This is a genomic window from Jejubacter calystegiae (assembly GCF_005671395.1).
Lineage (GTDB): Bacteria > Pseudomonadota > Gammaproteobacteria > Enterobacterales > Enterobacteriaceae > Jejubacter > Jejubacter calystegiae.
Window position 1 is genome coordinate 4,932,229 of sequence record NZ_CP040428.1, and the last position, 115,343, is coordinate 5,047,571.

General features: G+C 56.6%; 110 protein-coding genes and 3 pseudogenes (1 of these 113 running past the window's edge). 44 read left to right on the plus strand and 69 right to left on the minus strand.

All coding sequences use genetic code 11. The features are described from left to right. The 4 genes from acrD to FEM41_RS23160 all read left to right on the plus strand — a co-directional run. Positions 1-3,022, plus strand: partial view of a multidrug efflux RND transporter permease AcrD gene (acrD, locus tag FEM41_RS23145; protein ID WP_138098842.1) — the 3' portion only. 95 nt of this gene lie to the left of the window's left edge; only the last 3,022 of its 3,117 coding nucleotides appear in the window; its start codon lies off the left edge, out of view; it ends in the stop codon at positions 3,020-3,022. Positions 3,023-3,257: 235 nt separating this feature from the next. Further along, positions 3,258-3,617, plus strand: a complete 360-nt coding sequence (locus FEM41_RS23150; protein WP_138098843.1) for an ArsC family reductase — start codon at positions 3,258-3,260, stop codon at positions 3,615-3,617. Between the two features lies 1 nt (position 3,618). Continuing rightward, entirely contained in the window at positions 3,619-4,746 is a 1,128-nt protein-coding gene (gene dapE, locus FEM41_RS23155) for a succinyl-diaminopimelate desuccinylase (RefSeq protein WP_138098844.1), read from the plus strand. Positions 4,747-4,774: 28 nt separating this feature from the next. Beyond that, the gene (locus FEM41_RS23160; RefSeq protein WP_138098845.1) at positions 4,775-4,966 is read left to right on the plus strand and encodes a YpfN family protein; all 192 of its coding nucleotides are present in this window, start codon (positions 4,775-4,777) and stop codon (positions 4,964-4,966) included. Positions 4,967-5,017: 51 nt separating this feature from the next. Here the strand turns inward: FEM41_RS23160 and dinQ are convergent, their stop codons facing one another. The 7 genes from dinQ to dapA form a co-directional block, all read right to left on the minus strand. Next, positions 5,018-5,104 (minus strand): damage-inducible type I toxin DinQ, encoded by an 87-nt coding sequence (gene dinQ / locus FEM41_RS25235; RefSeq protein WP_421805501.1) that lies wholly within the window; start codon positions 5,102-5,104, stop codon positions 5,018-5,020. A 362-nt stretch (positions 5,105-5,466) separates the two neighbouring features. Next, complete coding sequence (ypfH, locus tag FEM41_RS23170) at positions 5,467-6,162, minus strand: esterase (RefSeq protein ID WP_138098847.1); 696 nt, start codon at positions 6,160-6,162, stop codon at positions 5,467-5,469. A 71-nt stretch (positions 6,163-6,233) separates the two neighbouring features. Further along, a complete protein-coding gene (locus FEM41_RS23175; RefSeq protein ID WP_168198853.1) occupies positions 6,234-8,258 on the minus strand; it encodes a tRNA(Met) cytidine acetyltransferase TmcA in 2,025 nt (674 codons plus the stop codon). Between the two features lie 3 nt (positions 8,259-8,261). Beyond that, positions 8,262-9,134, minus strand: coding sequence for a KPN_02809 family neutral zinc metallopeptidase (gene ypfJ, locus FEM41_RS23180; protein WP_138098848.1), 873 nt, complete (start codon positions 9,132-9,134; stop codon positions 8,262-8,264). Between the two features lie 190 nt (positions 9,135-9,324). Continuing rightward, a complete protein-coding gene (gene purC, locus FEM41_RS23185) occupies positions 9,325-10,038 on the minus strand; it encodes a phosphoribosylaminoimidazolesuccinocarboxamide synthase (protein WP_138098849.1) in 714 nt (237 codons plus the stop codon). A gap of 73 nt (positions 10,039-10,111) precedes the next feature. Then, the gene (bamC, locus tag FEM41_RS23190) at positions 10,112-11,143 is read right to left on the minus strand and encodes an outer membrane protein assembly factor BamC (protein WP_138098850.1); all 1,032 of its coding nucleotides are present in this window, start codon (positions 11,141-11,143) and stop codon (positions 10,112-10,114) included. Positions 11,144-11,159: 16 nt separating this feature from the next. After that, positions 11,160-12,038, minus strand: coding sequence for a 4-hydroxy-tetrahydrodipicolinate synthase (dapA, locus tag FEM41_RS23195; protein ID WP_138098851.1), 879 nt, complete (start codon positions 12,036-12,038; stop codon positions 11,160-11,162). A gap of 146 nt (positions 12,039-12,184) precedes the next feature. Here dapA and FEM41_RS23200 point away from each other — a divergent pair, with 146 nt between their 5' ends. The 3 genes from FEM41_RS23200 to FEM41_RS23210 all read left to right on the plus strand — a co-directional run bounded on the left by FEM41_RS23200 (position 12,185) and on the right by FEM41_RS23210 (position 13,796). Then, positions 12,185-12,754: a glycine cleavage system transcriptional repressor gene (locus tag FEM41_RS23200; RefSeq protein ID WP_138098852.1), complete on the plus strand. Its 570-nt coding sequence runs from the start codon at positions 12,185-12,187 to the stop codon at positions 12,752-12,754. 13 nt (positions 12,755-12,767) lie between these two features. Further along, entirely contained in the window at positions 12,768-13,241 is a 474-nt protein-coding gene (gene bcp / locus FEM41_RS23205; protein ID WP_138098853.1) for a thioredoxin-dependent thiol peroxidase, read from the plus strand. Positions 13,242-13,406: 165 nt separating this feature from the next. Beyond that, on the plus strand, positions 13,407-13,796 hold the full coding sequence (locus tag FEM41_RS23210) for a DUF2628 domain-containing protein (RefSeq protein ID WP_138098854.1): 390 nt from the start codon (positions 13,407-13,409) through the stop codon (positions 13,794-13,796). A gap of 52 nt (positions 13,797-13,848) precedes the next feature. Here the strand turns inward: FEM41_RS23210 and FEM41_RS23215 are convergent, their stop codons facing one another. Beyond that, positions 13,849-14,919, minus strand: coding sequence for an AI-2E family transporter (locus FEM41_RS23215; RefSeq protein WP_138098855.1), 1,071 nt, complete (start codon positions 14,917-14,919; stop codon positions 13,849-13,851). A gap of 228 nt (positions 14,920-15,147) precedes the next feature. On the opposite strand from FEM41_RS23215, the gene bepA reads away from it, so the two are divergent. Both bepA and arsC read left to right on the plus strand, forming a co-directional pair. Beyond that, positions 15,148-16,617, plus strand: a complete 1,470-nt coding sequence (gene bepA / locus FEM41_RS23220) for a beta-barrel assembly-enhancing protease (RefSeq protein WP_138098856.1) — start codon at positions 15,148-15,150, stop codon at positions 16,615-16,617. A 14-nt stretch (positions 16,618-16,631) separates the two neighbouring features. Further along, the gene (arsC, locus tag FEM41_RS23225) at positions 16,632-16,991 is read left to right on the plus strand and encodes an arsenate reductase (glutaredoxin) (protein WP_138098857.1); all 360 of its coding nucleotides are present in this window, start codon (positions 16,632-16,634) and stop codon (positions 16,989-16,991) included. 6 nt (positions 16,992-16,997) lie between these two features. On the opposite strand, the gene FEM41_RS23230 is transcribed toward arsC, so the two are convergent. The 3 genes from FEM41_RS23230 to upp all read right to left on the minus strand — a co-directional run bounded on the left by FEM41_RS23230 (position 16,998) and on the right by upp (position 19,802). Next, complete coding sequence (locus FEM41_RS23230) at positions 16,998-17,699, minus strand: DnaA inactivator Hda (RefSeq protein WP_241666664.1); 702 nt, start codon at positions 17,697-17,699, stop codon at positions 16,998-17,000. A gap of 106 nt (positions 17,700-17,805) precedes the next feature. Further along, positions 17,806-19,101: a uracil permease gene (gene uraA / locus FEM41_RS23235; protein ID WP_138098859.1), complete on the minus strand. Its 1,296-nt coding sequence runs from the start codon at positions 19,099-19,101 to the stop codon at positions 17,806-17,808. 74 nt (positions 19,102-19,175) lie between these two features. After that, complete coding sequence (gene upp, locus FEM41_RS23240; RefSeq protein WP_138098860.1) at positions 19,176-19,802, minus strand: uracil phosphoribosyltransferase; 627 nt, start codon at positions 19,800-19,802, stop codon at positions 19,176-19,178. Positions 19,803-20,043: 241 nt separating this feature from the next. On the opposite strand from upp, the gene purM reads away from it, so the two are divergent. The 4 genes from purM to ppx all read left to right on the plus strand — a co-directional run bounded on the left by purM (position 20,044) and on the right by ppx (position 25,471). Then, a complete protein-coding gene (purM, locus tag FEM41_RS23245; protein ID WP_138098861.1) occupies positions 20,044-21,081 on the plus strand; it encodes a phosphoribosylformylglycinamidine cyclo-ligase in 1,038 nt (345 codons plus the stop codon). Beyond that, positions 21,081-21,722, plus strand: a complete 642-nt coding sequence (gene purN / locus FEM41_RS23250; RefSeq protein WP_138098862.1) for a phosphoribosylglycinamide formyltransferase — start codon at positions 21,081-21,083, stop codon at positions 21,720-21,722. Before purM ends, purN begins: the two co-directional genes overlap by 1 nt. 147 nt (positions 21,723-21,869) lie before the next feature. Further along, positions 21,870-23,930, plus strand: coding sequence for a polyphosphate kinase 1 (gene ppk1 / locus FEM41_RS23255; RefSeq protein WP_138098863.1), 2,061 nt, complete (start codon positions 21,870-21,872; stop codon positions 23,928-23,930). A 5-nt stretch (positions 23,931-23,935) separates the two neighbouring features. After that, positions 23,936-25,471: an exopolyphosphatase gene (gene ppx, locus FEM41_RS23260; RefSeq protein ID WP_138098864.1), complete on the plus strand. Its 1,536-nt coding sequence runs from the start codon at positions 23,936-23,938 to the stop codon at positions 25,469-25,471. A gap of 198 nt (positions 25,472-25,669) precedes the next feature. Here the strand turns inward: ppx and FEM41_RS23265 are convergent, their stop codons facing one another. Further along, positions 25,670-27,835, minus strand: a complete 2,166-nt coding sequence (locus FEM41_RS23265) for an EAL domain-containing protein (protein WP_241666665.1) — start codon at positions 27,833-27,835, stop codon at positions 25,670-25,672. Between FEM41_RS23265 and FEM41_RS25015 the strand changes: the two genes are divergently transcribed. Both FEM41_RS25015 and FEM41_RS23270 read left to right on the plus strand, forming a co-directional pair. Continuing rightward, complete coding sequence (locus FEM41_RS25015) at positions 27,805-27,954, plus strand: hypothetical protein (protein WP_241666674.1); 150 nt, start codon at positions 27,805-27,807, stop codon at positions 27,952-27,954. The two genes, FEM41_RS23265 and FEM41_RS25015, sit on opposite strands and share 31 nt — an antisense overlap. A gap of 339 nt (positions 27,955-28,293) precedes the next feature. Then, entirely contained in the window at positions 28,294-28,443 is a 150-nt protein-coding gene (locus FEM41_RS23270) for a YfgG family protein (RefSeq protein WP_421805504.1), read from the plus strand. Positions 28,444-28,597: 154 nt separating this feature from the next. Here FEM41_RS23270 and FEM41_RS23275 read toward each other — a convergent pair whose 3' ends face one another. Then, positions 28,598-29,524 (minus strand): LysR family transcriptional regulator, encoded by a 927-nt coding sequence (locus FEM41_RS23275; RefSeq protein ID WP_138098867.1) that lies wholly within the window; start codon positions 29,522-29,524, stop codon positions 28,598-28,600. Between the two features lie 75 nt (positions 29,525-29,599). Here FEM41_RS23275 and FEM41_RS23280 point away from each other — a divergent pair, with 75 nt between their 5' ends. Beyond that, the gene (locus FEM41_RS23280) at positions 29,600-30,490 is read left to right on the plus strand and encodes an MBL fold metallo-hydrolase (RefSeq protein WP_138098868.1); all 891 of its coding nucleotides are present in this window, start codon (positions 29,600-29,602) and stop codon (positions 30,488-30,490) included. Between the two features lie 10 nt (positions 30,491-30,500). Beyond that, positions 30,501-31,496 (plus strand): alpha/beta hydrolase, encoded by a 996-nt coding sequence (locus FEM41_RS23285; protein ID WP_138098869.1) that lies wholly within the window; start codon positions 30,501-30,503, stop codon positions 31,494-31,496. Between the two features lie 3 nt (positions 31,497-31,499). On the opposite strand, the gene FEM41_RS23290 is transcribed toward FEM41_RS23285, so the two are convergent. Together FEM41_RS23290 and FEM41_RS23295 are read right to left on the minus strand one after the other, a co-directional pair. Continuing rightward, positions 31,500-31,886: a type II toxin-antitoxin system VapC family toxin gene (locus FEM41_RS23290; RefSeq protein ID WP_138098870.1), complete on the minus strand. Its 387-nt coding sequence runs from the start codon at positions 31,884-31,886 to the stop codon at positions 31,500-31,502. Continuing rightward, positions 31,883-32,128 carry a type II toxin-antitoxin system Phd/YefM family antitoxin gene (locus tag FEM41_RS23295; protein ID WP_138098871.1) on the minus strand — a complete coding sequence of 82 codons (246 nt, stop codon included), beginning with the start codon at positions 32,126-32,128 and terminating at the stop codon, positions 31,883-31,885. The genes FEM41_RS23290 and FEM41_RS23295 overlap by 4 nt, the downstream gene beginning before the upstream one ends. A 364-nt stretch (positions 32,129-32,492) precedes the next feature. Here FEM41_RS23295 and oxlT point away from each other — a divergent pair, with 364 nt between their 5' ends. Both oxlT and FEM41_RS25240 read left to right on the plus strand, forming a co-directional pair. After that, entirely contained in the window at positions 32,493-33,818 is a 1,326-nt protein-coding gene (oxlT, locus tag FEM41_RS23300) for an oxalate/formate MFS antiporter (protein ID WP_138098872.1), read from the plus strand. Positions 33,819-33,959: 141 nt separating this feature from the next. Continuing rightward, the gene (locus tag FEM41_RS25240; RefSeq protein WP_206665539.1) at positions 33,960-34,121 is read left to right on the plus strand and encodes a type 2 periplasmic-binding domain-containing protein; all 162 of its coding nucleotides are present in this window, start codon (positions 33,960-33,962) and stop codon (positions 34,119-34,121) included. A 100-nt stretch (positions 34,122-34,221) separates the two neighbouring features. Here the strand turns inward: FEM41_RS25240 and FEM41_RS23310 are convergent, their stop codons facing one another. The 4 genes from FEM41_RS23310 to vapB form a co-directional block, all read right to left on the minus strand. Continuing rightward, on the minus strand, positions 34,222-36,174 hold the full coding sequence (locus FEM41_RS23310) for a tetratricopeptide repeat protein (RefSeq protein WP_138098873.1): 1,953 nt from the start codon (positions 36,172-36,174) through the stop codon (positions 34,222-34,224). A gap of 182 nt (positions 36,175-36,356) precedes the next feature. Further along, positions 36,357-37,247, minus strand: a complete 891-nt coding sequence (locus FEM41_RS23315) for an oxidoreductase (protein ID WP_138098874.1) — start codon at positions 37,245-37,247, stop codon at positions 36,357-36,359. Positions 37,248-37,421: 174 nt separating this feature from the next. Next, on the minus strand, positions 37,422-37,826 hold the full coding sequence (gene vapC, locus FEM41_RS23320) for a type II toxin-antitoxin system tRNA(fMet)-specific endonuclease VapC (RefSeq protein ID WP_006687278.1): 405 nt from the start codon (positions 37,824-37,826) through the stop codon (positions 37,422-37,424). Further along, positions 37,826-38,056 (minus strand): type II toxin-antitoxin system VapB family antitoxin, encoded by a 231-nt coding sequence (vapB, locus tag FEM41_RS23325; protein ID WP_138098875.1) that lies wholly within the window; start codon positions 38,054-38,056, stop codon positions 37,826-37,828. The genes vapC and vapB overlap by 1 nt, the downstream gene beginning before the upstream one ends. A gap of 134 nt (positions 38,057-38,190) precedes the next feature. On the opposite strand from vapB, the pseudogene FEM41_RS23330 reads away from it, so the two are divergent. Beyond that, a pseudogene (locus FEM41_RS23330) lies at positions 38,191-38,442 on the plus strand (integrase domain-containing protein); the annotation flags it as partial. Positions 38,443-38,527: 85 nt separating this feature from the next. On the opposite strand, the gene guaA reads toward FEM41_RS23330, so the two are convergent. After that, positions 38,528-40,105: a glutamine-hydrolyzing GMP synthase gene (gene guaA / locus FEM41_RS23335; protein WP_138098876.1), complete on the minus strand. Its 1,578-nt coding sequence runs from the start codon at positions 40,103-40,105 to the stop codon at positions 38,528-38,530. Positions 40,106-40,170: 65 nt separating this feature from the next. Further along, positions 40,171-41,637 (minus strand): IMP dehydrogenase, encoded by a 1,467-nt coding sequence (guaB, locus tag FEM41_RS23340; protein ID WP_138099312.1) that lies wholly within the window; start codon positions 41,635-41,637, stop codon positions 40,171-40,173. Between the two features lie 168 nt (positions 41,638-41,805). On the opposite strand from guaB, the gene xseA reads away from it, so the two are divergent. From xseA to FEM41_RS23355, 3 genes are all read left to right on the plus strand, one after another. Then, complete coding sequence (xseA, locus tag FEM41_RS23345) at positions 41,806-43,179, plus strand: exodeoxyribonuclease VII large subunit (RefSeq protein ID WP_168198854.1); 1,374 nt, start codon at positions 41,806-41,808, stop codon at positions 43,177-43,179. A 71-nt stretch (positions 43,180-43,250) separates the two neighbouring features. Continuing rightward, a complete protein-coding gene (locus FEM41_RS23350) occupies positions 43,251-44,276 on the plus strand; it encodes a M4 family metallopeptidase (protein WP_138098877.1) in 1,026 nt (341 codons plus the stop codon). Then, positions 44,276-44,629 (plus strand): protealysin inhibitor emfourin, encoded by a 354-nt coding sequence (locus tag FEM41_RS23355; protein WP_138098878.1) that lies wholly within the window; start codon positions 44,276-44,278, stop codon positions 44,627-44,629. Before FEM41_RS23350 ends, FEM41_RS23355 begins: the two co-directional genes overlap by 1 nt. Here FEM41_RS23355 and FEM41_RS23360 read toward each other — a convergent pair. Beyond that, the gene (locus FEM41_RS23360; protein ID WP_138098879.1) at positions 44,626-44,853 is read right to left on the minus strand and encodes a zinc ribbon domain-containing protein; all 228 of its coding nucleotides are present in this window, start codon (positions 44,851-44,853) and stop codon (positions 44,626-44,628) included. The two genes, FEM41_RS23355 and FEM41_RS23360, sit on opposite strands and share 4 nt — an antisense overlap. A gap of 30 nt (positions 44,854-44,883) precedes the next feature. After that, on the minus strand, positions 44,884-45,546 hold the full coding sequence (locus tag FEM41_RS23365; RefSeq protein WP_138098880.1) for an epoxyqueuosine reductase QueH: 663 nt from the start codon (positions 45,544-45,546) through the stop codon (positions 44,884-44,886). Positions 45,547-45,722: 176 nt separating this feature from the next. Here FEM41_RS23365 and FEM41_RS23370 point away from each other — a divergent pair, with 176 nt between their 5' ends. The 5 genes from FEM41_RS23370 to FEM41_RS23390 all read left to right on the plus strand — a co-directional run bounded on the left by FEM41_RS23370 (position 45,723) and on the right by FEM41_RS23390 (position 51,384). Beyond that, positions 45,723-46,694 carry a LacI family DNA-binding transcriptional regulator gene (locus FEM41_RS23370; RefSeq protein ID WP_138098881.1) on the plus strand — a complete coding sequence of 324 codons (972 nt, stop codon included), beginning with the start codon at positions 45,723-45,725 and terminating at the stop codon, positions 46,692-46,694. Positions 46,695-46,864: 170 nt separating this feature from the next. Next, entirely contained in the window at positions 46,865-47,674 is an 810-nt protein-coding gene (locus FEM41_RS23375) for an inositol monophosphatase family protein (protein WP_241666667.1), read from the plus strand. Positions 47,675-47,970: 296 nt separating this feature from the next. Next, the gene (locus tag FEM41_RS23380) at positions 47,971-49,317 is read left to right on the plus strand and encodes an MFS transporter (RefSeq protein ID WP_138098883.1); all 1,347 of its coding nucleotides are present in this window, start codon (positions 47,971-47,973) and stop codon (positions 49,315-49,317) included. Positions 49,318-49,351: 34 nt separating this feature from the next. Beyond that, positions 49,352-50,626 carry a histidine-type phosphatase gene (locus FEM41_RS23385; RefSeq protein ID WP_138098884.1) on the plus strand — a complete coding sequence of 425 codons (1,275 nt, stop codon included), beginning with the start codon at positions 49,352-49,354 and terminating at the stop codon, positions 50,624-50,626. An 83-nt stretch (positions 50,627-50,709) separates the two neighbouring features. Further along, complete coding sequence (locus FEM41_RS23390) at positions 50,710-51,384, plus strand: oligogalacturonate-specific porin KdgM family protein (RefSeq protein WP_138098885.1); 675 nt, start codon at positions 50,710-50,712, stop codon at positions 51,382-51,384. 51 nt (positions 51,385-51,435) lie between these two features. Here the strand turns inward: FEM41_RS23390 and FEM41_RS23395 are convergent, their stop codons facing one another. After that, a complete protein-coding gene (locus FEM41_RS23395; RefSeq protein ID WP_138098886.1) occupies positions 51,436-51,894 on the minus strand; it encodes a hypothetical protein in 459 nt (152 codons plus the stop codon). Between the two features lie 561 nt (positions 51,895-52,455). Here FEM41_RS23395 and FEM41_RS23400 point away from each other — a divergent pair. After that, positions 52,456-52,554, plus strand: coding sequence for a YoaK family small membrane protein (locus FEM41_RS23400; RefSeq protein WP_138098887.1), 99 nt, complete (start codon positions 52,456-52,458; stop codon positions 52,552-52,554). A 270-nt stretch (positions 52,555-52,824) separates the two neighbouring features. On the opposite strand, the gene der is transcribed toward FEM41_RS23400, so the two are convergent. The 8 genes from der to ndk form a co-directional block, all read right to left on the minus strand. Continuing rightward, positions 52,825-54,291, minus strand: coding sequence for a ribosome biogenesis GTPase Der (der, locus tag FEM41_RS23405; protein WP_138098888.1), 1,467 nt, complete (start codon positions 54,289-54,291; stop codon positions 52,825-52,827). Between the two features lie 113 nt (positions 54,292-54,404). Then, a complete protein-coding gene (bamB, locus tag FEM41_RS23410) occupies positions 54,405-55,586 on the minus strand; it encodes an outer membrane protein assembly factor BamB (protein WP_138098889.1) in 1,182 nt (393 codons plus the stop codon). Positions 55,587-55,596: 10 nt separating this feature from the next. Continuing rightward, positions 55,597-56,217 carry a YfgM family protein gene (locus tag FEM41_RS23415; RefSeq protein WP_138098890.1) on the minus strand — a complete coding sequence of 207 codons (621 nt, stop codon included), beginning with the start codon at positions 56,215-56,217 and terminating at the stop codon, positions 55,597-55,599. Between the two features lie 35 nt (positions 56,218-56,252). Then, complete coding sequence (gene hisS / locus FEM41_RS23420; RefSeq protein WP_138098891.1) at positions 56,253-57,527, minus strand: histidine--tRNA ligase; 1,275 nt, start codon at positions 57,525-57,527, stop codon at positions 56,253-56,255. Between the two features lie 116 nt (positions 57,528-57,643). After that, positions 57,644-58,762, minus strand: coding sequence for a flavodoxin-dependent (E)-4-hydroxy-3-methylbut-2-enyl-diphosphate synthase (gene ispG, locus FEM41_RS23425; RefSeq protein ID WP_138098892.1), 1,119 nt, complete (start codon positions 58,760-58,762; stop codon positions 57,644-57,646). Positions 58,763-58,802: 40 nt separating this feature from the next. Then, the gene (rodZ, locus tag FEM41_RS23430) at positions 58,803-59,846 is read right to left on the minus strand and encodes a cytoskeleton protein RodZ (RefSeq protein WP_138098893.1); all 1,044 of its coding nucleotides are present in this window, start codon (positions 59,844-59,846) and stop codon (positions 58,803-58,805) included. A 418-nt stretch (positions 59,847-60,264) separates the two neighbouring features. Further along, positions 60,265-61,431 (minus strand): dual-specificity RNA methyltransferase RlmN, encoded by a 1,167-nt coding sequence (gene rlmN / locus FEM41_RS23435; protein WP_138098894.1) that lies wholly within the window; start codon positions 61,429-61,431, stop codon positions 60,265-60,267. A gap of 175 nt (positions 61,432-61,606) precedes the next feature. Further along, a complete protein-coding gene (ndk, locus tag FEM41_RS23440; RefSeq protein WP_138098895.1) occupies positions 61,607-62,038 on the minus strand; it encodes a nucleoside-diphosphate kinase in 432 nt (143 codons plus the stop codon). Between the two features lie 497 nt (positions 62,039-62,535). Between ndk and FEM41_RS23445 the strand changes: the two genes are divergently transcribed. The 4 genes from FEM41_RS23445 (at position 62,536) to sseA (ending at position 67,175) form a co-directional block, all read left to right on the plus strand. Beyond that, positions 62,536-63,759, plus strand: coding sequence for a hypothetical protein (locus FEM41_RS23445; protein WP_138098896.1), 1,224 nt, complete (start codon positions 62,536-62,538; stop codon positions 63,757-63,759). A 4-nt stretch (positions 63,760-63,763) separates the two neighbouring features. Then, positions 63,764-65,008, plus strand: a complete 1,245-nt coding sequence (locus FEM41_RS23450) for a Zn-dependent hydrolase (RefSeq protein ID WP_138098897.1) — start codon at positions 63,764-63,766, stop codon at positions 65,006-65,008. Further along, on the plus strand, positions 65,001-66,185 hold the full coding sequence (locus FEM41_RS23455) for an amidohydrolase (protein WP_138098898.1): 1,185 nt from the start codon (positions 65,001-65,003) through the stop codon (positions 66,183-66,185). The genes FEM41_RS23450 and FEM41_RS23455 overlap by 8 nt, the downstream gene beginning before the upstream one ends. Positions 66,186-66,326: 141 nt before the next feature. Continuing rightward, the gene (gene sseA, locus FEM41_RS23460) at positions 66,327-67,175 is read left to right on the plus strand and encodes a 3-mercaptopyruvate sulfurtransferase (protein ID WP_138098899.1); all 849 of its coding nucleotides are present in this window, start codon (positions 66,327-66,329) and stop codon (positions 67,173-67,175) included. A gap of 39 nt (positions 67,176-67,214) precedes the next feature. Here sseA and sseB read toward each other — a convergent pair whose 3' ends face one another. From sseB to trmJ, 11 genes are all read right to left on the minus strand, one after another. Next, on the minus strand, positions 67,215-67,991 hold the full coding sequence (gene sseB / locus FEM41_RS23465; RefSeq protein WP_138098900.1) for an enhanced serine sensitivity protein SseB: 777 nt from the start codon (positions 67,989-67,991) through the stop codon (positions 67,215-67,217). A gap of 129 nt (positions 67,992-68,120) precedes the next feature. Beyond that, a complete protein-coding gene (pepB, locus tag FEM41_RS23470; protein ID WP_138098901.1) occupies positions 68,121-69,407 on the minus strand; it encodes an aminopeptidase PepB in 1,287 nt (428 codons plus the stop codon). A 61-nt stretch (positions 69,408-69,468) separates the two neighbouring features. Then, complete coding sequence (gene iscX / locus FEM41_RS23475) at positions 69,469-69,669, minus strand: Fe-S cluster assembly protein IscX (protein ID WP_138098902.1); 201 nt, start codon at positions 69,667-69,669, stop codon at positions 69,469-69,471. A gap of 13 nt (positions 69,670-69,682) precedes the next feature. After that, positions 69,683-70,018, minus strand: a complete 336-nt coding sequence (gene fdx, locus FEM41_RS23480) for an ISC system 2Fe-2S type ferredoxin (RefSeq protein ID WP_138098903.1) — start codon at positions 70,016-70,018, stop codon at positions 69,683-69,685. 1 nt (position 70,019) lies between these two features. Beyond that, entirely contained in the window at positions 70,020-71,870 is a 1,851-nt protein-coding gene (gene hscA, locus FEM41_RS23485; RefSeq protein WP_138098904.1) for a Fe-S protein assembly chaperone HscA, read from the minus strand. 15 nt (positions 71,871-71,885) lie between these two features. After that, positions 71,886-72,401 carry a co-chaperone HscB gene (hscB, locus tag FEM41_RS23490; protein ID WP_138098905.1) on the minus strand — a complete coding sequence of 172 codons (516 nt, stop codon included), beginning with the start codon at positions 72,399-72,401 and terminating at the stop codon, positions 71,886-71,888. 77 nt (positions 72,402-72,478) lie between these two features. Then, positions 72,479-72,802: an iron-sulfur cluster assembly protein IscA gene (iscA, locus tag FEM41_RS23495; RefSeq protein ID WP_138098906.1), complete on the minus strand. Its 324-nt coding sequence runs from the start codon at positions 72,800-72,802 to the stop codon at positions 72,479-72,481. A 19-nt stretch (positions 72,803-72,821) separates the two neighbouring features. Then, a complete protein-coding gene (gene iscU, locus FEM41_RS23500) occupies positions 72,822-73,208 on the minus strand; it encodes a Fe-S cluster assembly scaffold IscU (RefSeq protein WP_138098907.1) in 387 nt (128 codons plus the stop codon). 28 nt (positions 73,209-73,236) lie between these two features. Then, positions 73,237-74,451: a cysteine desulfurase gene (gene iscS, locus FEM41_RS23505; RefSeq protein ID WP_138098908.1), complete on the minus strand. Its 1,215-nt coding sequence runs from the start codon at positions 74,449-74,451 to the stop codon at positions 73,237-73,239. A 114-nt stretch (positions 74,452-74,565) separates the two neighbouring features. Beyond that, entirely contained in the window at positions 74,566-75,054 is a 489-nt protein-coding gene (gene iscR / locus FEM41_RS23510; RefSeq protein WP_138098909.1) for a Fe-S cluster assembly transcriptional regulator IscR, read from the minus strand. Positions 75,055-75,180: 126 nt separating this feature from the next. Then, positions 75,181-75,927 carry a tRNA (cytosine(32)/uridine(32)-2'-O)-methyltransferase TrmJ gene (gene trmJ, locus FEM41_RS23515; RefSeq protein WP_138098910.1) on the minus strand — a complete coding sequence of 249 codons (747 nt, stop codon included), beginning with the start codon at positions 75,925-75,927 and terminating at the stop codon, positions 75,181-75,183. Between the two features lie 122 nt (positions 75,928-76,049). Here trmJ and suhB point away from each other — a divergent pair, with 122 nt between their 5' ends. After that, entirely contained in the window at positions 76,050-76,853 is an 804-nt protein-coding gene (gene suhB, locus FEM41_RS23520) for an inositol-1-monophosphatase (RefSeq protein ID WP_138098911.1), read from the plus strand. 20 nt (positions 76,854-76,873) lie between these two features. On the opposite strand, the gene FEM41_RS23525 is transcribed toward suhB, so the two are convergent. Together FEM41_RS23525 and FEM41_RS23530 are read right to left on the minus strand one after the other, a co-directional pair. Continuing rightward, the gene (locus FEM41_RS23525; RefSeq protein WP_138098912.1) at positions 76,874-77,860 is read right to left on the minus strand and encodes a nickel/cobalt transporter; all 987 of its coding nucleotides are present in this window, start codon (positions 77,858-77,860) and stop codon (positions 76,874-76,876) included. Then, a complete protein-coding gene (locus FEM41_RS23530) occupies positions 77,851-78,498 on the minus strand; it encodes a DUF1007 family protein (protein ID WP_421805506.1) in 648 nt (215 codons plus the stop codon). The genes FEM41_RS23525 and FEM41_RS23530 overlap by 10 nt, the downstream gene beginning before the upstream one ends. A gap of 124 nt (positions 78,499-78,622) precedes the next feature. Between FEM41_RS23530 and csiE the strand changes: the two genes are divergently transcribed. Then, positions 78,623-79,903, plus strand: coding sequence for a stationary phase inducible protein CsiE (gene csiE, locus FEM41_RS23535; protein ID WP_138098914.1), 1,281 nt, complete (start codon positions 78,623-78,625; stop codon positions 79,901-79,903). Here the strand turns inward: csiE and FEM41_RS23540 are convergent. Then, complete coding sequence (locus tag FEM41_RS23540; RefSeq protein ID WP_138098915.1) at positions 79,900-81,039, minus strand: 3-phenylpropionate MFS transporter; 1,140 nt, start codon at positions 81,037-81,039, stop codon at positions 79,900-79,902. The genes csiE and FEM41_RS23540 overlap by 4 nt on opposite strands. Positions 81,040-81,100: 61 nt before the next feature. Then, positions 81,101-81,832 (minus strand): YnfC family lipoprotein, encoded by a 732-nt coding sequence (locus FEM41_RS23545; RefSeq protein ID WP_138098916.1) that lies wholly within the window; start codon positions 81,830-81,832, stop codon positions 81,101-81,103. A gap of 259 nt (positions 81,833-82,091) precedes the next feature. Between FEM41_RS23545 and FEM41_RS23550 the strand changes: the two genes are divergently transcribed. Next, positions 82,092-83,501, plus strand: a complete 1,410-nt coding sequence (locus FEM41_RS23550) for an MFS transporter (protein WP_138098917.1) — start codon at positions 82,092-82,094, stop codon at positions 83,499-83,501. A gap of 83 nt (positions 83,502-83,584) precedes the next feature. Further along, complete coding sequence (locus tag FEM41_RS23555; protein ID WP_138098918.1) at positions 83,585-85,084, plus strand: TrkH family potassium uptake protein; 1,500 nt, start codon at positions 83,585-83,587, stop codon at positions 85,082-85,084. On the opposite strand, the gene FEM41_RS23560 is transcribed toward FEM41_RS23555, so the two are convergent. Together FEM41_RS23560 and FEM41_RS23565 are read right to left on the minus strand one after the other, a co-directional pair. Then, on the minus strand, positions 85,081-85,569 hold the full coding sequence (locus FEM41_RS23560; RefSeq protein ID WP_138098919.1) for a nucleoside deaminase: 489 nt from the start codon (positions 85,567-85,569) through the stop codon (positions 85,081-85,083). The genes FEM41_RS23555 and FEM41_RS23560 overlap by 4 nt on opposite strands. Then, entirely contained in the window at positions 85,566-86,879 is a 1,314-nt protein-coding gene (locus FEM41_RS23565) for a nucleobase:cation symporter-2 family protein (RefSeq protein WP_138098920.1), read from the minus strand. The genes FEM41_RS23560 and FEM41_RS23565 overlap by 4 nt, the downstream gene beginning before the upstream one ends. A 103-nt stretch (positions 86,880-86,982) precedes the next feature. Between FEM41_RS23565 and FEM41_RS23570 the strand changes: the two genes are divergently transcribed. Then, on the plus strand, positions 86,983-87,894 hold the full coding sequence (locus FEM41_RS23570) for a LysR family transcriptional regulator (RefSeq protein WP_138098921.1): 912 nt from the start codon (positions 86,983-86,985) through the stop codon (positions 87,892-87,894). 45 nt (positions 87,895-87,939) lie between these two features. Here FEM41_RS23570 and glyA read toward each other — a convergent pair whose 3' ends face one another. Beyond that, on the minus strand, positions 87,940-89,193 hold the full coding sequence (gene glyA, locus FEM41_RS23575; RefSeq protein WP_138098922.1) for a serine hydroxymethyltransferase: 1,254 nt from the start codon (positions 89,191-89,193) through the stop codon (positions 87,940-87,942). A gap of 296 nt (positions 89,194-89,489) precedes the next feature. Between glyA and hmpA the strand changes: the two genes are divergently transcribed. Continuing rightward, complete coding sequence (gene hmpA, locus FEM41_RS23580) at positions 89,490-90,680, plus strand: NO-inducible flavohemoprotein (RefSeq protein WP_138098923.1); 1,191 nt, start codon at positions 89,490-89,492, stop codon at positions 90,678-90,680. A 51-nt stretch (positions 90,681-90,731) separates the two neighbouring features. Here hmpA and glnB read toward each other — a convergent pair whose 3' ends face one another. The 5 genes from glnB to purL all read right to left on the minus strand — a co-directional run bounded on the left by glnB (position 90,732) and on the right by purL (position 99,087). Next, positions 90,732-91,070, minus strand: coding sequence for a nitrogen regulatory protein P-II (glnB, locus tag FEM41_RS23585; RefSeq protein ID WP_138098924.1), 339 nt, complete (start codon positions 91,068-91,070; stop codon positions 90,732-90,734). A 94-nt stretch (positions 91,071-91,164) separates the two neighbouring features. After that, the gene (gene glrR, locus FEM41_RS23590) at positions 91,165-92,502 is read right to left on the minus strand and encodes a two-component system response regulator GlrR (protein WP_138098925.1); all 1,338 of its coding nucleotides are present in this window, start codon (positions 92,500-92,502) and stop codon (positions 91,165-91,167) included. After that, positions 92,499-93,221, minus strand: a complete 723-nt coding sequence (gene qseG, locus FEM41_RS23595) for a two-component system QseEF-associated lipoprotein QseG (RefSeq protein ID WP_138098926.1) — start codon at positions 93,219-93,221, stop codon at positions 92,499-92,501. Before qseG ends, glrR begins: the two co-directional genes overlap by 4 nt. Beyond that, complete coding sequence (locus tag FEM41_RS23600) at positions 93,218-94,651, minus strand: sensor histidine kinase (RefSeq protein WP_138099314.1); 1,434 nt, start codon at positions 94,649-94,651, stop codon at positions 93,218-93,220. The genes qseG and FEM41_RS23600 overlap by 4 nt, the downstream gene beginning before the upstream one ends. A gap of 551 nt (positions 94,652-95,202) precedes the next feature. Next, on the minus strand, positions 95,203-99,087 hold the full coding sequence (purL, locus tag FEM41_RS23605) for a phosphoribosylformylglycinamidine synthase (protein WP_138098927.1): 3,885 nt from the start codon (positions 99,085-99,087) through the stop codon (positions 95,203-95,205). A 268-nt stretch (positions 99,088-99,355) separates the two neighbouring features. On the opposite strand from purL, the gene mltF reads away from it, so the two are divergent. Further along, positions 99,356-100,906, plus strand: a complete 1,551-nt coding sequence (mltF, locus tag FEM41_RS23610; RefSeq protein ID WP_138098928.1) for a membrane-bound lytic murein transglycosylase MltF — start codon at positions 99,356-99,358, stop codon at positions 100,904-100,906. Here mltF and tadA read toward each other — a convergent pair. The 4 genes from tadA to murQ all read right to left on the minus strand — a co-directional run bounded on the left by tadA (position 100,797) and on the right by murQ (position 104,270). After that, positions 100,797-101,267 carry a tRNA adenosine(34) deaminase TadA gene (tadA, locus tag FEM41_RS23615; protein ID WP_241666668.1) on the minus strand — a complete coding sequence of 157 codons (471 nt, stop codon included), beginning with the start codon at positions 101,265-101,267 and terminating at the stop codon, positions 100,797-100,799. The genes mltF and tadA overlap by 110 nt on opposite strands. An 81-nt stretch (positions 101,268-101,348) precedes the next feature. Next, the gene (yfhb, locus tag FEM41_RS23620; RefSeq protein WP_138098930.1) at positions 101,349-101,984 is read right to left on the minus strand and encodes a phosphatidylglycerophosphatase C; all 636 of its coding nucleotides are present in this window, start codon (positions 101,982-101,984) and stop codon (positions 101,349-101,351) included. 3 nt (positions 101,985-101,987) lie between these two features. Beyond that, positions 101,988-103,352 (minus strand): PTS transporter subunit EIIC, encoded by a 1,365-nt coding sequence (locus FEM41_RS23625; RefSeq protein ID WP_138098931.1) that lies wholly within the window; start codon positions 103,350-103,352, stop codon positions 101,988-101,990. A gap of 24 nt (positions 103,353-103,376) precedes the next feature. Then, a complete protein-coding gene (murQ, locus tag FEM41_RS23630; RefSeq protein WP_138098932.1) occupies positions 103,377-104,270 on the minus strand; it encodes an N-acetylmuramic acid 6-phosphate etherase in 894 nt (297 codons plus the stop codon). A gap of 130 nt (positions 104,271-104,400) precedes the next feature. Here murQ and FEM41_RS23635 point away from each other — a divergent pair, with 130 nt between their 5' ends. Further along, complete coding sequence (locus FEM41_RS23635) at positions 104,401-105,249, plus strand: MurR/RpiR family transcriptional regulator (protein ID WP_138098933.1); 849 nt, start codon at positions 104,401-104,403, stop codon at positions 105,247-105,249. 30 nt (positions 105,250-105,279) lie between these two features. Here the strand turns inward: FEM41_RS23635 and FEM41_RS25245 are convergent, their stop codons facing one another. Then, positions 105,280-105,369, minus strand: a complete 90-nt coding sequence (locus FEM41_RS25245; protein ID WP_138098934.1) for a tail fiber assembly protein — start codon at positions 105,367-105,369, stop codon at positions 105,280-105,282. A 53-nt stretch (positions 105,370-105,422) separates the two neighbouring features. Here FEM41_RS25245 and FEM41_RS23645 point away from each other — a divergent pair. After that, a pseudogene (locus tag FEM41_RS23645) lies at positions 105,423-106,535 on the plus strand (IS3 family transposase). A 129-nt stretch (positions 106,536-106,664) separates the two neighbouring features. On the opposite strand, the gene FEM41_RS23650 reads toward FEM41_RS23645, so the two are convergent. From FEM41_RS23650 to FEM41_RS23690, 9 genes and pseudogenes are all read right to left on the minus strand, one after another. Then, the gene (locus tag FEM41_RS23650; RefSeq protein ID WP_138098935.1) at positions 106,665-107,690 is read right to left on the minus strand and encodes a DUF3472 domain-containing protein; all 1,026 of its coding nucleotides are present in this window, start codon (positions 107,688-107,690) and stop codon (positions 106,665-106,667) included. Positions 107,691-108,120: 430 nt separating this feature from the next. Continuing rightward, positions 108,121-108,309, minus strand: a pseudogene (locus FEM41_RS23655) (DUF3383 family protein); the annotation flags it as partial. Between the two features lie 3 nt (positions 108,310-108,312). Continuing rightward, entirely contained in the window at positions 108,313-108,855 is a 543-nt protein-coding gene (locus tag FEM41_RS23660; protein ID WP_138098937.1) for a phage neck terminator protein, read from the minus strand. 223 nt (positions 108,856-109,078) lie between these two features. Next, entirely contained in the window at positions 109,079-109,582 is a 504-nt protein-coding gene (locus tag FEM41_RS23665) for a DUF2514 family protein (protein WP_138098938.1), read from the minus strand. After that, entirely contained in the window at positions 109,582-109,878 is a 297-nt protein-coding gene (locus tag FEM41_RS23670; protein WP_138098939.1) for a phage holin, lambda family, read from the minus strand. The genes FEM41_RS23665 and FEM41_RS23670 overlap by 1 nt, the downstream gene beginning before the upstream one ends. 274 nt (positions 109,879-110,152) lie before the next feature. Beyond that, on the minus strand, positions 110,153-111,646 hold the full coding sequence (locus FEM41_RS23675) for a family 20 glycosylhydrolase (RefSeq protein ID WP_168198855.1): 1,494 nt from the start codon (positions 111,644-111,646) through the stop codon (positions 110,153-110,155). Positions 111,647-111,753: 107 nt separating this feature from the next. Beyond that, on the minus strand, positions 111,754-112,527 hold the full coding sequence (locus tag FEM41_RS23680; RefSeq protein ID WP_138098941.1) for an alpha/beta hydrolase: 774 nt from the start codon (positions 112,525-112,527) through the stop codon (positions 111,754-111,756). Between the two features lie 14 nt (positions 112,528-112,541). Then, positions 112,542-112,997, minus strand: coding sequence for a lysozyme (locus FEM41_RS23685; protein ID WP_138098942.1), 456 nt, complete (start codon positions 112,995-112,997; stop codon positions 112,542-112,544). A 630-nt stretch (positions 112,998-113,627) separates the two neighbouring features. Further along, positions 113,628-114,056 carry an antiterminator Q family protein gene (locus FEM41_RS23690; protein ID WP_138098943.1) on the minus strand — a complete coding sequence of 143 codons (429 nt, stop codon included), beginning with the start codon at positions 114,054-114,056 and terminating at the stop codon, positions 113,628-113,630. A 188-nt stretch (positions 114,057-114,244) separates the two neighbouring features. Here FEM41_RS23690 and FEM41_RS23695 point away from each other — a divergent pair, with 188 nt between their 5' ends. Further along, positions 114,245-114,919, plus strand: a complete 675-nt coding sequence (locus FEM41_RS23695) for a S24 family peptidase (protein ID WP_138098944.1) — start codon at positions 114,245-114,247, stop codon at positions 114,917-114,919. 96 nt (positions 114,920-115,015) lie between these two features. Further along, positions 115,016-115,285, plus strand: a complete 270-nt coding sequence (locus tag FEM41_RS23700; RefSeq protein ID WP_138098945.1) for a YfhL family 4Fe-4S dicluster ferredoxin — start codon at positions 115,016-115,018, stop codon at positions 115,283-115,285. The last annotated feature ends 58 nt before the right edge of the window (positions 115,286-115,343 follow it).

Below are 115,343 nucleotides of genomic sequence, written 5' to 3' on the forward strand. Positions count from 1 at the left end.
TGAACAGTATCCCGACCTCGCTCCTCCGAACGTGCGGATCACCGCCAACTATCCGGGAGCGTCGGCGCAGACCCTGGAAAATACCGTGACCCAGGTTATCGAACAGAATATGACCGGGCTCGATAATCTGATGTATATGTCATCCCAGAGCAGCAATACCGGCCAGGCGACCATTCGCCTCACCTTCCAGGCCGGCAGCGATCCGGATGAAGCGGTGCAGCAGGTGCAGAACCAGCTTCAGTCCGCCCTGCGCAAGCTGCCTCAGGCGGTACAAAGTCAGGGGGTAACCGTCAGGAAAACCGGCGATACCAATATTCTGATGATCGCCTTTGTCTCTACCGACGGCAGTATGGATAAGCAGGATATCGCCGACTATGTGGCCAGTAATATTCAGGACCCGCTCAGCCGGGTGAATGGCGTGGGTGACGTGGATGCCTACGGCACTCAATACTCGATGCGTATCTGGCTTAACCCCGACAAACTCAACAGCTACCAGCTCACCACCCAGGATGTGGTCAGCGCCATACAGTCTCAGAACAGCCAGGTGGCGGTAGGACAATTAGGGGCAACGCCCGCCGTCGACGACCAGGCGCTGAACGCCACGATCAACGCCCAGGCGATGCTGGAAACCCCGGAACAGTTCCGCAAAATCACACTCAGGGTCAATCAGGACGGATCTCTGGTGACGCTGGGGGATGTGGCAAAAGTGGAGCTGGGGGCGGAAAAATATGACTACCTGAGCCGCTATAACGGCCTGGCCGCTTCGGGACTGGGGATTAAACTGGCCTCTGGCGCCAACGAAATGGAAACCGCAAAGCTGGCGCTGACCCGGCTCGACCAGCTCTCTCAGTACTTCCCTCATGGGCTGGAATACCGTATCGCCTTTGAAACCACCTCCTTCGTCCAGGCCTCGATTCACGACGTGGTGAAAACGCTGATCGAAGCGGTGGTACTGGTGTTCGCGGTGATGTACCTGTTCCTGCAAAATCTTCGGGCGACATTAATCCCGACCCTTGCCGTGCCCGTGGTATTGCTGGGCACCTTCGCGGTGCTCTATGGCTTTGGCTACAGTATTAACACTCTGACCATGTTCGCCATGGTGCTGGCCATCGGTCTGCTGGTGGATGACGCCATCGTAGTGGTGGAAAACGTCGAACGAATTATGAGCGAAGAGGGTCTGTCGCCCAGGGCCGCCACCCGCAAGTCGATGGGACAGATACAGGGAGCGCTGGTGGGTATCGCCCTGGTGCTGTCGGCAGTCTTTATCCCCATGGCCTTCTTTGGCGGCACCACCGGCGCTATCTATCGCCAGTTTTCCATTACCATTGTCACTTCTATGATTCTTTCAGTGCTGGTGGCGATGATCCTGACCCCGGCGCTGTGCGCCACACTGCTTAAGCCGTTAAAGAAAGGAGAACACCACGGAAGCCGCGGCTTCTTCGGTTGGTTTAACCGCACCTTTAACCGCTACGCGCAGCGCTATGAAACCGGCGTGGGCAAGATATTGCAGCGCACCCTGCGCTGGCTGGTGCTCTACGTGCTGATTCTGGGCGGTATGGTGGTGCTGTTTATGCAGTTGCCCACGTCGTTCCTGCCCGATGAAGACCGTGGCGTCTTTACCACGTCTGTGCAGTTGCCGCCGGGCGCAACGCAGCAACAGACCCTGAAGGTCGTTGAAAAAATTGAAAAATACTATCTAACCGAAGAGAAAGAGAACGTCCGCTCGGTCTTCGCCACCATTGGCTCCGGACCTGGAGGGAATGGTCAGAATGTGGCGCGCATGTTTATTCGCCTGAATGACTGGGATGACCGGGATCCGCAGACCGGCTCGTCGTTCGCCATTATCGAGCGAGCCACCAAAGCCTTCCGCAATATTAAAGAGGCCAGGGTCTTCGCCAGTAGCCCGCCGGCCATCAGCGGTCTGGGTAACTCCACCGGCTTCGATATGGAGCTTCAGGATCACGCAGGACTGGGCCACGATGCATTGATGAAGGCCCGCGACCAGTTGCTGACCATGGCGGACCAGGACTCGCGCCTGACCCGGGTTCGTCATAACGGTCTGGACGACAGCCCGCAATTGCAGGTGGATATCGACCAGCGTAAGGCTCAGGCCATGGGAATTTCGGTAGACGATATTAACGACACGCTGCAAACGGCCTGGGGCTCGAGCTACGTTAACGACTTTATCGATCGCGGGCGCGTGAAGAAGGTTTATGTTCAGTCTGCCGCGCCGTACCGAATGCTGCCGGGAGATATCGATAAGTGGTACGTACGCAACAGCGTTGGCACCATGGTACCCTTCTCGGCCTTCGCGACTTCGCGCTGGGTTACTGACTCGCCGCGCCTGGAACGCTATAACGGCTACTCGGCGCTGGAGATCGTCGGCGAAGCAGCTCCTGGGGTCAGTACCGGTACGGCGATGGATATTATGGAGCAGTTGGTACAGAAACTGCCCACCGGCTTCGGCCTGGAGTGGACGGGCATGTCTTATCAGGAGCGGCTGTCCGGCGCCCAGGCTCCGGCACTGTATGCGATTTCGCTGCTGGTGGTATTCCTGTGTCTGGCGGCACTCTACGAGAGCTGGTCGGTGCCCTTCTCGGTGATGCTGGTGGTGCCGCTGGGAGTGGCCGGCGCGCTACTCGCCACCTGGCTGCGCGGCCTCGAAAACGATGTTTACTTCCAGGTGGGGCTACTGACGGTGATCGGCCTGTCGGCGAAGAATGCCATCCTGATCGTGGAGTTCGCCAACGATATGAACGCCGCGGGTAAGGAGCTTGTCGCCGCCACTATGGAAGCCTGCCGCCAGCGCCTGCGTCCGATACTCATGACGTCACTGGCCTTTGTCTTTGGGGTGCTGCCGATGGCCACCAGTAACGGCGCCGGTTCCGGCAGCCAGCACGCGGTGGGCACCGGGGTTATCGGCGGAATGATCGCCGCCACCGTACTGGCGATTATCTTCGTGCCTGTATTCTTTGTGCTGGTACGGCGCCGCTTCCCGCTACGTGAACGCCCCACCGATTAAAATGCCATGCAATAAAGGCGATCGGTTCAGATCGCCTTTATTCTTGCCATGCAGTACGTTGTAGCCCGGAAGATGGCAAATTGATATGCTGGCACGATACCGGAAGCGCCATAAAAGCGCCGCTGTCCCGGGCTGATTGTCTTTTTAACCTTAGCCCGGGAATATTCGACGCCCCGAAAATAATTAACGTCACGCCTGACGCTTTATTCCCTGAAAGTCACAAGGATAACCTGGCATGGTCACTCTGTACGGCATAAAAAACTGCGACACAATTAAAAAGGCCCGCCGCTGGCTGGAAGCCGAAAACATCGATTACCGTTTTCACGACTACCGGGCAGACGGTCTTGACGCCGCGCTACTGGAAAGCGTTATCGCCGAACTGGGCTGGGAGCCGCTGCTTAACACCCGCGGCACCACCTGGCGTAAGCTGGATGAATCACGGCGCAACGCCATTACCGACGCCGCTTCTGCTATCGAACTGATGCTGGAGATGCCGGCGATTATCAAACGACCATTGCTCTGCGCGCCGCAGAAGCCTATGCTGCTGGGTTTCAGCGACAGCCGCTATCAGCAGTTTTTCAATGAGGTTAAGTAGTATGTCTTGCCCGGTCATCGAACTGACCCAACAGCTCATTCGCCGCCCCTCCCTCAGCCCCGATGACGCGGGTTGCCAGGATCTGCTTATCGAACGCCTGCGCGCCATTGGTTTTACCATTGAGGCTATGGATTTCGGCGATACACGTAATTTCTGGGCCTGGCGTGGCGAGGGGGAGACCCTGGCCTTTGCTGGTCATACCGACGTGGTCCCCCCAGGAGATGGCGATCGCTGGATCAATCCCCCTTTCGAGCCCACCATCCGCGACGGCCTGCTGTTTGGTCGCGGCGCTGCCGATATGAAAGGCTCGCTGGCGGCTATGGTGGTCGCTGCCGAACGCTTCGTCGCCCAGCATCCGAACCATCGTGGCCGCCTGGCGTTCCTGGTAACCTCCGACGAAGAAGCCAGCGCGAAAAACGGCACCGTGAAGGTGGTGGAAACGCTGATGGCGCGTAATGAACGTCTGGATTACTGTCTGGTAGGCGAACCCTCCAGCAGCGAAGTGGTGGGCGACGTAGTAAAAAACGGTCGTCGCGGCTCTCTGACCTGCAACCTGACCATTCACGGCGTTCAGGGCCACGTGGCCTATCCGCAGCTGGCGGATAATCCGGTACACCGCGCCGCGCCTATGCTGGATGAACTGGTGAATATCGAATGGGACAGGGGCAATGAGTTCTTCCCCCCCACCAGCATGCAGATTGCGAATATCCAGGCCGGTACCGGCAGCAATAACGTGATTCCCGGCGAACTGTTCGTTCAGTTCAACTTTAGGTTCAGCACCGAAAGTACAGCGGAGATGCTGCAACAGCGGGTCTGCGAACTGCTGGAACGTCATCAGTTGCGCTATACCCTGGACTGGTGGCTGTCCGGCCAACCGTTCCTGACCTCCCGTGGTCGTCTGGTAGAAGCGGTGGTCAACGCCGTTGAGCACTATAATGAAATTAAGCCGCAGCTGCTGACTACCGGCGGCACCTCTGACGGGCGTTTTATCGCCAGAATGGGGGCGCAGGTGGTGGAGCTGGGACCGGTGAATGCGACCATTCACAAGATTAACGAGTGCGTGAACGCCGCTGACCTGCAACTGCTGGCCCGGATGTATCAACGTATTATGGAACAACTGGTCGCCTGAGCGGCCGTTTACCCTTCAGGAGAGGCGCATGGACTGGCTAAGTAAATACTGGTGGATACTGGTACTGGTGATTCTGGTCGGTATCTTTATCAACGTCATTAAAGATCTGAAGCGCGTTGACCCGAAGAAGTATCTGGACAATAAGCCCGATCTGCCGCCCCACCGCGACTTTAACGACAAGTGGGACGATGACGACGACTGGCCGAAGAAGAAGCCGTAAAGCGTTATTAAAGGACGGAGGCGGTCTCCGTCCTTAGTTACGTTTCCGCCCTTACCGCACAATAAACCGGCGAATCAGTTCCAGCAGCGCAACCAGCGCTTTAAGAACGATGAGAGCCTTATCGATAAAAGTTTTCATCCGTTTCTCCACTCCATGGAGAGAGAACACACCGCGGCTTACTCATGGGCTGCCTGTCACCACAGCGGCTCTTCATGGTTAGATAGAAGAGTTCCCTCTCCGGCCAGAGCACCGAATCCGGCACCACCCGTGAATTCAGCCAGGACTTGAAACCGATATGGCCAGAATGCCAAAGAGGAAAATCACTCCAGAGCTAACCATGCGGAATTATACCGGGAACGACTTGTAAAACCGTGCGAGTGGTTATAAAATCGCCAGGGTTAGATAGAAGAGTTCCCCCGGTCAGAGCCATCCGCTCCACGCCGGAACATAAAAAAACCGACCTCACCAGTCGGTTTTTTTATTGTCTGCAATCCCTGGTTTTAGATCATCGTAATCACATCGTCTTCGCCGGGCTTACCGCCCAGAGCTTCATCGAAGTAGTGCTTAGGCACCGTATAGCGCAGGTGATCCAGCGCCAGCTGCATACTGCGATTGTCAATGGCATGACCCAGCCCCTCGACGATATCCAGCGTCACATCGCCCCCCACGGCCAGTAGCGCCTCGTGGGCCTTCACCGCATGCTGAGGCTCGATGACCCGATCCTCGTCGCCGTGAATCAGATGCACCGTGGTGGTCAGGCTGGCTCGCTCCGGCAACTGGCCAAAACGGCCGTTAAAGGCGATAAGACGCGATGCCAGTCCTGGTTCCGCCTTCAGGCTTTCCAGCACCATGGTGGCCCCCTGAGAGAAGCCAATCAGCGCCGTCGCTGCGGGCATCACGCCGCTTTTTTCCTGCCAGTAACGTACCAGGGCGCAGAAGTGCGGCATTGCCGCATCGATACGCGCCTGGCGGTTCTCTTCGCTGACATCAGCCACGGAGAACCACTCACGACCCGGCTCCGCTCCGCCTGGATTCGGCGCCCCGACGCTGACCACCAGCGCATCGGGGAACAGCGGCGCAAACCAGCTGCCAGGCTCCCCCATCGCGACCGGATTATCGCCCACCCCGTGAAACAGCAGCAGCAATTGCTGAGGGGGTGTGGCAGGGCTTTGAACTACAAAATGGTCATGTTTCATCGTTGCCTCCTGACTATGGGGGCCACTCTACGCCGATAGTGAAAAATCACCATGGCACAAAATTGATGATATCACTGAAAATTTTTGACCTTCGCCAGCCAGGCTTCCAGCACATCTGTCCGTTGGGCATCCAGCGCTTTTAGCGCCGTGGCGCACTCCTGGCGCTGGCGCACCAGCAATGCCCGACGCCCGTTTATTCCCAACTGAGCGCAAAGTTCAGCCCCCGCCAGCCCCTGCGTCAGCCAGCCCCGCAGCCCGGGCAGCGCCAGCTCGCTGTTGAGCAGCAACCGCTGTAGCGTGCCGATGCAGGCTTCCGACGACCGGTGACCAAAGGCGAAACCGCCCAGATCGCGCCAGTCTTCATCATTAAGCGTAGTCTCTGGAAGCTGAGCAACCGGAATCGGCTCCCGAATCCACGGTTGCAGCCAACATGTGTCGCGCCGCAGTCTGAGTTGTTCACGCAGTGCCAGCGCTTCGCCTCGCGCGCTCAGCGGGCGTAGCGCCATTGCCGCATGGCAGCCGCTGCTGGCCTCCCTATGGCTGCCGATACGCACCAGCATAAAGCCGGCGCGCTGCCAGAAACGCCACAGTTCATCGGTATAGCCAAAACTGACGGACAGGTAGTCATGACCATCGCTCATATCACCAGCGCTCGCCAGTAAACGGCTACCGATCCCCTGGCGCTGGCGCTCCGGATGTACCGCCACCCGACTGATACGCAGCCCTTTCAGAGTAGCGGCATCCGGCGAGCCACCGTGGGCCGCCAGCGACTGAGCCACCAGATTACCGCGCGGTCGCCGCAGCCCGGCCCATACCGCCTCGCTCAGCTCAGGCGTTAATCCTCCCTCTTCGACCAGCCATAGCGCCCCCGCCACTCGCTCATTCACGCAGGCGACCTTCAGACGCTGGCCAGGGGCATCCAGCAGACGCCGCAAATCGAGCGGTGAGGTACGATAATGGGCTCCGGCAAGCAGTCGCCAGGTTTGCGCCTCGCGACCATCGTCATTCAGCCAGGCGCCGTCTGGCAGCGTTTGATATTGCAAATCGCCCGCGCAGGGCGCCGCCAGACGATCGTCGAATAACATAACCCGATCGAGAAGACGCTCCAGCGGATCGCCGGAAGCCCAGCGTACTGGCGCATCGAGCGTAAAGCTCTGCAATCGGGGCAGCGAAGCGCACAGCTTGAGCAGAAAACCGCGCCCGGTTCCCTCATAGCCCTGTACCGTCGTGGTTAACAGCGTTCGGGGAAAAGCGGCGATCAACTGACGCAACAGGGGAGCAGGAATGGCGGCAGCTTCGTCAACAATCAGCCACTCGCCCACCGGGGGCTCCCCGCGCTGTATCGCCTGCAACAGCGCGTCTGGCGCCATAAACGACTCATGCTCACCGGCGTGATGCATCAGTACGTCGGTGGCGGCCCGGGTTGGAGCGCAAATCACCACTGGCCTGCCGCACTGGCGGGCCAGCATCCCCGCCAGAGTCGACTTGCCGCGCCCGCGCGGCCCGGTCACCACCGCCACCCCCGCAGGCATAGCGAGCAGCGCCTGCAAAATCGCCTGCTGTTCCGCCAGCGGACCACCAGCGGCAGGCTGCCAGTCAGGGCGTTCAACCTGCACCGGCAGACGTGGCGCCTGCCCCTGGCGCCAGATAACGCATTCTGGCTCCTGACTTAGCGCCTGTTGCAAACGGTGAATAAAGTGCGGGGTGGGAATGGGGTCAGGCTGACCGCTCCAGCGCAGACTGTCGGCGTCCGGCTGATTCGGCCACGAAGTCCAGGAGGGCGCCAGTACTACCAGCCAGCTACCGGCCCGCAGCGTTCCCGCCAGCGCCGCCAGCGCTTCGGCATCCAGCCCCGTCCGGGCATCGAATATCGCATGAAGAAATTCACGCCCCAGCAGACGACGAATCGCGCCGGGCGCGCAGTGGGCAGTTTGTTCTTCTGTCTCACCCACCCACAACCAGTCGCCGCTCAGCCGCTGCTTCAGGCATCTGGCCTGTTCCAGGCTCCAGTCCGACTCGCCGCTCAGCACCAGTAAACGACGAATGCCCTGACGCTGCTGCTGGCGCGTCAGGGCATCGAGTTCATTCAGCCACATCGGTTACAGGTTGTCGCCGAAGGTATCGCACTGTTTAGGGTCGCCACTGTCGTAACCGCGCTTAAACCAGGTATAGCGCTGCTCGGAAGTACCGTGGGTAAAGCTGTCCGGCACCACTTGGCCCTGACTGCGCTGCTGCAATCGGTCATCGCCAATCGCTTCGGCAGCGTTCAGGGCTTCCTGCAGATCGCCCACCTCCAGAATATCCTGCTGCTGCATGCCGTGACCCCAGACTCCGGCAAAGCAGTCTGCCTGAAGCTCCATACGTACCGACAGCTGGTTGGCCTGAGTCTGAGAGGCATTCTGCTGCATCTGGCGTACCTTCGGTTCAATGCCCAGCAGCTTCTGCACATGGTGACCCACTTCGTGGGCAATCACATAGCCCTGAGCAAAGTCGCCATCGGCGCCCAGGCTGCTTTTCATCTCATCATAGAAGGAGAGATCGATATAGACGGTCTCATCCGCCGGGCAGTAAAACGGCCCCATCGCTGACTGGCCGGTGCCGCAGCCGGTGGACGTCACTCCGCGGTACATCACCAGCTTCGGCTTCTGATAGGTTTTTCCCATCTGCTGGAACTGCTGGCTCCAGGTATCTTCCGTGGTCGCCAGGATCACCGAAGTAAATTTCGCGGCTTCATCCTCGTTGGGATTAATCGACTGGGAACTCTGCTGCTGGAGCTGCGACTGGCCGCCGCCGGTCAGCAGCGGCGTCAGGTCATAACCGTAATAACCTGCTACCACTATCACAATCAGCAGGATAATCCCCCCCTTACCACGCGGCAGACGAAAACCACGGCCCCCGCCAGGAAAACCTCCTCGCGACTGATTACGACGATCTTCAACATTGTCGCTCTCGCGACGCCCTTGCCAACGCATAACATCATTCCTGTTGTTAGGATAATAAGGTTAATTATGAGCGATATCCGGGGAGACAGGCCAGTATTTCCCTAAGCAAACGTCAATACAGTGTAAGAATCAGAAAAAAACCGCCGGGAAGGGAATAAACCAAAAAGAGAGAGCCCGCAGGGTGCGGGCTCCGGGGGAGGCAACGGAAACGATTGCGCAGTTAGTCCAAATTAACGCCGAGACGTTTGGCAACCTCTTCGTACGCTTCGATAACGCCGCCCAGGCTCTGACGGAAGCGATCTTTATCCATCTTGTCGAGCGTGTTCTTATCCCACAGGCGCGCGCCATCCGGCGAAAACTCATCACCCAGGGTCACTTCACCTTTGTACAGGCCAAACTCCAGCTTGAAGTCCACCAGGATCAGACCGGCGTCGTCGAACAGCTTGCTCAACACGTCGTTCGCCTTGTAGGTCAGCTCCTGCATCCGCGCCAGGTTCTCTTTGCTTACCCAGCCGAAGGTCTCGCAATAAGACTCGTTGACCATAGGATCGTGCATGGCATCGTTCTTCAGGAAAAGATCGAACAGCGGCGGATTCAGCGCAATGCCCTCTTCCACGCCGAGACGCTTAACCAGCGAACCCGCCGCGCGGTTGCGGATAACGCACTCTACCGGCACCATATCGAGCTTCTTCACCAGAGATTCGGTGTCAGAAAGCAGTCTTTCCATCTGCGTCGGGATCCCCGCCTCTGCCAGCTTGCTCATAATGAAGTGGTTAAACTTATTGTTCACCATCCCTTTGCGATCAAACTGTTCGATGCGCGCACCGTCGCCTGCTGACGTATCATTGCGAAATTCGAGCACCAACAGATCGGGATTTTCCGTACTGTAGACGGTCTTCGCCTTGCCGCGATACAACTCAGCTTGCTTTTGCATCTTTATTACTCCAGGTGTAGTCAGTGTATTAACGCGAATTGAAAAGGCCGGCGTGTTGGCGCCGGCCCCGGAATTACTTGCTAAATGCGGCCTGGAATACCGCCACCAGCGCATCGTTCTGCGACTGGGTCAGCGTGTGCCCTTTCGGGTCGATAAACTGCAGGCTACTGCGGTTATCGAGGTCGCCGACCTGCAGCTTGTAGTCACCGCTGGACAGGCCCGGATCGCGAGCGCCAAGCGCCTGCCAGTCGCTATCGGAAAGCGGATCGTAGCTCAGTTCCATGCTGCCCTGGGAGCGGGTGGTGTCATTAACCTTCATCCCCACTTCCTCCAGTACCGACGGCAGACGGTTCCAGACATCGTTAAAGGGCGCGCGAACGACCAGCATCGGCAGACCCGTATCATCCGCGCCGCTCTGCACGTCGATACGGCCAGTACTGGCATTGCTGCTGCGGTTGCTCTGGTTCTGCTCCAGACCGCCCGCAATGGCGTTCAACATCTGAGTGCTGTAACGCTGCATCGACGCCGCGTCGGCAGCCGGTTTACCGTTCTGCTCCAGACTCAGCAGTTTCACCGTCAGCGCCTGCTGATAGCCCTGCTGCTGCACGCCAATCTGGTAACGGCCGCGATACTGCTGATCTTCATCGGCACGGTTCCAGTTTACCCAGTCGGTGGTCAGGCTCTGATTCGCATCTTCCCGCTTCATAATCGGGTAGTTTTGAGCCTGAACAACGCTCACCACCTGCGGCCAGAGGGAGCCCTGATTGCCGCTTTCCAGCAGCATGGTCGCCGTATCGCCAGTGAACTGAGTGCGCGCACCGCTCACCAGCGCCAGCGGCTGCGCTGGCGGACGAATATCGAGTTTTTTGCCGATAGCGCCGCTAGTGCGAGCCGACGGCACATCATACTGACCGTTCTGCAGCGGCAACATCAGCCCCGACGGAGCATGCAGCTCGGCCAGCGCCGGTGTTTCCAGGTAGGATTCATCGCCGTTAACCTGACGCTTATAGCGTGAATCGGAACTGCAGGCGGCAAGCATCATGACGAGCGACAGGCCCACCACTTTTGCCACGGTTGATTTTTGTACTGAGACTGAGTAAGCCATCAATTCTCCCTAAACTTTACAGCAAACCGGCATGCTTCAGCGCATCGAGCACCACCGGACGACTTTCCGCGGTCAGCGGGGTCATCGGCAGGCGAAGCGTATCGGTCGCCACAAGTCCCAACTCCCTGCTGGCCCACTTCACCGCGATAGGATTGGGTTCAATAAATAAACGCTCGTGCAGCGGCATCAGGCGTCGGTTGATCTCGCGCGCAGCGGCGAATTCGCCTGCGGCCGCCAGTTCACACATCCGCGCCATATCACGCGCCGCCACGTTAGCGGTTACGGAAATCACGCCGTGGCCGCCCAGTTGCATAAAGTCCAGCGCGCTGTCATCGTTGCCACTAAGCAGAATAAAATCATCCGCAACCCGATCTTTGATCTCGTTAACGCGGCTTAAGTTCCCCGTTGCCTCTTTAATACCAACGATATTCGGCACCTGCGCCAGACGCGCAACGGTCGGCGGCAGCAAGTCACAGCCGGTACGAGAGGGCACATTATACAGAATTTGCGGCAGGCTGGTGTTTTCAGCGATCGCTTTAAAGTGCTGGAACAGTCCTTCCTGGGTGGGGCGGTTATAATAAGGCACGACCGTCAGACAGCCGACGATGCCGCTGTCGTTGAACCTTTTGGTCAGAGAGATGGCCTCTGAAGTGGCATTCGCACCGGTGCCCGCAATAACGGGAATACGGCCATCCGCCAGCTCAACCGTCATCATCACCACATCGCCATGTTCATCGTGGCTCAGCGTGGCAGACTCGCCGGTGGTCCCTACCGAGACAATTGCCGAAGTTCCACTTTCGACATGGTAATCAATCAGTTTCTTAAGGCTGGACCGACAGACGTTGCCCTTATCGTCCATCGGCGTAATCAGCGCGACAATACTTCCCGTGAACATGGTCCATCCTCTCCGTACACTAGTGCCACAATGGTACGTTTGGAGCCGCAGTAAAAGCAAGCGGCCAGGGCACCTGTGCGGTTGTATGGCGGATTTTTTTATGCTTTCCTTATGATTACCTCTACAGAACCACAGGAAGCTCCGGTTTGACAGCCTCATCACAACACCATCTGGTCATCACCGCGTTAGGTGCAGACCGTCCCGGCATCGTGAATACCATCACCCGACACGTCAGTAGTTGTGGCTGTAATATCGAAGATAGCCGCCTGGCCATGTTGGGGGACGAATTTACCTTTATCATGCTGCTTTCCGGCAGTTGGAACGCCATTACCCAGATTGAATCCACGCTGCCGTTAAAAGGCGCCGAACTGGATCTGTTGATCGTAATGAAACGCACCCATGCTCAGGCGCGCCAGGCCATGCCCGCAACGGTACGCGTCCAGGTGGAAGTGGCGGACTCCCCTCACCTGATTGAGCGATTTACTGACCTGTTCGACTCCCATCAAATGAATATTGCCGAACTGATTTCCCGGACTCAGGCGAACGATGAAAACGAGCAGCCGGGAGCGCCGCAGCTTTATATCCAAATCGCGGCGCATAGCCCGGCACTGCAGGATGCGACAAACATTGAGCAGGCCTTTAAAGACTTGTGTACAGAACTCAATGCGCAAGGCACTATTAACGTTGTGAATTACCCACAGCAAGATGATGAATAAGACGGAGAGTCGTATGAATCCACTGAAAGCTGGCGATGTCGCCCCTAAATTTAGTCTGCCCGATCAGGACGGCGAACAGGTAAATTTAACCGACTTCCAGGGGCAGCGTGTTCTGGTTTACTTCTATCCGAAAGCAATGACGCCCGGATGTACCGTTCAGGCCTGCAGCCTGCGCGATAGCATGGATGAGTTAAAGCAATACGGCGTCGAGGTTCTCGGTATCAGTACCGATAAACCCGAGAAGCTGTCCCGCTTTGTCGACAAGGAGGAGCTGAACTTTACCCTGCTGTCCGACGAAGACCACAGCGTATGTGAACAGTTTGGTATCTGGGGTGAGAAAAGCTTTATGGGCAAGACCTATGACGGCATTCACCGTATCAGTTTCCTGATCGACAAAAAGGGTAACGTCGAGCACGTATTCGACAACTTCAAGACCAGTAACCATCACGATATCGTGCTGGCCTGGCTGAAAGAAAACGCCGCCTGAGTCGCGCTATCTTCTTAAGTTCAAACGCACCTTAAAGCGTCATTCTAAGGTGCGCCTTCCCCTTCCCTGTTTTATTCCTCTGAATCGCGCAACCGGGATCGCTTGAATCGCTAGTTAAATTTATGTAAATTCCAGCCTTCCCGCTCACACATGAGAACATTCTTAGTGACAACACAGCAACATTCAGAAAAGTGGCAGAAACGTTTTGATTTCTTCGAAAAAAATGGGGCTCCCAAAACGCCAGAGTTTAAAGCAGCATTACGCCGCCTGCCGTGGTACAAACGCTTCTTATATAATATGAACGTCATCTCCTTTTTCTTCGGCCCGATCTATTTTTTGATTCTGGGTATGTGGAAAAGATGTCTTACGCTTATTGTCTGCTCTGTGGCAATCGGCTTTATTTTAGGTATCGTCGAACTCATTACCGGATTGAATTTAGATTCTTTATGCGGCCTTATCGTCAGCGTCATGTGGGGCATCACGACCAACTACGCTTACTATCTGCATAAAGTTAAAGGCTACAACAGCTGGAACCCCTTCACGGGGATTTTCTAACCGCTGGAAACAGACCCGCTACCACAACGCTTTGCGGGTCTGCCATTCAGCGTTAGTCAGCCTTCCGCTCGTCCACCAGGCTATCCGGCCAGGCCCTGACCACCGCTTTAATCAGCGTAGCGAGAGGAATGGCGAAGAAAACGCCCCAGAATCCCCACAGACCGCCGAAGATCACCACCGACAGAATAATCACCAGCGGGTGCAGGTTCACCGCTTCGGAAAACAGCACCGGTACCAGCAGGTTGCCATCCAGAGCCTGAATCACCAGGTAGATAATAAAGCAGGTCCAGAATTCGGCTCCCAGTCCAAACTGGAACAACGCCACCCCCACCACCGGAATGGTAACCGCGAAGGCGCCAATGTAGGGAATCAGTACCGAAAACCCCACCAGTACCGCCAGCAGCAGCGAGTAGTTCAGCCCACAGTACAAGAAACCCAGCCAGGTCACGACGCCGACAATCACCATCTCCAGCACCTTGCCGCGAATATAGTTGGTGACCTGCTGATTCATCTCGGCCCAGACTTTCCCGGCCAGCCCGCGATTACGGGGCAACACCCGGCGCACCGCATTGAGCATCTGCACCTTATCCTTCACCAGGAAGAAAACCATCAGCGGCACCAGCACCAGATAGACCGCCAGCGTCAGTAATCCCACCAGCGAGGCCAGCGAATATTTTACCACCGACTCGCCGAGCAGCGTCATTCGCGCCCGCAGATTTTCCGCCATGGCATCAATAATGCCGGCATCCACCAGCGCCGGATAGCGCCTGGGCAACGCAGCGGCGAAATCCGTCAGTTTGTTCAACATATTGGGCAGATCGCGGATCAAATAGATCCCCTGCTGCCAGGCCACAGGCGCCACCACCAGAGCCATGATTAGCAGAATGCCGACAAACAGCACCAGCACCACACTGGTGGCAAGCCAGCGTGAACAACCCATACTTTCCAGCCGGGCCGTGGGCCACTCCAGCAGATAAGCCAGCACCAGCGCCACCAGCAACGGCGCCAGCAGACCGGAAAAGAAGAACAGAATACCGAAACCCATCACCAGGATCACAAGAAGCGCAATCGCCTCCGGATCGCTAAAGCGGCGACGGTACCATTGCGTTAAAAGTTCGAGCATATTTCCTTAACCCTAAGGTCTCCTGATGAAAAAAATGCGCTCAGATTGTAGCGAAATGTTGCGGTAAAGGCCGCGTTTTTTATTTTTGATGACCCCGAAACCAACGCGGGCAATTAAGCTTTCCATTCACGACCCAGGGCGGCTACACTCCCGGTTACCTTCCGGCAACGAACCCTGTCGCCGGTGGGTTGTCATAAAAGAAGACGCTGATTACACAGGATAGAGGCTATGTTCAGGCAGTTGAAAAAAACACTGGTTGCCACCCTCATTACCGCCATGATGGCGGGTCAGACTGCGCCGGCCTTCGCTGATAGCGCCACGGACCAGTTGCCGGATATCGGAACAACCGCCGCAAGCACGCTCTCCATCGCCCAGGAGATGCAGATGGGCGACTTTTATATTCGCCAGTTGCGCGGTAGCGCCCCGCTGATTAATGACCCGCTGCTCCAGCAGTATATTAATCAGTTGGGCATGCGCCTGGTGAACCACGCCCATTCGGTGCGCACGCCGTTCTACTTTCACCTGATCAGCAACGATGAAATCAACGCCTTCGCCTTTTTCGGCGGTAATGTCGTCCTGCATTCAGCGCTGTTTCGCTATGCCGATAACGAAAGCCAGCTGGCCTCGGTCATGGCTCACGAAATCTCCCACGTCACCCAGCGCCATCTGGCACGCGCCATGGAAGATCAGAAGCGCTATGCGCCGCTGACCTGGGTCGGCGCACTGGGATCGATTCTGCTGGCGATGGCCAGCCCCCAGGCCGGGATGGCGGCTATGTCCGGCACCCTGGCCGGTAGCCGTCAGGGGATGATAAGCTTCACCCAGCAGAACGAACAGGAAGCCGATCGCATCGGCCTGCAGGTACTGCAGCGTGCCGGGTTTGATCCCCAGGCAATGCCTGCGTTTCTGGACAAGCTGCTCGACCAGGCCCGCTACTCCAGCCGCCCACCGGAAATTCTGCTGACTCACCCCCTGCCGGAAAGCCGTCTTTCCGATACCCGCAACCGCGCCAATCAGATGCGTCCGGTGGTCGTTCAGTCATCGGAAGCCTTCTATATGGCGAAGGTACGCGTGCTGGGCATGTATAACACCGGCCGCAACCAGCTCACCGGCGAGCTGCTGGATAGTCTGGATAAAGGTAACGTGCGTCAGCAGCACGCCGCCCGCTATGGCCGGGCCCTACAGGCGATGGAAAACAAAAACTACGCCGAAGCCTGGCGTCAGCTCCAGCCGCTGCTAAGCGCCAGCCCGAACAACCCCTGGTATCTCGATCTCGCCACAGATATCGATCTGGGTCAGAACAAAGCGGCCTCGGCCATTAGCCGCCTGAATGGCGCTCCGGGGCTAAAAACCAACCCGGTGTTGCAACTTAACCTGGCGAACGCTTACGTTCAGAGCGGGCAGTCCGCCAAAGCCGCCACTATTCTTAACCGCTACACCTTCTCGCACCGCGACGATACCAACGGCTGGGATCTGCTGGCCCAGGCTGAAGCCGCCCAGGGCAGTCGCGATCGGGAACTGGCCGCTCGTGCCGAACTGCTGGCGCTGCGCGGTCAGTTGGATCAGGCCATTACGCTATTAAGCAGCGCCAGTAGCCAGGTGAAGGTTGGGAGTTTGCAGCAGGCGCGTTACGATGCGCGTATCGATCAACTGCGTCAGATGCAGCAGCGTTTCCGTCAGTATCAGAAGAACAGCTAAGGAGTTAATCAGGCATGTCTAGTACCGTTACCATCTACCACAATCCCCGCTGCTCCAAGAGCCGGGAGACCCTCACCCTGCTGAAGGAAAACGGCGTTGAACCCGAAATCGTGCTCTATCTGGAAACGCCGCCGGATGCAGCCACCATCAGTAAGCTACTGAACATGCTGGAATTCGAAAGCGCCCGCAGTCTGATGCGTCAGAAAGAGGATCTGTACAAGACGCTGAATCTGGGCGACGCCTCTCTTAGCGAGGCGCAGCTGATTCAGGCCATGGTGGAAAATCCGAAGCTTATCGAACGCCCCATTGTGGTTAAGGGCGATAAAGCGCGCATTGGTCGACCGCCGGAACAGGTACTGGAACTGCTGGCCTGATAGCGGTTACAGATTAAGAATCTCTTTCACGAACGGAATGGTCAGCTTGCGCTGCGCGGTAATCGAGGCGTGGTCAAGCTGATCGAGCGTCATAAACAGCGTACGCATTTCGCGATCCAGCCTTTTGAGCAGAAAACGCCCCACGTCTTCCGGCAGTTCAAAACCGCGCTGCCGGGCGCGCAGCTGCAGTGCCTGAAGCTTGTCGTTATCAGAAAGCGGTTGCAGCCGGTAGATCTGCCCCCAGTCCAGGCGCGATGCCAGATCCGCCAGCTGCAGATTAAGCTGGCGCGGCGGGCGATCGCCGGTGATCAGCAGCCGGGTGTTGCCGGACTCCAGAATGCGATTATAGAGGTTAAAGATCGCCATCTCCCACAGCTCATCCCCGGCGATGCATTCAATATTATCGATGCAGACCAGCGACAGTTGCTCCATCCCTTCCAGTACGTCAGGCACAAACCAGGTCCGCTTATCCAGCGGGACATACCCCACCGCTTCGCCACGCAGGGAAAGCTCGGCACAGGCGGCGTGCAGCAGATGGCTGCGGCCTCCTCCTTCCCGGGACCAGAAGTAAATGTAACCGCTGTGTTCCTGATGCAAAACGTTCTGTAGCGCAGCGAGCAAGGCAGGATTATCGCCCGGCCAGAAACTGGCGAACGTCTCGTCGTCAGGAAGATAGAGCGGCAAAGAGAGCTGAGCCGGTGTGTTCAGAGGGACCTCAACCAGAACTTGCGAAAAAATCGCGAGGAAGTTTACCACAGTTTAGCGAAAGGATTGAAGCTGGCCCGCGCAAGCGGCGGGCCAGATTGCACAAGGATCAAGCGTGCGGAGCCTGTTGCTCGTCGTCGTCCGCCTCCAGTACCGTCTCTTCCGGGCGCAGAATGCTAATCACCTTGAAGATCAGGCTCAGGGCGATACCCACCACGGTCGCCAGCGCCATGCCTTTCAGCTCTGCGGCACCGATGTGAATCTTAGCGCCGCTAACGCCGATAATCAGAATGACCGAAGTCAGGATCAGGTTCTGAGCCTTGCTGAAGTCCACTTTAGATTCAATCAGCACCCGAATACCGGAAGCGCCAATCACCCCGTAAAGCAGCAGGGAGACCCCGCCCATGACCGGTACCGGGATAATCTGGATCGCCGCCGCCAGTTTACCGATGCAGGAGAGCAGAATAGCCAGGATAGCCGCACCGCCGATCACCCAGGTGCTGTACACCTTAGTGATCGCCATAACGCCGATGTTCTCGCCGTAGGTGGTATTCGGCGTCGAGCCAAAGAAACCGGAGAACATGGTGGAAAAACCGTTGGCAAACATCGAACGGTGCAGGCCCGGATCGCGCACCAGATCCTTGCGCACGATGTTTCCGGTCACCACCAGATGGCCGACGTGCTCGGCAATCACCACCAGCGCCGCGGGCAGAATCGTCAGCACGGCAAACCACTCGAATTTCGGGGTATAGAAGGTCGGCAGCGCAAACCAGTGAGCTTCACGGATCGGCGTAATGTCCACCACGCCCATACAGAAGGAGAAGGCATAGCCCACCAGCACGCCGATCAGAATCGGGATAATCGCCAGGAAACCGCGGAAGAGAACCGAACTAAAGACCGTGACGCCCAGGGTTACCATCGCAATGGAAAGCGTGGTGCCGTCCACTGACTGACCGTCAGCAGGCAGCATGCCCGCCATATTGGCGGCAACGCCCGCCAGCTCCAGGCCGATCACCGCCACAATGGCCCCCATCGCCGCAGGCGGGAACATCACATCCAACCAGCCGGTGCCCGCCTTCTTCACAATCAGCGCCACCAGGCAGAACAGCGCGCCACAGGCGATAAAGCCGCCCAGCGCCAGTTCATAGCCCAGCGGCAACAGCAGCAGTACCGGTGAAATAAAGGCAAAGCTGGAGCCCAGATAAGCAGGGATCTTCCCTTTACAGATAATCAGATACAACAGCGTGCCGATGCCGTTGAATAGCAGGACCGTTGCCGGATTGATATGGAACATAATCGGCACCAGTACGGTGGAGCCGAACATGGCGAACAGATGCTGCAGACTGAGTGGGAGCGTCTGTAACAGCGGCGGTCTTTCACTCACCCCGATAGCACGGCGCGTCATAGCAATATCCTCTGTGTGATAAACGAAGAAAGAAAATCCAAAAAAAAGCCGACTGTTAAAGTCGGCTGAATAAATTATTTAGTACCAAATATCTTGTCCCCGGCGTCGCCGAGGCCCGGAATAATGTATCCGTGTTCGTTGAGCCCCTGATCGATGGAGGCGGTGTAAACCTCTACGTCCGGGTGTACTTTCTCCAGCGCCGCCAGACCTTCCGGCGCCGCTACCAGCACCAGCACCTTAATATTGTGGCAGCCCGCTTTTTTCAGCAGGTCGATAGTGGCGATCATCGAGCCACCAGTCGCCAGCATCGGGTCCACCACCAGCGCCATACGCTCGTCGATATGCGAGGCCAGTTTCTGGAAGTAAGGCACCGGCTCCAGGGTCTCTTCATCGCGGTAAACGCCTACCACGCTGATGCGCGCGCTGGGTACGTTTTCCAGCACCCCGTCCATCATGCCAAGACCGGCACGCAGAATCGGCACTACGGTGATCTTTTTACCTTTGATCTGTTCTATTTCCACCGGGCCGTTCCAGCCTTCGATAGTCACCGTTTCGGTTTCCAGAGCGGCAGTGGCTTCATAAGTCAGCAGGCTTCCGACTTCCGAGGCGAGCTCACGAAAACGTTTAGTGCTGATGTCCACATCACGCATCAGACCCAGTTTGTGTTTCACGAGTGGGTGTTTCACTTCCACAATCTTCATGCTCTATCTCCCCAAAATGCGTCAGCCATAAAAAAAATCGCCGGATTATACCGCTTTTTTGCCGCTGCGCCATCACTAAGGCGCACGATCGGGATCAATCGATTCCGGATCAGTATAGAGCAGAGCCCTGTTTCAGCGCCCTGCTTCCTTAGCGCGTTTTTCATTACCGGAAGGGCTCGCAAACGTTTGCCTGGACTGTTAGAATCACCGCGATTTTTTCTACCGCGCTGGAACCTTTTTTATGACCAATAAAACCTCTCTCAGCTATAAAGACGCCGGTGTTGATATCGATGCGGGCAATGCACTGGTCGACCGAATTAAAGGGGTGGTGAAGAAAACCCGCCGCCCGGAAGTGATGGGGGGGCTTGGCGGCTTTGGCGCACTGTGCGCCCTGCCGCAGAAATACCGCGAGCCGGTGCTGGTTTCCGGCACCGATGGCGTTGGCACCAAGCTGCGGCTGGCGATGGATCTGAAGCGTCATGACACTATCGGCATCGATCTGGTGGCCATGTGCGTCAATGACCTGGTGGTTCAGGGGGCAGAGCCGCTGTTCTTCCTTGATTACTATGCGACGGGCAAGCTGGACGTAGATACCGCAGCAAGCGTCGTCGGCGGCATCGCCGAAGGTTGTCTGCAGGCTGGCTGTGCGCTGGTTGGTGGTGAAACCGCTGAAATGCCCGGCATGTACCACGGCGAAGATTATGACGTGGCCGGTTTCTGCGTCGGCGTGGTAGAGAAATCAGAAATTATCGACGGAACCAAAGTGGCCGACGGCGACGTGCTGATCGCCCTGGGATCCAGCGGCCCGCACTCCAACGGTTACTCGCTGGTACGTAAGATTGTCGAAGTCAGCGGCTGCGACCCGCTCACTACCCAGCTCGACGGCCAGCCGCTGGCGGACCATCTGCTGGCGCCGACCCGCATCTACGTGAAATCGGTGCTTAAGCTTATCGAACAGTGCGACGTTCACGCCGTCGCCCACCTGACTGGCGGCGGTTTCTGGGAAAACATTCCGCGCGTTCTGCCGGATAATACCCAGGCCGTTATCGATGAATCCAGCTGGCAGTGGCCGGCGGTGTTCGACTGGCTCCAGCAGGCGGGCAACGTCAGCCAGCACGAAATGTATCGCACCTTTAACTGCGGCGTAGGCATGGTCATCGCCCTGGCGCCTGACGAAGCCGAAAAAGCCATCGCCCTGCTTAATGCAGAGGGTGAAAAGGCGTGGAAAATCGGTATTATCAGGGCCTCTGACTCTGAACAACGCGTGGTTATTGGGTAATGAAAAAGATTGTGGTGCTTATTTCTGGCAGTGGAAGCAATCTGCAGGCGATTATCGATGCCTGCCAGCAACGACGGATTGATGGCACCATTGAGGCGGTATTTAGCAATAAGGCCGATGCTTACGGTCTTGAGCGCGCTCGCGCGGCAGGTATCGCCGCGTTTGCGCTCTCGCCTGGCGACTATCCGGATCGTGAAGCCTATGATCATGCGCTAATGACGCAGATTGATGAGCACGCGCCCGATCTGGTGGTACTGGCGGGCTATATGCGTATTCTTAGCCCGGCTTTTGTGGCCCATTATCGTGGTCGCCTGCTCAATATCCACCCTTCCCTACTGCCGAAATATCCCGGCCTGCATACCCACCGTCAGGCGCTGGATAACGGCGATCGCGAACACGGCACTTCGGTACACTTCGTCACCGAAGAGCTGGACGGCGGTCCGGTGATCCTCCAGGCCAACGTGCCCATCTTTGAAGGCGACGACGAAGAGACCGTTATCGCCCGGGTTCAGCACCAGGAGCACGCCATCTACCCGCTGGTGATCGGCTGGTTTATGGATGGCCGTCTGGCTATGCGCGATAATGCCGCCTGGCTGGACGACCAGCCCCTGCCTTCCCGGGGCTACGCCGCCGACGAATAACCACTCTCCTTCCCTCCCGGGAAGGAGAGTCTTGTCTGATACTTCTGCCTGGCGTTGGACATACCCGGATATTGCTCGCCATAATAAGCGCCGAGACGGATTTTCCACGTCCGGAAACGGGAACCAACCAAACGGAGTGTGAGTCGCATGGGTCAGGAAAAGCTGTACATTGAAAAAGAGCTAAGCTGGTTATCGTTCAACGAACGCGTACTTCAGGAAGCGGCGGACAAATCAAACCCGCTCATTGAGCGCATGCGTTTTCTGGGCATCTATTCCAATAACCTGGATGAATTTTACAAGGTACGCTTCGCTGAACTGAAACGGCGGATCCTGATTAACAAGGTTCAGGGTACCCACTCCAACTCCCGCCATCTGTTAACCAGAATCCAGAACCGGGTGCTCAAAGCCGATCAGGAGTTCGATGGGCTGTATAACGATCTGTTATTGGAGATGGCGCGTAACCAGATCTTCCTGATTAACGAACGTCAGCTTTCTGCCAACCAGCAAAACTGGCTGCGTCACTACTTCAAACACTATCTGCGCCCGCACATTACGCCGATCCTGATTACCCGGGAAACCGATCTGGTGCAGTTCCTGAAGGATGACTACACCTACCTGACGGTGGAGATCATTCGCGGTTCAGAGATTAAGTATGCGTTGCTGGAGATCCCCTCCGATAAAGTGCCGCGCTTCGTCAACCTGCCGCCGGAAGCGCCGCGTCGGCGTAAGCCGATGATTCTGCTGGATAACATCATGCGCTACTGCCTGGATGAGATCTTTAGCGGCTTCTTCGACTACGACACGCTGAACGCCTACTCCATGAAGATGACCCGCGACGCCGAATATGAGCTATTGCATGAAATGGAGTCAGGGATGCTGGAGCTGATGTCTTCCAGCCTGAAGCAGCGTCTGACCGCCGAACCGGTGCGCTTCGTTTATCAGCGCGATATGCCGGACGCCATGGTGCAACTGCTGGCCGACAAACTGTCGATCTCGCGCTATGACTCCATTATTCCCGGCGGTCGCTATCACAACTTTAAGGACTTCATCGACTTCCCCAACGTAGGTAAAGCCAACCTGGTGAATAAGCCTATGCCGCGCCTGCGTCATATCTGGTTCGACAGGTTCCGTAATGGCTTCGACGCCATTCGCGAGCGCGATGTGCTGCTCTACTATCCGTACCATACCTTTGAGCACGTGCTGGAATTACTGCGCCAGGCCTCCTTCGATCCGAGCGTTATCTCCATCAAAATCAATATTTACCGGGTCGCCAAGGATTCACGCATTATCGATTCGATGATCCATGCCGCCCACAACGGCAAAAAGGTGACTGTGGTGGTGGAGCTCCAGGCGCGCTTCGACGAAGAGGCCAATATTCACTGGGCCAAACGTCTGACCGAAGCCGGAGTCCACGTGATCTTTTCGGCCCCGGGGCTGAAAATTCACGCCAAACTGTTTTTAATCTCCCGCCGCGAAGGGGAGCAGGTGGTACGCTACGCCCATATCGGTACCGGCAACTTCAACGAAAAGACCGCGCGCCTGTATACCGACTATTCGCTGCTGACCGCCGATGCCCGCATCACGGGCGAGGTGCGTCGGGTGTTTAACTTTATTGAAAACCCCTACCGGCCGGTGAGTTTCGACCACCTGATGGTTTCGCCGCAAAACTCGCGCCGCCTGCTCTACGAACTGGTGGATAACGAAATCGCCAACGCCCAGCAGGGGCTGCCGTCGGGCATTACCCTGAAGCTGAATAACCTGGTCGATAAAGGTCTGGTGGATCGGCTGTACGCCGCTTCCAGCTCCGGGGTACCGGTAAATCTGCTGGTGCGAGGTATGTGTTCGCTGATCCCTGACCTGGAGGGTATTAGCGAAAATATCCGGGTAATCAGCATCGTCGATCGTTATCTGGAACACGACCGGGTCTACATCTTTGAAAACGGGGGCGACAAAAAAGTCTTCCTCTCTTCAGCAGACTGGATGACGCGTAACATCGATTACCGCATCGAGGTCGCCGTTGCCCTGCTCGATCCGCGCCTGAAGCAGCGGGTACTGGACATTATCGCCATTCTGTTTAGCGACACCGTTAAAGCGCGCATCATCGACAAAGAACTCAGTAATCGCTATGTACCGCGCGGCAATCGCCGTAAGGTCCGCTCGCAACAGGCGATTTATGAATACATCAAATCTCTGGAACAGCCTGAATAATACCTATGCCGATCACTCAACAAGCCCCCCGACCACAGGAGTTCGCTGCGGTCGATCTCGGCTCCAACAGCTTTCACATGGTCATCGCCCGGGTGGTGGATGGCGCCATGCAGATCATCGGTCGTCTTAAGCAGCGCGTTCATCTGGCCGATGGTCTGGACGCCGACAACATCCTGAGCGAAGAGGCCATGGAGCGTGGCCTGGCCTGCCTGGCGCTGTTCGCCGAGCGGCTACAGGGATTCAGCGCCGCCAATGTCTCTATCGTCGGCACCCACTCCCTGCGTCAGGCGGCCAATGCGGCGGAGTTTCTGAAACGCGCCGAGGCGGTGATCCCCTACCCCATCGAGATCATCTCCGGTAACGAAGAGGCTCGCCTGATCTTTATGGGCGTGGAGCATACCCAGCCGGAAAGGGGCCGCAAACTGGTGATCGACATCGGCGGCGGCTCTACTGAACTGGTGATCGGTGAAAACTTTGAACCGCGTATGGTAGAAAGCCGACGCATGGGCTGCGTCAGCTTCGGGCAAAACTTCTTTCCGGAAGGCGAAATTTCCCCCGTGCGCTTTAACCGCGCCCGACTGGCCGCCACCCAAAAGCTGGAGAATCTGGCCTGGCAGTACCGCATTGAAGGCTGGAACGTGGCGCTGGGCGCTTCCGGTACCATCAAAGCGGCTCATGAGGTGCTGCTGGAGATGGGTGAAAAGGATGGACTGATCACGCCGGAACGCCTGGAGATGCTGTGTCACGAAGTCCTGAAATACAAGCGCATCAGTTCACTCAAACTACCAGGACTGTCTGACGAGCGTCGGGCGGTTTTCGTACCCGGGCTGGCGATTCTGTGCGGCGTTTTCGACTCGTTGCGCATTAAAGAGCTGCGTCTTTCCGATGGCGCCCTGCGCGAGGGGGTGCTTTATGAAATGGAAGGCCGTTTCCGCCATCAGGATATTCGTAGCCGCACGGCCCAGAGCCTGGCAAGCCAGTACAATATCGACAGCGAACAGGCGAAGCGGGTGCTGGAAACGACTCTGCGCATGTTCGAGCAGTGGCAGGCGCAGAATCCTAAGCTTGCCAACCCGCAGATGGCGGTACTGCTCCAGTGGGCCGCCATGCTGCACGAAGTGGGGCTCAATATTAATCACAGCGGACTGCACCGCCACTCGGCCTATATCCTTCAACACAGCGACCTGCCCGGCTTTACCCAGGAGCAGCAGGCGTTAATGGCGACGCTGGTGCGCTATCACCGCAAAGCCATTAAGATTGACGAGCTACCGCGCTTTACGCTGTTTAAAAAGAAGCAGTTTATTCCACTGATTAAGCTGCTGCGCCTGGGGGTGCTGCTGAATAACCAGCGTCAGGCCTCCACGTCGCCGCCCACGCTGGTGCTGGAAACCGACGATCACCACTGGACCCTGCGCTTTCCCCATAACTGGTTCAGCCAGAACGCGCTGTCGCTGCTGGATCTGGAAAAAGAACAGCTGTACTGGCGCAATGTCACCGGCTGGAAGCTGAAAATAGAGGAAGAGTCGGCGCCTGACGCCTGAGAAAATCCTGGGCTGCCACTGAGGCAGCCCTCAGATTGATAACAAAGAGGGAAAAAACGTGGTTTTTCCCTCTTTGTGGTTATCAGCCGAAAATCAATGAATTGATTTTCCGTGTTTATTTTTCTGGTGATTCTGGCCGAACGCGTTCGGGCCAGGTTTTTCATCAGTCTCAGGGCTGCCACTGGGGCAGCCCTTATGTTATTTCCCTTGTATCAGCGCTTCCAGAGGCAGAGGGCGCCCAATCGCCCACCCCTGCATATAGTCAATGCCCAGCTTGCGTATGGCCTCACGAATCTCGTCGGTTTCGACCGATTCGGCCACCAGCTGCATCTTCTTGGTACGCGCCAGCTGGCAGATGGAGTCCACAATCTGATAATCGAGGCTGCTAACCAGTAAATTGCGGATAAAGCTGCCATCGATTTTCATGATATCCGCGTTCAGATCGCGCAGCCGCGCATAGCTGGCGTAGCCGGTACCAAAATCATCAATCGCCACCCGACACCCCATGTGCTGCAATGCAGAAAGGGTGCGACTGGCCTGCTCTACGTTGGTCAGAGAGTGGCTTTCGGTCACTTCAAACACCAACTGCCACGCCTGTACGTCATAGCGTTTCAGCAGACGCTGAACGTCATTCACAAAGCGCGGTCGACACACCGATGACGGTGTCAGATTGACCGAGAAACGACAGGCAGGCAGCGCATCGCGATAGTCGGAGATAAAGGCCATGCTCTTTTCCAGCACCCACAGATCGATCTTCGATGACAGGCCGAACTCGTGGGCCACCGGCAGGAAACAGTCCGGTTCGACAACCTCGCCGTTTTCATCTTTCATCCGCAGCAATATCTCATGATAGGTATCGCCGCGTACCCCCTCGATAGGCTGCGCCAGCAGGAAGAAACCATCATGATCCAGCGCCTGCTGAAGCTGGTTCATCATATCCACTTTGCTCTTCACCGCCTTCTGTACGTGGCGAGCGCCATAGAGTTGAAGGCTTTCCGGATGGCCGGTGTGTACGGAGTGATCCGCCATGGTGCCGAGCTCCCCCAGCAGCAGATGATGATGAGCCACCGGAGCGCGCACATAGCTGTAGCTAATACCCACCTGGAGCTGAAACGGCATGCCGTCCCAGCTGAAGCGGAACTGCCTGATCTGCTCATCCAGCGCTTCGATACGCTCTTTCTGGGTTTCGCCATTCAGGCGTAACGCCAGTTCGTCACTGGACAGATGATAGAGTTGCTCCCCTTCCTGCAACATCCCGCTTAACCAGTTCGCCATCTCCTGCTTAAACGTGATGCGCAGCAGCATACCGTAGTTACGGCTCAGCAGTTCGAGCTCCGGGAAGCGCAGCAGACACAGCATAGAACCGGCGTGACCGTTCAGATCCCGGTTCAGGGCGCGCAGGTTAGGCATCTGTACTACCGGGTCGATATAGGCCGCATAGCGTATCTTTTCGTGACTGGCGCGCTGGCGCGTGGTTACCTCCGCCATCAGATAGATGGAAAACGAAAACACCAGAAAACAGGAGCTGGTAAGCGCCATCTGATTATCATAATCCAGGCCAGGCGGTAGATAGCGGTAAAAATAGTGGCTGACAATAAGCAGCATGATCGTCCAGACCGTGGTGATAAACAGGAAACCAAAACGCATGGCCCCCCAAATCATCACCGGCAACATCAGCGTAAAGGTGTAGTTGGTATTAAAGATGGTGCTGGCGTCAGTCAGCGGCAGCAGCAGCAAGCTTAGCAACAGCAGAATACAGGCCCACCACAGCCCCAGCTCCAGTCGGGTGGTATTCGGGTGGAACTGGGCGCGCATACGCGAGAAAAAGCTGCGTGCGAAGCGGGGGTGGCGCAGGGTACGAATAATAAAGTAGCAGAACGGCAAACCGGTCAGACAGCTCACCAGCAGCGCCTGATAGTTAATCAACGTACTGATTTTCCAGGGAGTATCCCCCAACAGGCTGACCTGGGCGGCATATAAACCAAAACGGATCGCGCTCTGGTACAGCAGGAAAAAGGCGGTCGCACTACAGAACACCAGCCAGAACATGCGGGCCGCCGTCTGGTACATATTGCCGAAGTTGACGTTATTACGCCTCGGCACGAAAAGGCTGTAGCCGCCCCAGCAAATTGTGAGCATCAGCAGATAGTGCAGCGCAGAGGCAAAACCGTCAAAGCTGCCGCGCAGCGGCAGGTAGTGAAACAGAATAGACAGCACAATACCCGGCAGCGCCGCCCAGCTGAAAATCATCATCAGTGCCAACATCATCGCCGGCAACATATAGTAAAGAACAACACGAATGCCGTGCAGCTCCGTGTAAACGGAAAAATAAAATGCCAATGGGTGAATCAAAACCGGAAGAATTAACGGAAGACACCACCATTTGTTTTTATTTCGTTGGTACCAGCCAGAAAATTGCATTAGATGTCCTTCAGAATACCAGAAGCTCCATGATGGTATTTTCAGACAGGCATCCAACCTGACCGTTGTGGTGAAAAGTGGATCACAGCTCCCCCTCTCTTAAGCGAGTGCTGATTCTAGTTACTCGCTAAAAGTTAAAATTGATTAAAATCAATTTACATGGCCTGTCACGACTATTTAAGGGTATTTTTTAATACGCATCGCTTTTTTCCAGCAATCCGATTATTAATTAAAAACACTTATATAACATCTCAGACATCTGACGTTTTTTTACAGTACAAACATTGACCCGGCATTCCCGCTGTGCCCTAATGACGCTATCGCCCAAACGGGCTTACCAACAGGATCACTCAGTGACACAGTTTACCGGCACGCGAAAACGGCAGCGATCGAACAGTCGCATGATCCGCATCGTACTGCTTATTAGCTTTATCCTCTTCTTTGCCCGTTTTATTTACTCTTCTATCGGTGCATGGCATCACTATCAGGAGAAAGTCAGCGCCCAACAGACCAGCCTGAGTACCTCCCAGGACCGTATCTCACGTCAATAGCGCCAAAAACAATAGATAGCGTCAGCGCCCTGCTGTTATAACGGCCGGATCATACCCCGAACCCGTCCCCTTGAGTAAAGAATCATCGACTAATTATCGACTCATTCCAGCCCAAAAACCGCATAAGCGACGGCATCTACTCCTAACCAGGTAGTTAATCGACCTCAGCCAGCACTGCCGTTGCCTGCTGACGCAGCCACTCGCTCGCCGGATCGCTGTCTGTATGGGTCGGCCAGACCATGGCAATAGGCATCACCCGCAGCTCAAGGGGGACAGGGCTAACCGCCAGACTCAGCAACGGCGCGTAACGCCGCACAATACGCGCCGGGAGCGTCGCCAGCACCGGTGTTTGCATGGCGGCGCTCAATACAGTCAGAAACTCCGGGGCCGCCATCGCCATTTCCAGCTCAACCCCTGCCGCCTGCAGCGCCCAGTCCAGGCACCCGCGAATGCTGGCATTCTGGGATACCAGGGCATGGCGCTGGGCCAGCCAGGTTGGGCGATCTATCGGCGTTGGCAGATCCAACAATTGCGGGTTAAAACAGCTCATCAATGACTGCTCAAACAGCAAACGCCGACGATAGCGTTCACTCCCTGACTCAAAACAGCCGATAGCGAGATCGATCTCCCCTTCGTCCAGCAAGCGGTGAACCTGAGCGGGCTGCGCCGGTCGCGCCAACAGGTTAATACCTGGTGCGGCAGACTGAACCCTGGCGGTCAGCCCCGGCATCAGCAGCACCTCCATTTCGCTGGAAAATCCAATGGCAAAGGTACGACGCTCCACCTCGGGGCGAAATACTTCACGTGCCGTAATCGCAGTCTGGGCCTGTTCCAGAATCTGGTTAACCGAGGCCGATAGCGTCAACGCCCGGGCGGTGGGTCTCATCACCTGCCCCACTCTGACAAATAGCTCATCGTCAAACAGCAGCCGCAGCGTCTTCAGGTTATGGCTCATCGCCGGTTGCTGAATCTTCAGACGGGCCGCCGCACGGGTTACGCTGCGCTCGCGCATCAACGCATCGAATGCAATCAGCAGGTTCAGGTCAAACGACCATAAATTGAAATGATCAATAGAGGACATGATTTGAATCGATTTGTTCACTACAGACGCTAATCATAGACTAACGGTGACAAATTCACCAACGGAGCACAGGCTATGCACCTAAATCCCGGTTACCGAATTGGCGATATCACTATCACGCGAATTGACGAACTCTCCCTGAATGGCACCCTGCCTTCCCGGCTCTATCCGAAGCTCGATCCCCAACTGGTTGAAGAGAACCGCGACTGGCTGATGCCAGGCGATCTCGATCCTGCCAGCGGTCATTTGATCCAGAGTATTCACAGCTGGCTGGTTCGTACCCGTCACCATACCATCCTTATCGATACCGGCGCAGGCAACGATAAGCTGCGACCGCTTAACCCCCTGTTTCATCAGTTGAATACGCCATGGCTACAGCGTCTCGCTGCAGCAGGCATACAGCCGGAGCAGGTCGACTACGTACTACAGACCCACCTGCACGTTGACCACAGCGGCTGGAACACCTGCCTTATCGATGGTCGTTGGGTCCCCACCTTTCCCCGGGCGCGCTACGTTTTTCCCCAGCGTGAAGAGGAGTGGTATGCCAGCCCGGACAGCCACAACGAGGTCAATATTCCGAATCGCGGCGTATTTGAAGACAGCGTAGCGCCGGTTATCGCTGCCGGACAGGCCGAACGTATCGGCCCCGACGGGGGCGACTTCCTCGATAACTTCCAGTTTATTCCCACCCCGGGACACAGCATCGGTCATATGTCCATCGCCCTGCAATCCCAGGGAGAACAGGCGCTGTTCAGCGGCGATATCATGCATCACCCGCTGCAGATTATGGCGCCTGACCTCAATACCCTTTACTGCGAGTGGCCAGAACAGGCACAACGCTCGCGCCAACGCATGCTGACCTGGGCCACTGAGCACGACGCTCTGGTCTTTACCTCCCATTTCGCCCGTAGCTCTGTCGGCCACGTTAGCCGTCAGGGAAACGTCTTTAGCTGGCAATACGCCTGAGGAGCCCCCTATGAGCACCGTTCGCACCATTAAAGGTATCGAACTCATTGATGAAGCACTGTACGTTCCGGCGCAGCGCTCGGATATTCAACTTCATGTCCGTCACCGTCGCCCGGCGGCGATGACAACCTTCAGCCCTCAGCGCACCATCGTCCTGGTACACGGTGCCACATACTCATCAGGTAGTCTGTACGACGTTCCCTTTAACGGCATCTCGTTTCTCGACTATCTTGCTGCCGCAGGCTACGACGTCTACGCTCTGGACGTTCGGGGCTATGGCCGCTCCACCCGCCCGCCAGAGATGGATCAACCAGCCGGACAGCATCCACCGCTGGCAGGCACTGATGATGGCGTAGCCGATCTGGGCAGCGTGGTCGACTTCGTACTTAAGCACCGTCATCTTGAACAACTGAATATCTTCGGCATGTCCTGGGGCGGCACCGTCGCTGCCGCCTGGACCAGCCGTAATAACGCCAGAGTCCACAAGCTGGCGCTGGTCGCTCCCCAGTGGCTGAACGACCAACCCACCCGTATCGATAGCGGAGGCGATCCCGGCGCCTGGAGGTTGATTGCGGTGCGCGAAACCCTGAACGGCTGGCTAAGCGCCGCACCGGAACATGCCCGGGACAGGCTCATTCCCGCAGGCTGGTTCGATCAGTGGGCCGACGCCACCCTGGCCGAAGATCCCTGGAGCCAGAGCCATACGCCCGGGAAAATACGTGCCGTCAGCGGTCCCATTCAGGATATCCGTGACTACTGGCGCGTGGGCCGCAAATACTATCAACCCGCAGATATCCGCGTTCCGGTACTGCTGGTGCACGGCGAGTGGGATATCGATGTCCCGCTGGCGATTGCCAGGGTACTATTTAGCGAGCTGGAAAATGCGCCCTGGCGCCAGTGGCTGGAAATAGGCGAATCCACCCATATGCTGCTACTGGAACGTCACCGCATGCTGGCCTGGAATGCAATACGCGATTTCTATGACCGCGACTATCATCCGGAATAACCCTCAGATCTGCTCGATCGGCCCGGGATAGCGGGCCACCAGGGCATCTGCGGTCAGCAGTGTGATGCCCTCAACTGCAGCCTGGGCCACCAGCAGGCGATCGAAAGGATCCTTATGCAACCCCGGTAGCCCTTCTGTCGCCGCTACGTGCTCGCTGCTGATAGCCAGCTCGCTGTAGCCGTTATCCAGCAGGCCGCGCCGCAACACCCGGCCGTCAACCGGGAAGTCAGCGCGCCCCAGACCACGTTTGATGGCGATCTCCCACAGGCTGGCGGCGCTAAAAAATAATCTGTTTTCCCTATCGTTCAGCAGCGCCACCGACCCGGGCGATAAGCGTTCCGGCATTCCCGCCGCCCACAGCAGAACATGGGTATCCAGCAAATATTTCATTGCTCACCACCAAACAGCTTCTCAATGGTTTCATCGCCCATTCGATCGAAGTCGTCCGGAACCTGGAACCTTCCCGCCATAAAGCCTAACCGCTGCTCCTGCCCCGGCTCAGCGGCATCCAGCGCCATGACCTTTACCAGCGGCCTGCCCGCTTTGGCGATAATAAACGGCTCCCCTGCCACCGCCTGCTCAACCAGCCGCGATAGCTGTGTCTTTGCTTCATGAATATTCACAATACGCATCTCCGCCCCCGAACCTAAACTAAGTTCGGTTAGTCCGGTTTAAAAAACGCGCGAATAATAGTCGAAAATACCGACCCTTCATTCGCTCTGCCTGAAAACATTGAGCAGAGTAAATCGCGCTTTTGGGCTGCCCTGTCCAGCCTCAAAGAATAAAACCAGAAAATGTGCCGCAAAATACTCGCTGGGATTGATCCGTTGCACCGCGAATACGCTACGTCTGCCTCACGACGGGGCAGAGAAAAGAGTCCTAAAGGATACAGAATAAGCACGCCAGGCCGCGCCCGTTCAGGCTCCCGCATCGATTTCACGGTAATGGCATGGTTAATGCACCGCTGGCTCACTCTCACGAAATCGGAGCGGCGATATGACCAATACAACGTTATCGGGCGCGGTTGTTGCCAGTCAGAAAATGAAATGGATCCAACTGGCGCTGGGATTGATTTGCATGATTTCTATCTCCAGCCCGCAATATGTCTGGGCGCTTTTTACCCGTCCACTGATGGAAAAACTACAGGCCCCACTGGCGGAAATTCAGCTCACCTTTTCGCTGCTGATTATTCTGCAAACCTTCTTTTCACCATTTCAGGGACGGTTGATCGACCGCTTTGGCCCACGTCGTCTGATTACCCTGGGCACGGTACTGACCGGCATAAGCTGGATGCTGGCAGCCAGAATGAACTCCCTGACAGAGCTTTATCTTTATTACGGCGTGTTGGGCGGCCTGGGCACCGGTATTGTCTATATTGGCGTGGTTGGGCTGATGGTGCGCTGGTTCCCGGAAAAACGCGGCTTCGCGACCGGCATGGTAGCGGCGGGCTACGGTATGGGCGCTATCCTGACCACCTTCCCCATCACCACCGCGCTGGCGGCAAAAGGGCTGGAAAACACCCTGTGGCAGTTCGGCCTGCTGATGGCGGTGCTGGGGTTTATCGCCGGCCAGGGGCTGCGCGCGCCAAAACCCCAACCGGCGCAACAGGTCGATACGCCACTAAACGTCACCACCCGCAGTTTTACCCCCAGAGAGATGTTGCGCCAGCCGCTGTTCTGGCTGATGTTCGTGATGATGACCATGATGTCGACTTCCGGTCTGATGGTGACGTCGCAAATGGCTATCTTCGCCGGTGATTTTGGTATCACTTCGGTCACCATTCTGGGTATGGCGGCGCTGCCGCTGGCGATGACTATCGATCGTGTGATGAATGGTCTGACCCGACCGGTCTGCGGCTATATCTCTGACCGCATAGGCCGCGAAAAGATGATGTTTTTCGCTTTCGGTCTTGAGGGCATTGCCATGACGCTATGGCTGCTGTGCAAGGACGATCCGCTGCTGTTTGTACTGCTTTCCGGGGTGGTGTTCTTTGGCTGGGGCGAGATTTTCTCGCTGTTTCCCGCCACCCTGACCGATACCTTCGGCACCCGTTTCGCCACCACCAATTACGGCTGGCTTTATATTTCTCAGGGAATCGGCTCGATCTTCGGCGGGCCGCTGGCGGCGCTGCTTTATCAACATACCGCCAGTTGGAATCTGGTCTTCGGCTGCGCCATTACTCTGGATATTATCTGCGCCCTGCTGGCGCTGCTGGTGCTTAAGCCCTGGCGGGCGCGGTTTATTCGTGGAGCAGGAATGACCGACAATACCGCATCCCATACTGGCCAGGCTGCTGGCGCATGGGGAGTCAAAAACACCTGAGGCTCTCCTCACCCACCAGGCCCTGATGCAGGGCAGCGAAACCTGGCAGCTTATGGCGGGCAACAGGGTGATTACAGTTCGTTCACAGGGGCGTTTTAAGCCGATAACGGCACGGCTCTGGTTGCCGCCGCCGTAGCTGGGTTGGGAATCGCTTACCTACCAGATTGCCTGACCTGGCAGCATGTCGCCTCTGGCGCGCTCGTGCCGGCCATGACTCATCATCCGCCCCCTCCGGCAGGGGCATATGTTATCCGGCCACCCAACATCCTGCTCGCAAGATACGAGTTCTTACCGAGCTTCTGATCGAGTATTTCAATCAGTCACCCTACTTTGCGCAGGCGGCCCTGATATAAGCGATTGTGGGTGATGTAACAGAATAGCCCGCTGGCTCAAGCATTCCTGTTTACTTATCCGCCAGCCGTGCCAGCCACGCCGCATAGGCTTCATCTGCTCCCGGCGACAAATGCTGGCGACGGTCAGCAAACTCATCATGCATATCAAATAATTTCCAGACCAGCGGAGCCAGTCTGTCCACGGGGCTGTTTGTTTCCCTGGCTTCATGCAACAGCGCCAGACTCTGTTCCTTATATTCGGCAACCAGGTCAGAGCGGTAGTCAAATGCCTTCCCCAGTCCGGAAAGATACATTAGCTTCGGAACTTCCGCCTGCGGCCAATGCAGCGCCATCCTGAGCGGCCATTCAAGCATCGCCCGCTCTCCCCATATGGCGCTTCGGGGTATTTGCTTATTCGCAACCAGCGTCAGCATAAACGCCTGACCCAGTTCAGACAGATAAACGCCCATCATTTCTGTAGAAGGCCGCAGATAAAACGGATCCAATGGCTGTTCACGCCTTAACCCTACGTGTGCAAGCAGACGTTGCTCAAGGTCCAGAATCAGCGATCCCAGCTCTGCTTCCAGCGCCTGGCCACTTTCTGAGACCTGTTTCGTTCTTGCCGCGCAGTTCCAGAGGGTGAGCGACACTTGCCACTGCTCCTGCTCCCCTTTTCCGGAACAGCCGATTTCTCCGGTAACAAAATAATTCATCGCGGGCGGTACCAGATCGAAAAGCGCGTTACCGTCAGTCTCATTGCCGGATAATATGGGACCTTTACCTTCCACCACCTGGATATAACAACTCGACGCGTAGTGGCTCCAGTAATGCACCGCTTCAGCAAAATAAAGGGGAATAGCACGGCTCAGACGTCCAATATTGTCTTCAAGCTGCGATTCGGATTGCACAGAGCCTTCCACTATTTTTGAAAGTGCAAAGAATCCTATTTTTTGAGCGTCTTCAGGCTTGCGGCTAAAGAGCCAGTCAGCCCGATTCAAACCGTAATGCCAAATCGGTTGAGTCAGTGACAACGTTTTGATCTGCAACTCATTGGAATCGACAGCCGCGTGCTGAACATCCTGTTTACGCATCTCCTGAAAAGCCTGCGCGAACTCATCAAGATGCTGTTTAAGGGGCGCCAGACCCAGGGCATACATCCGGGCAAGCAGCTTTTCGCCTTCCTCAACCTCACCAAGCTCCTGATAAGCGCGCAGTATGTTAATGCCCGCCATGGGGTCATGCTGATGTTCGTCATAGATCGGTGCGACAAGTTCAACGATTGACGCGATTTCGCCATTCCGTCCCAGATCGCCGGAAATCATCATTAACGCACCGGCGTCGAACGCCTTACCAGCCAGCACTTCACGGTATAAGACCCGGGCTTGCTCTGTTTCGCCCTGCTCCAGATGATGGCGCGCCAGCCACAGTTGCGCTCTCCAGCTACCGGGTAAAGCTGCTGCCGTGCGAAGCGCATTCAGATATCCGGCTTCTCCCTGGCTCTCCTGCTGAAGCGTTGCCCACCAAAGCAGGCCGTTATCCTGATTCGGATCGGCCTGAATCGCCTGCCAGAGCGTTTCGCCTGCGCGGCTGTCCTCACCGCGCCCGGCAAAGACCTTAGCCAGATTAGTCAGCAGCGTTCCGGTTGCGCCGACTTTCGCAATCCCGGCACGCAGCGTGCGTTCGGCGGCATCGGATTGACCATTTTCCATTAATACAATCCCCTGAATCACATGCGCGCGTTCGGGGATGTCGTCAATTTCAACCAGACGTTCGGCAGCCGGTATCAGATCGGCAGGGAAACCATCCTCCAGGCCCGACAGAATTGCGCTATAGAGATCTGCCGCACTGTCCCACTTTTGTTGCAGAGCAGGCAAAAATACCTTGTCGCGCCACTCGCTACGCGGGATTTTCATCTGCTGTCCGTAAGCATCGTAGGCAACAATCAATGATTCATCCGCCGCCGCGGGCTCTACTGTTGAGGAATTTTTTTTACTGCTCAGGGAAGAGAGGAGACGTTTGAACATAGATATCATAGACGTGTATAGGGAATTATCACCACAAAGTGACATAAAACCCGCACAACGTCTATTCACCCGTGCCTGACGGCGAATCCGCATCTGAACCTGTAATGAGCCTGCGCCCTGATGATGAGACTGCGGACAGATGGATGTATTGAGCGGGGGTCTTACCCCCCGGCCTTAACAGCTCACCCCGGCCCCTCGCTCCCGGCCGCCAGCAGCGGCACCAGCACCTCGCTGATGGGCACAGGAATACCATGAACGCGACCATAACGCTGTATCACGCCATTGCGGATATCCCATTCCAGCGGGCGATTAGCCTGTCGGTCGGCAAGTATTGAGGTGCCTAAGTCGACAGGAGCACGGCGGAAAACATCAACGATCTCCTGAGGAACATCATCGTTCAGCGATGCACCGCTGGCACGGGCTACCGCCAGGCACTCGCGCAGATAAGCCAGAGCCAGTTCGGTGATATCCTCTCGTGAGAACATCCCGGCGCGTCGGTTAGCCAGGACCATCAGACCGGCAACGGCATTCTGTAGCAGTTTACGCCAGGCGATGGAGATAAAATCGGCTGACAGCTCAACCGCGCAGCCTGTGTCGCCGAGCACATCAACTATCCGTTTTGCCTGCGGCACATCAGGCAACGTAAGACGTGGTTTAGCGCGCAGCCAGACTGAAGCATCGGGCTCACGCTGGGCCGGGAACCAGACCACCGAAGGCAGCACCGTCGCGCCGTTGACGTAGGGCGCTAACTGGCTTTCCTGCTCGACGCCATTTTGCAGCGCACATACCACCGTGTTTTCATCACACAGCGCAGCCAACCAACTGGCGCAGTCAGCAACCTGGGTGGTTTTCACCGCGACAAACACCAGATCGAACGGGCGACCGATCGCTGCCGGATCGTTCAATACCGGGCCTGGCACCACGACTTCCCTCGCGTCGTGCCGCAAAATTAACTGCGAATGCGCGGTACGCCCGCAAAGGAGCGGCGTTCGGCCAACTTCATGCAGAACAGCGGCGATGGTGGTCCCGATAGCGCCAGGACCAATCAGCGCGACAGTGGGATAGTCAGACATCTTGCGTTCTCCTGATTTGATTAACCCATCATCAGGGCAGGTGTCTGTACTAAATAGCACGAGGCAAACGCAAAAACAAAAAAGCCCGCATTCACGCGGGCTTAGAGGGGTTTTATCGCTGTTATGCGCCAGACGTTAAATCATTCCCCTGACATTGTCTTTGAACTAAATGGCTTAGCTGATACTCCAGTCTTCCAGACGTAATCCATTAATACGTTCGAACTCACGGGTATTGTTCGTCACCAGAATTAAACCCAGTGCGCGGGCGTGGGCCGCAATCATGCTGTCATACGGGCCAACGGGCGTACCTGCTCTTGCCAGTTCTGCCCGGATTTGCCCCGTCTGTACCGCCGCATCGATACCATAATTCAGCACCTCCAACCGGGCGATGAATCCTTCGACCACGCGCAGGTTTTTCTCCGGGCTGGCAGATTTCTCCGCGCCGTAAATCAGCTCCATCAGCGTGACAGAACTGATGCACATCCGCCCGTAATGCTGGTTAAACGCCTCCCGGACTGCCTGAGGTTTATTTTTGATCGTATAGATACAGATATTGGTATCCAGCATGTATTTGAGCATCAGAACTCTTCCCGGTCCTGGTCACCTGGCTGTTCACGGGCGGCCATAAAGTCAGACGTCACGCTCTCACCATCAAACCAGCTGTCCCAACTTTCGCCTGCGGGAGTAATAATGCGCGTTCGCCCTACCGCGACGATATCCACGTGTTTGACATCCTCCGGTAAAGCCACCGCTTTTGGCAGACGCACCGCCTGGCTACGGTTGCTTTTGAATACGGTTGTCTTTTCCATCCTCGCCTCCAGTGGTGAAGTTTTGTACACAGTGCCAGCATAAGGCAATCATGGGATATGTCAATGGGATATACATAAGAAGGAAATACCGCGGCAGAATTTCAACAGGCAGCGCTCTACCGATACAGGAGGAACTGCCGGGGGAGCGTAACGAGCATCTGATTGACAAGCCGGATCTGAAATCCGCGATGGACTACTGGCACAACCCTCTCCGCGATGCCGGGCTGACGGGCGAATACTCCCCTCACGCTCTTCGCTATGCCTGGGCGCAGGATGCGATCCGCTATTACGAGGGGCAGGGGTTAAGCTACAAAGAGGCGCTGGCGGTAACCTCAACGGATCTGGGACATGGGGATGGGCGAGGACGGTATATCGAGCAAGTATGAATGTACATAAATAAAAACCCCCTGTAAAAACAGAGGGTTGATTGCAGTTTTACCTGTTCATGAAAACTCAGGAAGGGTTATCGGCTTATTCCCACTCAATGGTCGCTGGCGGCTTACCAGAGATGTCATACACCACGCGGGAGATGCCATCCACTTCGTTGATGATGCGGTTAGAGACGCGGCCCAGGAATTCATAAGGCAGATGCGCCCAGTGAGCGGTCATAAAGTCGATGGTTTCGACGGCACGCAGGGAAACCACCCAGTCGTACTTACGGCCATCGCCCATAACGCCTACCGAACGCACCGGCAGGAACACGGTGAACGCCTGGCTGACTTTGTCGTACAGGTCGGCTTTACGCAGCTCTTCAATGAAAATGGCGTCGGCGCGACGCAGCAGATCGCAGTACTCTTTCTTCACTTCGCCCAGTACGCGAACGCCCAGACCCGGTCCCGGGAACGGATGGCGATACAGCATCTCGAACGGCAGACCCAGCTCCAGGCCAATCTTGCGCACTTCGTCTTTGAACAGCTCTTTCAGCGGTTCAACCAGGCCCATCTTCATCTCTTTCGGCAGGCCGCCCACGTTGTGGTGCGACTTGATGACATGCGCCTTACCGGTGGCGGAAGCGGCAGACTCGATAACGTCCGGGTAGATAGTGCCCTGGGCCAGCCACTTCACGTCTTCCAGTTTCAGCGCTTCTTCGTCGAACACTTCTACGAAGACGCGACCGATAGTTTTACGCTTGGCTTCCGGCTCGTCGATACCGGCCAGTTGTGACAGGAAGCGCTCTTCTGCGGGCACATGAACAATGTTCAGTCCGAAATGGTCGCCGAACATTTCCATCACCTGCTGGGCTTCGTTCAGACGCAGCAGACCGTTGTCCACGAAGACGCAGGTCAGGCGATCGCCAATGGCGCGGTGCAACAGCATCGCCGTCACAGAAGAGTCCACGCCGCCGGACAGGCCGAGAATCACTTTATCGTTACCCACCTGCTGGCGGATGCGCTCAACGGCATCGTCGATGATTTTCGCTGGCGTCCACAGCGCTTCGCAGCCACAGATGTCACGCACGAAGCGTTCCAGCATCCGCAGGCCCTGGCGGGTATGCGTCACTTCCGGGTGGAACTGCACGCCGTAGAAGCGTTTTTCTTCGTTAGCCATAATGGCGAACGGACAGGTTTCGGTGCTGGCAACGGTCACAAAACCGTCGGGGATGGCGGTCACTTTGTCGCCGTGGCTCATCCAGACATCCAGCAGCGGGTTACCGCTGGCGCTCAGGGCGTCTTCAATGCCTTCCACCAGCATGCTGTCGGTGGTGACTTCCACCTGGGCATAGCCGAATTCGCGCTCGCTGGAGCCTTCAACCTGGCCACCCAACTGCATCGCCATGGTCTGCATGCCGTAGCACACGCCGAATACCGGCACTCCCGCTTCAAAGACATACTGCGGCGCACGCGGGCTGTTGGCTTCCGTGGTGCTCTCCGGACCGCCGGAAAGAATAATCCCGTTGGGGTTAAACCCACGAATCTGTTCTTCAGTCACATCCCACGCCCAGAGTTCGCAGTACACGCCCAGTTCACGCACGCGGCGCGCAACCAGCTGGGTATACTGAGAACCGAAGTCGAGAATAAGTATGCGATGTTTATGAATGTTTTCCGTCATTGACGTTTATTCCGAGGCAGTAGCAATTAAAGTCAATCGCCCGGCGCAGGGCCGGGCGAGTCATATCAGGAGCCCAGGCGATAGTTGGGGGACTCTTTGGTGATGGTCACATCGTGGACGTGACTTTCCTGAATCCCCGCGCCGCTGATGCGAACAAACTCCGCTTTGGTGCGCAGGGCGTCGATAGTACCACAGCCGGTCAGGCCCATACAGGAGCGCAGGCCCCCCATCTGCTGATGCACTATCTCTTTCAGGCGGCCCTTATAGGCTACGCGCCCTTCAATCCCTTCCGGCACCAGTTTGTCGGCGGCGTTATCGCTCTGGAAGTAGCGATCGGAAGAGCCTTTGGACATGGCGCCCAGCGAGCCCATACCGCGGTAGGATTTGAAGGAACGGCCCTGGTAGAGTTCGATCTCCCCCGGGGACTCTTCGGTGCCCGCCAGCATGGAGCCCACCATCACGGCGCTGGCGCCAGCGGCGATAGCCTTGGCAATGTCGCCGGAGAAACGGATACCGCCATCGGCGATAACCGGAATACCGGTGCCTTCCAGCGCTTCAACGGCGTCGGAGACGGCAGTGATCTGCGGAACCCCTACCCCGGTGACGATACGGGTAGTACAGATGGAGCCGGGGCCGATACCCACTTTCACTGCGCTAACGCCAGCTTCCGCCAGGGCACGCGCGCCAGCGGCCGTCGCGACGTTACCGCCGATAATCTGCAGATCCGGGTATTTGGCGCGGGTTTCGCGAATGCGCTCCAGCACCCCTTCGGAATGACCGTGGGAAGAGTCGATCAGCAGCACGTCAACGCCTGCGGCAACCAGCGCGTCGATACGCTCTTCGTTACCGGCGCCAGCGCCAACCGCAGCGCCTACGCGCAGGCGGCCATGCTCATCTTTACAGGCGTTCGGCTTACGCTCGGCCTTCTGGAAATCTTTCACGGTGATCATGCCGCGCAGGTGGAAACCTTCATCCACCACCAGCGCCTTCTCAACGCGCTTTTCGTGCATGCGGGTCAGCACCACATCGCGGGACTCGCCTTCACGCACGGTGACCAGACGCTCTTTCGGGGTCATATAGGCGCTGACTGGCTGGCTGAGATCGGTCACGAAACGCACGTCACGGCCGGTGATGATACCGACCAGTTCGTTAGCTTCGTTAACCACCGGGTAACCGGCAAAGCCGTTACGCTCGGTCAGCTCTCTGACCTCTTTCAGGGTGGTGGAAGGCAGCACGGTCTGCGGGTCAGTCACTACGCCGCTTTCGTGTTTCTTCACCCGCCGAACCTCTTCGGCCTGGCGCTCAATGGACATGTTCTTGTGAATAAAACCAAGTCCGCCTTCCTGAGCCAGCGCAATCGCCAGACGCGCTTCGGTGACGGTATCCATAGCCGCAGAAAGCATAGGAATATTCAGGCGAATGGATTGGGTCAGTTGAGTACTGAGATCGGCGGTGTTCGGCAGAACGGTGGAGTGTGCGGGAACCAGCAGAACGTCATCAAACGTGAGTGCTTCTTTAGCGATACGTAGCATGGGCAATATCTCGACCTGGGGGTTAGAGAACAGATAAAATATTGCCGCGGCATTATACAGGTGGTAATCGGTTGCATCCACATTTTTTTGCTAAAAAACTTGCCTTCACCTGTCGTAACGGTAGTATCGACTGAATAACCTGCTGATTTGGAATTTGATCCAGCTCACATGTCTTCGATTCTCCCCGCCTCCGTTTTTACCGTCACCCGTCTTAATCAGACGGTGCGTCAACTGCTGGAACGCGAAATGGGCCAGGTCTGGATAAGCGGCGAAATCTCTAACTTTAGCCGCCCTGCCTCAGGTCACTGGTACTTCACGCTGAAGGATGACGGCGCCCAGGTACGCTGTGCCATGTTCCGCAACAGCAATCGCCGCGTCACCTTCCGCCCGGAACAGGGCCAGCAGGTGCTGATTCGGGCGAATATCACACTCTATGAGCCGCGCGGCGACTACCAGATTATTGCCGAAAGCATGCAGCCCGCAGGCGATGGCCTGCTGCAACAGCAGTTCGAGCTGCTCAAGCAAAAGCTTAATGACGAGGGGCTGTTCGACCCGGCGCTCAAACAGGCGCTGCCAACCCCGGCGCACCAGGTTGGGGTGGTAACCTCGAAATCCGGCGCCGCGCTGCACGATATCCTGCACGTTCTGAAGCGTCGCGATCCTTCGCTGCCGGTGGTTATCTACCCCACCGCGGTACAGGGCGCCGAAGCGCCCGCGCAGATCGTTCGCGCCATCGAACTGGCAAACCTTCGCAATGAGTGTGATGTGCTGATCGTCGGGCGCGGCGGTGGCTCGCTGGAAGATCTGTGGAGCTTTAACGACGAACGGGTGGCCCGGGCGATTTTCGCCAGCCGTATTCCCATCGTCAGCGCCGTAGGGCATGAAACCGACGTGACCATCGCCGACTTCGTGGCCGATCTGCGCGCTCCGACCCCTTCGGCCGCCGCGGAGATCGTCAGCCGTAATCAGCAGGAGCTGCTGCGTCAGAGCCAGGGGCAACAGCGTCGGCTGGAGATGGCGATGGATTACTACCTGGCCGGTTGCGCCCGACGTTTTTCCCTGGTGAATCATCGTCTGCAGCAGCAGCATCCGCAGCTACGCCTGGCCCGCCAGCAGACCGCGCTTATTCGGCTACGCCAGCGGATGGACGGCGCTCTGGAGCAGCAGATGAAACGCGCTAACGAGCGCCAGCTTCGCCTGGTCCGCCGTCTTGACCAGCAGCAGCCACAGCCCCATATCCACCGCGCCGCCAGCCGGATTCAGAATCTGGAATATCGACTGTCTCAGACTATGTCCCGTCGCCTGAGCGCCACCCGCGAGCGCTTTGGCAGCGCCCTGACTCACCTTGAAGCCGTCAGCCCGCTGGCGACGCTGGCCCGTGGTTATAGCGTGACTTCCGCATCTGACGGCAAAGTGCTGAAACAGACCGCCCAGGTGCACGCCGGCGATAGCCTGACCACCCGCCTGGCGGACGGCTGGGTAGAAAGTCAGGTGACCCGCATCACGCCCGAGAAAAAACGACGCGCCAAAAAGGCCCCCTGAACCACCGGTGCGCCTTCCGGCGGCTATACTTAAGCCACCAGGCGGAAGGCATCGACATCAGGGAGGCCCGAATGAGACGCAGCCAATACTCCGGCGTTATCCCGCCCTATATTCTGACCCGAATTATCGCCCACGGCTCGGCGCTCCAGCAGCGCTGCGCCCGCCAGACGCTGACCCATGTACAGACGCTGATGGCCCAGGGCTATCCCCGACAGCGTCATGCCGCCACCGGCGCCAAAGGCGCGCTGCTGCGCGACATCTACGATGCGCAAAATCAGGAACAGCTTCCCGGCGTGCAGGCCCGTAAAGAGGGTCAGCCCGCCAGCGGCGACAGCGCCGTAGATGAAGCTTACGACTATCTGGGGATTACCCACGACTTCTTCTGGCGCGAGTACCAGCGCGACTCGCTGGATAATCAGGGTATGTCGCTGGTCGGCACCGTCCATTACGGTCAGGAGTACCAGAACGCCTTCTGGAACGGTCAGCAGATGGTGTTTGGCGACGGCGATGGCGAGATTTTTAACCGCTTTACCATCGCTATTGACGTGGTGGCCCATGAGCTGAGCCACGGCGTGACCGAACACGAAGCCGCGCTGGTCTACTTTGAACAGGCCGGAGCCCTGAATGAGTCGCTGTCGGACGTGTTCGGCAGTCTGGTAAAGCAGTATCACCTGCGCCAGCGTGCCGATGAGGCAGACTGGCTGATTGGCGCCGATCTGCTGGCGTCAGGAATTAACGGCAAGGGGTTGCGCTCTATGTCCGACCCCGGAAGCGCCTATGACGATCCGCTGCTGGGCAAGGATCCCCAGCCGGGCCATATGAACGATTTTGTCAAAACCCGGGAGGATAACGGCGGCGTCCATCTGAATTCCGGCATCCCCAATCGCGCCTTTTATCTGGCGGCCAGCGCCCTGGGCGGTTACGCCTGGGAGCGCGCCGGACGGATCTGGTACGACACGCTGTGCGACAGCGAACTGCCGCAGGATGCCGACTTCGCCACCTTCGCACAATTGACTCTGGCTCACGCCCGCCAGCGTTTTGATGACGAGGTCGCCGGAGCCATTGAGCAGGCGTGGAAAACGGTGGGCGTACTCTAATGGCGCCGTTCCCCGAACTGACCGACGATGCCATCGTGGAGCTGGCCCGCGAGGGCGGCTTCGCCTGGATCCCACGCCTTTCCGGCCAGCGGCGCATCGTGCTGGCCGCGCTGGACGAAGAGCGCCGCCGCCGGGTGTGCGAAATTCTACGCCAGATACTGCCGCTGGGGATGCCCCCCGGTCGCCCGGATTCCCCCGGCCAGGGCGACCAACGCTACTACCGGATCCAGATAACCTGGACCCGCCACGTCAGCACCCAATATCAGGATGTGATCCTGTTGGTGCCGGAGACTGACGCCCCGCCAGCGCTAAAAGATCTGTGGGAGCACGGCGAGGAGTGCGGCGATCCCTAAGCCCCGGCGCCAGGGGCAAAGATCACCCGCTTTTTCGAGATCAAACCGTGTCCGTTACGGCAGAAATAGTCCACCGCACCGCAGGCTTTCAGCACTTCCAGCGGCTGATGGCATTCGGGGCAGCGCGCCTCCAGTTGAAAATCCTGCCCGCAGTCGTTGCAGTGGGCCCGGTCGCCCTCTTGTACCAGTAAACCTTCGCAGTTAGGGCAATGTAGTACTTCCATCCGTTTTACCTCTGTTGCCGGGAGCAGGCGTTACTCCGCATCACTGTCATCGCCATAGTAACGAACGCCGATCTTAATCAGCGGTCGCCCCTGATTTTTCCTGTGCAGATTGGTATCGCGTAATGAATAAACGCAGCCGCAATACTCCTGCTGATAAAAATGCTCGCGCTTGCTGATTTCCACCATCCGTGCCGCACCGCCCTGCTTGCGCCAGTTATAGTCCCAGTAATGCATTCCGGCGTAAGGCGCCACGGCGCGACGCCCGCAATCATTGATTTGCAGCATATTTTTCCAGCGCGAAATGCCAAGTGAACTGCTAATCGCGCGAAAGCCGTTCTCCCAGGCGTACAGCGCGGTGCGTTCGAAGCGCATATCAAAACACATGGTACAGCGAACGCCGCGTTCCGGCTCCCACTCCATCCCTTTTGCCCGCTCAAACCAGTTATCCGTATCGTAATCAGCGTCGACAAAAGGTACGCCGTGCTGCTGCGCAAAGCGGATATTTTCCTGCTTGCGGATCAGGTACTCTTTTTGCGGGTGGATATTCGGATTGTAGAAAAAGATCGTATAGTCGATGCCCGACGCCTGAATCGCCTCCATCACCTCTCCTGAGCAGGGCGCACAGCAGGAGTGCAGCAGCAGCTTATCGGCGCCATCCGGAAGCGACAGTACGGGTCTTTGCAGCGAGGCCATAGGGTATTCCTGACTCAAATAAAATTCTGGGGGAAAAGTGTATACGCTGGTTGCTATGCTGTCGAAGCCGTGCCGTTAATATCTGCAAACAATCAACGCGATGCCCGACCTGAACGATAGATAGCGCAGGCCACTTCCAGTACAGTAGAAGCCAGCTAACGTCCATCGGAGAAGCCATGAGCACCGAGAAAAAATGGGTTACCGCCAGCGATGTGGCCCGACTGGCCGGCGTTTCCCGCTCCGCCGTTTCGCGCGCTTTTACGCCCGGGGCTTCCGTCGCGCCCGAAACCCGCCGCAGGGTGGAAAAGGCCGCCCGGGAGCTGGGCTATCAGGTCAATATTCTGGCCCGTAGCATGAACAAAGGGCGCAGCAATTTTGTCGGGCTGGTGACTGCGGGTTTCAGTAACGCCTTTCGCAACCAGCTGATTGGCCCCCTCACCCACCAGCTGGCGCGCCAGGGGCTGATCCCTCTGCTGGTCAACGCCGAAGACAGCTACCAGCAGGCGCCCGGCCTGCGGGATCTGATGAGCTATCACGTGGCGGGAATTATCATGACTTCCGGCGCCCCGCCGCTGTCTCTGGCCCAGGAATACGTGGCCCGCAGTATCCCGGTAGTTATTATCAATCGCGATACCGATCTGCCCGGCACCGATGTGGTCTATAGCGATAACGTCGACGGCGCTCGCCAGGCCGCCCGCTGGTTGCAGCAGCGCGGCTGCCAGCGCCCGGCATTTATTGGCGAACAGCCCGCCAACTTTAGTACCCGGCAGCGTCGGGACGCGTTCTGCCAGGCGCTGACCAATGCTACCTGCATTGACGTTAACGGCAGCGACTACCACGCAGGCTTTAACGCTGTTGCGCAGTTACAAACATACTCCGATATCGATGGCGTGTTCTGCGCCACCGATACTCTGGCGCTGGGCCTGCGTGACGCCCTTAGTCAGCATCCGTCGCTTTCTTCGCTGCCGCTGGTCGGCTTTGACGATATTCCGGAGGCCGGATATGCCGCCCGGCAGTTAACCACCCTGCGCCAGGATGTCGAGCGGCTGGCCGGTGAAGCGGTGTCGCTGCTTATCCAGCGTATGGAAGACGATCAGCGCCCACCGGTAAAAAAGGTGGTTCCCGTACAGTTGATCGCCCGCCGCTAGTCGAAATTATTATTTTATTTATAAAAAAACAGAATTTTTATTTTATTTGGAGAGGATCACAGAACCGGATGAGCAATATGCCCATACTGCCCTGTGCCGGTCGGGCATTTTTTTAACCCTGAAATTGCACACGTGTGCAACCAAAAGGAAAACGACGTATGAACCGGGCTATCCCCACAGAAATATCGACAGAAATAGAACGACGTTATCAGTTCGCCTGCCAGTTAGCGGACAGCGCAGCACAGCGGGCGATGACGTTTTACCGCAAGCGTCAGCAGCTTGCCGTGGAGCATAAAGGCGGCGATCTGCAGGATGTGGTAAGCCAGGCGGATCGCGATGTGGAAAATCAGATTCGCGATACTCTGGCAACGACCTTCCCGCAGGACGGCTTTCTGGGCGAGGAGAGTGGCGGTCAGCCTCGTGAGGCGGAGTTTCTGTGGGTGGTCGACCCTATCGATGGCACCGCCTGCTTTCTGAACGGGCTGCACACCTGGTGCGTCTCGCTGGCAGTACTGTACCGTGGGGAACCGGTTATCGGCGTAGTCTGCGATCCCAATCATCAGGAGCTGTTCCACGCCTGCCGGGGCCAAGGCGCTTTCCTGAACCAGGAGCGTATCAGCGTACATGGCGCTCACTCTGTGGAAGAAGGCGTTATGGGCGTGGGCACCTCGCATCGGGTCACCCCGGAAGATTTCGTTCCCTTTATCAGCCATCTACTCGGCGCTGGCGGCATGTTTATCCGTAGCGGCTCCGGTGCTTTGATGACGGCCCAGGTCGCCGCCGGTCGGCTGATTGGCTACTACGAACCCCATATGAATCCCTGGGATAGCCTGCCCGGTCTGGTACTGGTTCAGGAAGCCGGTGGCATCACCAATCGCTATCTGGACGACGGCGGTCTGGATCACGGCAACCCGGTATTAATGAGCACACCGGCGCTCTACCCGCAACTGGCGGAGATGATCGTCCAACCACTGAAGTAGCAGTTTCACGACCGGACTCCGGTTGCAAAAACACGGCGGCCAGAACAATAACAAGCCGCCGCTGAACGACGGCGTTGGCTAATGTGCGACAGCGGAAAGTCATCTTTGTGCACAGGTCAGGCTGCGGCAGGCATGGCAGTATGCCCAACTGAAATACTCTGACGCGCCCCGGCGGTATCGGAGCGGCGAAATGCGCCCGTAACGAAACACCGGAGCCAGGCAGAGTCATGACCTCAGGAACAGTCAGTGAACACATAGCCACGTTGATATTCAATCCCTACCGTGGAGTAAGAACAATGTCTGGTATCCTGGCTTTTTTTAAAGCGTCTCCCGCGGTCCGACCGCGAGGGGGATTTAACGAAAAGGCATTCCGCCTGCTGCGCTGGCGCACCTTTCTGGCGATGACCGTCGCCTATGTGATGTTTTACGTCTGTCGCCTCTCCTTCACCGTGGCCAAGAGCGCCCTGGTGGATCTGGGGCTGACCCCCACCGACCTTGGCGTGATTGGCTCGGCAATGTTCTTCACCTATGCCATCGGCAAGCTGGTGAACGGCTTTCTGGCCGATCACGCCAATGTAGTGCGCTTTATGGCCTTCGGCCTGCTGCTGAGCGCCATCATGAACCTGATGATGGGGGTGACCACCAACGTCGTATTGCTAACGCTGTTCTGGGGCATTAACGGCTGGGCCCAGTCGATGGGCGTAGGCCCCTGCGCGGTGTCGCTGGCGCGCTGGTATGGCGATCAGGAGCGCGGAACATTTTACGGTATCTGGTCCACTGCCCATAACATTGGTGAAGCGATGACCTATATCGTGATCGCCGCCGTGATTGCTGGTTTCGGCTGGCATGCGGGCTATCTGACCACGGCCGTGCTGGGCGCGGTGGGCATAGTGTTAATACTGTTTTTAATGTGCGATTCCCCCCAGAGCGCCGGTTACCCTGCTATGTCACCTCAGGAAGAGGATGACACTCAGGCCAGCGGCTCGGTGCTGAAAAAGCAGTTATTCTCGCTGCGCAACCCGGCCCTCTGGACCCTGGCGCTGGCCTCCGCCTTTATGTATGTCGATCGCTACGCCATTAACTCATGGGGGATCTTCTTCCTGCAGCAGGCCAAGCACTACACGACCCTGGAGGCATCCGGCATTGTTGGGGTTAACGCCATTGCGGGCATTGCCGGTACCCTTATCGCCGGCGTCCTCTCCGATCGCTTCTTTTCCAATAACCGCAGCATTATGGCGGCTCTGATCGGCATGCTGAATCTGGCGGGTCTGGCGCTGATCCTGTGGTTCCCTCGCCACTATTACAGCGATATCTTCGCCATGGTGCTGTTTGGCGCTTCCATTGGCGCCCTCACCTGCTTTCTGGGCGGACTTATCGCGGTGGATATCTCCTCGAAAAAAGCCGCTGGCGCAGCGTTGGGCACTATCGGCATCGCCAGCTATGTTGGTGCTGGCGTTGGGGAATTTATTACCGGTGTTATCATCAGTAAAACGTCCGTCATCGAGGCGGGGCAAACGCTCTACAATTTTCATGCCCTGTCGATATTCTGGGTGGCGACCGGGCTGGCCTCTGTGCTGATGTCCTGTATCACCGCCGCCATTGTTATCCGACGCAACAGCCTCAGGCACTCCGTCAGCGCCTGATTCAGGCCGACATCAGACCTATAAGGACAAGAATATGTGTAAATTACGTCAATTACTGGCGGGGGTTTTCCTTGCCGCCATTTCCACAGGCAGTGCGCTGGCCGCCCCCTCCTGGACCCTGGAAAAAGTGGTGGAGGTCAGCCGCCACGGGGTTCGTCCCCCAACGCCGGGCAACCGCGAAGCCATGGAGGCCGGTAGCGGTCGCAGCTGGCCGGTCTGGTACAACAGTGACGGCGAATTGACCGGTCACGGCTATGCCGCCGCCCTGCTGAAAGGCCAGGCCGAAGCGAAAAGCTGGCGTCAGCACGGTCTGTTACCGGCAGGCTGCCCTGCGCCGGGCGATCTTTACGTCTGGGCAAGTCCGCTACAGCGCACCCGCGCCACCGCCAGAGCGCTGACCGACGGCGCCTTTCCCGGCTGCGGCGTCGCGATTCACGGCCTGAAAGGCGATCGCGACCCGCTGTTCCACGCGCTGAAAATGGGGCTGGTCACGCTGGATCCACAGCAGGCGAAAGCCGCTATCGATCAGGCCATGAAGGGCTCTCCCGAACAACTGAAACAGCGCTATGCCGGGGATGTCGCACGGCTGAAGAAGGCCGTCTGCGCTGGCGACAATTGCCCGGCCTTCGATGAGGCCTGGACGCCGCAGGTCAGCGCCAATGGCAAAGTCGCGATTCAGGGGCTGAATGTACTGTCGAATATGGCAGAGACCATTCGCCTGGGCTGGAGCGAAAATCTGCCACCGGAACAGGTCGCCTTTGGGCATGCCCGTAACGCCGGAGAGGTCGCAGCCCTGATGCCGCTGCTCACCCTTAGATACAGCCTGACCAATGATATCCCGCTGGTGGCCCGACGCGGTGGTTCGGTGTTGCTTAACCAGATAGCGCTGGCGCTTCAGACCGGCAAACGCGACCCGAAAGGTCCGCCCGAAGCGCGCTGGTTGCTGATCGTGGCCCATGACACCAACGTTGCGTTTCTGCGCACTTTGCTGGGCTTTAACTGGCAGCAGAGCAACTACCCTCAAGGCAATATTCCACCGGCGGGTAGCCTGGTATTTGAGCGCTGGCGCGACAACGACAGCGGACAGCGCTATATCCGCATCCTGTTCCAGTCCCAGAGTCTGGATCAGGTCCGCAACCTGACGCCGCTGGATAGCCAGCACCCACTACTGAAAACCGAATACCAGGCCCCGGACTGCCGTAAAACCGAGGTCGGAACCCTCTGCCCGCTGGCCTCCAGCCTGGATCATATGCATAAGGCTATCGATTCAGACGCCCTACCGGAGATCAACTGGCACTCTGAGTGGTAACCACTGCTGACTGACCGCCCGTAGCGGAGCCCTTTCGCTACGGGCCGCTTCGCCGCAATAGCGCGGCATGGAGCTCATCCACCATGAAATATCTTATTTCGCTGCTGCTGTTCCTGTGCGGTGCGGCTCATCACGCCTGCGCGCTGGAACTGAAGTATTACCATGAGATCGCCGATGTCGATAAGATCCATAAAGAAAGTCTGGGCATCAGCCATGGTTTTTCTAACGGCTTCGGTGCCGGTCTGGAATATAAACGCGCCGCCCGGGAATCGGGGGTCGCCGCATGGAGTCACGGAGGTCACGATGAATTAAAATATCATTTGAAGCAGAGATTTCGTTTGTCTTCATTACTGGATGTGACCCCGGAAATGGGCTGGAGCAGAAAAACCAATGCCCGTAAATATAAGCCACAGTTAAAGTTCAGTTACAGCTATGCAAAGCATCAAAAGCTGTCGCTGATGTATCGCTATGAAATAAAAAGATCCACGGGTAAACCACGTAAGCAGACACAAATGTGGCAGTTAATGAACGGCTATAAAATAGACAGGGTGTCACTGAGCTACGGCATTAAATATAAGAAAAGCAACCAGACGCTGTATCGCGGTCACCGGGAAGATGCGGAAGGAAAGCTGCAAATCAGCTACCGATTAACCGACAGTCTGGCGCCATTTATCGAGTTTAAAAATACCTCGGTATCCAGCAGTAGCGCCCACCGCCAGACAATGCTGAAAGCGGGATTTGTCTGGCGGATGCTATAAACGCAACAGCCCACGCATAGCGTGGGCTGTTGATAGTCTGAATCAGCGTGATTATTCGGCCACTTTCTTCTTCAGATCTTCGGCGCCCTGCTTGGTTTTATCCCAGCCTTTCTCCGCGCCTTCTTTGGTTTTATCCCAGGCTTTTTCAGACCCTTCTTTGGTCTTATCCCAGGCCTTGCCGGTTCCTTCCTTAGTTTTATCCCAGCCCTTCTCGGCGCCTTCTTTGGTGCTGTTCCAGCCCTTTTCGGTGCCCTCTTTGGTCTTATGCCAGGTTTCCTGAGATTTTTCACTCACCTTGCTGCCCATGGTGTCACTTTTCCCTTCTGCTGCATGCTGTGACTTCAGCTTCAGCTCCTCGCCTTTATTCTGTGCCTGGTGCAGTCCCTCTTTTGCCGAGTTAGCGCCTTTATGCGCTTCGGCAACGGTCTCATCGGTTGCATGTGTCATGGTGTTAGCAAATACCGGAGCGGCCAGGAAAAGCGCAGACAGCGCGACGATTGTTTTTTTCATAGTTCCCTCATCTACAGACGTATGGATGTCATACCTGTTAATCATGACACAGGTATCACGGCGTGTAGTTAAGAATAGCCTGTAAATAACGACCCGTATGGATTTAGGAGATATCTGTTACAAATTAAGGAATGAAGTAAGGAACTACACTACCAGGCAGGCACTATCCACCTGATAAAAAGGCCATAACCCCGCGTTACGAAAGCCCCATAAGCACAGGAACAGGATGAATGTGCACCCCTGAAGACACGAAACACAAAATGGGGATTCTATGCTAAAACAAATCATTCAAAACCTGTTAAATAATGCCGTATACGACGTCATCAAATTTCTCGCCACTCTCTTCATCGGTTATTTAACGCAACACCACTATATCGGCATCACATTCTGATAAAACACCGTCCCTCCACGGTAAATATGTTCTATTGGCTTAGAAACCGATCACAGCATCAGTTTAAAACTCATTATCTTGAGAACGTTCGGGGGGCCAAAAACCCCTGTAGTCATCAAATTAGTTCGGTACACTATCGGGAAAGTGGTTTCGGCTAAAACGGAGTACGTATGAGAATAGGCATTGCTTTCCCGGTGATAGTGTTCATTGCTGCTGTGGTGTTTCTGGGGTGGTTCATCCTGGGGGGCTACGCAAACCCGGGAGCGTGATGGGCTACTTAACCAGATTTTGAGGTGATGAGAAACAACCTGGAATCTCATAACGGCCCCGCCAGGTTGAGTGCCCCTCCTGAATTTTTCACATCAAACCGGTAAACCTAAAACAATCCAGCAGACAGGAAACGGGTTTCTATTGGCATATACAGGAACGACTTATTAATAAATCTTCCCTGTTCCTGATGATTCCTTCCTGCCAACAAAAAAGCCCGCACAGTGCGGGCCTGATGGTTTTGATGCGTCTTAGTGAATCTCGCCGATTCGCTATTTGCTTTTCTTAATATGCTTAACCAGGCGCTTACGCTTACGCATCTGAGTCGGAGTCAGGGTGTTGCGCTTGCCTGCAAAGGGGTTATCCCCCTCTTTAAACTGAATACGGATAGGCGTGCCCATCACATTCAGGGAGCGGCGGAAGTAGTTCATCAGGTAGCGCTTGTAGGAATCCGGCAGATCCTTCACCTGGTTACCGTGAATCACCACGATCGGCGGGTTGTAACCACCGGCGTGGGCATACTTCAGCTTCACGCGACGTCCGCGTACCAGCGGCGGCTGGTGATCGTCGGCCGCCATATTCATAATACGGGTCAGCATCGCGGTGCTCACGCGGCGCGTGGCGCTATCGTAGGCTTCGTGTACCGATTCAAACAGATTGCCCACACCGCTACCGTGCAGGGCGGAGATAAAGTGCACCCGCGCGAAGTCGATAAAGCCCAGCCGATAGTCCAGGGTCTCTTTCACCTGCTCTTTCACTTCCTGGCTCAGGCCATCCCACTTGTTGACGGCAATCACCAGCGAGCGACCGCTGTTAAGAATAAAGCCCAGCAGCGAAAGGTCCTGATCGGAAATCCCTTCACGGGCGTCAATGACCAGCAGCACCACGTTGGCATCTTCAATTGCCTGCAGGGTTTTGATGACCGAGAATTTTTCAACCGTTTCGGTCACTTTACCGCGCTTACGCACCCCGGCGGTGTCAATGAGTACATACTCACGTTCGTCGCGCTCCATCGGGATGTAAATACTGTCGCGGGTCGTGCCCGGCATATCGAAGACCACAACCCGCTCTTCACCGAGGATACGGTTGGTTAGTGTGGACTTACCGACATTAGGACGTCCGACGATAGCCATTTTGATAGGCAGATCCTGGGGATTGAACGCCTCTTCCTCTTCTTCCGCCTGTTCATCAAATTCATCGAACGGAGGAAACTCATCGTCGTCAGTAGTCTCTTCAGGCGAGACATCTTCCATCCACGGCAGCAGTACGCGCTCCAGCAGACTGGTAACGCCGCGCCCGTGTGAAGCTGCAATGGGGGTGATATCGCCCATACCCAGCGCATAGAATTCGCCAACCGCCTGGTCGGGATCCAGACCATCGGTCTTATTAGCCACCAGGAAGGTCGGCTTCTGGCGGGTACGCAAATGGCGGGCAATTCCTTCGTCTGCCGGCATCAGGCCTGCACGAGCATCCACCATAAACAACACGACATCCGCCTCTTCAATCGCCAGCAGCGACTGCTCCGCCATATGGGTTTCCACCCCTTCCTCGGTGCCGTCGATACCGCCGGTGTCGATACAGATAAACTCGCGCCCTTCTACCTCCGCACGACCATACTTACGGTCGCGGGTCAGTCCCGGGAAATCCGCAACCAGCGCATCTCGGGTGCGGGTTAAACGGTTGAACAGGGTAGATTTTCCGACATTCGGGCGCCCGACCAGCGCGACCACAGGTACCATTATCTAAAGCCTCATAACTGACAATCCACGATGCCGTTAGCATCGCTTCAGTAAACAATAAAACGGCCCCTGATGTGTACAGGAGCCGTTTCCTTCTCGCTACGCTTAATATATTAGCGGGTAATTGCGTAGAGCGTACCGTCTTTCGCCTGAATAAACAGCTTACCGCCGTCCACAACCGGTTCGGTCTGGAAACCAGAGCTGTCCACCTTCTGCTGAGCAGAGAACAGGCCACTGGTGGTATCAATCCAGTGCAGATAGCCTTCGCTATCGCCCACCACCAGGTAGCCGTTAAACAGCACCGGGGTAGTCAGGTTACGGTGCAGCAGATCGCTCTGAGTCCAGAGCGTTACGCCACCGTCAGTGGTCAGAGACAGTACGCGGTCATTCTGATCCACCAGGAAAATACGGTTGCCGTCAACGACGAAGTCGTTAACCGAGCCCAACTCGCGCTTCCACATAATCTGGCCGGAGCGCAGATCCAGCGCCGTCAGGTTACCGTTATAAGCCAGCGCGTAAACCACGCCATTGACGATAACCGGCGTGGTATCCACATCGCCCAGGCGATCGATTTCGGTGGCGCCGGTGGCCTGCGAAATACGCTGCTGCCAGATCATCTGCCCCTGCTCCAGCATCACGGCGCTGACGCGACCGTTATCGCCGCCAACAATGGCCGCGCCATAGGCGGTTGCCGGCGCAGATTCACCGCGCAGCGACAGAGTCGGCATATCCAGGTTCACCGTCCAGCGCGATGCTCCGTCGCTTTCGTTCAGCGCCTGCAGCATGCCGTTGCTGGTATGGACCAGCACCAGTCCATCACTGACAACCGGGCGAGATAGCGCTTCACCGGCGACTTTGCTCTGCCATGCCACGCTACCATCGGCCGCATTCAGGGCATAAACCACCGCTTTTTCGCTGGAAACGTAAATATGAGTACCGGCGATGGTCACACCGCCAGACAGCAGGGCCGAACGGTTACGCGAGAAGAAACCGGTTTTTTCAGACAGGTCGACAGACCACACTTCACGGCCATCATCGGCGTTTACGGCTTTTACGATACCGTGGCGATCCGCGGCATAGACCACGCCGTCCCGGGAAGCCGGATGCAGGTTGGAATAGAAGTCACCGATTCCGTTACCGACGGAAGTGCTCCACGCTTCGCTGGGCGAAAACTGATTGGTCACTTCCGGCAACGGAGACATCTTCACCACATCTTCTTCGCTGCTGAACAGCGAGCAGCCGCTGAGCAGGGTCAAAGACAGCAATCCTGGCACAAGTAAGTTACGCAATTGCATCGGGTCCCTCTTAGCTGGACAAGTTGTTTATTTTCATTTGCATGGTTTCACGCAGCGCCGGAGATGCCTGGCTGGAAACCCCTTTACTCCAGGCTTCGCGAGCCCCCTGCTTATCGCCCTTACTGAGCAGCGCATCACCGCGCAGATCGGCCACAATCGCAGACCAGCCTTCGCCCTTAATGGTATCCAGCGACTTCAGCGCGGCATCCGCCTGCTTCTGTTGGATCTGCACCCGCGCCAGACGCAGGTTAATCAACGCCTGCAGGTTGGCGTCCTTCGTGGCGGAAAGCCCCTGCTGCAGCTGAGCCGCCGCTTTCGGCAGGTCGTTGTCCTGGGCGTATTTCTGCGCCAGGTTCAGGGCCGCCAGCGCCCCATAAGCGTTTTTGTTATCCGTGACGAATTTGCCGGCAGCTTCCAGCGAATCAGGCTTGCCTGCCTGGGCGCCGGAAATAGCGCGCTCATAGGCTTGAGATGCCCCCATGGCCGATTCCGTTTGGTGGCTACTCCAGAAGCGCCAGCCGATCAGGGCGCCAATGCCAATCACCACGCCAACGGCCAACGCTTTGCCATTATTGGCAAAAAAGCGTTTTACCGCGTCGACCTGGTCGTGTTCGTTCTCGTAAATTTCCACGCAGTCCTTACTCCTTCACGCCTTATTGCCGGGGATTAGCCCAGCAACGTCTGCACATGGGCGGCCACGTCGCTCTGCGGTACGGTCTGCTGCTCGCCGGAGCGCAGATCCTTCACCACCACATTGCCATTGGCTACCTCGTCCTCGCCCAGCACCAGCGCTACGCTGGCGCCCCACTTGTCGGCGCGGGCGAACTGTTTCTTAAAGTTACCGCCGCCGTAGTTGGTCATCAACCGGCACCCCGGCAGACGGTCGCGCACCTGCTCCGCCAGCAGCATAGCCGGAGCCTGGGTGCCGCTTCCCGAAGAGACCAGATAAATATCGACAACGGAATTCGCTTTAAATTCAGGATTAACCGCCTGAACCAGCAGCACCAGGCGCTCCAGGCCCATGGCAAAGCCGACACCCGGCGCGCTTCGGCCACCCAGTTGCTCTACCAGACCGTCGTAGCGGCCACCGGCGCATACCGTTCCCTGGGAGCCCAGACTGGTGGTCACCCATTCAAAAACGGTGCGGTTGTAGTAGTCAAGCCCGCGCACCAGACGCTGGTTCACGGTGTAGCTGATGCCAGCGGCATCCAGATAAGCGCACAGCCCGGCGAAATGTTCGCGGGACTCGTCATCCAGGTAGTCGCCAAGCTGGGGCGCATCGTCAAGCAATGCCTGAACCTGCGCGTTTTTAGAATCCAACACCCTCAGCGGGTTGGTGTACATCCGACGCTGGCTGTCTTCATCCAGCGTCTCTTTATGCTGCTCCAGGAAGGCGATCAACGCTTCGCGATAGCGGGCCCGCGCTTCGGTAGAACCAATGGAGTTCAGCTCCAGGCTCACGTGCTGTTCAATGCCCAGCTCGCGCCACCAACGGGCGGTCAGCATAATCAGCTCGGCATCGATATCCGGACCGGCCAGACCAAACACTTCCGCGCCGATCTGGTGGAACTGACGATAGCGCCCTTTCTGGGGACGCTCGTGGCGGAACATCGGCCCGATATACCACAGGCGCTGCTCCTGATTGTACAGCAGACCATGCTCGATGCCGGCGCGAACGCAGCTCGCGGTGCCTTCGGGACGCAGGGTCAGGCTGTCGCCGTTGCGATCCTCAAAGGTATACATCTCTTTTTCAACCACGTCGGTCACTTCACCGATGGCGCGCTTGAATAACGGGGTCTGCTCTACAATCGGTGTACGAATTTCGCTATAGCCGTAGCTGGCGAGCACCTGCTTCAGGATGCCTTCAATACGCTGCCAGAGCGCGGTCTCCTCCGGCAGGTAATCGTTCATGCCGCGGATGGCTTGAATATTCTTTGCCACGTTAGTTCTCTGTTCTCTTATACAAAAAATGAACCCGGTTCCGGCGGCTCCGAAAGTTCGTGAGCGCCTTTGCGGGTTCAATCATACACGGGAAGCGCGCCGCTTCCCAGTTTGCTTTATTTTTCCAGCTGATGAACGTCAATGCGTTTGCTTTCGTCCATCATGGCTGCCCGGGCGCGAATCTTCGCTTCCAGCTGATCGACCATATCGTCGTTGTCCAGACGATCGCTACGCTTACCGTCTTCATAGAAGCCGCTCTTCTTGCTGCCCCCGGTCACGCCAAGGGTGGATACCAGCGCTTCTCCTGGGCCGTTAACCACGCAGCCGATGATCGAAACATCCATCGGGGTGATGATATCTTCCAGCCGCTGCTCCAGGGCATTGACGGTGCCGATCACGTCGAACTCCTGACGCGAGCAGGTCGGACAGGCGATAAAGTTGATCCCGCGAGCGCGGATCCGCAGCGACTTCAGAATATCGAAGCCCACTTTGATCTCTTCCACCGGATCCGCCGCCAGCGAAACGCGCAGCGTATCGCCGATCCCTTCAGCCAGCAGCATTCCCAGGCCGATCGCGGATTTCACCGAACCGCTACGGGCGCCGCCCGCTTCGGTGATCCCCAGGTGCAGAGGCTGATCGATAGCTTTGGCCAGCAGGCGATAAGCTTCTACAGCCAGGAAGACATCGGAAGCCTTCACGCTCACCTTAAACTGATCGAAATTGAGCTTATCCAGATGATCCACATGGCGCATCGCCGATTCCAGCAGCGCCTGCGGAGTCGGTTCGCCATATTTTTCCTGCAGATCTTTTTCCAGCGATCCGGCGTTAACACCGATGCGGATCGGGATATTTTTATCACGAGCGCAGTCCACTACCTGACGAATACGCTCGTTGTTACCGATATTACCCGGGTTGATACGCAGGCAGTCCACGCCGTATTCCGCTACTTTCAGGGCGATGCGGTAGTCGAAGTGAATGTCGGCCACCAGCGGGATCTGCACCTGCTGTTTGATCTGCTTAAAGGCTTCTGCCGCATCCATGGTCGGCACGGAAACGCGCACGATATCGGCGCCAACGCGCTCCAGCGCCTGGATCTGATTAACCGTCGCCGCCACATCGGTGGTGCGGGTGTTAGTCATGGACTGTACGGCGATGGGGGCGCCATCGCCGATAGGAACATTTCCGACGTAGATGCGCTTCGACTTCCTGCGCCGGATAGGGGATTCGTGGTTCATGCTACTTCTCTGTCATGCAGGCTTCGGAACGGAACGCCGATTATTCGGCGTTCAGTGTGAAACGTGCAACCTGGTTAGTTCTGATAAAGCGGCTCAGATCGACGGGTTTACCCTGATACTGGATCTGAACGGCGGCCGGTGCGCCAATTTTCAGGCGGTACGGCGGCTGGCCCGCCAGATTCAGACTTCCGTCTTTGCGCTGCATCCCGCTGAACAGCTTCTTACCGGTAGCATCCCTGACTTCCAGCCAGCAGTCAGCATTAAAATTCATGACGATCGCATTAGGATCGGCAGGCGGCGGCGTTACGCCCGCAGCATCGGTCGGCAGCTGACCCTGGCCAGCCGTCGTTGCGTTCGGATCCTGCGCGTTGGCAGGCGCCTGCTGCTGGCCCGCTGTCTGGTCTACGTTCGCTTGGCTCGGCGCCACAACGGCGTTATTATCCGCCGGGCTGGCGGGCTGTTGCGTAGCCTGAGGTGCGCTTTCCGGCTGAGTCTGCGGAGCCTGCTGCGCGGTCGCTGCCGGCGTGTTGTTCTGAACGGCGCTGGCGCTATTGTCGGTCGGCGTCGCGCTATCGTTGGCGCTACCGGTATCCAGCGGTACTGACTGGGAACCGTCATCGCTTTGGTTGGTGACGGGCTGATCCGCCATCGAGGTAATCTCTTCCTGCTGCGCTTTGTGATTCTGCCACCACCAGGCGCCGGTAAGGCCGACCACCACAAAAAGCACCAGCCAGGTAAAACTCATTAACCAGCCATCGCGCTTTTTACGGCGTTTGCCCAGCGAAAAGCTCTGCATCGGCTGTACTTTAGAGGTTCTGAGCGGCGCCTGCTTTTCCATCATAGGCAGCAGTTCGTCTTCCGGAATATGCACCAGTCGCGCATAGGAACGGATGTAACCGCGCAGGAAGGTAGAGGCCAGGTCCGAAGGGGATTTATCCTCTTCGATATCGCGAACGGTAGAGACTTTAAGACACAGTCTTTCAGCCACCGTCTGCTGGCTCAGTCCAAGTTGTTCACGGGCGTTACGCAAACGTTCGCCCGTACTTTGTGCTGCATTCTGTTCGTTAGTGGCTTCTGTATTCATTTAGCTACAACTGCTGGTACGGTTCGAATTAAGTAACTGGCGCCGACTGGAATTCCCCGTATTTCATTCAGGGCAACTATTGCGCTCTTCGCGCTAGTCCTGCGCCGCGAAAGATCTCTGCGCAACCGGGCTTCGCCGCCGCGCTATTCCCGTTGTATCGACTCCGCCATCTGCGGAACCGACCGTTTGCGCCAGGTATATTAGCGCCGGGTTTCTTAACCATAGACAGCTTTTTCTCGCCTGTCCGGTCTCAGTACACAAAAGTTGTCCACTTTAACGCGGCTAAACTGTTGTTGTGCCGTTACATACTGCCTTAAAGCGTGAAAAAACGCACCGTAATTATCACTTCGCGACTCATAATCCTGGATGATATCGCGAAAAGCGGAATTTTCGCCGCCCGGTGCGGGCGGCAAATGCATCAGACGCTTTTAACGTCGATGGCTTCACCCTGCATACGCTTACGCAGAGTACGCTTGGTACGGTCGATAACTTCGCCCGCCAGCTGGCCGCAGGCGGCATCGATATCATCACCGCGGGTCTTACGAACGATGGTGGTGAAACCATAGCCCATCAGCACCTTCGAGAAGCGGTCGATACGGCTGTTAGAGCTGCGACCGTAGGGCGCCCCCGGGAAGGGGTTCCATGGAATCAGGTTAATTTTGCACGGAGTGTCCTTCAGGCATTCCGCCAGCTGATGCGCGTGTTCGGTACCGTCGTTGATATGATCGAGCATGACATACTCGATAGTCACGCGACCCTGATTAGCGTTAGATTTTTCCAGATAACGGCGGACTGAGTCCAGGAAGGTCTCGATATTATATTTTTTGTTGATGGGCATGATCTCGTTGCGGATCTCATCGGTCGGGGCATGCAGCGAAATCGCCAGCGCCACGTCGATCATATCGCCCAGCTTATCCAGCGCCGGTACCACGCCGGAGGTGGAGATGGTCACGCGACGTTTGGAAAGCCCGAAGCCGAAGTCATCCAGCATGATCTCCATAGCCGGTACCACATTGGTCAGATTTAGCAGCGGCTCACCCATCCCCATCATCACCACGTTGGTTATGGGGCGCTGACCGGTCACTTTAGCGGCGCCAATAATTTTCGCCGCGCGCCATACCTGACCAATAATCTCCGATACCCGCAGGTTACGGTTAAAGCCCTGCTGCGCGGTGGAGCAGAATTTGCATTCCAGCGCGCAACCCACCTGAGAAGAGACGCAAAGCGTGGCGCGATCTTCTTCCGGAATATAAACGGTTTCAACTCGCTGACCGCCGACCAGAATCGCCCATTTTATCGTGCCATCCGAAGAGCGTTGCTCTTCAACCACCTCCGGCGCGCGGATTTCCGCTACCGCCTTCAGGCGGCCGCGCAGCACCTTGTTGATATCGGTCATCTCATCGAAGTCATCGCTACAGTAGTGGTAGATCCACTTCATGACCTGATCGGCGCGGAACGGTTTTTCGCCCATCTCGACAAAAAACTCACGCATCTGCTGGCGGGTGAGATCCAGCAGGTTAATTTTTTCGTTGTTAGCAGTATCGGCAGCGGATGCAACTGCGGGGGTGACAATTTGCTCTGACATAATTTTTTCCGGCCTCGTTGTTACACGTTATGGCCCCTGGCGGGTTAAAAAAAGAAGCGCCCCGGGAAGCATTCAGCCTCCAGGGGCGCAGCATTGTACAAATTCTGTGGCGCAGATTCCACGGCTGCAAGCAGCTGCCGGGAAATAAAGTGTAAGCGCCGCTTAATAGATTCCCTTAGCGGGTACGGGCGCAGACTTCGCCTTCACCGAAGAAGAAGGCGATCTCGCGGGCCGCAGACTCTACGGAATCAGAACCATGAGTGCCGTTTTCGGTAAAGCTGTCGGCGTAGTCGGCGCGCAGGGTACCGGCCAGCGCGTCCGCCGGGTTGGTGGCGCCCAAGATTTCACGGTGACGACGCACGGCGCTCTCACCTTCCAGTGCGGTAACCACGATCGGGCCAGAAGTCATGAATTCAACCAGGCCGTCAAAAAACGGCTTACCGTCGTGTTCAGCGTAAAAACCGCGCGCCTGCTCAACGGTCAGATGTAGCATTTTGGTACCCACAATTTTCAGCCCAGCCGTCTCAAAGCGAGCAAAGATGCTGCCAATTACGTTTTTCGCCACCGCGTTGGGCTTGATGATGGAAAACGTACGTTCAATAGCCATGATAACCTCTTATGATGTTGTTCTGTTTTACACCGGGTCCCCCGGTAATGCCTGGCGCAGGATTATAAAGAGCTATCACGGCGTTGCCTACGGGAAAAGGCAACATTTTTTTAAAAAGAAACAATGTTCGGCAACATCCTGGAGCACTAACCCGTTCTCCGTAAAGCTGCGTCTATCTCCTGCTGCCTGCCGCGTCCTGAACGGGTAATGCCTCCCTGAGCGTTACATTCTCCGGTGGCTTCGTTCCAGAACCGCTGGCTGGAAGGTCATAAGAAAACGCCGTAACACTTTATTCAAAACACCACAATTAATTACCAGGATAATCAAAACACCCAGAATAAAACACCAGGTGTTACTGAAAAAACCAATATTATAATCTTATTTTCAACCACGACACCGGGCACCCCCGAAATAACATATCGTGAATGTTCTGGAAATTATTGTATTATGGCAACGCACTCATCCCCTGACAGCATAAAAAACAATGGAAGTTGCCAATGAATCAGATGGTCGCACTCGTTATTATTATTGCAATACTTTATATCGGCGATATCGTCTCTACGCGTTCAAAAGCCTGGATACCGTCGGTATTCGTCTGCGCAGTTCTATTCCTGGTGGGTTACTGGACCTTTTTCCCGGCGGATATCATCAGTCAGGCCGGAATCACACCAGCCATTGCAGTAATGCTAATGTATTTGCTTATTACCAACATGGGAACTTTGCTGTCCCTGCGCGAGTTAGCTAAACAGTGGAAAATGGTGGTGATCGCCCTTGCCGGTATCGCAGGCATCGCTATTGCCGTATTTGCCGTCTGCATGGTGTTATTCGACATGAACACTGCACTGGTGACGATTCCTCCGCTGGTTGGCGGCATCGTTTCTTCGTTAATCATGTCCAAAGGTGCCGCCGAAGCTGGGCTGGTCGATCTGTCTGTCTTCGCTATCTTGATTTACGTCATGCAGGGCTTTGCGGGTTACCCTCTTACCGCGATTATGCTACAGCGAGAAGGCCGTCACGTACTGGAAAAGTATCGTCGCGGTGAATGGAAAGAATACTCACTCCAGACAGAGCCGAATAAGGTACAGACCACAACTGTCGCGGGTGAAGAGGAAATGCCACGTTTCTTCAACGCCTTTCCGGCCCAGTATAATACCAGCTACTTTAAATTCCTGCGTCTGGCCTTCGTCGGTTTTCTGGCCTGGTGGGTTTCCGATCTCTGCGCCCCGCTGGTGAGCATTAGCCCTTTTGTACTCTGCCTGTTATTCGGCGTCATTTTCACGTCATTCGGTTTTCTTGAGCGTCAAACACTTCAGAAAGCAAATGGCTTTGGCTTCGCCGTTATGGGGTTGATGTTATTTATTTTCGACACGCTAAATAAAGCAACGCCGGAAATGCTGTTACGTTTGATTTACCCGATGCTGGTGCTGATTACTACTGCGGTGATAGGTATGTTTATTGTTTCATGGCTGGTCGGCAAATTACTTGGCGTTAATATGCCGATGGCCTTCGCCATTTCACTGACAGCTCTGTACGGCTTTCCGGCGGACTATATTATTACCAACGAAGCCATTAACTCCCTGACCCGGGATGCAAAAGAGCGGGAGGTATTAACTCACCATATGCTGGGCCCGATGCTGGTCGGTGGTTTTATTTCCGTCACCATGGTTTCTGTTGTGCTGGCCGGTATTCTGGTTAGCTACATTACCCCGATAACAGGATAAAACGATGAAAGTTTGCGCTTCCCGCATTAGGCGATTTCTTGATGAACTGGCCGAATTTAACGCCACGCCAGGTCAGGGTATCACTCGTATGAGTTACAGTCCGCAGGCCCACGCCGCACGCGCCTGGCTATGCCAGCAGATGGAACAGGCGGGACTTCAGGTTCGCGAAGACGCCATAGGCAACGTTATCGGTACACTGCCTGGTACCCGAGCCGATCTCCCTTCGGTCATGATTGGTTCCCATTTTGACACGGTTCCCCATGGTGGAGCCTTTGACGGTGCGGCCGGTGTGATTATGGCGTTGGAAATCGCCACATTATTTAATGAACAGGGTCTGTCTCCGCATTACCCGCTGGAAGTCGTCGCACTGGTAGAAGAAGAAGGCGCCAGCTTCGAACGTGGCCTGCTGGCATCCTCTGCCATGGCCGGTCATATTTCTTCTCAGATGCTGGAAAGCCTGCATGACAGCACGGGTATCAGCGCAGCCCAACGCATGTCAGAAGCCGGTTATGCCCCCCAGGATGTCTCCAGCGTGGTTCGCACTCCTGAATCACTCAAAGCCTTTATTGAATTACATATTGAACAGGGACCGGTGCTAGAACAAACCGGCACCGATATCGGTATTGTCGATGTGGTTGTCGGAATGACCCAGCTTAGCGTGACGCTTACCGGCAAGGCAGGCCACGCGGGCACAACCCCGATGGACAAACGCCAGGATGCACTTCTCGCTGCCAGCCATATCATCAGCCAGGTGGGAGATTTCGCCCGCCAGGCCGGGGATGCGACCGTGGCAACCGTCGGTAAGCTTCGGGTCCACCCTAACGGCGCCAACGTTATTCCCCATCAGGTCGTGTTTTCCGTAGATATTCGTTCACGTGATGAGCGGAAACTGCGCCAGGTTATCGACCAGACCCGGGAAGCTATCAACCAGCAGGCAAACCAGGGCATCACTGCGGCAGTTGAACAAACGCTGTACATTGCCCCTACCCCCATGGCGTCAGAGATTGTCCACAGTCTGGAGCAACAGTGCGACAGGCTTGGCTATAGCCGCAGAACCATGGTCAGCGGCGCCGGGCACGACGCCATGGTCTTCGCGGGACTGGCACCAACCGGGCTCATCTTTGTCCCCAGCCGTGATGGACTCAGTCACCATCCCGATGAGTGGACGGATGCAGAACAAATAGCCAAAGGCGTAGAAGTTATCTTCCACACGGTTAAAGCAATGACAGAGGCCAAAAACCATGACTAACCCAGCCATTGCGGCATTTATTAAAGCGCACCAGCATCAGATGATAGATTTTCGCCGCGATCTGCACGCCCATCCTGAACTGCCATGGGAAGAGATACGCACCACCCAACAGATCGCTAAAGCTCTCGACGAACTCGGCATACCCTACCGACTCACAACACCCACCGGAATTATTGCCGAAATTCAGGGTGGTAAACCCGGGAAAACAGTGGGACTGCGCGCCGATATGGACGCACTGCCGATACTGGAACTTAATGATGACCTGAGCTACAAATCCCATACTCCGGGGAAAATGCACGCCTGTGGTCACGATGCCCATACCGCGATGCTGCTCAGCGCAGCCGCTGCGCTGAATAGCATTCGCAGCCAGCTTCCCGGCAATGTCCGCCTGATTTTCCAGCCCGCGGAAGAAATCGCCGAAGGCGCCAGAGAAATGGTCAATCAGGGAGCCATGGAAGGCGTGGATAATGTCTTTGGCATCCATATCTGGAGCCAGATGCCCTCCGGTAAGGTCTCCTGTAAAGTGGGTTCATCCTTCGCCTCTGCTGACCTGCTTAAGGTTTCGTTTAAAGGACGCGGCGGCCATGGCTCCATGCCGGAAGCCTGCGTCGATGCTGCGGTGGTTGCCTCTTCATTCGTAATGAACCTGCAATCCATCGTTTCCCGCGAAACGGCCGCACAGGATTCCGCCGTCGTAACCATCGGTAAAATGGAAGTCGGTACACGCTTTAATGTCATCGCGGAAAATGCCGTGCTGGATGGCACCGTTCGTTGCTTCACCCTGGAAACCCGCGAACGTCTGAAAACCGCCATCGAACGCTATGCCGAACATACTGCCGCCATCTACGGCGCCAGCGCGCAGGTAGATTACACCTACGGTACGCTGCCTGTGATAAACGAAGAGCGTAGCGCGCTGTTGGCCCAATCGGTGATCTGCGACGCCTTTGGCGATGCGGCGCTCATGACCGAACGTCCCACCACCGGCGGTGAAGATTTCAGTTTCTATATGGAAAAAGCACCGGGTTGTTTCGCGCTGGTCGGCTGCGGCTGTCCGCAAAAAGGCTCTGACTTCGCGCACCATCACGGCTGTTTTAATATCGATGAAGACGCTATGGCTACCGGTGCGGAGCTTTATGCGCAATATGCCTGGCGCTATCTGCATCAGGATTCATTCTGAGCCCCCTTTCACGCTCCCGATTCCGGGAGCGTATTTTCCCGCTAATTCTTGCGCCATCTCGCGCAACGCTGTAAATGCGCTTGTTGAACGGATAAAAAAATTTAACAATTTCAACACGAGTAATGGCGCGAGGACGCAATCATGTGTACGTCTCTTTTCGTTGCAAGCGAATGGCTTGCAGAACATATCAATGACCCAGAAATTCAGATTCTGGATGCCCGCATGGCGCCCCCGGGCCAGGAACACCGGGACGTTCCCGGCGAATACCGCGCGGGCCACCTGCCCGGCGCCCTGTTTTTTGATATCGAAGCCCTGTCCGATCACACCTCTTCCCTGCCGCATATGATGCCGCGCCCGGAAGGCTTCGCCGTCGCCATGCGCGAGCTGGGCGTTCACGACGATCGCCATCTTGTGGTCTATGACGAGGGCGATCTCTTCTCGGCCCCCCGCGCCTGGTGGATGCTGAAAAGTTTCGGCGCCCGTAAGGTGTCGATTCTGGCTGGCGGTCTCGCTGGCTGGCAGGCGGAGCAGCGTCCGTTACAGAGCGGTGCCGTAGCGGCCCCCGAAGAGGGCGAATTCAATGCGGAGTTCGACACCCACGTCGTTGCCCGGCTGACCGAAGTGTTGCTCGCCAGCCACGAAGGGGGGGCTCAGGTGGTGGATGCCCGCCCGGCAGCGCGTTTTAACGGCGAAGTGGATGAGCCCCGACCGGGCCTGAAACGCGGCCATATTCCCGGCTCGTTGAATATGCCCTGGGGGTCTCTTGTCGAGCAGGGAGCGCTGAAAAGCCCCGAAGCGCTGCGCGCGCTGTTTGCACAGCAGGGAATCGACCCGCAACGCCCGGTGATTGCCAGCTGTGGCTCAGGCGTGACCGCAGCCGTGGTGCTACTGGCTCTTACCGAACTGGGTGCTCAGGATCTGCGCCTGTATGACGGCGCCTGGAGCGAATGGGGCAGTCGCGACGATCTGCCGGTAGCCCCCGACGCCTGACGGCAAAACGATCCGGCCTGAATGACCGGGTCGTTTGTTTCACAGAATACGGCGGTCCTTAAAATCACGCAGGAAGCTGCCCCAGCGGCGCTCATAGAAAGGCGCTAAATGGGCAATCATAAAGCGGCTGATCCCCCCCTGACCTTCCTGCACCTGGCAGATATCCACCGGCTCGTCTCCCGGTAACGTATCTATCGCCACGCTGCCTGCCGCCTGGATAATCGACTCGAGCTCCCCTTCAGCCTCAATGCCAATCAGCAATACCGGTTCGTCCTGGGCCTGCTCTTTCAGGGAACAGATAAACGCCCGCTTCACCGTCTTCATGGTTTTAAACAGCGTCGCGAGTGAATCGAGCATCTGCTGCGGCGGCTGGGCGATTTCAGAAAGCAGTAGCGCCTCGCCCCCTTCCAGCACCTGCTGTTGGCTGAGCGGATCGCCCTCCTGGCTCAGCAGATGGCGGATCTCCTGAGGGGAAAATTCTTTGCCGGTCTCAAGCCTGGCATTCAGAAACAGCGTCTCGCCGGTGGTCATCTCAAACAGCGTCCGCGCTGGCATCACCACAAAAGGCTGTTCATCCCGGGCCGCCTGTTCAAGAGTCTGTAGCGAGGTAAAAAAGGGGATCACCGATGTGCCGTCGGATTTCTCCCAGTGATGGAGGTCAACGGCGGAATCGGCAGAGAAAGCGCCTTCTTCCACAGCAGAACCCGGCACCCAAACGCTGGACTCCAGCAGGGTGCGGAAAAAGGCCGGGCGGTACGCCGGTTCGGTGGCGGCCTGCGCCAGCAGGGTTTCCAGTTGATTATTATTTTCTGACATAGGGTTTTCCGAATGATTTATTTTTCCCCTTACCCTCACCCCATCCCTCTCCCGAAGGGAGAGGGAGCCGGTTGTGGCTCTTTATCCCCTCTCCCCTCTGGGGAGAGGGTCAGGGTGAGGGGCAAATCTTTACTCCGCGGTCAACAGATTCGCCAGGGTACGAACGCCAATACCGGTAGCGCCCGCCGCCCATAGATCCACCGCCGATTTACGGTAAGTGGCCGAACAGTCGATATGCAGCCAGCCCTGTTGGTATTCTTCAACAAAGTGCGACAGGAAACCCGCCGCAGTACTGGCGCCCGCCGGGCAGGCAGCGTTACCGGTGTTGCTCATATCCGCAAAGTTAGACGGCAACTGGCTGCGGTGCAGTTCCGCCAGCGGCAGGCGCCAGAACGCTTCGTTTTCGGCCCGGGCGCTTGCCATCAGGCGCTCAACCAGCGCATCGTCAAAGCTCAGCAGCGCGTGATAATCATTGCCGAGCGCGGTCTTGGCAGCGCCGGTCAGGGTGGCGCAGTCAACGATCAGCGCCGGTTTTTCACGACAGGCGTCGATCAGGCCGTCCGCCAGCACCAGGCGCCCTTCGGCATCGGTATTCATCACCTCAACCCGCTTGCCGTTACGGTAGCTGATAATATCGCCAAGCCTCATGGCGTTGCCGCTGATCATATTGTCCGCGCAGCACAGGAACAGCTTCACGCGGCGCTTAAGGCCGCGGGTAATCGCAAAGGCCAGCGCGCCGGTCGCCAGCGCGGCACCGCCCATATCGGACTTCATGGAGTCCATAAATGCGCTGGGCTTAATGCTGTAGCCGCCGGAATCAAAGGTAATCCCTTTGCCGACCAGACAGGCGTAGACCGGCGCATTTTCATCACCGGTTGGGTTGTAGTCCAGCGTCAGCAACGCGGACGAACGCTCGGAGCCGCGACCCACGGTATGGATCCCGGTATAGCCCTGCTCACGCAGATCTTCGCCACGAATGATACGGTAGCTAATCTGCTCGCCGCCCACGTCATTCAGCAGGTCGACGGACCGCTGAGTCAACTGAGACGGCCCCAAATCTTCCGCCGGCAGGTTAATGGTGTCGCGTACCCAGTCGATAATTTTCAGGCGACTTTCCAGCTCGCGCTGCGAAGCCTCGTCCAGTTCGGCCCATTCAACCTTACGCTCCCCTTTCGGACCCCGGTAGCCCATCCAGAAGGCCCAGCTTTTCTCCAGGTCCCATCCTTCACCGGCCAGGCGCACCCGTTTAAAACCCTGTCCGTCAATTTTGCGCGCGGCGCGCTGAATCAGAATCAGATCTTCTTTGCCGTTCAGATGCAGGGTGATGCCGTCATTACCGATGCTGAAGCTGGCTTTTTCGCCCCAGCGCGCGTCGGCCGGTTGTGTGGAAAGGGTAATATTCATCGCTTCACTCATCCTGAACTCCTTCTTTTTTCGTTCTGGATCGAAACGGGCCGCCTTCTGGCAGCCCGTTGTCTTAATCCGCTTCGTCCAGCCAGACCAGCAGTATCGCCTCAAGAATCTTTTCGTTTGAGGCCTGAGGGTCGTCGTCGAACTCTTCCAGTTCACAAATCCACTGATGCAGATCGGTGAAACGCACGGTTTTCGGGTCGATGTCCGGGCGGCTGTCGTACAGCGCCTCGCCAATCTCCCGACTGTCGGTCCATTTTAATGCCATCACTCTATCCCCGTTAGTGCTCGCGGGCATGGTTAATTGTGTAACGCGGAATTTCCACTACCAGATCTTCGCTGGTGACCTTTGCCTGGCAGCCAAGGCGGCTTTCCGGCTCCAGTCCCCATGCTTTATCCAGCATGTCATCTTCTTCTTCGCTACTCTCATCCAGCGAGTCAAAACCTTCTCGTACGATGCAGTGACAGGTGGTGCAGGCGCAGGATTTCTCACAGGCATGCTCAATCTCAATACCGTTGCGCAGCGCGGCATCAAGAATAGTTTCTCCAGCTTCGACTTCCACAACCACGCCATCCGGGCAGAGATCCTGATGGGGCAGAAAAACAATCTTTGGCATATTAAACCTCATCCACAGAGTGGCCTTTGAGCGCTTTACGAATGGAGAGATCCATCCGGCGCGCGGCAAACTCCTGGGTCTGTTTGTCTATCGTTTTAATGGCTTCTTTAATTGCGTCGACATCGTCGCCCGCGGCAACAGTGCGCAAATGGGCCGCGCTCTGTTCAATGGTTCCGCGCTCCTGGTCGCTCAGCAGCTCGCCATCGGCGGCCAGCGCGCTGTGCAGGCTTTCCAGCACCCGTGCGGCTTCCACCTTCTGTTCAGCCAGCATACGGGCCTGAACATCCTCGCCGGCATGAGCCATGGAGTCTTTGATCATATCGGCGATTTCGCTGTCGCTCAGACCATAGGAAGGTTTCACCTGAATTGAGGCTTCCACGCCGGTGGATTTTTCCATCGCGGTGACGCTCAGCAGGCCGTCGGCATCCACCTGGAAGGTGACGCGGATATGGGCGCCGCCTGCCGGCATAGCCGGGATCCCGCGCAGCGAAAAGCGCGCCAGCGAACGGCAGTCCTGCACCAGTTCGCGCTCGCCCTGCAGCACGTGAATCGCCATAGCGGTCTGACCATCCTTAAAGGTGGTGAACTCCTGAGCGCGGGCGACCGGAATGGTGGTGTTACGTGGAATCACTTTCTCCACCAGACCGCCCATGGTTTCCAGCCCCAGCGAGAGCGGAATAACATCAAGCAGCAGCATTTCGCTGTCCGGCTTGTTGCCCACCAGGATATCGGCCTGAATCGCGGCGCCGATAGCGACCACTTTATCCGGGTCGATGGAAGTCAGAGGTTCGCGGCCAAAGAATTCACCCACCCTGTCGCGCACCAGCGGTACCCGGGTAGAGCCACCAACCATCACCACTTCCAGCACTTCCTGCGCGTCAACGCCCGCATCTTTCAGGGCGCGGCGGCAGGAGAGCAGCGTACGCTTAACCAGCGGCGCAATCAGTTCGTTAAGCTGTTCACGGGTGACGTTACCGCGCCAGCCTGCGACATCGACTGCCACGCTATCCGCATCGCTCAGGGCGATTTTGGCAGCGGTGGCGGCATCCAGTAACTGACGCTGTAGCGTCGCATCCTGACGGTCGCTAACCCCGGCCTGCTCGCGCAGCCAGTCGGCCAGCAGATTATCGAAGTCATCACCACCCAGCGCGGAGTCGCCGCCGGTCGCCAGCACTTCAAAGACGCCGCGACTCAGGCGCAGCACCGAAATATCAAAGGTGCCGCCCCCCAGGTCGTAGACGGCGATAATCCCCTCTTTGCCGGAATCCAGGCCGTAAGCAATGGCCGCGGCAGTAGGTTCATTCAGCAGGCGCAGAACGTGAAGACCCGCCAGACGGGCAGCGTCTTTCGTGCCCTGACGCTGGGCGTCGTCGAAATAGGCGGGAACGGTAATGACTACGCCGTCCAGCTCCCCCGCCAGCGCTTCACGAGCGCGATCGGCCAGGGCTTTCAGAATATCGGCGGAAACCCGCACCGGATTAACCACACCGGCGGCGGTATCGATCATCGGCAGGCCGTTAACACTGGCATGCAGACGATAAGGAAGATGAGGGTAGCGGCTCTGAATATCCGTCAGCGAGCGCCCCATCAGGCGTTTAACGGAACTGATGGTATTAACAGGATCCTGCGCCGCCAGCGCGCGCGCTTCCTGGCCAACGATAAGGCTCTGTTGCTGATAATTCACCACAGAGGGCAGCAGATGGCGCCCGTAGCAATCCGCCAGTGTTTCGGTTAGCCCGCTGCGCACCGTGGCCACCAGCGAATTGGTGGTCCCCAGATCGATGCCTGCCGCCAACTTGCGCTGGTGCGGCGCGCTACTCAGGCCGGGCTCACTAATTTGTAATAAGGCCATGTTAAGCTTCCAGAATTAAAAATCGAGCAGCTTCTCTTCGAGTTGTTCTGTTGTGCTCCGCAGTTTATCGAGAAAACGCAGCTTACGCACGGTATCCGCAGCCTGATCCCAGACTTCGCTATCCAGTTCCTGAACCATCTGTTCGCTGCGGGTTTTGATCGTTGCGTTCAGGCGAGCGATAAACGCCTCGAGCCGCGCTTCATCACGGGCCTGTTCGATATCGTCCAGCTCTTCGCGCAGTTCCAGCTGCTCCATCAGAAAGGCGGTGTCGCGCACCGTCTGCTGCTCATTTGCCAGGTCATAACCGTGCAGCGACAGTATATATTCAGCGCGGGGGAGCGGATGGCGCAGGGTCTGCCAGGCCTGGTTGATGGTGGCTGACTGGGTCACGGCCTGAAGCTGTTCAGCTTCCGGGCGGCTGGCGTAGTTATCCGGGTGGAACTTGCGCTGCAGCTCCTGATAGCGGGCAGCCAGAGTGCGGCTTTCGAGCTCAAAGCGAACCGGCAGCCCAAAGAGGGTGAAGTAATCCATATCCGTTCCGGGTTAGCGAAGTAAAGCACTGCCCCACGCACCGGGAAGGTGGTGGGGCAGTCAGAGAAGAGGCCGAATCAGACGTTGAAGCTTTCGCCGCAACCGCACTCATCCTTCACGTTGGGGTTGGTAAATTTAAAGCCTTCGTTCAGCCCTTCTTTCACGAAGTCGAGCTGCGTGCCGTCCAGAAAACTCAGGCTCTTACCGTCGATCACCACCTTCACGCCCTTGTCTTCAAACACCACGTCATCATCGGCGGGGCTATCGACAAACTCCAGTACATAGGCCATACCGGAACAGCCTGAAGTGCGCACGCCAAGGCGCAGGCCAAACCCTTTGCCGCGATTGGCAAGAAAAGTGTTTACGCGCGCAGCAGCGCTATCGCTAAGGGTAATCGACATATCACAACCTCAAAAAAAATTATTCTGCTTCACGTTTGCTTTTATAGTCCGCGATGGCCGCTTTGATAGCGTCTTCCGCGAGAATCGAGCAGTGAATTTTCACCGGCGGCAGTTCCAGCTCGTCCGCAATATCGGTGTTTTTAATCGCCTGCGCTTCGTCCAGGGTTTTCCCTTTGACCCACTCGGTCACCAGAGAGCTGGAAGCGATAGCGGAGCCGCAGCCGTAAGTCTTAAAGCGGGCGTCTTCAATCACGCCTTCACCGTTAACTTTAATCTGCAGTTTCATCACGTCGCCACAGGCCGGCGCGCCGACCATGCCGCTGCCCACGTTCTGGTCGCTGTTGTCGAAGGACCCAACGTTACGCGGGTTCTCGTAGTGATCAATGACTTTTTCACTGTATGCCATGTTAAATACTCCTTACGTCCGAAATCGATTAATGCGCAGCCCACTCGATGCTGTCCAGATCAACGCCCTGTTTGAACATTTCCCACAGCGGAGAAAGGTCACGCAGACGGCCGATGGATTTACGCACCAGCTCGATGGTGTAATCGATCTCTTCTTCAGTCGTGAAACGCCCCAGAGAGAAGCGGATGGAGCTGTGAGCCAGCTCGTCATTCAGCCCAAGCGCGCGCAGCACATAGGAAGGCTCCAGGCTGGCGGACGTACAGGCGGAACCGGAAGAGACGGCCAGATCTTTCAGGGCCATAATCAGCGATTCGCCTTCAACATAGTTGAAGCTGACGTTCAGGATGTTCGGCGCGCCCTGTTCCAGGTCGCCGTTCAGGTAAACTTCTTCAATATCTTTCAGGCCGTCCCACAGGCGAGCACGCAGACCGCGCAGACGGGCCATTTCGGTCTCCATCTCTTCTTTCGCGATGCGGTAGGCTTCACCCATGCCAACGATCTGGTGTACCGGCAGAGTGCCGGAACGCATGCCGCGCTCGTGACCGCCGCCGTGCATCTGCGCTTCGATGCGGATACGCGGCTTACGGCGAACGTACAGACCGCCGATCCCTTTCGGGCCGTAGATTTTATGGCCGGAGAAAGACATCAGATCCACTTTAAGCTGGCTCAGGTCGATAGGCAGTTTACCTACGCTCTGAGTGGCGTCAACGTGAAAGATGATACCGCGGGAACGACACATTTCGCCGATGGTGGCAATGTCCTGCACCACGCCGATTTCGTTGTTCACGTGCATGATGGAAACCAGGATGGTGTCGTCACGCATCGCCGCTTCCAGATCTTTCAGATCGATAATACCGTTGCTTTTCGGGGCAAGGTAAGTGACCTCAAAGCCTTCACGCTCCAGCTGACGGCAGGTGTCCAGCACCGCTTTGTGCTCGGTCTTGCAGGTAATGATGTGCTTGCCTTTTTTCTGATAGAAGTTGGCCGCACCTTTCAGCGCCAGGTTATCAGATTCGGTTGCACCGGAGGTGAAGACGATTTCACGCGGATCGGCGCCAATCAGATCGGCAATCTGATTACGGGCGATATCGACCGCCTCTTCGGCCTGCCAGCCAAAACGGTGGGAGCGGGATGCCGGGTTACCGAAGGTTCCGTCCATCGTTAAGAATTGCATCATTTTTTCTGCGACGCGCGGATCCACCGGCGTGGTCGCAGAATAATCGAGGTAAATCGGTAATTTCATTGCTCTTAAGCTCCGTACATCACTTCAATGCAAAGAATCAGGTCGGGCTGGCGGGGACGTACGGCCAGTCACTCGATGCGCCCCGTCCTGATTCTGAATATCGTTATTCTGGTACTAAGCGCGCAGTTTCAGATCGATAGCATCCTGTGCGCGGCTGCTGCGATGAGAGTCATTCTGCTGGCGGTCAGAAACGTCCAGCACTTCCTGGTTGTTCACCAGCTCACCCAGCGTAATATTGTTCAGGAAGCCAGTCAGGCGATCGCTCAGATCGCGCCACAGCGCGTGCGTCAGACACTTATCGCCGCCCTGACAGCCGCCCTTACCCTGGCAACGCGTAGCGTCGACGGATTCGTCAACGGCACTGATCACTTCGCCCACCGCGATACTGCCGGCTTCTTTACCTAGCAGGTAACCGCCCCCCGGTCCACGCACGCTGGCCACCAGACCATTCTTACGCAGGCGGGAGAACAACTGCTCCAGGTATGAGAGCGAGATTCCCTGCCGCTCAGAAATATCAGCCAACGGTACCGGGCCCGCTTCGGAGTTGAGTGCAACGTCCAGCATTGCGGTCACGGCATAGCGCCCTTTTGATGTCAGTCTCATGTCTTACTTAACCTCAAAAATGCCCCTCGACCCGGGGGTTTACCATAGATATAGTTTTTACATAGCGGCACAAGTCTGACATTCCTGAGTAATTTGGTCAACTATTTACCCAGGTAAAACACTCAACTATTTCTGATTCTGCGGCTTCCCTTTATTCCCCTCTTCCATCGAAGAGAGAATCCCGCGCAGGATGTTCAATTCCTGGCTTTCCGGACGGGCACGGGTGAACAGACGGCGCAGCTTGTTCATCACCTGCCCCGGATGGTTGGCGCGAATAAAACCAGTTCCCAGCAGCACCTGCTCCAGGTGGCCATAAAAGCGTTCCAGATCGTCAACCAGCGGATAAGGTGTTTCATCACCCGGTTCCGGTGCCGTCTGCTCAGCAGCAGCAAGCGCCGCCATACGGACTTCGTAAGAGATAACCTGTACCGCCATGGCCAGGTTAAGGGAGCTGTATTCCGGATTAGCGGGGATCGCCACGTGGTAGTGGCACTTCTGCAGTTCATCGTTGGTCAGGCCAACGCGTTCACGGCCAAAAACCAGCGCCACCGGCGCGTGCTGCGCCTCTTCAACGCTTTTTACGCCGCATTCGCGGGGGTCGAGCATCGGCCAGGGGAGCGTTCGGGAACGGGCGCTGGTGCCCACGACCAGGCTACAGCCGCTCAGAGCTTCGTCCAGGCTATCAACGATGCGCGCATCGCCAATCACATCGCTGGCGCCAGCCGCCAGCGCAATCGCCTGGGAATCCGGCTTCACCAGCGGATTCACCAGCCAGAGATTGGTCAGGCCCATGGTCTTCATAGCACGGGCGACCGAGCCCATATTGCCGGTGTGAGAGGTCTCCACCAGTACGATTCGAATATTCTGCAGCATATGCCTTTGGACTAATAATCAGGTTTTACAGGCGATCCTACCATAAAGCGAAGACACATTCCGAACCCTCTGCTATACTCCGCCCGTTTTTCCCGTTCTTTAACATCCAGTGAGAGTAACTCATGCATCCGATGCTCAACATCGCCGTGCGCGCGGCGCGCAAGGCCGGTAATTTTATTGCTAAAAGCTATGAAACCCCGGACGCGGTGGAAGCCAGCCAGAAAGGCAGCAACGATTTTGTCACCAACGTCGACAAAGAAGCCGAACGCATTATCATCGAGACTATCCGTAAGTCTTATCCGCAGCATTCCATCATTTCTGAAGAAGCCGGCGAACTGGCGGGCAGCGACCAGGATGTACAGTGGGTTATCGATCCTCTGGATGGCACCACCAACTTTATCAAACGTCTGCCGCATTTTTCGGTCTCTATCGCCGTGCGCGTTAAGGGCCGTACCGAAGTGGCCGTGGTTTACGATCCGATGCGTAACGAACTGTTTAGCGCCGTCCGCGGTCAGGGCGCCCAGCTAAACGGCTATCGCCTGCGCGGCAGCAGCGCCCGCGATCTGGACGGCACCATTCTCGCCACCGGTTTCCCGTTCAAAGCCAAGCAGCACTCCACTGCCTACATCAAGATGGTTTCCAGCCTGTTTACCCAGTGCGCCGACTTCCGTCGCACCGGCTCCGCCGCGCTGGATCTGGGCTATGTTGCCGCCGGTCGCGTGGACGGTTTCTTCGAAATTGGCCTGAAGCCCTGGGACTTCGCCGCCGGTGAACTGCTGGTGCGTGAAGCAGGCGGTCTGGTATGCGACTTTGTCGGCGGTCATAACTACCTGACCAGCGGCAATATCGTGGCCGGTAACCCGCGAGTGGTGAAATCCCTGCTCGCCTGCGTGCGCGACGATCTGAGCGAAGCGCTTAAGCGCTGATGCCCACACTCCGCCCCTGGTCAGAAGGGGCGGAGCCCCCGCCCGACCGGCTGAGCCGCCGCCAGCCACATCATAATTCCCGCCGCCACCAGTATCACACCACCAGCCAGCGCCAGAGTGACACCGACCACCCGTTGCCATAGCGCCGGGGTTTGACTCACGCTCATGCGTTGAGCCAGTTGCCGACAGCTATGCACCAGCAGCGCCAGCCCGGAAATGGTCAGCGAAGTCCCGGCTGACATCGCCATCACCGCCGCCACACCCCACCAGAAAACATCAATCACTTTACTGAATAACAGCACCACGATCGCGCCGGAACAGGGCCGCATTCCCATCGACAGCACCAGCAAAATCCGCTCGCGCAGACTCCCCCCCTCTTCCATCTGCTGCGACGAGGGCAGATGCTGATGACCACAGCCGCAGGTAGCGCTGTGTTGATGATGCGGTGTCATCCGCAGGAAAACCGGGCGCCGCAGCAGACCGCGCAGTCGCCTGAGCGCCCGCCAGCACAGCATTACGCCAAGCAGCGCCACCAGCAGGTAGCTCCCTTTTTCCAGCCAGAAAGCGCTGAGATGCAGTGTGCGCACCGGCAGCGCCAGCAGCCACAGCACCAGACTGACCAGCGCGATAGCCACCAGCCCCTGGAGTAGCGACGATGCCAGCGTCACGCCCAGGCTGGCGTGCAGCCGCGAGGGATGAGTGGCAAGCCAGGTGGTCATCACCACCTTGCCGTGCCCCGGCCCCAGCGCGTGCAGCACGCCATAAGCAAAGCTGAATAGCAGCAGCGCGCTGCCAGCTCGCACCGGGTTTTCGGCCACCGCCTGTAACAGCGCACTAAGCTTGCCATTAACCTCACGCTGCCAAAGCGTGCTCTTTAGCATCAACTGCGGCCAGTTCAGCCACAGCGCCACGCCAGCACCGACAATTGCCAGTATCAGCAGCGCCAGCGGCCAAAACGCCAGCCAGCGGCGACCAGGGGGTGAGGAAAGGTTATTGATTACTGACATGTCAGCGTCACCTGCTGCGCGAAGTGTTTACCCAGTTCCATCTCCTGCGGCGGCGCATCTTCTTTATCCAGCGACAGGGCCCAGGCCTGCAGTTTTGCGTCGGGCTCCGGGGTGTTCAGGTTGAGCTTACAGCGCTGGCGCAGCGCTTCTGGCAGCGTCAGCGAATTCGCATTGTCGTAGCGCATATCCACATAGTAAGTGGGATCAAAGGTGGTAAAGCGATAGCGTTGCCCTGCCAGCGGCTGGGGATGCGCCAGCGGCAGCGTAAAGAAGAGCACCGCCTTGTTCCCCTCGCGTGCCAGCCGGTAATCGCGTGGCAGATTGCTGAAAGTCACCTTCCGATCGCCATGCCAGAATTCCGTGAAGTAGTGCTGCCCCAGTACATTCGCCATCACCTCGGCCGCCAGCTTTTTCCAGACCGGTGAATCCGGCGCGGCGCCGCCAGCGTCATACAGCAGATCGGCCGAGGTCATTTCATCCATAGTCCAGCGCATCGCCAGCCCGGCGAGTGCATCATTCTCCACCACCATCTGGCTCTCAAGAGTGATAAAGCTGTGCGGATGCCCAAAGGCACCGGCAGAGAGGGCCAGCAAAGTCAGCGCCAGCGCGCTGCAACGTCCTGATTTAGTGATATCCATCATTCCTCAGCGAAAAATACTGTGAGCCAGGCGAAACAACCTTCTGAAAAATGCTCAGCAGAAAAAACGGAGCATAAAACTTCGACTATCCTTGGATCTGAACACGACTAACGGGAAAAATCGGATGATGACACTGCTTCAGCCGCCACCATCTGTGCTTTCCGATCCGCAACGCCGCTGCCACCTGCTTTTAACGCTCTGTCTTCCGGGACAGACGGTGACCCCCCAGGTCATCGCACGCCTTAATGGGGTGGATGAAGCCGTCGTTCACCAGGATATCGCCGATGCCCGCCATGAAATTCGGGAGAATTATCGGCTTAATATCCTGACTCAACCCGACGGCAGCTACCGGATTGAAGGCACCGCACTGGATCGTCGCCTCTGCCTGCTTCACTGGCTACGTCGGGGCCTGCGTCTGTGTCCGGATTTCGTCCGGCATCAGTTTGCCCCCGCTCTGAAACAGGAGCTGCGTCAGCAGGGGATTTCACGCGCGCTCTATGACGATACCAACCTTCAGGCCCTGGTCAACCTCTGTTCGCGCCGTCTGCAGCGGCAGTTCACACCTGGCGACAACCAGTTCCTGAACCTCTACCTGCAGTTCTGCCTGACTCAGCATCAGCAGGGCCATATTCCCCAGTTTAGCGACAGCCAGCGGCGCTGGGCCCAGACCCGTGCTGAAGCGCTGGCGGCCAAAGAGATTGTGCGCCACTGGGATCGTCGCACACCGCATCCCCCCCATGAGAACGAGCGTCTGTTCCTGGCGGTGCTGTTTATGCTGCTTCGCACCCCGGATCCGCGTAACGACAGCCAGCGTCAGGACCGGCGCCTGAAGCGCGCCATCGCCGATCTGATCGCCCACTTTCGCGAACTTTCCGGTCGTGACTTCAGCGATGAGAAGGGGCTCAGCAGGCAACTCTATATTCACCTGGCCCAGGCGCTGGACCGCTCGCTGTTCGATATTATGGTCGCCAGCCCGGTGACCCGGGATGTGGCCACCCTCTATCCAAAGCTGATGCGCACCACCCGTGAAGCGCTAATCCCGTTCGAAAATCGCTACGGCGTGCGTTTCTCCGATGATGAAGCGGGCCTGGTGGCGGTGATTTTCGGCGCCTGGCTGATGCAGGCCCAGGATCTTCATGAACGCCAGGTGCTGATCGTCACAGGCGCCAATCCAGCGCTGGAAGCGGAGATCGAACAGCAGCTACGTGAACTAACGCTGCTGCCCATCGCCATTCGCCATCAGTCGCTGACGGACTTTCAGGCATCGGGTTCGCCCAAAGGGGTGGCGGTGATTGTCACCCCCTATGCCACGCCCCTGCCGCTGGTTTCGCCACCGCTGATCCACAGCGAAGGGCCGCTGGGAGAACGCCAGCAGCGACACATCCGGGAAATTCTGGAAGGTTAATCTCTTGCCGCCACGGAAGGCCGCAGCACCAGAGCCGGTAGCACCACCAGCGCCATCACCCAGAATAGCCCGGCCCCCAGATGCTGATAGAGGAAGCCGGAGATCATGGTCATCAGCGCGATACTGCCCCCCAACGCCACCGCCGAATAGAGCGCCTGCAGGCGAATCGCCTGAGCGCCACGGTGTGCCGAGATATAGCGAATCGCCGCCAGATGGCAAACCGTAAAGGTGCCGCAGTGCAAAATCTGCATCACAATCAGCCACGGCAGTTCGGTGGTCCAGCCCATCAGCCCCCAGCGCACCACGCCAGACAGCGCGGAAAGCAGCAGAAGATCCCGGGGGCTCCAGCGCCGGAACAGTCGGTTGCTAAAAGCAAAAATCAGGATTTCCGCCACCACGCCCAGCGACCAGAGGTAGCCCACCACGCTCGGCGAATAGCCCACACTTTGCCAGTACAGCGCACTAAAGCCGTAGTAAGCGGCGTGAGCCCCCTGTAGCAGAGTCACGCAGCCCAGGAAACGCCAGTTTTCCTGCAACAGCTGTCGCCAGGCCTGCCAGCCGACATGATCTGCGCCGCGGGCGTCCCCTTGTGGGGCCACCGAAGGCCGCAGCAGCATTCCGCTTAGCATGGCGATGATCCCCAGCGTCAGCACCATCAGGATGGCCTGATGACCGTAAAGGCTGACCAGCTTACCGGTCAGGGCTGAACCAATGACAAAGGCCAGCGATCCCCATAGCCGGACCCGGCCGTAATCCATGGTTATCTGGCGCTGCCAGGTATTGGCAAGTGCATCGGTCAGCGGCACCAGGGGAGAGAAGAAGAAGTTGAAACCGACTATCACCAATAGCAGCCAGAGCGCGGTATTACCCAACCAGAAGCCAATAGCGAAGATCAGCGCTACCAGCGCCAGCAGGCGTAGCGCCTGCACCAGACGTCCCGGATCCCGCACCCTCGGCGCCAGCAGCAGGCTTCCCAGGAAACGCGCCACCAGCCCGGCGCCAAGCAACAGGCCAATGGTTTCCGGCGTCAGGCCGGTTCCTTTGAGCCAGACGCTCCAGAATGGCAGAAAAACGCCGTAGCTAAAAAAGTAGGTAAAGTAGCTGAGCGCCAGCCAGCGCGTTGATTGCACGACCATTATTCCCTCCCCTGCGGAGCCGATACTCTGTCAGAGGCTCCGCATTCAGGCAAGCAGGAAGTCAGTAATAGGTCGTGCGATAGCGGATCCGCTGCTGTTCTTTCTTTTCACCGCCGTCGGTCAGGGTATTGACGGCGTAGTCGCAGACCAGAGGGTTGGCCATTTTGTCGTAGCGGCACTTCTTCAGCGCCTGGTAGAACGGCATACCGTTACTCAGCCCCTGGGTAATAAAATCCCAGGGTTCGTCCAGCTTGCGCTTTGGCTCGGTAATCAGCAGCACATCGTTCTGTTCGCTATAAAACACAATGCTTTTGGGCATGCCTTCGCGGGTATAGAAGTACTCGCGATAGACCCAGGCGTCTTTTGCATCCTTAACTTTCACCAGAAAGCCATTGTCGTAGATATAGAGCTTATGGACAGGATCGCTGTTAGTGGTCTCCACAATCTGGCATTTGTCATTGAGCACAATGGTATTGCGCTTATCGCGTACCGACACCAGAGTGTTGCTGTCGCTACCGCGCACCAGCTTCATATACTCGCCGCTGGTTCTGTCCGCCCGTTCATACTCTTTAAGGCAACCGCTGGGATCAAACTGCCCTTTCGCCACCATCAGCGGTTTGTCGCTGTCGCCATACAGCGCCTGCTCAAAACTTTTTACGTGGCCGCGCAGCGCATCGAACTCCAGTTCGTTGGACAAGCTTGCCATCGCCGGACGGAAAGGCTGTACCTGCGACTCTCCCCGCGCGCTCCAGGTAATCAGGATGATAGCAAGACACAATAAACTCTTTTTCATAAGGCTCCGGTTTCCTGCCCGGTGTGAGGAGGCAATGTCAGGCACGGAATACGTTAAAGGATAGAAGAATTCTCTGTGCTGGCACCCCAGCCGGCTAAGGCAAAAGCGCCTCATCCCATATCTTTCACTAACTGACCGCCACTGTTCCTGCTTTTACGCTGAATTTTCATTGCCAGCTAATGATTTAAAAATTTAACTCGATTTACATTAACTTAACATTGACGGGCAAACACAATAATTATCAGAGGATAACAGTAACATGCAATCCCGCACTTTACCCTTAGATGCGCCAGAGCCCGATGCCGCTCCCGGGCGCGATATCGCCGGGCGCATCAACGCTCTGCCCTCCTCCCGCGGCCTGTGGAGCTTTATCGTGCTGCTGTCGCTGGGCGGCTTCTTCGAACTCTACGACCTGTTCCAGACCGCCTGGATCAGCACCGGTCTGGTGGCCGATGGCATCTTTCATACCGGCAGCGACGGCCTGTTTGGCGTGGCCGATCAGGCCGCATTCGCCTCGGTAACCTTTCTGGGGTTGTTCATCGGCGCCAGCCTGCTGGCTCCCCAGGCCGACCGTTTCGGCCGCCGCCTGACCTTTATGTTCGCCCTGGCCTGGTATGGCCTGTTTTCCCTGCTGATGGCCTGCCAGACCACGGCGGAAGGGGTGATTCTGTGCCGCTTTATGGTCGGCATTGGCCTGGGGATTGAGCTGGTCACCATCGATACCTATCTGACCGAGTGGGTGCCAGCGTCGCTGCGCAACAAAGCCTTCTCCTTCGCGTTCTTTATCCAGTTTCTGTCGGTGCCCACGGTAGCTCTGCTCTCCTGGTGGCTGGTGCCCCATAACTACTTTGGCGTCAGCGGCTGGCGACTGGTGGTGATCATCGGCGCCGTCTGTTCGCTGGTTATCTGGCTGGTGCGTAAAAATCTGCCGGAATCGGCACGCTGGCTGGCGCGTCATGGTCGCAGTGATGAGGCGCACCGGGTCATGTGCGATATGGAACGGCGCTGCGGCCTTCAGCCCGCCGCCCGCTTCAATGCCGGTGACATGTCGTCCAATACCACCGGTCGCGGCAGCTTCCGGGAATTGTGGTCGCCGGAATATCGCAGCCGCACCCTGATGCTGTGTGTGATGAACTTCTTCCAGGCCATCGGCTTCTTCGGCTTCGGCAACTGGTTACCGGCTCTGCTTTCCGGCCAGGGGGCCAGCATTACCCACAGCCTGCTCTATGCTTTCTTTATCACCCTGGCCTATCCGGTGGGCTGCCTGATCTGTAGCCGCTATGCTCACCGCATGGAAAACAAGTGGCAGATAGTCTTCTCTTCCCTGACCACGGTGGTGTTCGGCACCCTGTTCGCACTCCAGAACCAGCCTCTGCTGCTGATCCTGTGCGGCTTTATGATCACCTGGTCCAACGCCTGGCTGACCATTAGCTATCATGCCTATCAGGCCGAGGTCTTTCCGACCCATATTCGGGCCAGAGGCGTTGGCTTCTGCTACTCTTTCAGTCGGTTATCCACCGCGTTCACCAGCATTTTGATCGGTCTGATTCTGCAATACAGCGGCACCAGCGGGGTGATTATCTTTATCGTGGTCAGCATGATGATGGTGATGCTGTCGGTGGGACTGTTCGGGCCGAAGACCCGGGGCCTGAATCTGGAAGCCATCTGACGACGTGTTTTCAGAATATGGCGTACCGCTTGTGATATCTTTAGCCGCGTTTACGTGAACGACCTCCTCCGAACGGGGGAGTCATGAGGACAACAGGTTTGTACGCCAGCGCCGAATCCGTTTCATCATCGCCCTCCCGCACCCGGGTAGTCATCCATCTGTGCGGCTTTCTGGTCTTTCTCTACAGCCTGACCATGCTGCCGCCAGCGTTTGTCGCTCTTATCAACAAAGAGCGCAGCCTGTTCGCCTTTCTGATCACCTTTGCCCTCTTCGCCACGCTTGGAGCCGGAAGCTGGGCCATTACGCGCACCAGCAGCGTGCAGCTTAAAACCCGCGACGGCTTTCTGATTATCGTGCTGTTCTGGCTGCTGTTTTCGCTGATTAGCGCCATGCCGCTATGGCTGAGCGATGAGCTACAGTTACGGCCGGTGGATGCGCTGTTTGAGGGGATATCCGGCATTACCACCACGGGCGCATCGGTGCTGAGCGAAGTCTCGGGGCTACCGCGATCGATACTCTACTACCGGGCGCAGCTTAACTACGTGGGCGGGCTTGGAGTCATTGTGCTGGCGGTGGCGGTTCTGCCGCTGCTGGGCATTGGTGGGATGAAGCTGTATCAGTCAGAAATGCCGGGCCCCTTTAAGGAAGAGCGCCTGACGCCGCGTCTGGCGGATACCGCAAAGCAACTGTGGCTGACCTATCTGCTGCTGGGCGCCGCCTGTTCCCTTGTCTTCTGGTTCGCCGGAATGCCCGGTTTCGATGCGCTATGCCACGGCATCTCCACCGTATCGCTGGGTGGTTTTTCCACCTGGAATGAAAGCCTGGGCCATGCCGATAGCCTGGCCGTGGAGGGCGTCGCGGGTCTTTTTTCGCTGCTGTCGGCCATTAACTTCGCGCTCTGGTTTGTGGTGCTCAGCCGCCGCAGCCTGAAGCCTTTTTTACACAACGCCGAGCTGCGTTTCTTCCTGCTGGTCGTGGCAGTGGTGGTGATTATCGTCACGCTGGAGGTCTGGCGCGCCGGGATGTACGGCCTGCCGGAATCCTTTGTCCATGCCTTCTTCCTGACCAGTTCGATGATTACCGATAACGGGCTGGCCACCGGTGATTATGCCGACTGGCCGGTACATATCATTGTCTTACTGCTATTAAGCAGCTTCTTTGGCGGCTGCGTCGGCTCTACCTGCGGCGGTATTAAAGCGCTGCGCTTCCTGGTGCTGTTTAAACAGAGCCGCCAGGAGATCCACCAGTTGGCGCATCCCCGGGCGCTGATCAGCGTGCGCATCGGCGGCCACCCGGTCAGCGACCGGGTGCTGCGCAGCGTCTGGAGCTTCTTCTTTCTTTACGCCCTCTGTACCTGCCTGTTTATCATTCTGCTGAATCTGCTGGGCTACGATCTGCTGACCGCCTTCGCCACCGTCGCCGCCTGTATCAACAATATGGGGCTGGGCTTCGGCGAAACCGCGGCAGGATTCGGCACCCTGAACGATCCGGCCAAATACCTGATGTGCGCCGCCATGTTGCTGGGCCGCCTGGAAATTTATCCGGTGCTAATTTTACTGTCGCGCACCTTCTGGCGTAGCTAAGCACGGTTTTTCCAGAACCCGGCCTGTAGCGTGGCAGTCTCCAGCTCCATTTCGGGGATCGGGCCAATCAGCTCAATCGCCTTCTGGCCGCTGCTCAATACCACCTCTGCGGGCAAACTCATGGTCGGATTTTCATCATGGCTGCCGGTACACTCCAGCAGCCGCCGTTCGCTCATGCCATAAACCACCCGGCCGATATTGGCCCAGTAGATGGTGGCAGCGCACATGCAGCACGGCTCAACCGCCGTATAGAGCGTGCAATGCCACAGATAGTCCGCCGGATAGTTGCTGGCCGCCATCCGCGCCAGCGTGGATTCGGCATGATTCACGGTGTCGATATTGCACTGGGTCATCAGCACAGTTTGATTATCGGGCGCCACCAGCACCGCGCCGAAGGGGTGATTGCCCAGCGCCATGGCCCGGCGTCCTACCTCATTAGAGAGCCGCAGAAAATGGATAAATTGCGAATAGTGCGGGTGCGTCACTGAATACCTCCCTGCGCTTCAGGCGCCGGACGATTTAATAGCAGATTCAGCAGCACCGCCGTCGCGCCGCCAATAAAGATACCGCTGCCTAACAGCAGTTGAAGTTCGGACGACAGGGCGTGAAACAGTGCCGGAAACGCCATCGGCAGCGTGCCGACGCTAATGGATATCGCGACAATCAGTACGTTACGCTCATTGCTAAAATCCACCCGTTTCAGCTCCTGAATTCCGGCACTGAGCGTCATTCCAAACATCAGCAGCCCAACGCCACCCAGCACCGGTCGGGGAATGGTGGCGACTACGGCCCCCAGTTTGGGGAATACACCCAGCAGCACCAGAATCACGCCTGCCGCCGCCAGTACGTAGCGGTCATAGACCCGGGTCAGCATCAGAACCCCCGCATTCTGGGAAAAGGCGTTATAGGGAAAGCTATTCAGGCAACCGCCAATGACCGTCGAGAGCCCATCTGCCCGCAGGGTGTCCGCCAGACGACGCGGCGCAATCTCCTGCTCCGTCAGGCGGCCAATCAGTAATACATTGCCGGTGGTTTCGGTCATCACCACAATCATCGACAGGCACAGAACGAATATCGGTGCCGGTTCAAACTGCGGCATACCAAAGGCAAACGGAAGACTCACGCCAAACCAGGGTGCCGCTGCCACCGCGCTCACATCCGCCATCCCTACCAGTAGCGCCGCCAGGGTTCCCACCGCCATGCCAATCAGAATGCTGAGGCTGCGCATCAAACCGCGACAGAACGCATAGAGCAATAGCGTAAAGATGAGGGTGCCCGTTCCCAGCAGAAGCTGGGGTGGTGAACCAAAATCCGCTGCATCCGGGTTTCCGCCTCCCAGCCAGATGGCGGCGGCGGGAATCAGCGAAAGACCGATAATGGTAATCACACAGCCGATCACCAGTGGCGGAAACAGCACCAGCAGGCGACTAAAAAGCGGCGCAGCCAACAGGGTAAAGACCCCGGCACCAATGGTGGCGCCGAATACCGCTGGCAACCCATACTGCTGGCCGATCAATACCAGCGGCGCCAGAACGATAAACGAACAGCCCTGGATTAACGGCATCCGGGCACCAAAACGGCCAATGCCCAGAGATTGCAGCAGTGTGGCAAGGCCGGAGGTAAACAGGCTGGCGCTGACCAGCATGACGGTGGTGGCGCTATCAAGCTGCATAGCCGACGCCAGAATTAATGGCACCGTCACGGTTCCGGCATACATCACCAGGACATGCTGTAGCCCCAGCGATAACAGACGGCGCGCTGGCGTCTGCGGTTGTAGTAAGGTGGAATGCGACATCTGACAATTCCTCAGGCTGTGAGTCATGCCGGACACCCTATATCGGGAGGCAAAAGACAACGGAATTAACAGCTATCAGGAAAACTGAAAGGGCGAGCAAATAATGCGCTATACACTGGATCAACTTACGACCTTCGACGCCGTTGCCCGGTTGGGGTCATTCTCCGCCGCAGCCCGGGAAATACAGCGTTCCCCCTCCGCCGTGAGTATGGCCATGAGCAACCTGGAAGTGGATATGAATGTGCCGCTGTTCGTGCGCAGCCCGCGCCAGGTCAGCCTGACCGGGCAGGGCGAAGCTCTGCGCGAATATGCCAGAGTGGTGCTGGAAAGCTATAATACGCTGGAGCGCCGGGTCGATGCCTTTAATCAACAGATCGAACGATCTATCAGCCTGGCTATCGCCATTCCTTATGGTTTTATCTCTCCTGTATTATACGATTTTTCTATGGCTTTCCCCGAAGTGGATATCCATATCCGCGAGCCGCTTCATGGTGATGTAGAGGCCATGGTGCATTCCGGAGAGGCTCATCTGGGTATTGCGCTGACGCGCGCCGTTGATGCGGATCGTATTCAGTTCCGACAACTGGGGAAACTGACGATGGTACATGTCGTTAGCACTGCTCATCCCCTCGCCCAAAGGATCCCCGTTTCGTTTGCCGATCTTCACCAGTACCGCCATATCGCCTTTGGCCGACAGCAGCGACCGATAGCCACCACCGAATATCTCACCAGCCCGTCGATATGGCGGATGGAGAGCTACGGCGCGATTCTGGAAGCCACCCTCGCCGGACTGGGCTGGGCGTCACTCCCCCATCAGTTTGTTCGCAGAGAGCTGGAACGGGGCGAGCTGGTCGAATTGCGCCAGCAGGAGTATCCGCATACTGACTGGCTGGTTGGCGTGGATCTGCTGTGGTCCAGGCTACGGGCAGAAGGGAAAGCCCAGCACTGGCTACGGAAACGTCTGGTTCGCGATCGGATTTTTGAGCAGGATGCGCCAGGAAAGGGTACTCAATAAAAAACGCCGGCCACAGGGGCCAGCGTTTTTACCAACAGGGCGCGCTTACGCGTAAACCGGGAAGCGGGCGCAGATATCCAACACCTTCTGCTTCACGCGCTCGATGGTCGCTTCGTCCTGGATATTGTCCAGCACGTCGCACATCCAGCCCGCCAGCTCCTGAACTTCCGCTTCTTTAAAGCCGCGACGGGTAACCGCCGGAGTACCAATACGCACGCCAGAAGTCACAAACGGGCTCTTCGGGTCGTTCGGTACACTGTTCTTATTCACGGTAATGTTGGCGCGGCCCAGCGCGGCATCCGCCTCTTTACCGGTCAGATCTTTCGCTACCAGATCCAGCAGGAACAGGTGGTTATCAGTACCGCCGGAAACCACGTTATAACCGCGATCCAGGAACACCTTCACCATGGCTTTAGCGTTCTTCGCCACCTGCTGCTGATAGGTTTTGAATTCCGGCTCCATGGCTTCTTTCAGCGCCACGGCCTTACCGGCAATCACGTGCATCAGCGGACCGCCCTGAGCTCCGGGAAAAACCGCAGAGTTCAGCTTCTTGTACAGCTCTTCACTGCCGCCTTTGGCCAGAATCAGTCCGCCGCGCGGACCGGCCAGAGTTTTATGGGTAGTGGTAGTCACCACGTGGGCATGCGGAACCGGGTTCGGGTAGACGCCGGCGGCGATAAGCCCGGCAACGTGCGCCATATCAACAAACAGATATGCGCCGATGCTGTCGGCGATTTCACGCATCTTCGCCCAGTCCACCACGCCAGAATATGCAGAGAAGCCGCCGATAATCATCTTCGGTTTATGCTCTTTTGCCTGTTTTTCCAGATCCGCGTAGTCGATATGGCCGCTTTCATCGATACCGTAAGGCACGATGTTGTACAGCTTACCGGAAAAGTTAACCGGCGAGCCGTGAGTCAGGTGGCCGCCATGGGCCAGATTCATGCCCAGCACGGTATCGCCCGGCTGCAGCAGCGTGGTGTAAACAGCGAAGTTAGCCTGAGAGCCGGAGTGGGGCTGGACGTTAGCGTAGTCGGCGCCGAACAGCTCTTTGGCGCGATCGATGGCAAGCTGTTCAACGATATCGACATACTCACAGCCGCCGTAGTAGCGCTTGCCGGGATAACCTTCGGCATATTTGTTGGTTAGCTGAGAGCCCTGCGCCTGCATCACACGCGGACTGGTGTAGTTTTCGGAGGCGATCAGTTCGATATGCTCTTCCTGACGTACTTTCTCCTGCTCCATAGCCTGCCACAGTTCGGCATCATAATCGGCAATGTTCATTTCACGCTTTAACATCCGCATCTCCTGACTCAGCTAACGATAAAAGGACTCGCCCACGGCGGGCAACGGCCCCCAGTATAACCGATTAAAAGTCTGATAACAGGTCTTGACAAAGGATTGTGCGCAAACGATTGGCTACCCGCCAAACAAGGCGTTATGGATTTCCAGGTTTACACGCATGACAGGAAAGATACTCATCGTCCAGTTGTATTTTATTCACTTACATAACATCCTCCTTTACATGGTTATGACATTTCCATAAAATGCATCACATATACCACTTTAAGAAATCTGAGAATAAGGAGTGCGCAATGTTAGACGCCCAGACCATCGCCGTCGTGAAATCCACCATCCCCCTGCTTGCCGACACCGGCCCCAAACTCACCGCCCACTTTTATGACCGTATGTTCCGCCACAACCCGGAACTGAAAGATATTTTCAATATGAGCAACCAGCGCAACGGCGACCAGCGTGAAGCGCTGTTTAACGCCATCTGCGCCTATGCCACCAATATTGAAAACCTGGCAGCGATTCTGCCGGCCGTTGAGAAAATCGCCCAGAAGCACACCAGCTTCCAGATCCGCCCCGATCAGTATCAGATCGTCGGTCACCATCTGCTGGCGACGCTGGACGAGATGTTCAGCCCGGGCGACGAAGTGCTGGATGCCTGGGGTAAAGCCTACGGCGTGCTGGCCCAGGTGTTTATCGACCGCGAAGGGCAAATCTACGACGAAACCAAAGCCAAAACGGGTGGCTGGGAAGGCACCCGTCCTTTCCGCATCGCGGCGAAAAAGCCCCAGAGCACGCTTATCACCAGTTTTGAACTGGAGCCTGTGGACGGCAAGCCGGTGGCCGACTACCGCCCTGGCCAGTACACCGCCGTCTGGCTGAAGCCAGAAGGCTTTGCTCATCAGGAGATTCGCCAGTACTCCCTGACCCGCAATCCCAACGGCAAGAGCTACCGTATTGCGGTGAAGCGCGAAGGCGAAGGCCAGGTGTCCAGTTGGCTGCATCAGCATGCGAAAGAAGGCGATGTGGTCAACCTGGTGGCGCCGGCGGGCGACTTCTTTATGGATGTTACGCCTGAGACACCGGTTACCCTGATTTCCGGCGGCGTCGGTCAGACTCCGATGCTGGCGATGCTTAACACTCTGGCCGCTACCGGTCATCGCGGCCAGGTGAACTGGTTCCACGCCGCCGAAAACGGCAGCGTGCATGCCTTCGCTGATGAGGTAGCCCAGTTGGGCAATCAGCTACCGGCATTCCACAGCCACGTCTGGTACAGCCAGCCGGACGCCGACGACCGCGCGCAGCAGCGTTTCGATAGCGAAGGGCTGATGACGCTGGCGGACGAAGCCGGTCAGTTCAGCGATTCAGCCACCCAGTTCTATCTGTGCGGGCCGATCGGCTTTATGCAGTTCGCCGCCGAACAGCTGGTGAAACTGGGCGTGGATAAATCGCGCATCCACTACGAATGCTTCGGCCCGCATAAGGTGCTGTAAAAAACGAAACGGCCCGCAAAAGCGGGCCGTTTGTTTAACAGAGCGTGACGATTACAGCGCCGCGTCATCCTCTTCGCCGGTACGAATCCGCACCACGCGCGCCACATCAAAGACAAAAATCTTACCGTCACCGATCTTGCCGGTCTGGGCGGTACGAATAATGGTATCGACACAGGTATCAACAATATCGTCCGCCACCACAATTTCGATCTTCACCTTCGGCAGAAAGTCGACCATATACTCGGCGCCGCGATAAAGCTCGGTGTGCCCCTTCTGGCGGCCGAAGCCTTTCACCTCGGTGACCGTCATTCCGGTAATCCCTACTTCGGCCAGCGCTTCACGCACATCGTCCAGTTTGAAGGGTTTAATAATCGCATCAATCTTTTTCATGGTGCATCCTTAAATCAACTTGCGTTACACGCAGCGCTCGCCTCTGTGTCGGCGCCTCGTTGGTTATAAACTGTCGGGCATCAGGAAACACAGCCTATTCTTTAAAGTCACTGGCGTCCAGTTCATGACGAGCCAGCAGTTTGTAGAATTCAGTACGGTTGCGGCCCGCCATTCTTGCTGCATGGGTGACATTGCCTTTGGCGATCTGCAGCAGCTTACGCAGATAGTTCAGTTCAAACTGGCTGCGCGCTTCTACAAAGGTGGGAAGCACGGTGTTTTCACCCTCCAGCGCCTGCTGGATCAACGCCTCGCTAATGACCGGCGCCGGGCTCAGCGCCACGCACTGCTCAATCACGTTCACCAGTTGGCGAACATTGCCCGGCCAACTGGCAGCCATCAGGCGTTTCATCGCGTCGGTGGAAAAACTGCGCACAAAGGGCTTATGGCGCTCCGCCGCCTGACGCAGCAGATGATTAGCCAGCAGCGGAATATCCTCGGCCCGCTCATGCAGCGCCGGAATCTTCAGGCTGACGACGTTCAGGCGATAGAACAGATCCTCGCGAAACTCGCCACGCTGCATCGCTTTCGGCAGATCCCGATGGGTGGCGGAAAGAATACGCACGTTAATATCGACATCACGATTACTGCCCAGCGGCCGTATCTTGCGCTCCTGCAACACCCGCAGCAGCTTCACCTGAAGCGGCACCGGCATATCGCCAATCTCATCCAGAAACAGCGTCCCACTTTCGGCGGCCTGGAACAGTCCTTCACGGCTGCTGACCGCACCAGTAAAAGCGCCGCGCGCATGACCAAAAAGTTCAGACTCCAGCAGCTGTTCCGGTAGCGCGCCACAGTTAATAGCAATAAATGCCTTGCCTGCACGGGGGCTGGCCTGATGAATGGCGCGGGCCAGCACCTCTTTACCGGTGCCGCTCTGGCCGTTAATCAGTACGCTGACATCCGACTGAGCCACCATACGCGCCTGTTCCAGCAGACGCAGCATTGCCGGGCTGCGGGTGACGATGGTCTCACTCCACAGGTTGTCTCCCGTTCCGGCGCTCTGGGCCAGCGCTTCGTCTATCGCCCTGTAGAGCGCGTCCCGGTCCACCGGTTTGGTCAGAAAGCTGAATACTCCCTGACGGGTAGCGGCCACCGCATCGGGAATCGAGCCGTGGGCGGTCAGGATGATCACCGGCAGCCCCGGCTGCGTTTTCTGGATTTCGGCAAACAGCTGCATGCCGTCCATCTCGTCCATCCGCAGATCGCTAATCACCAGATCCGGCCGCTCTTTGGCCAGCAGTTTCAAGCCCTGCTGGCCGCTTTCCGCGGTGGTGACCTGGTAGCCCTGGCTGGTAAGACGCATACCCAATAGCTTCAGCAACCCTGGATCGTCATCCACCAATAGCAGTCGCGCGCCGCTGTGCTGTGTCATGGTTTGGCCTCCTGCGCGTCATCGCTTTGCGGCGCCTGGGGGTCTGGTGCATCACCATCGGGCAGGTAGCTGCTCGCCCCTTTGCGGCTGGAAAGCTGACGCTCAATATCAGTCAGGTTTTGTAGCTTACGCCGGGTCTGCTCCAACTGGCTGTGCAGATGTTTCTGCTGCTGACGCAGCTCATCCAGCTCGCTATCGCTCTGCTCCTGAAGCGTGCTATAGCGCCAGCGGGCGTCGGAGAGCGACAGCTCCTGGGCCTGGTTATCGCGCAGCATCTGATACAGCGTGTGCACCTGACGTGGCACCGCATAACTCATGTTATCCAGCTTATTCAGATTGTGCCGCCGCTCCTGGGGAGTAATCTTCGCCTTCGCCAGCAGGATCCCCTGGCGAAACGCCGCCTGCCAGGTCTCTTCATCAAAGCGATGAGCCAGCGAGCGGGCATCGGCAGGCGCCAGCCGTTCAGCGCAGTCAATGCCCCGCAGCCAGTACAGCGGATTATTTTCCGCCACGGCGCCTTTGAGTCGCCACAGTGTGGGACAGGGCGTCGCCAGATAATCCGCCACCTGTCGTTCCGGTTCAGCCGGACGCGCCCCTGCATGGTGCGCGCCCTGTTCCTTAACGGTCGTGCAGCCTGCCAGCAGCGTCAGGAGCACCGCCAGTAGCGGTCCCGTACAGGCCCTGCGCCACCGCGCAACGCCAGTCAACCCATTCGTCATATCGTCTCATTTCCGGTACAGACCGGCAGTTCGATGCGGAAACAGACATCCGCGTCGTTATCATCCACCAGGCGCAGGGTGCCCTGCATACGCCGGATCGCATCCTGCGCAATGCTCAGTCCAAGACCGCTGCCCTTTACCGCGCCCTTGCGCTGTTGGCTGCCCTGATAAAAGGGTTCGAAAATCATGGCCCGTTCACTTTCCGGAATCGATGGGCCATCGTTGGCGACCTCGATGGTCAGATGATCACCCGCCCGGTAGCTACGCAGATAAATGGTACCGGATTCAGTGCCATAGTGCACCGCATTGGAGTAGAGATTATCCAGCGCGCTGGTCAGCAGACTGGGGTCCGCCAGGCAGTCTTCCGGGGCCAGGGTGACCCGGGCTTGCATCAGTTTAGCCCGTGCCGGCAGCGCATGCGCGGCAATAATCCGCTCCACCAGCGGCGCCAGCGCCACTGGCTGCAGCGTGCTGGCGCCGTCGGTCAGCTTGCGATTATAGTCCAGCAGTTGTTCTATCAGCCGTTGCAGATTGTGACTGCTGCTGTCGAGAATCGCCACTACCTCTTCCTGCTCCGGCGTCAGCGGCCCTGCCACCCGGTCAGCCAGCAGCGCCGTACCTTCGCGCAGGCTGGCAAGCGGGGTCTTAAGTTCGTGGGAAATATGCCGCAAAAACTGATGGCGCTGGGATTCGAGCCAGCTCAGGCGCTCGCTCAGCCAGATAATGCGCTGCCCTACCGAGCGCAGTTCCCGCGGCCCTTTGAACAGCGGTATCTCATCCAGCCTCTGCCCTTCTCCCAGTTGGTTAATCATGCGTTCCAGCCCCTTAACAGGGCCAATAATCATTCGGGTAAACAGCATCACCAGCGCCAGGCTGACCAGAAACAGGGCCAGCGCCTGACGGCCAAAGTAGCGACCGCGTTCGGCAATCTCCCGCTGTAGCTGTATGCCGCGGGCAGAAACCACCGAGCGGGTCGCCTGTACCAGCTCGGTATTGGCATGGGCAAAGGTTTCGAGCTGCGCCGACGCCGCCTCATCCGGGCCGCTATTGCGGCACTTCAGGGCGCTCAGCCCTTCAAGGGCGTGACTTAGCGTGCGCCAGATACGCTCATCAGGCAGCACGCTGGCGTGGGCCGCCAACATCTGGCCATAGCGCTGGCGCTGGCTCTGGTAAACGTTCGCCAGGGTGGGGTTATCCAGCACGCAGTACTGACGATAGCTACGCTCCATCTCCAGCGCGGCGCTGGTCATGGCTTCGCTGCGGCGGGCGTCGGTCAGCGCCGTTCTGTTGGTCCAGGCCGCCTGATCGCTCAGAGCATTCAGGCTCTGCCATGCCTGCCAGGCCAGCACCAGTAGCGGCACCAGCACCAGCAAAAACGCCATCATAACCACCTGACGCAGGGAACGGGGGAAGACGGACCAGCGTTTCAACGGCATGCTCTCAGGTTATCCATAATGCCATGATGCTAACGGAGCGCGACGCAGGAGGAAAGCGCCAGATGTGAAAACGGCAGAGCCAAATTGACTCTGCCGCTTTACTGGAATCAGGCGGTGCCTTACTCAACGTTTCGCCCGATGCCTGATAAAGGAGCGAACTCGCTATTATCAGATGGTGGACGGCAGGCACCTTTTTGTGCGTCATTCGTAGGTTTATGTAGCACGTCCGACTGGCGGGGCTGACATAAGAAGGTGAATGAGCCACTGATTCATATAATGCACGTTTTATGCCAAAAATAAAAGAAAACAAATAAGCCAATGATTTTAAATGTTTTTATGATAAAACATTCTTAAACTGACCAGAGAAGTGCTCCTCAGAACCGTCTCCTTATGGAGACACTCATAACCCGTTTAAGCTCAGAAACAAAAAATCAACAAGTTAAATGTCACCTTTTGGCGACACCAGATACCCCATGCTGTCGCGCTTTCCCGACACTATCATTGCCTCCCGTTACGATTTTCCTGAGTAACGGGAGGCAGCAGCATTAACCCAACTGACGACGGGCGTTACGGAACAGACGCATCCAGGGGCTGTCCTCGCCCCACTGTGCCGGATGCCAGGAGTTCGCCACGCTCCGGAATACGCGCTCGGGGTGCGGCATCATAATAGTAACGCGCCCGTCTTCACTGGTTACCGCCGTAATGCCATTCGCTGAACCGTTCGGGTTAGCCGGATAGCGCTCGGTCACCTTTCCGAAGTTATCGACATAGCGCAGCGCCACCAGTCCCCGGCTTTCCAGTTCGCTCAGCGGCGCGCCGACGCGCGGCTCCACCCGACCTTCGCCGTGGGAAACGGCGATCGGCATACGGGAACCGGCCATGCCTTCCATCAGCAGCGAGGCGCTTTCCGCCACCTCAACCAGACTGAACCGCGCCTCAAAGCGCTCGGACTGGTTACGCACAAAGCGCGGCCACAGGTCGCTACCCGGAATCAGCTCCCGCAGGTTAGAGAGCATCTGGCAGCCGTTACAGACCCCCAGAGCCAGGGTATCCGGGCGCAGGAAGAAGCCGCGGAACGCTTCGCGAACCGGCTCGTTGAACAGAATCGATTTCGCCCAGCCTTCGCCGGCTCCCAGTACGTCGCCGTAAGAGAAGCCGCCGCAGGCGACCAGGGTATGGAAATCGCCCAGATCGTGACGTCCGGCAATCAGATCGCTCATATGCACGTCCACGGCGTCAAAACCGGCGCGATGGAATGCCGCCGCCATCTCGACATGAGAGTTGACCCCCTGTTCGCGCAGCACCGCCACTTTCGGGCGCGCGCCGGTGGCGATAAAGGGTGCCGCGATATCCTCATCCATATCGAAGCTCAGGGCGACGTTCAGCCCCGGATCGCTATTATCGCCCTTCGCCGCGTGCTCTTCATCGGCGCAGGCCGGGTTGTCGCGCAGGCGCTGCATCTGCCAGGTGGTTTCCGCCCACCACTGACGTAACTGATTGCGGCTCTCGCGATACACCGTTTCGCTCCCGGCGCGAACGATAAAGTCATCTCCGACGCTCGCCTGGCCCAAATAATGGGTGCATGCTGCCAGACCGTGGGACGCCAGCAGCGCTTCCACGCTTTCGCGCTCATCGGCCGCAACCTGGATCACAGCGCCCAGCTCTTCGTTAAACAGCGCCGCCAGGCGATCGTCGCCCAGGGCGGCAATATCCACATCCAGACCGCAATGACCGGCGAAGGCCATCTCCGCCAGAGTGACCAGCAGGCCGCCGTCGCCGCGATCGTGGTAAGCCAGCAGCGAACCGCGGGCCAGCAGCGCCTGGATAGCGTCGAAGAAGCCTTTTAGCTGCTCAGGACAGCGAACGTCAGCGGTGCTGTCGCCCAACTGGCGATAAACCTGGGCCAGCGCGGTGGCGCCAAGGGCATTACGGCCCTGGCCCAGATCGATCAGCAACAGGGCATTCTCTTCGGTGCTGAGCTGCGGCGTGGCGGTACGACGGGCGTCCTCTACCCGGGCAAAGGCGCTAATCACCAGCGACAGCGGCGACGTCACTTCACGCGCTTCACTGCCTTCCTGCCAGCGGGTTTTCATCGACATTGAATCCTTACCCACCGGAATGGTCAGCCCCAGCGCCGGACACAGTTCTTCGCCCACCGCTTTCACCGCCTGGTACAGACCGGCATCTTCACCGGGGTGGCCCGCCGCGGCCATCCAGTTAGCGGAAAGCTTCACCCGCGTGAGGGAGCCAATCTGCGCCGCGGCGATATTGGTCAGCGCCTCGCCCACCGCCAGACGGGCGGAGGCGGCAAAATCCAGCAGCGCAACCGGCGCGCGCTCGCCCATGGACATGGCTTCGCCGTGATAGCTGTCCAGGCTGGCGGTGGTCACCGCGCAGTCAGCCACCGGGATCTGCCAGGGGCCGACCATCTGATCCCGGGCCACCATACCGGTGACGGTACGGTCGCCAATGGTGATCAGAAAGGTCTTTTCAGCCACCGCAGGCAGATGCAATACCCTTTTCACCGCATCAATGAGATCGATACCGGTGCGATCCAGCGCCTGGCCCTGAGCCTGCTGGCTGGCCACGTCGCGGGTCATTTTCGGGGTTTTACCAAGCAGAACATCCAGCGGCATATCAATGGGCTGATTGTCGAAGTGGCTGTCATTCAGGGTCAGATGCTCTTCCTCTGTCGCCTCGCCAATCACTGCATAGGGCGCGCGTTCGCGACGGCACAGGGCATCGAAATCCGCCAGTCGTTCCGGCGCCACCGCCAGCACATAGCGCTCCTGAGATTCGTTGCACCAGACTTCCAGCGGGCTCATACCCGGCTCGTCGCTCAGGATATCCCGCAGCTCAAAACGGCCGCCGCGCCCGCCGTCGCTCACCAGTTCCGGCATGGCGTTGGAAAGTCCACCCGCCCCCACATCGTGGATAAACAGGATCGGGTTGTTATCCCCCAACTGCCAGCAGCGGTCGATCACCTCCTGACAGCGACGCTCCATTTCCGGGTTATCTCGCTGTACCGAGGCAAAGTCGAGATCGGCGTCGGACTGACCGGAATCCATTGACGAAGCGGCACCGCCGCCCAGACCGATATTCATGGCCGGACCGCCCAGCACGATCAGTTTCGCTCCCGGGGGGATCTCCCCTTTCTGGACGTGATCGGCGCGGATATTACCGATACCGCCCGCCAGCATTATGGGCTTATGATAACCACGCACTTCGGCGCCGTTGTGGCTGCTCACCCGCTCCTCGTAGGTACGGAAGTAACCGTTCAGGGCCGGGCGGCCAAATTCGTTGTTAAAGGCAGCGCCGCCGAGCGGGCCATCCAGCATGATGTCCAGCGCCGAAACGATGCGCTGCGGCTTGCCGAAATCCTCTTCCCAGGGCTGCTCGAAGCCGGGAATACGCAGGTTAGAAACCGAGAAACCGACCATCCCCGCCTTGGGTTTTGCGCCGCGCCCGGTGGCACCTTCATCGCGAATTTCACCGCCGGAGCCGGTGGCCGCGCCCGGCCACGGGGAGATTGCGGTCGGGTGGTTGTGGGTCTCGACCTTCATCAGAATATGGGTCGGCTCCTGATGATACTGGTAGCGACCATCGGCGTCCTGCGGGTAGAAACGCCCGACCTCAGAGCCTTCCATCACTGCGGCATTATCTTTATAGGCGGAGAGCACGTACTCCGGCGTCTGCTCGAAGGTGTTCTTAATCATCTTAAACAGCGACTTCGGCTGAGTTTCCCCGTCGATAATCCAGTCGGCGTTAAAGATCTTGTGGCGACAGTGTTCCGAGTTCGCCTGAGCGAACATATAGAGTTCGATATCGTTAGGATTGCGACCCAGAGAGGTAAACGCCTGCTGCAGATAGTCAATTTCGTCTTCCGCCAGCGCCAGCCCCAGACGAACGTTGGCTTCGATCAGCGCTTCGCGCCCGCGACCGAGCAGATCGACGCTCTGAACCGGACGCGGATTGTGATGGGCGAACAGGCATTCGGCCTGCTCAGGCGCGGTAAACACGCTTTCCATCATTCTGTCGTGAACCAGGGCCGCCGCCGCATCGCGCTGAGCGGGGCTCAACTCCCCTTCCAGATACCAGGCCACGCCGCGCTCCAGGCGCTTCACCTGGCTCAGACCGCAGTTGCGGGCAATGTCGGTGGCTTTAGAGGACCAGGGGGAGAGCGTACCGGGACGGGGCGTCACCAGCAGCAGCGTACCGCCAGGCGCATGGCTTGCCAGGGTCGGGCCATATTCCAGCAGGCGCACAAGCCGCGCGCGCGCCTCATCGTCAAGGGGGGCCGCCAGGTCAGCAAAGTGCATATATTCGGCATAGACGCCGGTTACCGGCAGCCGGGCCGCGTTAAAACGATCCAGCAATTTATTGATTCGGAAGGCTGACAGGGCGGGCGAACCACGCAGAATTTCCATCATAAGATCTCTCGTCTTCGAAGCGGCTGTATGGCGCCATCGATGGCACCAGGGGAAAACGGGCGTCATTATAGAGAATCCACAGCGGCGACGAAACCGTTTGCGCAGAAATAAAATTCCTGTGACGCTGTACGTAAAATGGTCAAAAAACGCACTAAGCGGTTGCCAGCGCACGCATTGTTGAGCAAAATGCGGCTCCAATAGCCCCGTATAATAATGAAATTTTCCTGGCTCCCAACCAGGACTTAAGACAGCGCAGAGACTTAACTTATTGAAGAAACTAAAGATTAACTATCTGCTTGTCGGGGTGGTCGCCCTGTTGTTGGCGATTGCGCTATGGCCCTCCGTTCCCTGGTTTGGCAAAGCTGAAAACCGTCTCGCTGAGATTCAGAGTCGGGGAGTGCTGCGCGTTAGTACCATCGCCACCCCGCTCACCTGGTACCGCGAGAAAAATAAAATCACCGGCCTGGACTATGAGCTGGCGCAGCAGTTTGCCCGCTATCTGGGGGTGAAGCTGGAAGTGAAAGTGCGTTCGACCATCGATCAACTGTTCGACGATCTGGACAGCGGTAAGGCGGATATTCTGGCGGCCGGGCTGGTATATAACAACGATCGCCGTCAGGCTTACCAGGCTGGCCCGGCCTATTACGCCGTATCTCAACAGCTGGTCTACCGTAAGGGCACCCTCAGACCAAAGAGCCTGGAGGGGATCACCGCGCAGCAGATGACCCTGACGCCCGGTCTGGCGGCGCTGAGCGAACTGCGTAAGCTGCGCGAAGGTCAGTATCCCGAACTGAGCTGGCACGTTGATGAACGCCGGAGCAGCAATGAGCTACTGCGCAAGGTGCTGGACGGCGATATCACTTACACCATCGCCGACTCCGTCGCCATCAGCATGTTTCAGCGTATTCATCCGCAACTGGCCGTCGCGCTGGACGTCACCGAAGAGCAGCCCGTCACCTGGTTTTCTCCCCGTGACGATGACGACAGCCTGTCTGCAGCGCTGCTCGACTTCTTTAACGACATCTGCAGTGACGGCACCCTGGCACGTCTGGAAGAGAAATACCTGGGCCACGTCGGCACCTTCGACTACGTGGACACCCGCAGCTTCCTGCGCGCCATCGATAACGTGCTGCCGGAACTGCAGCCGCTATTTGAAAAGTATGCGCAAAGCATCGACTGGCGCCTGCTGGCGGCCATTTCGTATCAGGAGTCGCACTGGAACGCGCTGGCCACTTCCCCCACCGGGGTGCGCGGCATGATGATGCTGACCCGCAATACGGCGCAAAGTCTGGGGGTTGAAGACCGGCTGGATGCCGAACAGAGCATTCGCGGCGGCGCCAGCTATCTGCAGAAGATGATGAGTAAGGTGCCCGAAACGGTGCCGGAAGAGGAGCGCATCTGGTACGCGCTGGCAGCCTATAACATGGGCTATGCCCATATGCTGGACGCCCGGGCACTGACCGCAAAGCTGAAAAAGAATCCCGACAGCTGGGCGGATGTGAAGCAGACATTGCCGCTACTGAGCCAGAAGCGCTACTACACTCAGACCACTTACGGCTATGCCCGGGGTCACGAAGCCCACGCCTATGTGGAGAATATTCGCCGCTACCAGCAGAGTCTGGAAGGGTACCTGAGAGAGAAAGAGCGCCAAAAAGCGAAAAGCACTCAACTAGCCCAGGGGTATCCGGCGGTCACCCCGGGCGAAGTGGCTATCCCCGATTACGGTCCATTTCCCTTTGCGCCTTTTTTTGCGCTCGCCGTTGGCGAAAAAATTCACTCAACAGTGCCGAACACGCTGGCGCAAGAATCCCCCCGCTAACCTGTACCCGGTGATTCATTCCCGGGTGGCCCAGCACATCCATCAGCGAACCCGCAGCGCCGGTCTTGGCATCGCTGGCGCCATACACCAGATGGCTGACCCGGCCATGCACCATGGCCCCGGCGCACATCACGCAGGGCTCAAGGGTTACGTACAGCGTGGTATCCAGCAGACGATAGTTTTGCAGCACCATCCCCCCCTGGCGCAGCGCCATAATTTCGGCGTGCGCGGTGGGATCGTGACGGCCAATAGGGCGATTCCAGCCTTCGCCAATCACCTGATTTTGCCAGACCAGTACCGCGCCGACGGGCACTTCGCCCTCTTCCCCGGCGCGCTGCGCCAGGGTTAGCGCATGGCGCATCCAGTATTCATGATCGATGGGCTGTTCGGACACGGCGACCTCCGGATTAATGGGGCGCGCATTATACACGGGGCGATGACTTCACTCCAGTTGCTGCAGTCGCCCCTGGGGCGTGACCCGCCAGCGGTGCTCGCAGAAGCGCAGCAGCGGGTTATCCTGGCTGCTGTCGCTGTAGCCGCTATAGAGCTGAAGCGGCACGCCCAGCCGCTGTTCCAGTTGGGCCACCTTTTCGTGGCCCAGGCAGCGCAGGGTCAGCACCTGACCGCCGCAACGCCGGGTCATACGGCTGGCGATAAGCTTCACCCGGGGCAGCCACGGGCTATCGCCGTAGACCTGCTCCACCAGCGGCTGGGGAGAGCCGGTAATCAGCCAGACATCGGCATCGGCGCTATCCAGATAGTCATTCAGCCGCTGCTGAACCACCGGAAAAGCGGTGACCCTGCTCCGAAACGCCGCGACAAAATCGGCTTCGAGCTGCCGGAGTCGACGTTCGCTGCGGCCAAAGGTACAGCCCCACAGCAGCAGACTCATGGGCCAGCGGGTAGCGCGCCCCTGAATCAGCAGCCCCAGCGCCACCACCGGCAGCAGCGGTATCACCAGTAGCAGGTTCAACGGCTGGCGACGCAGCAGCCAGCGCAGATAACAGCCAAACATATCCTGTTGGTGCAGCGTGCCATCCAGGTCAAAAAAAACCACCCGACGTCCGTTATCGCTCAATCGTTACTCCTCCGGATCTTTAAAGCCAATCAGCCAGGTAAACAGAAAACCGGCAATCACGGTAATCAGATACCCCGCCAGATACAACATCACTTTACCGGAAACCATGGTGAACGCCAGCGGCAGCCCGGAAAGCCCAAAGGTAATGACCGTAGAGACCTTCCAGTAGCTGATTAGGGCTCCGCCGACCGCGCCCCCCAGACAGGCGGCCAGGAACGGGCGCCCCAGCGGCAGAGTCACACCGAAAATCAGCGGCTCGCCGATGCCCAGCAGCCCCACCGGCAGTGCCCCTTTTATCATCTGCTTCAGACGCGCATTGCGGGTTTTCATCAGAACGGCGATGGCCGCCCCCACCTGACCGACACCGGCCATAGAGAGGATAGGCAGCAGCGCATTGAAGCCATGCGCCTGTACCAGTTCAACGTGAATAGGAACCAGCCCCTGATGCAGCCCGGTCAGCACCAGCGGCAGGAAAGCCCCGGACAGAATGGCGCCGACCAGCAGCCCGCCCTTATCGATAGCCAGAGTCGCGCCATGCGCGATAGCATCCGAGATCCAGCCGCCAAGCGGCTGTAGCGCCACGATAGCCACGGTACCGGCAATCAGCGTGGTCAGCAGCGGGTTGAGAATCAGCTCCAGCGAGCCGGGCAGCCAGCTACGCAGCCGCTTTTCAATCCAGCACATCAGCGCCACCACCAGCAGCACGGCGATCACCCCGCCGCGCCCGGGCTGCAGATGTTCGCCGAACAGTTCGATCTGCGCCAGCTGCGGACTGGAGAGGATCCCGGCCATGACGCCGCCCATCGCCATCGATCCGCCGTAGACCTTCGCAGCGTTAACCCCCACCAGAATATTCATAATGGCGAAAACCGCGCTGCCAAAGATGCCCATCAGTCCCAGCAAATTCGGGTTTTGCACCGCAAAATCGCCGACGATATCCGGGCGCTTAAGGATATTGACGATGCCGGTAATCAGACCCGAAGCGATAAAGGCCGGAATCAGCGGGATAAAGACATTGGCCAACTGGCGCAACGCATCGCTCATCGGTGCCTTATAGCGCGCTTTTGCTTCGGCTTTGGTACGGGCGGCGGTATCCACCGGCTGCGCCTGAGCGGGGGCGCCGCTCATCAGAGTCTGCATCGACTCCACTACCTGGGCCGCCCGACCGGGGCCGACGATAAGCTGGTGCTGCTCCCCCTGCTTCACATAGCCGCTGACGCCGGGCAGGCCTTTCAGCTTGTCCAGCGCCAGTTGCGCTTCGTCGCGCACCGTTAGCCGCACCCGCGTCATACAGTTTTCCAGGCGGACGATATTGCCCTGCCCGCCAACGCCCAGCAAAATCGCCTGAGCCAGCTGTTGTCTGTCCATCCCTGTTTCTCCCTCTGATGATCTTTATCCCTGCAACGCGGCGCGCAGATAGCCGCGATGCTCAGCGAGGCGGGCCCTGGCGGTTACCGCATCCAGACCGGCCAGTTCCATCAGAATGGCGGGCTTCACCTCATAGTCGGTTTGCGCCAGCAGCGCCTCGGCCCGCTCACGCGGCGCGCCGGTGGCTTCCATCAGCATCCGGCAGGCGCGATCCACCAGCTTGGCATTGGTCGCTTTCATATCCACCATCAGATTCTGAAATACCTTGCCGAATTTCACCATCGCACCGGTGGAGAGCATATTCAGCACCAGTTTCTGGGCGGTGCCCGACTTAAGGCGGGTGGAGCCGGTCAGCGCCTCTGGCCCCACTACCGGCGAGATAGCGATATCCGCCGCCCGGGCGATAGCGGAATCCGGATTGCAGGAAATTGCCACCGTGGTACAACCGCAACTACGCGCATAAGCCAGACCGCCCAGCACATAGGGAGTGCGCCCGGAAGCGGCCAGCCCCACCACCAGATCCCGCGCTTCCAGATTGATCTCACGCAGATCCTGTTCGCCAAACTGCGGATTATCCTCTGCCCCTTCCACCGCCTTGAGCAGCGCCCCCGGTCCCCCGGCGATCAGGCCCACCACCAGATCGTGAGATACCCCAAAGGTAGGCGGACACTCGGCAGCATCCAGTATTCCCAAACGACCGCTGGTACCGGCACCCATATAGATAATTCGCCCCCCCGCCAGCAGCGCAACGGCCGCGGCATCCACCGCCTGCGCCACCTGCGGCAGCGTGGCTTTTACCGCTTGCGCCACCGTGGCATCCTGTTGATTAAATCGGGTGACCATCTCCAGCGTGGAGAGTGCGTCCAGATCCATTGTTTCAGGATTACGTGATTCAGAAACCAGTGCGCCAAGATTCATTATGCCTCTCTTGAATATTTAATTCATAAAACTGAGTCTATAATGGAATATAAAATTCTTAATCGCGAGCGATAATTGTGATAATTTCCGGTAACGATCACAGACTGACCACCGACGTTGAGGAAGAGATGTGAACTGCCTGACAGTTATCCGCCAGCGCTATCCCCTGCTGGCCCAGAGCGACAAGCGCCTTGCGGACTACCTGCTGGAAAAGCCGGATCGGGCCCGCCATCTTAGCTCGCAACAGTTGGCGGCAGAGGCTGGCGTCAGTCAGTCCAGCGTGGTGAAGTTCGCCCAGAAGCTCGGTTACAAGGGCTTTCCCTCATTAAAACTGGCCCTGAGCGACGCCCTGGCAAACCCGATTTCCACGGACCCGGTGCTGGTACACAACGATATTTATGGCAACGATCCGCTGCGCAGCGTGGGGGAAAAGCTGATTCGGGAAAATATGGCGGCGATGAACGCCACCCTGGAGATCAACAGTGAACAGATGCTGGCGCACGGCGTAGAGATGCTCTACGGCGCACGGCGCATTATGCTGGTGGGAATTGGCGCCTCCGGACTGGTGGCGAAGAATCTGGCGTGGAAGTTAATGAAGATTGGGTTGAATGCAGTGGCGGAGCAGGATATGCACGCCCTGCTGGCGACGGTACAGGCGATGAGCGCACAGGATTTGCTGGTCGCGATCTCTTACTCCGGCGAACGCCGCGAAATCAATCTGGCGGCCGAAGAGGCCAGGCGCGTGGGCATGCCGGTGCTGGCGATCACCGGCTTCGCCCCCAATAGCCTGCATCAGCACGCCAGTCACAACCTGTTTACCCTTGCCGAAGAACAGGCCACCCGCAGCGCGGCTATCTCTTCCACCAGCGCGCAGGGGCTGCTCACCGATCTGCTGTTTATGGGGCTGATCCAGAAAGATCTGGAGCACGCCCCGGTGCTTATCCGACAGAGCGAGGCGCTGGTGAAGAGGTTGGTGTAGGGAAAACAACCTGCCTGCCACCATAGAACATCAGGTGGGAGGCTGGGGCCACTCCATATCCGGTGCCTTACTGGTATCCACCCGATTTAGTAATGTAAGTATCCCGCATAATCGAACCATTCACATTTAGAGATCTTCCGGCATACTCAATTCTGCCAACGAAGGAGATCGTTATGCGTAAAGCCCGTTTTACTGAGCATCAGATCATCGCTGTGATTAAGTCGGTTGAAGCCGGACGAAATGTTAAGGATGTCTGCCGCGAGGCCGGTATCTCTGAAGCGACCTACTACAATTGGAAATCTAAATACGGTGGTATGGAAGCCTCTGATATTAAAAAGATAAAGGATCTTGAGGACGAGAACAGGCGTCTCAAACAGATGTTTGCTGACATCAGCCTTGAGAACCGGGCATTGAAAGACGTTATCGAAAAAAAAGCTTTGAAACCAGCCTTTAAGCGTGAGCTGGTCACTCATCTGATAACGACGTTCGGGCTTAGTATCCGTCAGGCCTGTCGGAGCCTGAACCTGAGTAGAACGGTTTATCATTATCGTCCGAATACTACGCGTGACGAGCCTGCTATTTCTGCACTGCAGGCTGCCGCTGAACGGTATCCACGATATGGTTTTCCAAAGTTGTTTCAGATTCTGCGACGGTAGGGATACCCGTGGAATCACAAAAGGGTCCACCGTATTTACTGTCTGCTGAAGCTGAATTTTCGTCGTAAAGGCAAGCAGCGTCTGCCGGTACGTAATCCATCACCGCTTGCTACGCCTGAAGCGTTAAACCAAAGCTGGTCTGTTGACTTCATGCATGACGCCCTGATTTGCGGTCGTCGTTTTCGTACGTTCAACGTCGTTGATGATTTTAATCGCGAGGCGTTGTCGATCGAAATAGATCTTAATTTGCCAGCTCAGCGAGTGGTTCGTGTCCTCGACAGGATCGCAGCAAACCGGGGATATCCCGTAATGCTTCGCATGGATAATGGTCCGGAATTTATCTCGCTGGCACTGGCTGAATGGGCAGAGAAACATACAGTAAAACTGGAATTTATCCAACCGGATAAACCGACACAGAACGCATTCATTGAACGCTTTAACAGAACATATCGCACAGAAATACTCGACTTTTATCTGTTCAGAACGCTGAATGAAGTGCGTGAAATGACGGAACAATGGCTGGCTGAATATAACTGTGAACGCCCGCATGAATCACTGAACAACCTGACGCCGGAGGAATATCGTCAACAACATTACCAGCCCGGGATCTCAAAAAGTGTATGGAACTAAAGCGGGTCTATTTACAGCGGGATGGTTTTTTAGTAACAGAGGTTATATATTTTATACATGTAGTGAGAATAATACCACCAACCTTACTGTTTGAAACAGAAGTGTTGGTGGTATTAAGGGGAAGCAATCTTAGACAGGGTTTATAACTTTCCAGCTGCTACCATCAGACATATACATTATGTGCTGACCCTTGTTTACCTTCATAATAGAACCATTTACATGAATTGATGAACTGTAACCAGCTCGATGGTCCACAAATATTGATTTCCATTTTAGCTTGTTAGGCTCCGGGAAATAGATGTTTGGTGCCCAATGACCATCCTGAGAGCGAATAGCTACCAAGTCGACTTTGTTCAAAGCGTTAGATATGGTCTCTGCGGTCAAGTCGTTCTCGTTGACAATCGATACGATAGATGCATTTGGGGAGGCCATTGCACGAAGATTGCTTATGGTATTGATGCATGCATCACCATTACATGCAGATTTTACCACATAAGGATCATTGCAATTTCCATAAGTATAGGAACTCTGCCCTGCCTTTGTTTTGTCATCGCCTATTGGGTTCAGAAAGATTGAGCTTTGAGCACCCATCACATAACAGGAGGAGAGCTGACCATTCCCCTGGGAATACTCTTCAACAAAACCGGAAGATGAGTATAGCTTACCGAATGTATCTGGAATTTCGATAACGCCAACCGTTGTAGCTGTGCCATCCATCAGATCGGTCACTACCCCTGTAACCAGGTTTCCATTTCTGGAAACATCTAATTTGTACTGATGCCCAGTTTTCCACGGCACAACAATCTGGCATTGTACTCCAGAACCTTCGCTATTGAAGTAACTACACACACCACTCTTCCATCCTTTTGCCTTCCAGATAGAGTAATTAAAGGCATGAACTCCATCACCTCTGTTTTGTAAACCAATATACCCACCATCTCCATTTTTAAAATGAAACTGATTTGCCCAGAAGTATTTGGAGTCTGTTCCTCCATCGTTGCTTACCTGCTGAAAGAAAGATAATTTATTAAATTCTGAGTTGGCAGGCCATGAATGATTTACCGAAACAATCCCACCGGCTAAAACCGCATGACTTAAGGGGCTAAACAGAAATAACAACGGGACTAACAAATTTTTTTTGATTCCATAGTTCATAATTTAATTCCTTATTTAAATTCAATAAAATTAGATTTATACCCGCCAAGATAAGAATTCTGGCTTAATTAAATAATAGCAATATTAATTGATAATTAACGTTAAGGATTGTTCTGTAAGCAACTACACAACCTATATGAAGAACATCAAAGTTTGTTGGCTATTTTATGATGACATGAGAGAAATTGTGGGTGCCGTCAAATCATAGATTCGCCTAAACGCTGCCGCTGCCATAACCTCGTCATCGCTGAGTTCGCTATCGGCGATTGTGACGCCATGCCAGTCACCAGAAGCGCCGGACAACGCTCTCAGACAGTCAGAGATGCTCTCTTTCCCTTTACCTTCGACAGGCTACACGCCTGCGGTCTGGATCAGGCCCAGCAGTACAGACAGATCGCCGCCCTCCTCTGCGGCCGTTGCATAACCAACCTGGTGAGTCGGTGCCAAAATCAGCGCTCACCCCGGAGATATCCGAATAGGCGCGCAGTCGTTCACGGCCATCAATAACTTCACTTCCTCCCACAATCAGCAGCGAGCCGAAATTGCGTGCCTGCGCTGCACGCGCAGCCATGTTCACGGTGACATTCACCACATCAGAAACAGGTAACCCCTGTGACATACTCTATTCTCCTGTAAAGAAAGTGACGGGAGCCTGGGTCAGCGCCATAACGCCGTACTCACGGGCCACCGTCCGGTAAAGGCGCAGCGTCACGTCGTAACGCTTTACCCATTGGTTATTTATCTGCTGCGAACTGCCGGTCAGGGCGCCGTGGCCGCCAAAGGCGAAACCCAGCCCCCGTAGTTCGTCCTGGTTCTGGCTGACCAGCAGGCCATCCAGAAATCGGGTGCCGATGCTCTGGCCGTTGGGGCCGAAAAAAGAGAGCGAGCAGGTCAGGGTTTCATCCCGTTGCTGGGTCACTTGCTCTTCCCCCTGCCGGGAGAAGGCGGCGCTGGTGGCGCGAGCGATTTCGCTTACCGCGTATTCGCACCAGTTATCCCCCTGGGGTGCCGCCTCCTCCTCTTCCCGCCTGACAATGACCGCGCCCGGCGCCAGCGCTGCTACGCCGACAATCCAGTCGGCCAGTAGCGCATCCAGCGCGGCATCGTATTCGGGCTCTTCTGACCGGGGCGTCAGCCATCCCGGCGTATTACTGCTGTTGCTCACATCTCCTCCCCGGCGCCCTGCACCGATGCGTGCCCCATAAAAAAGGCCCCGAATCATCGGGGCCCTGGTTTGAGGACAAAGAGGAAAAAACGTGGTTTTTCCCCTTTGTGGATATCGGTCGAAAATCAATGAATTGATTTTCCTTGTTTATTTTTCAGTGGCTTCTGGCCGAACAAGTTCGGCACGGGTTTGCCATCGTGTCCTGCCTGGTGGCGATAAGCGGTTACGGTTGGCTATCAGTCATGGCCTGCCAGACCTGCTGGCAGGCCATGCCGGCTGCGCGTCGCCGGTCAGCCTCTGCTGCCAGCTGTCGATTGCGCTCGACAGATTCCGCGAGCAGCCCGGTGAGCAGAACCACGGAACCGTCGGCTGTCGGGCCGCCTCCGGAAGCGGCGGCAGTTGTGCGCGACTGGCGCAGTCGTTCGAGCTCGCGCCGCAGCCGCTCAGCGCCAGCGCGAGCAGCAGCGGCATCGTCCTGTAACGCGGAAAGTTGCTGTTGTGCATGTTGGGTGACCTGTTCAATTTCACGACGCCGACGCGCCTCCAGCGCGCTAATCTGCGCCTGATGACGGGCTGCTTCCCGGGCGTCTGCGGCGTCGCGCTGACTCCAGCGCGCCTGCCATCGGTTATCCGCCGTACTTTTACCCGCCAGATAACCGGCACCGCATAGCAGAGCCAGTAGCAGACAGCCCCCCGCCAGTCGCCAGGATGTCAAAATAGCTGCCATCAGCCGCCCGGCCCCCGGCGGTTATCGGTGCGACGATTAAACAGCGCCAGCACCTTATCGCGTACTTTTTCAGCGCCAACAAAACCGATAGTGGCCCCAACAAAGGTGACCGAATTACCGGGCAAGCCAAACAGCTCCAGCGAGCCGGCTATCGCCAGGGTCAGAATCCCGCATGACAGCGCGCCGGTAACGGTTTTCACTACCGACTTGCCGTCGTAGATGCTCATCAGCGCAGAGATACTGCCCGCCGCCAGCGCGGCATACAGCGATGGAAGAAAACTGTCTATCCACTTCATGGTGTACTCAACTCAACTGCTGCATTAATAATGACGTTATTCAGTCCTATTCGGACCTGAAACTAAAATCAGTAGCAAACGCTATTCCAGAATGATGAATACCTTTTCTCGCTGGAGAATTATTTTCAGACCGACCAAAATCTATACTCTAATTAATTCAAGTTGCATCGCGGCGGCAACTGAGCGAATCCCCGGTCACATAGTCCGGCTATGTGACCGGAGTGAGCAAAGGCAGCCAACAAAGATGCGGTTTGAAGTATGGCAAGTATATAATTTAAAGATGGATCGGTTCCCAGTCGTCAGATAATGCAGTAAACAGGGAATAATCATTAGCCGTATCGCTGGCCCAGCTTTTTTCAGACATTGAGCGAATAGCTAGTTTGATATCCTGATAAATGATATCTTCTTCCAGGGAATCGCCTCCATCGCACCAGACGCAATATAATGCTCCGACAACCTGACTCAGGTCATCAATAACTTGCTGTGCATCAATCCCTTCATTCTTACCGGCAAAGACAAGAGGCGTCCATTCTGTATAAATTTCCTGTGGCTTAGGTTGATAATTACCATGAGAATAATACAGATAATTCTGGTTGGCATTAACAACCTGATATCCGCGGGAAATAAAATCCATCACAGGTGCATAGTGATCCAGGTGGATAACCTGTCCGTTAATAGCAAATCCGATCGTTGCCGACCAGTAACAGATAACGCCATTTTTGTTCGGTTCAACACTCCAGCCATCCCTGAATATTTCATCATTCCAGACACGTGGTTTCATTCCCTTCCTGATAACCTGATCAGATAGTTCATTCAGATATGTCACCGCATCATCATGAGTTATACCGAAAATCAAAGGCAATAAAGAAACATAAAATTCATCTCCACCCAGGTGAAAATCCGGGCAGCCTTCAAAAGCATCCGCCCATTCATTTATAATGTCAGAAACTATCTGCTTCGCCAGAGCACTTTTAATATTAAGATTGTTTTTCGTTAAAATACCGGAGGAAATGTCATTATATTTATCGGCATCATGCTCCTGAAGCTTATCGATAATGTTTGCCATATGTCCCGGGCTGTCAAACTCAGGAATAACACTGATGCATCGTTCCTTTGCATATTGAATAATTTCCAGAATATCATTTTTTGTAAGTACGGATGGCGTTTCGAAGTCCACACCATACTTATCTTTATCGACAGAAGTTTCAAGTCTGAACCCTTCATTATCGGAAAGATGTAGCTGCAAAACGTTCAGCTTCAGTGCAGCCATATGCTCAATCAGTTTTTTAACCCATGCAACTGGAAAATACTTTCTGGCAACATCCAGCAGCAGCCCCCTCTCCTTCACCAACGAATAATCATGAATATTTCCCACAGGGATAGTGCCGGTACGCTGAGCAAATTGTAAGACAGTTCGTGTTGCGAAAAAAATGCCAGAAACAGTGGGTGAAGCGATTCGTAGTTCATCAGGCATCACATCAATATAATGCTCATCAAAATACCCTGATGCATTTTCAGAATTAATCTCGACGATAATACAACCAGCTTGCTCAACAGGTTTATCATAAGTCAATGTCAACGCCTTACCGGTGAGTAACTTGAACTCCTCAATAAATACAGCAAGTTTACTCTCCAGATCGGGAATCTGGTTTTCATTAGATATATAGATAGTTGTTAATTTATTTAACGATAACGAAGCATCTGCTACAGTCGAATATTCTTTAATTGAGGGAATAATTGAATTTTCAGGAAATTTAACGTCAGGCATACAGCCTCCATTCATCATTACACTTCTACTGAATATTAAAAAGGAATAGATCCTTTCTCTTGTTCTATATCGGGCAAACAGAATTACACGCCAGATTTCAACAACAGCTACAGCCCGTCGGCCTGGGGCTGTTGACCAGCAATAATATTCGCGATCTTCGCGTAATCCTTAGGAACACCTCCATGACGGCGGCCGGGTAGAAAACTGAAACTGCATCGCTGTTCGTTACCGATTAGCCTCATTGCCAGGTTACGGGTCCGCAGGCGAGGATCCGCATTAATTCGCTCTATCCGTTCCCTGTCCGACTCACCGTTTTCAGGGTGAACTTTTTCTTCATACTCCCCAATAATCAGGCTCAGAAGATTAATATCTTTATCAAGAACCAAATCCCCCTCCGGAACGAGAATGCCATCGCCCCACCATATCGAAGGACTGGCAGAGACATAATTCTGGAATGCGTTACCGTGGTTAAACAAGGTATACAGAACAAAATGTCCACCATATGAATGCCCGGCCAGTGTCTGTTTACCGGTATCTATTGCATAAGCAGACTCAACCCAGGGTTTAACCTGCGTGGCGATAAAATCGTAGAACGCTTCAGCCCCACCGCCACCTTCATATTCAGCACCTTCCGCCGGAATCGTATAATCGCGGGTTCGTGCCGCCTGAACATCCACACCTTCCGGATAACCTATCCCGACATATAATATTGCAGCGCCATCAGACTCATTGTTATTCTGAATCATCACATCGAACTGCATACTGGGGTCGAGGAAATAAAGTGGATGAAATAATTCTGGTTCAGTGACCTGTTCTTTATAGGCTATATAAAGTCGATAGCGATGACCATGATGCTCAAAGTCTTTTGTATCAAGTATCATACCGTTACTCCTCTTTATGGTGCTGCTAAAAACAGCGTTTTCTCCGCTCTGCGCCGTCTTTCCAGACCTGGCATTACCTTGCCATCAGCGTGAACCCAGCGCAGGAATTGATCCGCAGCGCCCTGGTAATTACCGCCGTTCAGCTTCTGAAGCAGCGTAGAGGTGGAAAAAGCGCGAGTGCCGATATTCCAGGTCAGACTGACCAGAGCATCGAACTGATTCTGAGTCAGCCGTACCCGAATCAGCCGGTTCAGGGCCTGTTCGTAGCTGACGATGCCGCAACGCAGCAGCTGTTCCGCTTTCTGTTTAGTGATGACCATCTCCGGATGTACCGCAACGCCATCCACGGGGCGAGTCCATCCATAACCAATGGTCCATGGCGCCCCGCCAGTGGCGGGGTCCGGGTACGCTTTCAGGCTGCATCCTTCAAAACGCTTAATCAGCGCCAGCCCTTTATCACTGATATTCATTAATCACTCCTGACTTTATTGGCCTGCGGCCGAAAACAGCGGGAGTCATTAATGCGCAAATAAAAAAAGCCACCCGAAGGTAGCCTTTATATTTACAGCATAATAAAAAAATGCAGCATTTTTGTTTATTACTCTGCGATTTTTATCAGACTAGCATCTGTTTTGCGGGCCGCGCAAGTCCTTATTTTATCATTTTCCTGAAAAACAAAAAGGCACCTTAATTAAGGTACCTGAATACGTATTTCACGATTTTTATCAGGCTAGCACCGGTTTTGCGGGCCGCACAAGTCCTTATTTGATACTTTATCGAAAAATAAAAAAGCGCCTTAATTAAGGCGCCGTAATATGTATTTCGCGATTTTTATCAGGCTAGCAGCAACTTTACGGGCCGCGCAACCCCTTAATGCAATTTATTTTTTGGTTTTCGAAAAACACCACTACAGTCACCCTGAACAATACTTTTTTATTTTTATCAGGCTAGCACTCAATTTGCGGGCCGCACAAGATATTATTTTTTCTTTTTATAAAAAGAAAAGGCGCCCAGCATGGCGCCTCATCAATATTTATTTTGACGATAGTCATCAGTCTGAATAATTCAATCCAGAGAAGTAATCTTTATTTAATTCACTTTTATGCCAGCATTCTCATCCGCCGGACATTCATTTCGGGAATCACTCGCTGGAATTCCACTTCGGGATCCATTTCGAGTCGAATATCCGACATACTCAGGCAGCCATCAATAAACCCTTCCGCCACCTGCATCTGTACCCGTACCGTTTTTTCATCCTGTTTAAGCATTTTTGCCAGCGTTCGTTTGGGAACGCCGTAAACATAGTGCGCCATCAGGAGATCGAACTCTCCGCTCTGGCGGGTCTGGCGCAGCCTTGAGATACAGGCATCGATGGCCAGACCATCATCATCACTACAGTTGGGACGGTTAGAGCGCCGGGTTGCCACCAGTCCCTTAAAGCCAGCCGCTACCGGCGACCAGTCCAGCCCGCTGTTATCCCTGGCAGCCCAGCCACCCCAACGTTCAAGTACCTGCTGAATATTGCGCATTATGCCTCCTCCACGTCAGAAAACTCTGCCCCTACGTTGCGTTACTACACCACGTAAAATCCGATTTCGTATAGCCACAATGCGAAGATTATACGAAAACGCATAATCTGTCTACCATAGTTCCCTTGAAGATCGCAATATTCTATGCAATTATGCATTAAAGCATTTTCAGGAGGCGGGAGAAGGAGATGGGACAGGCCGCAGATATTCTGCAAAAAAACATTAAATATCTGATGGATAAGTCTGGGGTTGCCAGCGTCAGCGAACTGGCGCGCCAGCTCAGAATGCAGCAGTCCACGCTGCACCGGATGCTGACCGGCGAGGTACGGGACCCGAAATACACCACGCTTAGCAATATCGCCGCCTTCTTTCAGGTATCGCCCATCGATCTTATCGAGCGCGACCTGCAACAGGAAGGCCCTCACAGCGACTCACTGGCTCACCAGGCCTGGCAGTTCCACTCCCGCGGCGTACCGGTACTGGGCAATACCCAACTGGGTCACGGCGGTTACTGGAGCGATATGGAGTATCCGGTCGGCAGCGGCGATGGCTATCTGCGCTGGCCTTCCAGCGACGACGATGTCTATGCCCTGAAATGCGTTGGGGATTCGATGATGCCGCGTATTAAAGAGGGAGAGTTCGTGATTATCGAGCCCAATCACAGCTATCATCCGGGCGATGAGGTGCTGGTGGTGACTCACGGCGGCGAAGTGATGGTAAAAACCTTCCTGTTCGAGCGTGACGGCTACTATCACCTGCTGCCGGTCAATGAGGATCATGCGCCGATCCGTCTGGCCAGCATCGACGTGGCGAAGATCCAGTACGTGGCCGGTATTGCCAAATCCACGCTGTGGATGCCGTAACAATGCATTAACGCATAAAATCCCTTTCCCGGCGCTGGTTTTCAGCGCCCGGCGGCGTATAATAGCCGCCCGTTTCAGCCGTAGAGAGTCTGCCCCATGGCGCTGCTTATCACGAAAAAATGCATCAACTGCGATATGTGCGAGCCGGAGTGCCCGAACGAAGCGATTTCCATGGGGGAGAGTATTTACGAGATCAACAGCGATCGCTGTACCGAGTGCATCGGCCATTATGAGACGCCGACCTGCCAGAAGGTGTGTCCGATCCCCAATACCATTGTGAAAGATCCGGCGCACGTCGAAGATGAGGAGCAGCTGTGGGATAAGTTTGTGCTGCTCCATCATGCAGATAAAATATCTATACCCTAAATAATTCGAGTTGCAGGACATATCTATATGAACGTGCTTCAGCACGGCCCCGAAGGGG

Bases quoted from the DNA above. Each gene is read 5' to 3' on its own strand.
- FEM41_RS23150 (WP_138098843.1), top strand. From the start codon at position 3,258: ATGGTCACTCTGTACGGCATAAAAAACTGCGACACAATTAAAAAGGCC.
- dapE (WP_138098844.1), top strand. From the start codon at position 3,619: ATGTCTTGCCCGGTCATCGAACTGACCCAACAGCTCATTCGCCGCCCC.
- FEM41_RS23160 (WP_138098845.1), top strand. From the start codon at position 4,775: ATGGACTGGCTAAGTAAATACTGGTGGATACTGGTACTGGTGATTCTG.
- dinQ (WP_421805501.1), bottom strand. From the start codon at position 5,104: ATGAAAACTTTTATCGATAAGGCTCTCATCGTTCTTAAAGCGCTGGTT.
- ypfH (WP_138098847.1), bottom strand. From the start codon at position 6,162: ATGAAACATGACCATTTTGTAGTTCAAAGCCCTGCCACACCCCCTCAG.
- FEM41_RS23175 (WP_168198853.1), bottom strand. From the start codon at position 8,258: ATGTGGCTGAATGAACTCGATGCCCTGACGCGCCAGCAGCAGCGTCAG.
- ypfJ (WP_138098848.1), bottom strand. From the start codon at position 9,134: ATGCGTTGGCAAGGGCGTCGCGAGAGCGACAATGTTGAAGATCGTCGT.
- purC (WP_138098849.1), bottom strand. From the start codon at position 10,038: ATGCAAAAGCAAGCTGAGTTGTATCGCGGCAAGGCGAAGACCGTCTAC.
- bamC (WP_138098850.1), bottom strand. From the start codon at position 11,143: ATGGCTTACTCAGTCTCAGTACAAAAATCAACCGTGGCAAAAGTGGTG.
- dapA (WP_138098851.1), bottom strand. From the start codon at position 12,038: ATGTTCACGGGAAGTATTGTCGCGCTGATTACGCCGATGGACGATAAG.
- bcp (WP_138098853.1), top strand. From the start codon at position 12,768: ATGAATCCACTGAAAGCTGGCGATGTCGCCCCTAAATTTAGTCTGCCC.
- FEM41_RS23215 (WP_138098855.1), bottom strand. From the start codon at position 14,919: ATGCTCGAACTTTTAACGCAATGGTACCGTCGCCGCTTTAGCGATCCG.
- bepA (WP_138098856.1), top strand. From the start codon at position 15,148: ATGTTCAGGCAGTTGAAAAAAACACTGGTTGCCACCCTCATTACCGCC.
- arsC (WP_138098857.1), top strand. From the start codon at position 16,632: ATGTCTAGTACCGTTACCATCTACCACAATCCCCGCTGCTCCAAGAGC.
- uraA (WP_138098859.1), bottom strand. From the start codon at position 19,101: ATGACGCGCCGTGCTATCGGGGTGAGTGAAAGACCGCCGCTGTTACAG.
- upp (WP_138098860.1), bottom strand. From the start codon at position 19,802: ATGAAGATTGTGGAAGTGAAACACCCACTCGTGAAACACAAACTGGGT.
- purM (WP_138098861.1), top strand. From the start codon at position 20,044: ATGACCAATAAAACCTCTCTCAGCTATAAAGACGCCGGTGTTGATATC.
- purN (WP_138098862.1), top strand. From the start codon at position 21,081: ATGAAAAAGATTGTGGTGCTTATTTCTGGCAGTGGAAGCAATCTGCAG.
- ppk1 (WP_138098863.1), top strand. From the start codon at position 21,870: ATGGGTCAGGAAAAGCTGTACATTGAAAAAGAGCTAAGCTGGTTATCG.
- ppx (WP_138098864.1), top strand. From the start codon at position 23,936: ATGCCGATCACTCAACAAGCCCCCCGACCACAGGAGTTCGCTGCGGTC.
- FEM41_RS25015 (WP_241666674.1), top strand. From the start codon at position 27,805: ATGCCAATGGGTGAATCAAAACCGGAAGAATTAACGGAAGACACCACC.
- FEM41_RS23270 (WP_421805504.1), top strand. From the start codon at position 28,294: ATGATCCGCATCGTACTGCTTATTAGCTTTATCCTCTTCTTTGCCCGT.
- FEM41_RS23275 (WP_138098867.1), bottom strand. From the start codon at position 29,524: ATGTCCTCTATTGATCATTTCAATTTATGGTCGTTTGACCTGAACCTG.
- FEM41_RS23280 (WP_138098868.1), top strand. From the start codon at position 29,600: ATGCACCTAAATCCCGGTTACCGAATTGGCGATATCACTATCACGCGA.
- FEM41_RS23285 (WP_138098869.1), top strand. From the start codon at position 30,501: ATGAGCACCGTTCGCACCATTAAAGGTATCGAACTCATTGATGAAGCA.
- FEM41_RS23290 (WP_138098870.1), bottom strand. From the start codon at position 31,886: ATGAAATATTTGCTGGATACCCATGTTCTGCTGTGGGCGGCGGGAATG.
- FEM41_RS23295 (WP_138098871.1), bottom strand. From the start codon at position 32,128: ATGCGTATTGTGAATATTCATGAAGCAAAGACACAGCTATCGCGGCTG.
- oxlT (WP_138098872.1), top strand. From the start codon at position 32,493: ATGACCAATACAACGTTATCGGGCGCGGTTGTTGCCAGTCAGAAAATG.
- FEM41_RS23310 (WP_138098873.1), bottom strand. From the start codon at position 36,174: ATGTTCAAACGTCTCCTCTCTTCCCTGAGCAGTAAAAAAAATTCCTCA.
- FEM41_RS23315 (WP_138098874.1), bottom strand. From the start codon at position 37,247: ATGTCTGACTATCCCACTGTCGCGCTGATTGGTCCTGGCGCTATCGGG.
- vapC (WP_006687278.1), bottom strand. From the start codon at position 37,826: ATGCTCAAATACATGCTGGATACCAATATCTGTATCTATACGATCAAA.
- vapB (WP_138098875.1), bottom strand. From the start codon at position 38,056: ATGGAAAAGACAACCGTATTCAAAAGCAACCGTAGCCAGGCGGTGCGT.
- guaA (WP_138098876.1), bottom strand. From the start codon at position 40,105: ATGACGGAAAACATTCATAAACATCGCATACTTATTCTCGACTTCGGT.
- guaB (WP_138099312.1), bottom strand. From the start codon at position 41,637: ATGCTACGTATCGCTAAAGAAGCACTCACGTTTGATGACGTTCTGCTG.
- xseA (WP_168198854.1), top strand. From the start codon at position 41,806: ATGTCTTCGATTCTCCCCGCCTCCGTTTTTACCGTCACCCGTCTTAAT.
- FEM41_RS23350 (WP_138098877.1), top strand. From the start codon at position 43,251: ATGAGACGCAGCCAATACTCCGGCGTTATCCCGCCCTATATTCTGACC.
- FEM41_RS23355 (WP_138098878.1), top strand. From the start codon at position 44,276: ATGGCGCCGTTCCCCGAACTGACCGACGATGCCATCGTGGAGCTGGCC.
- FEM41_RS23360 (WP_138098879.1), bottom strand. From the start codon at position 44,853: ATGGAAGTACTACATTGCCCTAACTGCGAAGGTTTACTGGTACAAGAG.
- FEM41_RS23365 (WP_138098880.1), bottom strand. From the start codon at position 45,546: ATGGCCTCGCTGCAAAGACCCGTACTGTCGCTTCCGGATGGCGCCGAT.
- FEM41_RS23370 (WP_138098881.1), top strand. From the start codon at position 45,723: ATGAGCACCGAGAAAAAATGGGTTACCGCCAGCGATGTGGCCCGACTG.
- FEM41_RS23380 (WP_138098883.1), top strand. From the start codon at position 47,971: ATGTCTGGTATCCTGGCTTTTTTTAAAGCGTCTCCCGCGGTCCGACCG.
- FEM41_RS23385 (WP_138098884.1), top strand. From the start codon at position 49,352: ATGTGTAAATTACGTCAATTACTGGCGGGGGTTTTCCTTGCCGCCATT.
- FEM41_RS23390 (WP_138098885.1), top strand. From the start codon at position 50,710: ATGAAATATCTTATTTCGCTGCTGCTGTTCCTGTGCGGTGCGGCTCAT.
- FEM41_RS23395 (WP_138098886.1), bottom strand. From the start codon at position 51,894: ATGAAAAAAACAATCGTCGCGCTGTCTGCGCTTTTCCTGGCCGCTCCG.
- FEM41_RS23400 (WP_138098887.1), top strand. From the start codon at position 52,456: ATGAGAATAGGCATTGCTTTCCCGGTGATAGTGTTCATTGCTGCTGTG.
- der (WP_138098888.1), bottom strand. From the start codon at position 54,291: ATGGTACCTGTGGTCGCGCTGGTCGGGCGCCCGAATGTCGGAAAATCT.
- bamB (WP_138098889.1), bottom strand. From the start codon at position 55,586: ATGCAATTGCGTAACTTACTTGTGCCAGGATTGCTGTCTTTGACCCTG.
- ispG (WP_138098892.1), bottom strand. From the start codon at position 58,762: ATGAACCACGAATCCCCTATCCGGCGCAGGAAGTCGAAGCGCATCTAC.
- rodZ (WP_138098893.1), bottom strand. From the start codon at position 59,846: ATGAATACAGAAGCCACTAACGAACAGAATGCAGCACAAAGTACGGGC.
- rlmN (WP_138098894.1), bottom strand. From the start codon at position 61,431: ATGTCAGAGCAAATTGTCACCCCCGCAGTTGCATCCGCTGCCGATACT.
- ndk (WP_138098895.1), bottom strand. From the start codon at position 62,038: ATGGCTATTGAACGTACGTTTTCCATCATCAAGCCCAACGCGGTGGCG.
- FEM41_RS23445 (WP_138098896.1), top strand. From the start codon at position 62,536: ATGAATCAGATGGTCGCACTCGTTATTATTATTGCAATACTTTATATC.
- FEM41_RS23450 (WP_138098897.1), top strand. From the start codon at position 63,764: ATGAAAGTTTGCGCTTCCCGCATTAGGCGATTTCTTGATGAACTGGCC.
- FEM41_RS23455 (WP_138098898.1), top strand. From the start codon at position 65,001: ATGACTAACCCAGCCATTGCGGCATTTATTAAAGCGCACCAGCATCAG.
- sseA (WP_138098899.1), top strand. From the start codon at position 66,327: ATGTGTACGTCTCTTTTCGTTGCAAGCGAATGGCTTGCAGAACATATC.
- sseB (WP_138098900.1), bottom strand. From the start codon at position 67,991: ATGTCAGAAAATAATAATCAACTGGAAACCCTGCTGGCGCAGGCCGCC.
- pepB (WP_138098901.1), bottom strand. From the start codon at position 69,407: ATGAGTGAAGCGATGAATATTACCCTTTCCACACAACCGGCCGACGCG.
- iscX (WP_138098902.1), bottom strand. From the start codon at position 69,669: ATGGCATTAAAATGGACCGACAGTCGGGAGATTGGCGAGGCGCTGTAC.
- fdx (WP_138098903.1), bottom strand. From the start codon at position 70,018: ATGCCAAAGATTGTTTTTCTGCCCCATCAGGATCTCTGCCCGGATGGC.
- hscA (WP_138098904.1), bottom strand. From the start codon at position 71,870: ATGGCCTTATTACAAATTAGTGAGCCCGGCCTGAGTAGCGCGCCGCAC.
- hscB (WP_138098905.1), bottom strand. From the start codon at position 72,401: ATGGATTACTTCACCCTCTTTGGGCTGCCGGTTCGCTTTGAGCTCGAA.
- iscA (WP_138098906.1), bottom strand. From the start codon at position 72,802: ATGTCGATTACCCTTAGCGATAGCGCTGCTGCGCGCGTAAACACTTTT.
- iscU (WP_138098907.1), bottom strand. From the start codon at position 73,208: ATGGCATACAGTGAAAAAGTCATTGATCACTACGAGAACCCGCGTAAC.
- iscS (WP_138098908.1), bottom strand. From the start codon at position 74,451: ATGAAATTACCGATTTACCTCGATTATTCTGCGACCACGCCGGTGGAT.
- iscR (WP_138098909.1), bottom strand. From the start codon at position 75,054: ATGAGACTGACATCAAAAGGGCGCTATGCCGTGACCGCAATGCTGGAC.
- trmJ (WP_138098910.1), bottom strand. From the start codon at position 75,927: ATGCTGCAGAATATTCGAATCGTACTGGTGGAGACCTCTCACACCGGC.
- suhB (WP_138098911.1), top strand. From the start codon at position 76,050: ATGCATCCGATGCTCAACATCGCCGTGCGCGCGGCGCGCAAGGCCGGT.
- FEM41_RS23525 (WP_138098912.1), bottom strand. From the start codon at position 77,860: ATGTCAGTAATCAATAACCTTTCCTCACCCCCTGGTCGCCGCTGGCTG.
- FEM41_RS23530 (WP_421805506.1), bottom strand. From the start codon at position 78,498: ATGGATATCACTAAATCAGGACGTTGCAGCGCGCTGGCGCTGACTTTG.
- csiE (WP_138098914.1), top strand. From the start codon at position 78,623: ATGATGACACTGCTTCAGCCGCCACCATCTGTGCTTTCCGATCCGCAA.
- FEM41_RS23540 (WP_138098915.1), bottom strand. From the start codon at position 81,039: ATGGTCGTGCAATCAACGCGCTGGCTGGCGCTCAGCTACTTTACCTAC.
- FEM41_RS23545 (WP_138098916.1), bottom strand. From the start codon at position 81,832: ATGAAAAAGAGTTTATTGTGTCTTGCTATCATCCTGATTACCTGGAGC.
- FEM41_RS23550 (WP_138098917.1), top strand. From the start codon at position 82,092: ATGCAATCCCGCACTTTACCCTTAGATGCGCCAGAGCCCGATGCCGCT.
- FEM41_RS23555 (WP_138098918.1), top strand. From the start codon at position 83,585: ATGAGGACAACAGGTTTGTACGCCAGCGCCGAATCCGTTTCATCATCG.
- FEM41_RS23565 (WP_138098920.1), bottom strand. From the start codon at position 86,879: ATGTCGCATTCCACCTTACTACAACCGCAGACGCCAGCGCGCCGTCTG.
- FEM41_RS23570 (WP_138098921.1), top strand. From the start codon at position 86,983: ATGCGCTATACACTGGATCAACTTACGACCTTCGACGCCGTTGCCCGG.
- glyA (WP_138098922.1), bottom strand. From the start codon at position 89,193: ATGTTAAAGCGTGAAATGAACATTGCCGATTATGATGCCGAACTGTGG.
- hmpA (WP_138098923.1), top strand. From the start codon at position 89,490: ATGTTAGACGCCCAGACCATCGCCGTCGTGAAATCCACCATCCCCCTG.
- glnB (WP_138098924.1), bottom strand. From the start codon at position 91,070: ATGAAAAAGATTGATGCGATTATTAAACCCTTCAAACTGGACGATGTG.
- glrR (WP_138098925.1), bottom strand. From the start codon at position 92,502: ATGACACAGCACAGCGGCGCGCGACTGCTATTGGTGGATGACGATCCA.
- qseG (WP_138098926.1), bottom strand. From the start codon at position 93,221: ATGACGAATGGGTTGACTGGCGTTGCGCGGTGGCGCAGGGCCTGTACG.
- purL (WP_138098927.1), bottom strand. From the start codon at position 99,087: ATGATGGAAATTCTGCGTGGTTCGCCCGCCCTGTCAGCCTTCCGAATC.
- tadA (WP_241666668.1), bottom strand. From the start codon at position 101,267: ATGCGCCATGCGCTAACCCTGGCGCAGCGCGCCGGGGAAGAGGGCGAA.
- FEM41_RS23625 (WP_138098931.1), bottom strand. From the start codon at position 103,352: ATGGACAGACAACAGCTGGCTCAGGCGATTTTGCTGGGCGTTGGCGGG.
- murQ (WP_138098932.1), bottom strand. From the start codon at position 104,270: ATGAATCTTGGCGCACTGGTTTCTGAATCACGTAATCCTGAAACAATG.
- FEM41_RS25245 (WP_138098934.1), bottom strand. From the start codon at position 105,369: ATGGTTCGATTATGCGGGATACTTACATTACTAAATCGGGTGGATACC.
- FEM41_RS23650 (WP_138098935.1), bottom strand. From the start codon at position 107,690: ATGAACTATGGAATCAAAAAAAATTTGTTAGTCCCGTTGTTATTTCTG.
- FEM41_RS23665 (WP_138098938.1), bottom strand. From the start codon at position 109,582: ATGGCAGCTATTTTGACATCCTGGCGACTGGCGGGGGGCTGTCTGCTA.
- FEM41_RS23670 (WP_138098939.1), bottom strand. From the start codon at position 109,878: ATGAAGTGGATAGACAGTTTTCTTCCATCGCTGTATGCCGCGCTGGCG.
- FEM41_RS23675 (WP_168198855.1), bottom strand. From the start codon at position 111,646: ATGCCTGACGTTAAATTTCCTGAAAATTCAATTATTCCCTCAATTAAA.
- FEM41_RS23680 (WP_138098941.1), bottom strand. From the start codon at position 112,527: ATGATACTTGATACAAAAGACTTTGAGCATCATGGTCATCGCTATCGA.
- FEM41_RS23685 (WP_138098942.1), bottom strand. From the start codon at position 112,997: ATGAATATCAGTGATAAAGGGCTGGCGCTGATTAAGCGTTTTGAAGGA.
- FEM41_RS23690 (WP_138098943.1), bottom strand. From the start codon at position 114,056: ATGCGCAATATTCAGCAGGTACTTGAACGTTGGGGTGGCTGGGCTGCC.
- FEM41_RS23695 (WP_138098944.1), top strand. From the start codon at position 114,245: ATGGGACAGGCCGCAGATATTCTGCAAAAAAACATTAAATATCTGATG.
- FEM41_RS23700 (WP_138098945.1), top strand. From the start codon at position 115,016: ATGGCGCTGCTTATCACGAAAAAATGCATCAACTGCGATATGTGCGAG.